Raw genomic sequence first — 115343 nt, 5'->3', positions numbered from 1 at the left:
GCGCCAATTCGTCTTCCCACAGGACCGCCAGGTTGTGGGAACACTCCTAGCGGATATATCTAAGCGCGGACGCGAGGAACACCCCGGGCTCCTGCTGTCCGTTCTGGTGCATGCCCGGGCGACCAAGATGCCCGGCGGCGGGTTTTTTGACTTGGCTAAGAGCGTGCAACTGGTCTCAGAGGGCGTAGGGGATGCCGAGCAGATGCGCTTTATGGTGCGGCAGCAGGAGGGGCTCTGGGCAACGTATGGACGACGCGTCCTCCGGTAGCCCGTTCGAGCAGAACCACAGACCCGTGAGGAACGCCTCGGCATGCCGGCCCCGGGTAACCACAGAAAAGCGGTAATCTTCTTTCACCATGTTGACGACTGAAACAACCACCAGAGCGCCGTTCGAGCGAGAGAAACAAACTGACTCAATCCGCATCCTGGACCTGTTCGCCGGCGCCGGTGGTCTGACCCATGGCTTCTACGCAGCATCGCCTAGGTTCGTCACAGAACGAGCCGTAGAGTTCGACGCAGCTGCTGCCGCTTCCTACTCAGCGACGTTTGGGAATAAAGTTTATGCTGGCCCGATCCAGGAGTGGCTCCTGGAAGAAGAAGTGCCGAACGTCGACGTCGTGATCGGCGGACCGCCGTGTCAGGGATTCTCGCTCCTGGGTAAGCGGGATGCTCTGGATGAACGCAACAGCCTGTGGGAGCACTACGCCCAAGCTCTTCTTCGAGCAAAGCCGAAGTACTTCGTCGTTGAGAACGTCGGGGCATTTGGCAAGTCTCAGCAACTCGTGGATTTTGCTGATGCCACACGCAAGGGCGGATTCCTGGAGGACTACAGCTTCCAGTGGCATGTACTTAATGCAGCGGATTACGGTGCACCGCAAGCGCGAAAGCGGGCCATTCTGATAGGACACCATCGGGACCTGACCTTCCCGGGGTTCCCACCTCCCACCCATGTGGGACGACACATTAACGTTCGCAGCGCCCTCGCTGGCATTCCCGTCTCTGCGCCAGCAACCGAGCTGCCGGATCGGAAAACTCTCGTCGGTGATCGCTGGATGTCCGGTCCATTCAGAACGACCGAGCTGCACCTGGGCAGAAAGTACGCCCAACTGTCATTGGACAGGTTTGAAGCGATCCCCGAAGGCGGCAACCGTATGGATCTGCCAGCCAAGCTTTTGGCGCCATGCTGGGTAAACCACAAGAGCGGTTCCGGCGACGTTATGGGGCGCCTCCGCTGGGACCGCCCTTCCGTCACTATTCGCACCGAGTTTTTCAAGCCCGAAAAGGGACGGTACATCCATCCTGTGGCTAACCGGGCCATCACGCATCTCGAGGCAGCCAGACTCCAGGGGTTCCCTGATGAGCACCTGTGGATTGGGTCGAAGACCGCGATCGCAAAGCAAATAGGGAACGCTGTCCCGATGGAGCTAGGAAAGGCAATTGCGAGGCAGCTTCTCCCACACCTATAGCTCTGTAGGTTGCAGTACGACCGCACCCGGCGAGCCCGGACCTGTTGTGTCGGTGCGGCCTGATAGAACACGTTTGAGAATATATGCAAAGACATGGTCACCCATATGGGCGACTCCAGGGGGAATAAACAACGATGTTTAATGATTGGCAAGGCCTCGACAGCGAACTCGCACAATTTGTAGCGGACGACTCCCGCAGAGCTGTCGAGGCGTATCGCATTCGCCCTGAGCTCGTGCAGGAACAGAGCAATATCGAGCAGGCAACGGTCCAAGGCGGATACGGGCGCAAACAGCTCAACGAACTCATCCAAAATGCTGCGGATGCCATGGACGGACTCGAAGGCCGCATACGGGTTGTGCTCACTGAAGATGCGCTCTACTGTGCCAATGAGGGCATGCCATTTCAGCGTGAAGGGTTTCGCGCTCTGCTGCTTTCGCACTCGTCGTCGAAGCGAGACGATCAGATTGGCAGATTCGGCCTCGGGTTCAAGTCCGTCCTGCAGATTACGGATACCCCCCACATTTTCAGCCGCACTGCGTCCGTCCGCTGGGACAAGGCACAAAGCGAATCTGTCCTCGCTGAGATTGCGCCGGGGCTCAGCGATTATCCCGTTCTTCGCCTTGCAGCCCCAGTCGATCCCGCGGAAGCCGCGGCGGACGACGCCGTATTGGCGGATCTCATGGCCTGGGCATCCACTGTTGTCAAGCTTCCGCTGAAACCCAACATCACATGGCTGTCCGACGAACTCAAAATGTTCCCGCCCGAGTTCCTCCTGTTCTCTGACCAGATCGGAAGACTTGAGCTGGACGACCGGCGCGAAGGTTCGAATATTCATTGGACCGCCAAGCGGACCGGGTCCCATGTCATTCTGAGCGACGGCAACGACTCCAGCGAATGGCGCGTTTTCACGTCGAAACATGTGTTCAGTGAAACAGCGAAGGCCGACGCTGGCAGCATCGTGGCCAGAGACGATGCCAAAGTTGTCTGGGCAGTGCCCATGGCTGGCAAAGCCCGTCAGAACCTGGGCAGCTTCTGGAATTATTTTCCAACAACCTCGCAGACCACTCTGCGCGGAATCGTCAACGCTCCGTTCAAGATGAACGAAGACCGGCACAACATGCTTCGCAGCGAATACAACCGAGAGATTCTTACAAGGACCCTGCCACGCATGGTCGCGGGAGCACTTCCGGAGCTCTCGCCCGCTGATGATCCAGCCAGTTTCCTGGATTTGCTCCCTGCGCGTGGAAGGGAAGCCCGTTCCTGGGCGGACGAAGTGATCAATCTGCCCGTTATGCAGGCAGTCGCTGCGGTGCCTTCGCTCCCTGACCGGATGGGGCGGCTCCAATCCGCCGCCACGATTCATGTCCCGCCTGCCCTGGAAGAGGCAACCAGGCTGGAAGAAAAGTGGAATGCCACCGTCGGCCGTGACCGGCCGTGGGTACACGAGTCAGCGCTGAATAGCCGGACTCGCTCCGCCCAGGTCAATCGCATCCTTGAGCTCAATCGCACAAAGCGGACATCTGTCACCGTGTGGCTTGAAGAGGTAGTCGCTGACGGGAGCTTGGACAGCATTGAGAGCGCCCTGGAAATTGCCGTCGAAATCCATAAGCGCTACCCGGATCTGCAGGAAGCCATGCGCCGGAGCAGAGTAGTTCTGGCAGCGGACGGAGAAATGCGTCCGCTGATTACACGGGATCTCTTCCTGCCCCTGTCCCCACATGAGACAGAGTCGAAGTTCGTTGCCAATGCTCTCTACGAGCATGGTCACGTAGCTGACTATCTTCGGATCCTCGGATTCCAGGCCTTGAATGCACAGGGAAGAATTGTCCGTATCGCCCGGGAAATATCCGAGAACTACGACTCCGCAGAAACTGCTGAGTCTCTCTGGCGGATGTCCCGATCCCTCCAGGTGCCAGAAACGCTGCAGATACTCCGTGAAAACACAGACACCGAGCGTCTTTTGGTCAAGTGCAAGAATGGCACGTGGAAGCCGCTCCGCCTCGTCTGGCTCCCAGGGGTACTTATCCCGGCGGGTTCGCCCGGTGATGAGCATCTGCTGGTCGACGAGCTGTTCCACCGCCCGGATCTCCGCCTTCTGCAGAATCTCGGTGCCCGCACAAATATCAGTGCACCGTCCATGCAACATGCGGGGGTACTTTACGAAACCTGGAAATCGCAGCTCAGCCGTCAGATCTCCCAGGCATCCGCGTCCGGCCCTGAACCGGTTTCTCCCGCCAGCCTAAAGTTCCCTCCAGCCCTATGCACCGAAGGTCTGGAACTGCTTGCCGACGCGTCCTTTGCTACCCGAGCGAAGGTCACCGAGCGGCTTCTGTCGAACGAGCAGTATCCGGTTTCCGTCCAGTACGGCAACATCGTCCGCACTTCGGAATCCGTGGATGGCCCTGATCTCTGGTGGATCCGTAACTTCGGTGTTCTCAGAACTCCGTTGGGGCTGGTGGACGTCAAATACTGTGTCGGCCAGCTCCCTGGTTTCCCAGAGATGTTCCTTCCCTACCCGGGAGAGATCGCTCAAACTCTCCACCTCCCTACCGATCCCCGAAAGGTACCCTGGAAGTTCGTTCTCCCAGCGGCCGAGAGCAAACTGCGCCTGCCCCAGGTCCACCAGCTGTACGGATGCATGGCACGTGCGGGGCTGAAAGCTCCCAAGGAATTGTTGGTCCCGTTCAAGGACGGAACAACCCGCCATCTGGCTTCACACGTAATTCTGGCCGCGGATGAAGCCAGTTTCGCCTTTCTGCGCTCCCGCCCCAACGTAGCCTGCCTCTACACGGGCAATGATGAACTTGACGCAGCACTCTCCGAGATGTGGGGCATGGACAGGGTGTCTGTATCTTCAAGGGCATCGCTTGAGCATGTTCCTGATGCTGACAAAGAGCCAATTACACTGGGCAAGCTGTTCCCCCAGATCCACCGGGTCGTCAGCGGCGCTAAAGCCGGAATGCTCGCCGTACCCTGTTCGGAACTCCGAACCGTGCTCAGCAATGACTTCGACGAGTCGCGCATAGTCACGGACCACAAATCTCGGATCGAAGACGGCGTCTTTTATTACTCGTCTTCCCTGCAGCCCCGCAACGTTCTCGCAGCGCTGTTGGAAAGTCTGGGATCGAGACTTTCCGCCCACGAGGTTGCTGGCCGTCTCAAGAAACTGGAAGACGAACGCAAGCGTCTTGAAAGGGAACAGAAGGTACGCGCAAAGGACACGGAGGCGGGTCGTTTCGTAGCACTGGTGGGCCGGCAGAAGCTCATGAATTTGCTTCCATCGGAGCTGATTCAGTTGGCGGAGAACCGAGGGCTGAATCTCACCGATGATCTGCTGTTCGCAATAATGCAAACCCTCCACGGCAGCAATCTCCTGAAGGTGACCAAGTCGCTGGTGGATGACGAAGTGGTTGACCCTGAACAGTTCCGAGGCAGCCGTGATGAAAAGGAATTCCTCGAAGATCTTCTAGGATTTTCGTTTGATCAGTCGGACGCGGTTAAGCGCAGGAAACCCGAGCGGGAAGAGGTTACCGGGCCAGTGCGTCTGTCGCCTCTTCATGATTACCAGTCAAGTGTCCTCGACAAAGTTCTCCGATTGCTGGACGGCAGGTCCGGTAAGAAGAGAGGAATCCTTCAGCTACCGACAGGTGCTGGAAAGACCCGTGTGGCCGTCGAATCCGCAATCCGCGACGTTGAGAAGTCCAACGGCAAGCGCTTAATTGTTTGGATCGCTCAGACTGAAGAACTCTGCGAGCAGGCCGTTGAAACGTGGATGTATGTATGGCAGGCCGCCGGTCCCGCCGGGGAGCGGATGGCTGTTAGCCGCCTTTGGGGCGGCAACAAGGCGGCTCCCGAGGAAACCAAGCTCCATCTTGTCGTGGCAACGATCCAAACCCTCGCCAGCATCCAAGAAAACCGGCGCCTGACCTACGACTGGATGTCCCGGCCCGACCTCGTCATCATTGATGAAGCCCACGCTGCAACAACCCCGTCCTACACACGGGTGCTCAGTTGGTTCGGACGGTCCTACACAGACAACAGCAACCTACTCCTCGGCTTGTCTGCAACGCCCTACCGGGGCGCCAACGAGGCGGAGACCAAACGACTGGTTAACCGGTTCGGTGGGAATCTCATCGTTCCTGAGCAGTTCGACTCGGATGACGCCCACAACTACCTTCAGCGCATGGGCGTTCTCGCGAGCGTCAAACATGTGGAGCTGGAAGGTATTAAGATCCAGCTGAAAGATATGGCGAGCGTTCATAACAGCGACGAGCAGTCGTCGATGCTGGAAGCCAGGCTTGATCTCAATCAGGTCGCGCAGAGCCAGACCCGTAACAACGTCATCCTCGACCATATCAAGAGCCGAGGAAAAGACGGCACCACTTTGGTCTTTGCCGCGTCCGTAGCACACGCTGAGGCCCTGGCCGCGGTACTGTCATTGGAGGGTCTCCCGGCGGCGGCCATCTCGTCAAAGACGGATGCAGCCCACCGCCGGCGCCTCATTGAGGACTTCCGTAAGGGTCGCATCAATGTGCTCACGAATTTTGACGTTCTGTCGCAGGGATTTGACGCCCCGAAGGTGGATGCCGTGTACGTTTGCCGTCCGACGTTTTCCCCTAACAAGTACATTCAGATGGTCGGACGAGGACTCCGAGGGCCCAAGAACGGCGGAAGCGAAGAAGTCCTGATCGTGAACGTCAGGGACAACCTCGAACAGTACGGCGAGAAGCTTGCCTTCACGGAATTCGACTATTTATGGAACGCAGGAACCGTTAGTGCTCGCTGATATCATCCTCGATTCCAGCCAAGAGGCAGTCGCGTCCGCCCCGGCGGAGGAGCGGCAGTTCGTGCAGGCAGCAGCGGGACAGGGAAAAACTGAAGTCCTTGTTTCTCGGATTCTGTACCTCCTGGAGGAAGGCCTCAACCCTGCTGACGAGATCCTTGTCCTGAGCTTCTCGCGGGCAGCCGTAGAAGCGGTCCGCAAACGCGCCAGAAACGCGGATCTGGAAAGTGTGCAAATCAGGACCTTTGACTCTTTCGCCGCGCAGATCCTCCTCGACGAGTCTGAAGCGGATGAGGCGCTCAGCGGATCCTTCGACTCGCGCATTCGGCAGGCTACACAGCTTCTAAAGGGTGAGAACGTCCCTGACCGCGCTCTTCCCCTTAAACACATCCTTATCGATGAAGCGCAGGATCTGGTTGGGGACCGTGCAGAAATGGTCAAGGCGCTTCTTGACGCCTGCGACGAAGACCTAGGCTTCACCGTGTTGGGAGACCCGCTTCAGGGTATCTACGATTTCCAGCTGGACGAGTCTGAGTCCCAGCTGAGTTCGGCTGAGTTTGTGGCGGACCTCCAGGAGCGCTACGGAGCCGAATTCAGAAGCCTGGAAGAACACTATAGGGCCCGCTCTGACCAGGCGAGAGAACTCATCGCCATCGGTGACCGTATCCGGGGCATGGACCCCGTTCAGGCCGTGAGCATTGGTCACCGTCTGCTCGACGAGTTCCGCGTTTCCGAAGGAAACAGCTCATCCCTCCTAGACGAGACCGCGTGCCTTGAGCCGATGGTTGGAGGCACGACTGCATTGTTGTGTTCCACCAATTACGAAGTGCTTATCAGCAGCGAGGTCCTATGGGATGCCGGATACCCGCACATAGTACGCCGGCGTGCCCAGGACATGAGCGTGGCGCCCTGGGTATATCGCGTTTTCCGAGACATCCAGGCCCGTCCACAGCCACGGGCAGCTGTTCTGCAGCTCCTGGAGAACGAAGGGTTGGATGAGGACAAGTGGCTGGATCTGAAAACAGCTGAAGGTGACTTTCGGTCCTACGACTCACTGGACGTCGGTCGCCTGGCACGGCGTTTGCGCGGGCGGTCAGTACCGCTGTCTCTCACGGTCTCAGATCAAGCTCCGCTCACAATCTCGACAGTGCACAGGGCTAAAGGACTGGAGTTCGACAACGTCCTGTACGTTCCCCCGATGCCGGGCTGGCCAGGGTCCGAGAAAGACGAATCAGGACTCAAACAAAAGTACGTGGCATTGTCCCGAGCACGGGAAATGGTCATCACGACTCGGATACCCAAGAACGCCATGACCCTGGCGCACACTGTTGACAGTCCCAGCCGCTGGAGTGAGTTCGGCTTCGGAAAAGGAAAGCGCACCTATGCGAAACGTCTGGAGTTCCTGAACGACGACGTCGAATCGGTTTTTCCGGTCGGTGCCGTTGTCGCAGAAAAGTCAGACGTGCTCCCAATGGAACGGATGACTGAAGACCTCCTAGGACAGCTAGTGACGGGAGAGCTGTACACAGACGATTTCGATTCTGTTCCTCGCTATCTGCTGCGCCTTGGCAGCGGAGAAATCATCGGCCGTACAAGCGACAAGTTTGGGTATGCAATGAAACGTGCATTCAGTATCCGTCCCGGAAGCAACTGGCCACAGGCTTTCTCCGGCTGCCGGGTCACTTCCATCGAGTGCGCGGCCGGAAGCCCCGAAGATACCCACTACGCCGGCCTGGGTGACTCGGGCATGTGGTTGCTGCCGCGTCTGACCGGTCTCATAAAACTTGAATGGAAGTAGGCAAATACATGTCTTATCTCGACGCTAAGTACGCCTTCCGGAGCGAGATGGTCGACCGTCTCGTGGAAGACCTTTACGGTCCTTCCTCACCGGATGAGGTTCTGACTGAACGTCCCCTTGAACGGTACGTGACCGGAGTACTTTGGCCAGCCGCGGATGACACGCTTGAAGACGCCCCCGACGAACCCGAATCAGCGGCCGTCGAGGCAGGAGATTCTGCCGATGACAGCCCAGTCGCCAATGCCAGGCTCACTTACCCGACCAGTCTCGGGCTTACGGTCTCGGTTGATCTGGCCAAGGCCACCTCCGTCCGGGTCATACCGCAGGCAGCGCAGTACATACCGACGCTCTCGGCCGTCCAGGATCCCCGCCGGCGTTCGGACTCCTATGAGTGGCGTCGTGCTCCAATTGACAGCCTCCCCGTGACTATCGATCTGCTGAAGAGCGGCCGGCAGATCACCAACATTGAGGGTGGAGGCCTCGAGCTTTATGCCCTGGTTCGTCCCTCCGAGGATGACGTTGTGACTGTCACGCTCGCTTTGAGAAACCGGCGGCCGAAGCGAGATGGTGAGGACCGCGACCAGGCTTCCTGGTTCCAGGTCGGACTCACTGTGGAAGCTGACGCACCCGCACTCGCTGATCGTTCCAAGTTGCGCACTGACGTCTCCCCCGATGAAGACCTTGCCTCTTCCGAGTTGCTGTACAGGAATCAGATGGTATTTGGAGCCGGTCACGGATGCGCTGTGACCTGGGATCCAGACGACGTCCGCGAAGACCGCTGCAGCAAAGTGTCCACCACTTTCATTCCACGCCAAGAGGTCTCAAGGTCTATGGCGGGCGGCACCCACGCAGACCTCCGTCTCGGCCTCCTGAGTTCCGGAAGCCGTGAAGAAGTAATCGAACAACTCGAAGCACTGGTCAGGGACTACTCAGAGTGGATCTCTCGGACCCGTTCATCGTCAGAAAACGGGGAAGGCGCTTCAGCAGTCCCACCCCACCTGCAGCCAACCGCTGAAAAGCACCTGGATTCGGCAGAGGAGTCCAGGGACCGCATTTATGCAGGCATTGAGCTGCTCCGGACCAGTGATGAGGCCTTCACTGCGTTTCAGCTGGCTAACCGTGCGATGCACTTTCAGCGCTCCCGTCAGGATTGGGTGCGGGCTGGGCGGCCGGGCGAGTTCAGCCTGGGAGATAACCAAAGCTGGCGGCCATTCCAGATTGCTTTCATTCTTCTGAATCTGCCCTCGGTCACCGATGAGGACCACCCGGAGCGGGATTTCGCAGACCTTCTGTGGTTCCCAACCGGTGGAGGAAAGACGGAGGCTTACCTGGGGCTCATCGCGTACTGCCTCCTCCTACGGCGCCTCCGTGACCCAATGGTCAGCGGAGTAGCGGTGATCATGCGGTACACCCTGCGTCTCTTGACCATCCAGCAGTTCGAACGCGCCGCAATGCTCATCTGCTCGCTTGAGCACGTTCGCAAAACCGCTGCAGAAAACCTTGGAGAGGCGTCTTTCGGCATTGGTCTGTGGGTGGGCGCCGCTGCCACACCGAATGACACGAAGGAAGCCCGGAGAAACCTGGGTAAGCTGCGCAACGGCGAAGACGTAGTTGAAGGCAACCCTTGCCAGATCGAGGCTTGCCCGTGGTGCGGCAGCCGCCTCACCGTAGACAACTATGTGATTGAAAAACAGCCTTTCGAACGGATGAAAGTCAGCTGTCCCGACCGGGATTGTGATTACCACTCCGGGCTGCCGGTGCACATTGTGGACACAGACGTCTACCGGGAGCGCCCTGAGCTCGTTATCGGCACGGTGGATAAGTTCGCCCGTATGGCTTGGAAAGGCGACGTTGCCAATATCTTTGGCCGCGTCCATGCCGGCGAGCCTGGCCCTGACCTCATCATCCAGGATGAACTTCACCTGATCTCTGGTCCTCTGGGATCAACCGTAGGCTTGTTCGAGACTGCAGTGGATCTTGCTTCCAGCAGCCTTGGACGCGCAGGCGGTGCTGAAGGCGCAGTCCGCCGCCCGAAGGTCATCGCATCAACCGCAACCATTCGCCGTGCCGACGCGCAGATTAGAGCGGTCTTCAACCGCACCTCGCGTCTCTTCCCACAGCCCGGGACCGATCCCAACGACTCGTTTTTTGCCGAACAGGCACCTCGTGCAGAGTACGGAACCCGGGAATATGTGGGAGTCATGGCGGCCGGGACCAGCCATGCAACATTGATGGTGCGCACGTACGCTTCGCTGCTCCATTCTGCAGCCGTTCTTGAAGGTGACGATGCCACGCGGGATCCCTACTGGACTCTCATGGGCTACTTCAACAGCCTTCGTGTGTTGGGCTCGGCGTATCTCCAGGTTTACGACGATGTCCGTGCCCGCCTAAAGTTGTTGGCATCGCGTGAGGGCGTTTCCGAGGCTCGTGAAGTTGAACTGTCCGAGCTGACAAGCCGTGTCTCCAGCAACCTGATCCCTGGCGCTCTGAAGTCGCTCGAGACCGGACTCGGAGATGCACGAACACCTGACGACGTCGTCCTGGCAACAAACATGATCTCCGTGGGACTCGACGTGGATCGGCTTGGACTGATGGCCGTCATGGGACAGCCGCAGTCCAACGCTGAGTACATTCAGGCAACCAGCCGGGTGGGCCGCAAACACCCCGGCCTGGTTGTGACGATCTTTAATTCGGCAAAGTCCCGGGACCGGTCCCATTACGAGGGGTTCATTCCTTACCACCAGGCCCTCTACCGTGCCGTTGAGGCCACTAGCGCCACTCCGTTTGCCGCGCGCTCCCGAGACCGTGCACTCCACGCCGTCATGGTCTCCGCGCTCAGGATGATGGAAGGACGGCTGCGGGATGATGACAGGGCCGTAAACATCGCGAAGACCGGAGCATCGGTTGAACGAGTCTTCGAATTCATCCGGGATCGCGTCGCCGCAATCCAGCCCGAAGATGCGGACGCCACGAGCTTGGAGCTGGAGAATCTCCTGGCCACGTGGCGGAAAGCCGCAGCTATTAATCCCAAGCTTCGATACTGGGGCATGCGGGATCCGGATAATTCGCTGCTCATCGATTTCGCAAAGGCCCTTGAGGATCCTGAGTACCGACCCACCACGACCGAGACCCCTTGGCCCACGCCGTCCAGCATGCGCGATGTAGACGCCGAGACGACCCTGCGCCCCATCTGGGTTCGGAAGGATTCAAATGCCTAGGAAAACGTTCCACGCCCGCAGAAGTCAGCTGGTTTCGACCTTTGGTGTCGGCAGCCTCTTTCCGGTGGAAAACAACAGCTTTATGGTCACGAGCATCGACCAATGGGACGACAAATACCTAACGCCCGCCCCGGAACCCCGGCTGGCGAGCAGCCTTGGCGTTGGGCGGCTTCTTTTGCCTCCCACAGGGCCGCGGGCCAAGGTCCCGGTTATTCGATTCCCCCAGGTTCTGTCATGCCCTAGATGCGGCAGGCTTGGCTCGATTGGTGACCTAAAGGCGAGCTACGAAGATGTTCTCTGCGGTTTGTGCAATTCGAAAGCGCCGCTGACCCCTTCCCGCTTCGTTGTTGCCTGTGAGAACGGGCATCTGGACGATTTTCCTTATATGTATTGGGTGCATGGTGCCGGCGCAGAGCGTGAGGGGCATCAGCTTAGCCTGGTGTCTGAAGGACGCACTTCTTCCCTGGCCGACATGATCGTGGTGTGTTCCTGCGGGAAGCGGCGGTCGATGGCAGATGCATTCTCTCCTATCGCGTTGAAAGAGATGAAGTGCACAGGGAAAAGGCTTTGGCTGGGTTGGAATTACAGTGAAAAGGAATGTGGAAAACCTCCGCGTACGGTCCAACGCGGTGCTTCCAACGTATGGTTTCCGGCCGTAAGATCAGCGATTTCCATTCCGCCCTATTCCGAGTTCCTCGCAAAAGTGGTCAGCATGCGTGCGGACACTCTCAGCCATCCAGACGCCCTGACGGACGCAGGCAAATTCGCTCTTCAAGGCATGGTTAACGAGTTCAATGGCCGATTCACCCTGGATGAGCTGCGCAGCGAGATAAAGCGACAGTTCCACAATGAAGACAGCCAGGAAGAAACCGACGACGACCGTCTGCGGGAGCAGGAATTCCAGGCTCTGATTACTGGACGCGCTGACCAGCCCGACACGGATTTCGTGGCCGAAACCATGCCTGTTCCCTCCAGCTACCGCAACTGGATCAACGCGGTTCGGAAGGTAACCAGGCTCCGGGAAGTCCGGGCACTCTATGGATTCAGCCGTTTGATGCCGAGTAATCAGGAATCCCCGGACATCAAATTGGCAGCCCTCTTCCCGGAAGACAACAAACAGAGTTGGCTCCCCGCCGTGGAAACGTTGGGTGAAGGTGTCTTCATCGCGTTGAACCGGGAGCAGCTGGACAAGTGGGCTTCCACAGACTTCGCCGTTGCCCGGAAACACCAGTTGCAGCACAACATCAATGTCGCAGCGAAGCAGCGGAAACAAGAGGCGCCCAAGGTCGAAATTGTGCGGGTTCTGCTCCATACGCTTGCCCATGTGATGATCGACCAGCTCGCACTGGACGCCGGCTATCCGGCGTCATCAATTCGGGAAAGGCTCTACTCCGGCGAGGGAACGGCCGGCATCCTGCTGTACACAGCCTCATCTGACTCCGCTGGAAGCCTTGGTGGAGTAGCGGCCCAGGCTCATCCGGAGCGACTCACACAAGCATTGGATGAAGGCCTGCGCAGGCTGGAATGGTGTTCTGCAGATCCTGTCTGCATAGAATCAACCGGTGCCGGAACAGACGGACGGAACCTGGCTGCCTGCCACTGCTGCGTCCTCATACCGGAGACCAGCTGTGAACTGTTCAATTCCTACCTTGATCGCGGGCTCCTCTACGGAACGCCGTACACCCCGGAAGAGGGGTTCCTGCATTGGCAGACCAAATCCCCAATAGAACAGCCAACAAACGAAGGCACGGACCCGGTTCCGGAAGCAGTCCGTCAGAGTCTCTGGGAAAACATCTACGAAGATGCGAAGGAGCTGCGGGATCTGATCATCGAACTTGTGGAACTCAAAGTCGCGCCGGATCAGTGGGGCCCCGACGTAGGACCGGCCAACGAGTGGATGGTTGATCTTGCCTGGCCGGAACACAGAATAGCCGTAGTGACGGAGACCGACGAAGAGCGCGATGCCTGGCTCGGAGATCAGGGTTGGAACGTGCTGGAATTGCCTGACTACGCTCCCGACGACCTGGCTAATGTCATAGTCGGCGAGCTGGATCTCTAGTCGCTGTGGGGCCGGGAGCCGCCCGGCCCCACAGCTGTTTAATCCAGGAAGTACTCGTAGCTCAGCGGCTTTAGGTTCTCCGGCGAGGGGCGCCAGTCGGGATGAACGTCCATATGTCCGTCCTGAGTAACTACGGAACCGTCCAGCAGTCGTTCCCAGGGGATCTCCGCAACCACCACCAGGTCCGTGCGGCTGTACTCATTCGCGTGCGTGACTTCGTTTCGTGTCAGTAGGATCTTCTCCACGTAGCCCTGCGACCCTTTGACCTCAACATGCCGGACCTCATCTCCGCGGACAGCATGCAGATCGTATGACCGGTAGGCGCCGACATCCTCCACCGTGTATCCCTTGGACTCATAATGACTGATGGCCTGGCGCACGGCCTGCATCTCGATGGCCTTCTTCAACACGGGGTCCGCGCAGAAGCCTGCATATCTCTGCTGCACTCCGTTTTGACCAGGAACAGGCGGGGCGGCCAGCGGCCGGCCGAACCCTCCCCAGTCACTGTCCGGCAGCAAATCCGGCATGGTCTCCACGAGCTGCGCCGGGAGCTTGAAGAGATAACCCTGATTCGGTTTCAGCCCGCTGGTCGGATGCCTCTGGAATGGAAAGTACATCGTGAAGCCACCCCGGCCGCCGAATTCTCTGTCCAGCTGCTCTTTGATGCCCAGTATCTGGTCCTCATAAGCGCTCCTCAGATCGGTCAGCAGGTACGGGTTTTTCAACGGCCGGTAGCGAGTCAGCGGAATGGTATTGGCTGGCTGGCCTATCCAGTCGCCGGCGCGGCTACGTAGCTCCCCCGCAACGACCGAAGCCCCATACAACCCCGATTTGTAGCCCTTGGGGTTGTTCTTCCCCACCCAGTGAAGGACGACATCCCCCACTCTGACGTCTTTCATCAGGTCATACCGTGGAGTGTCCGGAGCGATGAGCTCGCTACCCCAGGACTCCACGTTGATGAGCTCCATCCAGTAACGCTGGTTCGGGTCCCCGTCCCACCAACGTGTAGGTCTGTTTGCCTCCGATGACATGACCCCAAGTTCCCCTCCCTCGATGCCCCTCGTAGCCCGCGCCCGTCGCATCACGGACTGAAACGTAAGTATTTCAGGGACTACCGCTAACGGTAGATGCATCGTCCAGCCTTCTACGCAGGTGGGAAAGTATACTGAGCGCATCAAGACAGTCCACGTAGGTGAAAGCGCCAGAGTCTCTCAAATGGACCTTTTCTTCGTGAGCCAATGGATTCCTAAATCCACGAACGAGTCCAACTGACAAAAACTGCTGACCAGCTTCAATATTTTTGCGCGTCGAGTCCGAAAAGGCATAATTTGACATGTCGGAATACTTGGTAAAGACCCGCAATTTAGCATTCTCGTTCTCACCAAACGCATTCTGCATCAATTGCACATCCCTATCAACATCCACACCACTGAGAGTCCGGACGTCATGGACATAACGTTTCAACGACTCTTCTACCGCCGAATAATAATTCTGAGCCTCGTACTCTTCACGAGCTGCCTGTTGTATCGACGGATGCAAATGCCTCCAATGTAAGTCTGCATAAGGTGGAGCGATCTCTTCAAGGCTAGTGACGATCACATCCTGCTCAGAGGCACCTAATTCTACGTCTGGTGATGTCAGAACTTCAAGAATCTGCTCGAGCGGTTTTCTTTCCGGCCCTTTAACCGAGGTGACCCACTCACTCATCGGAATCGGCAAAGACTTTTCTACTTTCTTCTTTTTTGCCTCTTTCCTCTTCCCCCTCCTCTCGGCGGCCACCAGTGTAAGAAGCTTACGGAGCTCTTCATGGAGCTCCTGCATCTGAGGTGTTTCCCAACTAACTGCCCGTCTGTCAGTGGCAATTACATCAGGTTCAATGGCATCGATGAAATCCACGTCGATGTATCCCGTGAGATAGGAGTAGGCAAAGCTTGACTCTGCGGCACCAAAGAATTCAGGCTCATTTACCATCCTGCCATGTGAGTAAAGTGATATGCCCCGCATATTGTTCCGCAACGGCGTCTCACTCGAAACAATTCGACCACTTATTTCATTATCTATAAAAAACTGATCAATCGCAGGTATGCCATTCGGGATTCTCCACTCCGATTCAGCCTTAACGGCATCGAGACGACGATCCCGGTGCACCGGATAGCGTTGTCCATCTGGCCCCACAATCTCGATCTTGACGTCATCATCCGCATAGTTGAAAAGTGTTGACAGACTGGCAGCTAGTGTTGCCGGATCGATAGGTGTAACTCGCTTGAGATCCGTGAGCGTGATCGTTGTTCCCTGCTGATCTTCGGCTGAGTGTCCCACAGCCACATTTGGGTAATAGTCACCACCAGTTGATGCCATCAAATCGCGCCAGTTCATAGAGAGCGTACTCATCTCTCCTGAATCTTTTCGGGAAGTACTAACAACAACCGTCTGCGCGATCCCGAAGAGAGCTAATTTTCCCAGGCCCTTTTTCCCTGACACCTTACGGATGCCGTTTTCGGATTTCCCGTCCGAGCGCGCCTCGCGACGGTTTCGCCCTATTCGCAGGTACTTGTTCGCCAGGTCATCAATGGACATGCCATGGCCATCGTCAACGACCCGTAGTACCTGCTGGTCCTGGAGCGTCTCGACATCGACACGAATGTTATGGGCTTCGGCGTCATATGCGTTGGCTACCAATTCCGCGACAGCGTTCGGCAAATGAGAGTACATCTTTACACCCAAGTGCTCGATCGTTAAAGGATCGAATGAGAGTTTCAGGGAGCTATTCACGGGCCCAGTCTATTGAGCCATGACAGGATCGATGCCCAAGAAGCTGTAGCGTGTTCCTAACTCGCGGTTCTAATCGCGCGTCCTCTCTGCTAGCTAGCGTTGACCGCAGGCGAAAGGTAGACCGCTCAAACACTTAGGATTCGGCTCGTCGCACACTATTTAGCCCCGAGCAGCTCCAACGGCTTCCCGTTCCAGGACACCACCAGACCGTCCCGTGCCCGGGTAGCGGCTACGTACAGCAACGAGCGTTCCCGGAGAAGCGCGTCCTCCTGCTCAGCAGGAGCCAGCTTCTTGTAGGACACGGGCAGGGAATCTGCCGAGAGACCGTAGAGAACAACCCGTGTGAACTCCATACCCTTGGACCGGTGCATGGTCATCACCATGGGAGCATCGGCAGGAGTAGCAGCATCAACATCCCTCGCCGGTATGCCCCGCTCTGCAAGACCGCTGATCACCTTGGCAGCTTGGTTGTTGTAGCGGACCAGGATCCCCACGGTCCCCAGGTCGACGCCGTCGTGCTTCCAGGAGGTCAGAGTGGCTGCCAAGTTGTCCAGCTCTGCCACAGAGCTCTGCGCTGCCTGTTCCAGAGGCAGGGGGCCCACGCGGGAGGAGGTATACCCGGTGACTGTTTCCTGCTCACCTTCAATGTCCGTCACCGGTGCCCCTTTAAGAAGGCCGACGGCATACGCAAGGTTTTGCTGCGTCGTCCGGTAATTGAGGGTGAGGCGCCGAGATCGGCCAACAATGCTTATCCCAAAGCGAGATAGGGGAACCTTCTGGCCGTAGATTCGTTGGTGGGAATCCTCAGCGATGAACAGGTCGTCGGGCCCTTTCCGTACCAGTTCCCGCAGGAAGAGCCAGTGGCCGGCGTGGAGGTCCTGTGCCTCGTCGATCAGTACATGGTCGGCAACCCGCTGAGCGTCTCCCCGCTCGCGAAGAACCTGGGCCGCCAGATGTGCCATCTCCACATAGGTGGCGTGCATCTCGATTCGGTTGTGGTAGCGGTATTCCTCAATAAGTTTCCACACGGCCAGACGCTTAGCGCGGTTCAGTGCGGTGCCCCTGCCCGCACGTGGAACCTTCAAATAGTCGTCCTTGCCGGTGATGAAATTCGGCAGCACGACTGTCTCATATTCCTGCTGCAGGAACGTGGAGTTCGCCAGCTCCGGTTCCAACCCGTGATCCACCGACGCGAGGGCATAGTCCCACTGCTTGGAGCTGGCCTCCGTGCCGATCAGGTTACCGGGCGCAGGAAGATCCAGCCCGAAGACCCCCTTCATGGCTTTCCGCTTTTCGGCATCGCTTGCGGCACGAAGAACCCGGGACACCAGCGCGTCAATGCCTGCCACCAGGACACCGCTGTCCCCCGGCTTTTCAGCCCGGTGAAGATCATTGTCCAGGCGCTGCAAGCCGTTGTTCAGGGACTCCGCAAGAGTGGTTGTGAAGGTGGTCAGTACAACACGAGAGCTGGGTTCTGCTTTCGAAAGTGTTCGGGCACGGTGCAGCAGGACAACGGTTTTTCCGGTTCCGGCTCCACCCGAAAGGCGGAAGGACCCGTTGTAGTGGCGCTCCGCGTAGATTCGCTGCTCGGGGTGCAGGAAGGTCCGCCAGGCGTCGAAATCGCCGCCTTCAATGACTTTCCGCAGTTCCTCGGAGTCCTCCCCGATGAAGGTGAACTGCATCTTAGTCGCGGGATGCTCCAGCGCCTTTTTGATCTTTTCTTCTTCACTGGCATGAGGATCAACTGAGCCCTGGTCCAGGGCCAGCTTTTCCTCCACCTCGGAAACAGACAGGCCCGCCGCCAGCTCCAGCAAAGCGGTTGCCTGCCAGTCGGGAGCCTCTCCGATGAGGTCGATCAGATGGTCCTCGGATCCGGCGCCGTAGGCTGCACGGACCAGGTCTTCATCCAGTCCAAGCCGGGATACCAGGCCCGCCGGATCCAGGCCGGACTCCTGCAGAGGGTTGATCCAGTCCTTATCGGCTTGCGGATCTTCCAGAGACGGATCCGAAGGGATTTCGTCCTTTTCGACGGGGGCTTCAGGCTCAGCAGGGGCAGACTTCCGCAAGACTTCCAGAACACCATTAACGGGGTTGACGGCGAGAACGCTGGAACGGGCAATCTCGATGGCCTGATCATGCGGCCAGGAACCGTAGTAAAAATAATGCGGCATTGACTCCAAGGAGACCTTGAACAGCACCGCCCGGTAGTTGAGATCAATGCGACCGGTACGCACCCGCGGATCCGCGGGATTGTGCATGGGTTCAATGTGCAGGCCGGGGGCGGTGTCATCCTTCTGCAGCTTCTCGAAGAACGCATAAACCTTGGCCCTCATGGACCCATCGATCTTGTCCTTCTGCTTTATCCACGTCACCAACGCCATTTCAAGCCCCCACTGCCTCTAGAAGTTCTTGGATTTCATCGATATCGGTGGCTGTTTTCCAGCCGGCGGAGGCGAACTTAGCCCGTGATTCGTCGTCGTAGGCCAACGCCACCTGGACGTCAGGCCAGGCAAGATCGGCCACCCAACCGTCGAGCTCGTAACCGAGCTCCGGCAGTTGCTGCAGACCAGCCGCTTCGAGACGCAGCAGGACAGCCCTTTCCGCCTGAGTGGCATCGGCAAGCAGCTCCTGCCAATCGCTGCCCACGGCTTGCGCTGCTTCACGCTGAGCCGCTTCAACGTTCATGTCTCCGGCATTCACGGTGGACAGGACGGATCCGATCGTCATGCCGTGTGCTTTGAAAGCCAAAAGATTGGACAGCTGGAGCCAGCTCCGCCACGATTCTTCATGGCCCTGAGAGGACAGGGACTCTCCCCGATCATCCAGGCAGAGCCCCACGGTCACGGCAGGAAGGTTCGAAGGTGAGCCGGTTGCCGTGAACCCGATGCTTCCCGATTGGTAGCTCCAACCAGTGCTGTCGCCACCCGTTAGTGGCACTTGGACTCCCTGCGCCAGTTCTCGAGCGTGCGCGTATACGGCGTCCCGGTCAGCAGGTTGCGGTTTCTGCTGCATCAGCATCAGCGGCACCAGTTCGGAGAATTTCTTCCACGCCTCCGGGTCAGGACGGTTCACCCATTCCCACAGCATGGAGACGGCATCCCGCCCCAGCTGGCTCATGATGCCGGCGTCCACGGGATACTTCATCATCAGCTGGGCGTTCAACTTCTCGTTGACCCAGCCGGGCATGATGACGGGCGCATCAGGTCCAGCCTCGAATGCCTTTACGTCGTCCCAGGTGATGGCCCAGGGAATGACGGCCGCAGAAAGCTCGGTGGTGTGCCGCAGCCGGTTCCGCTTCTCGGCGTCGTCGGCAATCCGGTTGTGTTCCGGGCTCGCGTGGAACTTGTGTCCGTCGGTGTAAACCGCCAGTACAGGGAAGTTAGGATCCGCCGGGCCACGCAGGAGGAAGTCCGGACGTGTTCCCGCTACGTCTGCCTGCGGTATCAGCTGCCATTGGAAGGACTGCCCGGGGATTCGGAACGTGATGGTGTCAGCCAACGCGCCCGGCGTCACCTTAATGTGCGCGCCCACATCCTTGAGCCGGTCCGTCCAGACCTTGCGGAAAAGCTTCTCCAGGAAGGACTCCGTGCTCTGGTCCAGGGCCGGTACTTCCTCGGTCACTTCCCAAGCATCGAACGACGGCGCGGCGTCGGCTTGGTCGTTCCCCACCAGAAGCAGCTGGCGAAGGATCCTTTCGGCCGTAGCCCTGGCTACCTTATCGACCTGCCATGGCTCCGCATGCGGCAAAAGACATTGGTGGCAGGCCAGCCGTTCCTCGTTCCGGCAAGGACAGTCCTTTACTACTGCCCATGCAGTGCTCAAAAGCTGCCACACCCGTTCGGGGTCTCCAAACTCGGCTAGATACCCGGTGCCGCCGGGAACCTTGTCATGCAACAGCAGAGCCGGCCGGTTGTCCTGGTAGACGGGGTCGCTGATGCGCAGCACACCGAGGTGATCCGGGGCGCCGCCCAGAACTTCCTGCAGGCCAAGAAGGACCGCGGCCTGGAGGCTGGGAATTGAGAAGTCGTCACCGAACGTCACCTCCGGAGGCAGGTGCAGCACCACGCCCTGGGTGCTGAGTTCCCTGGCCAGAACCACATCACGGATGCTTTCCTGTTCCTGCTTCCGGTATTTGCACCAGAACCGATGTTCGGTTGGCTTGTTTTCCTTGGCTGCCTGGTCCAGCTGGCCGCAGTAGGAGCACAGCCGGAACATCGGAGTCTTGACCTCGTCGCCGGCGATCTGCCGGACGCCTCCATTGGACGCGGTGCGTCCGGTGTTCAGCCAACGGATGTCGATGCGGTTCAAGTACTCGGCACCGAAATCGAGGCCATCAATGAACCAGCGCTTCTGCAGATGCTGCTCATCGATGTCTGCTGCGGCCGCAATGGTGAAGCGTTCGCGGACGCGGTTATCCCGTCGGTCATTGATGGCGGCTTCATCCCGGCGGATTTCCGCGGAGACCTTCTTCATCAGGACAACGTTCAGAACCTGACCCATATCTGCAATGGCGCTGGTCTTGCAGCGCAGGCACGAGTCCACCGGTTTGCTGGACGCCACCTCTTTGTTGATCCACCCGCAGTTGGGGCAGACCTGCCACTGCATCACGTTGCTCTGCTGCGGACCGAGGTCAACGGCGTCGATCTGGATCTCCAGGCCCTGGGCATAGAACGTGGCTCCGGGAGCGAACTCGCTCAGCGCAACAGAGGCGCCGCGGCTGTAGGTGAGAGTGTCCGCGTCAAACTCGCCAGTGTCGGCATCTTTCCAGGAAAGCCCCACGTCCAGGCTTACGGAATCGTCCAGCAGCGTGTAATTCGGGAAGACCCCGTAGGCTTCGAGTACTGAGATCCAGTAAACGCCGCGCAGCTCCATGAGCTTTCCGCCGATCATCCGCAGTGTCGCCTTCGCCGTGCGAAGTGCCTGCCGAGCGTCAAGGGAGTCGCTGCCTAGACGTTCCTCGTCCTCGGCCGCTTTTAGGAGCTCGGGCATGACGGCGTCGATCGTCTTGCGCCGGGCCTCCAGTTCTTCGATGTCCGCCTTCCACTGGCCGGAGGCACGGACGAGGTGACGGGCCAGATCGCTGGGCTCGCCGTCGTCGTGCTCCGTAGCCCACGCAACCAGACGATTCCGGCTGGACTCGGACAGACTGTCACCGAACTGGCCTAGGAAATCCTGCAGATAGACACCCGCGTTGGCGGTGGCGTCCTGGATCAGGTCCCCCAGGTACGATCCGGGTTCAACGCTGCCCAGGGCATGGATAGCCTCGCGGGGGTGGCGGCGGCCGGAGTCGCGGGCGAAGCGGTCGGCAATATGGGCAACGTACTGGCGGGCCAGGATTTCCTCGGCGTCCAGGTACGTGGCGGGGGGTTGAACGACGCCGTTGATGACGGAGAGCGGTTCGTTCAGCTTGGGCAGGTGCTCGCCGCGGCCCTGGACGAACGCTAGCACCAACGAGTTGCCGGTCAGGCGGCCGGCGCGGCCCACCCGCTGCACGTAGGAGGCAACGGAGGTGGGCAGGGAAGCGAGCATGACGCAGGAGAGATCTCCAATGTCGATGCCCATCTCCAGAGTCGGCGTCGCAACCAGGACGTTGGGTGCCTGCGGGTTCTCGGACCCAGATTTGAACTGGGTTTCATAGGTGATGCGTGTGGCGTCGTCCAGCAGAGACGTGTGTTCCTTCGCCACCACGCGTTTGCTCTCCTGCGAGGAGTACAACTTGCGGTAGAAGTTCTCCGGATGGCCTTGGGACCGTTCCAGCTTCCCAGGGCAGCGCACCAGTGTGCAGGGGGCTCCTTCAAGCTGGTCGCAGACCGTCCGGCTTCCCGGCGTTACCGCGTGGCAGACGGTGCAGGCCAGCACGTGCTGTTTGTTTTGCAGGTCGTCGGGGTCAGGAGACGAGACCAGGATCCTGTCGGCGTCCAGCCAGTAGATGTCCGCACCGGACTCCGTACGGGATGTTCCCAGCACCTCATCCTCGGCCAACGCGAGGATGAGCGCTTTGGCCAGGTAGGCGCTGTCTGCCGTCGGAATGCCCAGGCAGCGCGAAGTCCAGCGGGCGTACCAGGACGCGGTGGACGTGACGGAGTCGAAGTTCTCCGCCGTCGCATCAGCCTTCCCAATGCGTGGGAAGGTGGGAGCGGACCGGCCGGCCGGGAACGCGGGCATACCCTGCCCCTTGGGACGGCCTCCCCAGATCTGCCAGCGTCTGCCGTCTTTGGCGATGTAGTTTTTCAGCCAGTCATGATAAATGCCGCCCTGGACGCGCACGCGCTCAACAGTTCCCCGGACCCACTGCAGCAGTTGTTCGGGGGTGGGGGCAGCTTCGCCGAGCATGGTCTGGTGCTGTGCGCTCTCCCAGGCCTTGCCCGCGACGGTGAGCATTCTCGTGGAGCTTCCGGCATCGGTTTCGACGGCGACTGCTCCGGTGAGCTCCAGGGTCCGGCCGGTGCGGGACTGGAGTCCCAGCTCGAGGATGGCGTCGAACTGCAGACGACGCCGGACATACTTGCGCGCCGTCGTTCGGGCCGACGGCGGAGAACCAGGACGCCAGAAGGGAACGAATTCCTTGCGGTCCGCGTAATCGGGCGCTATCAGCTGGTACCGCTCGGCGGGCGTTGAGGCGCCGGAGATGGCAGCCTCCACAACCTCGCTCAATGTCTTAACGTCATCTCCCAGAGCCCGCCGCAGAGCTGTACGGAGGGTCATGGTGTGCGATCGGGCCTGGACATAGCCGGCCTTGTGAGCGGCGTCCTGAACACTGTCGGTGAAGACCAGGGCTTTCTTCTCCGCCTCGTGGAGACCTTGTGCGCCGAAGAGGTTGGAGATGGTGACCGAGAGCATGGTGGAGATGGCGCTGCCCATAAAGGCAATGCCTTCCTTGGCCAGGCATGCCGGGCAGACGTCCTGTTTGGACTGGTCGTCTGCGTCCTGTCCGGCGAGCATGAGGACGGGAATGATGCGGCCCTGCAGCAGGTCGGCGCTGTCATCCGCGGGCGGGGTTTTGGAAAGGCTCCGGTTGGCGGTGTGGAGCCAGTAGAGGCCTTGGATTCTCTCCGCACCGTCCCTGTTGAACTCGACGGCGTCGGCCTCGTCCGCGGCTGAAATGAGCGTCCGGAACCGCGGGTTGTTCACCAGCCGGGATTCACGGACCTTGGAGTCGTCCAGTTCCAGGTCCATCCCGGTGGGCGCCAGCAGGGCTCCCCAGCCGTGCCGTCCGCAATGCCGGCAATAGAGGGCGGGGAGGAACATGGTCTCGGACTGGTCGACACCGTCGTCGGCCCAGCGGAATTTCGGCACGGTGTCCACCGCACTGTCCACCCGGGACATTTCCCGGATCCAGAAATGTGTCTCCACGGTCAGCGCTTTCATGCCGTTTCGGGCACGGACGTGACTCAGCAGCGCGATGACGTGGGTGAGGAATTCTTCGACTGCTCCGGCGGGAAGGGCGCGATTGGCAACCTGGGCTGGGAATACTGCCTCGGCCAGCGTGGAGAGCGCGACGGCGTCTGTAGCGTTCGCGAGCAGGGCACCGGTAAGCGGGTGGGTTCGGACGGCATCCAGCAGATCGTCGGGAGGCGTTTCGAAGAGGGCATCAAGCACCCGTTCGATGACGGCCTCGACATCCGCGCCTTCCTCCCGGAGGCTGGCGACCTCGGCATTGGTTTCGGCGATTTCCAGGCTGATCGCTTGCAGGCTCTTGTTCTGCGCTTTGCCGGAGCCAAGGGCCGCCCAGTCTTGTGGGCTTAACCGGGATTCAGTGATGACGGCTTCCGGCGGGAAGGATTCGCCGAAAACGGTTTCGGCGAAATCCAACATGGTTTGCGGGTCTCCCCCGCTGCCGAGGGTTGCGGAGGTAGCGACGGGTGTGGCGCGGCCCAGCGGGCGGGCGCGGTCCTCATCGGCGAGACCGTGCGGCGCGTCTGTGAGGTCCTCGGGCCAGTAGCTCTTCAGCGTGAGCCCAAGCCGGCGCAGGAGCATGGCGACGTCGGTTCCTTGGGCGCCGTCATAGGTATGGAATTCGTCCAGGACAACGTACTGGAAGCTGAGGGCGGACTTTGCCCAGAGCGGTGCGTCGTCGTGGCGCAGCAGGAGCATGTCCAGCATTTTGTAGTTCGTTAGCAGGATGTCCGGCGGATCCTCGTGGAAGACTCCCCGGTCATTGATCAGCCCGTCAGACGAGACCTTGGTCCGCGGCGTCTCTTTCTGCCCGGTGTAGAGTCCGGCGGTGACTCCGCTCAGCTCCGGATATGTGGTCAGCATGTCAGCGAGACGCTTGGCCTGATCGTTCGCCAAGGCGTTCATCGGGTAAAGGATGAGCGCCTTAATGCCCGGGATTCCGTCCCTCTTGGCACGGAGGACGTGGTCCAGGATGGGGTAAAGGAATCCCTCGGTTTTGCCTGAGCCGGTGCCCGTGGTGATCAGGGTCGGTTCGGGCCGCCGGAATTTGCTCCCCGCAGCTGTACTCGTAGGTGCTTTGCTGCTGAGCCGCTGGAATGCCCGGGCCTGATGACCGTAGGGCTCAAAGCCTTCGTACCAGTCAAGACAGTCCCGCCACCCGGGTTCAGCGTTCTCGAAGGGCAGCCGCAGCCGCACATAGGGGCCTTTGAACAGACCCTTCTCCGGGTCGGACAGGAACCCCTGTATTGCCGACTGTGCACCTTGATCGGTCAGGGCGAACGTGGTGGCCAGGAAGTCGGACAGACCGCTGCGCAGGTCCTGGCTCTGGCTTGTTGGAAGCAGTTCCGACATTTAGCTCTTGTCCCCCAGCAGGTTTTCGAAGTGTGCGTAAGCCTGACGCATATCCTCTTCTCGGTCAAAGCCGCGGAAAGGGAATTCGAACACGTACTCGACACCGCTCTGCGGATGGGTCCATGTGCGGTCTTCGAGAGTTAGCTTTTCACCGACCTTCCGGTAGAGCCGGTTCATGTCTCCAGGCACTTTGCGACCGTTGGCATCGTAAAGATCATGCTGCTCGTAGCCACGGAGGACGGGGAACTGGGTGCGGTAGATGGTGCAAAGCTCATCGACCGAGAGACCAAAGGCCTGCGCACATAGGACATCGATCTCGATCTCAGCCTGCCTGCGCATGGAAGCCTTCAACAACCTTTTATCCGCGCGGATATCCTTCGGAGGCCTACTACATGTCTGCACGAGGTCGACCAGTTCGATGAACCTCTGACGGATATGCCCTGCAACTTCGTCCGAAGAATCCAGGGGAACTGGCAGTGAATCCATGGCTGGCTGACGAAGGTCGCTCACGCCGGAGACTTTCACAAAAAAATCCACAACAATCGAGGACAATGCGCCCGCTACGAAGTAGATGTCCATCTCGGACTCTTGTGACGCCATAACTGCAGAGTGGACGCCGTCTACGTGAGCGGGCCCCTGAGGCAGAACAGAAACATGCAAGGTCCGTTTACCGGTGGTTGCAGCCATCCGTCTCCAGGACAGTCGCGTCGCGTCGAGGAAAGAGTTTGTGACACCGGAACCGTCACGCCAAGTGCCGTAATCTCGTCTGTAACGATCTTGATCACCGACGGGCTGGTAACTCGTTCTAGGGATGAAGTCCTCGGGGAGGGCCTCTAAATCGATTTCGGTCCAGTCCTTGTTGCTCTTCATCGTGGGGTTCGGCTCCTTCGCAAAAGGGTTCGCAACAGTGAAGTGCGGGCCCTGAAGGATGACGTCGTTCCACGAGTCCGGAACGGCGGACCCAACCTCAAAGTAGCCCTTTTTGCGGTCAGCAGTTTCATGCCAGCCAGAAGAGTATTGAAGCCCCAAATCCCGAACTCGGGGGGCCTTACTCAGCTTTTCGAGGACCCTGGAACTGGCGTGGTTCACCGGGTACACCATGCGAGCCTGAAGAGGCGGCGTCCCGGGTTCGTCCAGAATGTCGGCCCATACCTTGAGCGTGTCCTCATCGACCCTGACTATGCGCTCTGCATGCGGCCGCGTGTCCCAGTTTCCATCTCCGTCCTTGAGACCGGGAACTTCGCCCGAGCCATCATGCACTTCCGAACGCGCGACCGTATCAGGGTGATAGAGCGACGCTGCCATTTTGAAGACGGGAGATTCCAGCTGGCGCCCATAGACGTGCACACCATAGGTCACATGATTGTCGATCTCAAAAAGCTTGAACTCGTTCACAAAGTGCCAGTGCCGACGGAGCCGACGGTAGGTCTCTGTCCGCAGATGGGCGGCTTTTTTCTCGGTGAAGTGTGACTCTGGGTGCACCAAAGCAATCGCACCGCTCTTGGAGACAGACCGCCACGTGCGGACCATAAAGGCCCTGTAAAGATCAGGCTGAAGTCCTGCCAACAAGGCGTAGTCCGCTGGGGATCCCAGGAAAGCGGCAACGACAGGTGTAGGGACTGCCGCCGCGATAAACGAATCGCGCATGCTTGGCTGTGAAAGCGTCTCCAGCCGCTTGGCCGTGACCTGAGCCTGGGTTGGTTTCTCTGCCAGCTGCCACCAAGGGTCTCCCTCTGCAAGAAGTGCTGCCTCGTCAGAGCGGGGGCGGACCCATGGCGGGTTGCCGACCTGAAGGTCAAAACCGCCGCGGCCAAAGACTGAAGCGAAGTCGAGTTCCCAGTGGAAGAAACCCTGCTCCTTCGCTACGTTTTCGCAGACTCGCAGCCATGGATGCTGTTCCAGTACTGAGCCGATTTTCTGCACCTGGGCAGTGGTGTGGTCGAATGATTCGATGCCCTCCAGCTCGCCCCAGGACGCCATGGATAGGACGGAAGTCTGGCCTGCAACTCGCCCGTACTTTCGTGAGGTCGCTTCGCCAACGGTATGACCGAGGATCCCCTCAAGAGCAGAAATCCATTCTTCCAACGTCGGAGGCTGGGCTCCTGCGCTTCCTGCCTCTGCCAAAGGCCAGAACCAGAGAGCATTCCAGGCGTCCATGACCCGGCGCAACCGCTGATACGAGCCGTTGGGGTCGTTCAGAGAGGCCTCAATTTGCTCCCGCGTCACAGTCTCACGCGGTTGCCGTTCGGCTGCATCGATGCTGTTCGGGGCGGCAGCCTTGCCGAAGTACTCTATGTCTCGGCGGGCTTCCGACTCGGCGACCTGGAGCCGGCGCAGCGCCAGCTTCCACAGAGACTCCACCCGGCCACTGAGTCCCACCAGACGGTCGATCTGCGTTTTGGTCGGCTTCGCCTTGATGCGGGCCCGCCAGCCCTTGAGCTCCTGCTGGGCGTCGCCGGCCAGGTCCTTCACTTCCTTGGCTTCTGCTGCAGCTCCCCACCCGTCGGCCGGAAGGAGGAAGTGATGGATGCGTGAAACGACCTGAGGATCGTCTGAGTCGTTCGCCATCGCCTCGACTAGACCGGTCAGCGGAGCATCGGCCGGTTCTGACTTCAGCCAGGACTTATCTGTGACTGCCGCCCGGGAGTAAGTGGCGCGTCGCGCGCCGATCAGTGAGTTGCCCCGCCGGAGCCGCAGACCAAACCACGGAGCCTGGAGGCCCTGAACCATCGTGTCCAACCACAAAGAGACTTCAGCCAGTTCCACTGCTGTGGAGTTCAGGTCCACACCGTGGACCTGGTGAAGCGCGATTTGTGCCTTAACCCGCTGCAGTTCCTGCTGGTATTTTTCCGCGGGGATCTGCACGTCGAGTTCAGCCTGCTTGCGCTTCAGGTACTCGTCGGCAAGCTGACGCACGGCCTCGATCGCGAACGCTCCGGAACCCAGAGCCGGTTCGCACACGGTGAGGTTGAGGATGTCATCAGCCGAGGTTGTTTGGCCGTCTTGGTCCAGCAGTTCCTCCAGCGCCTGGGACACAACGAACTTCGTGAGGACCTCGGGTGTGTAGAACGAGGCGGACTGCTGGCGCTCCCGGCCAGCCAGCCGGAAAACAAAGGAACCCTTTACATGCCGGACGGGTTTCTTTTCCCCAGTGAGTTCGTCCTCGGCCTTGACGAAGTGCCTGGGATCAATGGAATCGGCCCGATCCACCGGGACAACCCAGGAGCCCTTTTCAGGGTTCCCGTCTTTCGCCACCTCATAGAGGGGCTCGGCAGCAATGAAGCCGGTGTAGGACATCAGCCCCTCGTACACGGCGCCAAGCTGGTTGATGCCCAGCTCTGCATAGGAAATAAAGCCGCGGTCCTTGCCTCGCGATTCCTTGCTCAGCAGCAGGTTGCGCAGTACCCGCTGCAGTTCCGAGTTGCTGAGCCCTACCTCATTAATGAAAGAGGTTGCTTCGGGCTGGAAGAGATCAGCCTTCAACGGCTGGAAGACCAATCCCTCGTTGTCTCCGCTCCCCCGTTCGGTCTCATCGCGAGACATGCCCCTGGCCGGATCATGGCCGCCGTCGACCAGCCGGAAGAGCAGTTCCAGCGAATCATAGATGTGGGTGCCTCGCTGGGTTTCCCGGGACTGCATGTTGACCAGGGTGAGTTCGCGGAGCCGGTCCAGACCGTACCCTTCGCTGTACTCGCCCGCTCCGACGGGAAGCACTCCCATTTCCGGGGATGCTTCCGCGTACAGCAGGAACAGGATCCGGTAGAGGAAGCGCAGGGACTGTTTGGCCAGAACCTGGCCGTCGACGTCGTCCTCGGGAAGGCCGCGGGCGGCGCGGCGCTGCAGGACGTCGTTCGCGATGATTTCGATGGAGCGGCGGATTCCTTCCCGCAGGTCCTGCGAGACACCGACGGTGTGTTTGACGGAGGACTCCAGTACGGTGTCCCACCACATGGATCCGTCAGGGGCGGGCATCAGGGAGTCCCTGCCGAAGATGCTCAGGAACCGGTCGGTTTCGCCGTACTTCTTGGTGTCGTTCCGGTCCGCGACCAACAGTGCGTCCGCGGCGAGGTAGCGTCCCTCGGCCCAGCGTTCGGGCTCGGTGAGCACCAGCCAACGTCCGGCCATGATCACCACGAACCGGGGCGCCCGCTCCGCCAGGTACATTTCCGACACAAGCTTCGCGGCGGTGGGGCCGGTTTCTTTGCCGTCAACCAGCACCCTGCCCAGCGGGCGGGCGGAGGAGAGCACATCTTCAGTGGAATCAGTAGGAGTTGCTTCGAGGAACAGCACCTCCGATTCGCCCGTCGCCCATACACCGGAGACCGTAGTTTCGGTGCCGCTGCGATTAAAGGTGACGGCCGCCGTCGTTCCCTGGAAACCCAAGGCATGCCGGAGCACGGAATAGGCTTCGGCTGCGCCGGCCGGGTCTTCGGCCAGACCGGCCAGAAGCACCTGCAACCGTCCGCGGGCCTCGGCAAAACGGGTCAGCGTAGTGGGTTCTCCGTCTTTGGCCTGTTCGTCCCAGGACTTCCGGAGCTTGATGACCTCGGCCTGGTAAGACTCTTTGGTGGAATCCGTCGTGAAGAAGTGCTCACTGATCCAGTCCTCACCGACAACAATCGAATCAAAAGACGGCATTACTGGTTAGCACCTTCCAAAGGAGCGGCGGGGGTACTGCGCGGGACGATCACAAGCAGGGGGCGGACCAGTCTCTGGGCGGGGGCAAGGGACTGGGCAATACGTTGTTCCTCGGTCACACGGTCCCGCTGATTCCGGACTTCGGCACGCTGAGCCAGCGCGAAGGATTCCTCCGTCCAGCCATGCGCTCTGCTGGTCCAGGCATCAAGACGGGCGCCTGCATCTGCTGCGGCCTTGCCGAAGGTCAGTTCCAGATTATTGGTGGCGTGTTCCACGGCGTGCGGCAGTAGGTCCTGGAGACCGTTGAGCTGCACCGGCCCGGGGTTCGTTGCCTTGGCGTGAACACCGAGCTCTGCCAGATGCTCACCGATGTCCGGAATGGTCTCAGCGATACAGAAGTCCGGGCTCTGCGGGTTTGGGAACTCCACCCCGATGAACGCCTTGGACACCACCTGCCCGCGCTTGTTCATCAGGGTTCCCATCAGCAGGATCTGCGGAGAGTCGACGTCGCCGCGGACCGCCAGGACTTCGCTGCGGGACATGGACGCCAGAGCGCGGTCACTGGCCCAGTCGAGGACCGGGTGCAGCGGCCCGAGGTAATGGGCTTCGGGCCAGCTCATGGTGTCCGACTCGCGGGCGCGGTCCAGTTCCCGGGTTCCTGCCTGCACGTTGGTGGCCAGTTTCAGCTTCTCGGTGACCTTCCGCTCGGACAGGTAGTCCTGGGGCAGATAGCCGAGGCGGTGCTGCAGGTCAGCGGGCGGCTCAAGCTCCGCGATGCCGTGGCCGGGGTAGACGGTCCAGCCCAGTTTCTTCTGCGGGTCGCCGAAGGCTTCGTTGAGGGCTTCATCGAGGAAATCCAAGTCCGTCGGGTAGAGGCCCAGGGGCTTTTCCACCGGGACATCCGGGATCGCCGCTGCTGCGTGCTCTTTTTGAGTCTCCGGGTTCAGGACGGCGTCGAGGAAGCCCCAGTCGTCGTCGGACTTCGCGTCCGGGTCCGGGACCGTGTCCTCGAAGTCCTTCTTGCCCATCAGGACGTCGCGGATGGCGTCCTCTTCCTTCTTTTCGCTGTACTCCCCCATCAGCGAGGCGACGTCGTTGAGCACGGTGTGGGCTTCGTGTTCGCGTTCCATCAGACGGGTCAGGACCTTGATGTCACCGGAGAAGCGGGTGTTGTCCGGGTTGAGCAGCAGCGTGGTGATCTGCGGCTTGTGGCGCTGCCCGAAGCGGTCGATGCGCCCGTTGCGCTGTTCGATGCGGATGAGGCTCCACGGGATATCGAAGTGAATCAGGTGGTGGCATTCAGCGTGCAGGTTCACGCCCTCGGAGGCGACGTCACCGGTGACCAAGACGCGCAGCGGACTGTTGCCGCGCTTGAACTGGTCCACGATGCGCTGCTGGTCAATGTCACTGAGGCCGCCGTGCAGGAGACCGATGTTCTCCGGCTTGAGGCCGAGGGCCTTGGGGAGTTTCTCCTGCAGCCACTTGAGAGTGGCGACGCGTTCGGCGAAGACGACAGCCCTTGTGTTGGAGCCTTTCCGGACGCCGATGCGTTTGAGGTAGCTGACGAGCTCGTTGTATTTGGCGGATTCTCCGGTGTTGGCGGTTTTTGCCAGGTCTTGGAGGTGCCTGAGCGCTTCCGCCTCTTTGGCCTCAACGGGGGAATCGGCGTCGAGCTTTTTGAGCCGTTCAGTGACGGTCTCCAGCAGCGCTGCTGGGCTGGAGAGAAAGGCCTTGGCCAGGGTCCAAGAGAACAGGGACCCGTTTTGTCCCGAGTGGGGTGCCGGCTTGCCGTCCGGGTAGAGCCAGACGTCGGAGAGTTCATCGGCGATGGCGTTTTCAGCTGGCGATGCCGGGACGAGGCGGTTGTCCGGTTCTTCGCGTTCGGCCCAGTCGGCGCCCACTTCCTGGGCGACCTCTGGGCTGTGGCGGTGCCGGCGGATGATCAGGTTCTCGACCTGTTTGGCGTCGAAGCTGCCGTCGGGGCGGACCACGGTGGGGTCCAGCAGGCGGAGCAGTTCGGCGAAGGATTCGTTGCGTCCGTTGTGCGGGGTGGCTGATGCCAGAATCAGGGCCTCGGCGTTGGGCGCGAGGATGCGGGCGAGCTCGTTGTTCAGCGTGCCGGTGTTGGTGAGGTTGTGGGATTCATCGATGACGACGGCGTCCCACTGCAGCTTGCCCAGCTGGGCGCGGTAGCGGGCGCTCTTGAGGGTGTCGATGGAGATGATGGCGCGCTTGTAATAAGTGAAGGGGTTGCGGGTGGCCGGCAGCTTTTGGCGGACCTTCTGGATACCGGCGGAGTCGAGCCGGACGAACGGAAGGGCGAACCGGCACCATAACTCGTGCTGCATCTGTTCCAACACGTGCCGGGGCGTGACGATGAGGATGCGGTCTCCGCGCCCACGCTTCACCAGCTCACTGAGGATCATGCCGATCTCCAGCGTCTTACCCAGGCCCACAGCGTCCGCGATCAGGATGCGAGGGCGGATGTTCTTTGTATCCAGCGCCTTGACGACGGCGATCTGCTGGTACTTGAGGTTGCGGGAGAGCATGCGGGTGGAGACAGTGAGCTCTTTGGCTGACTGCGGCGTCGGTGTTTTCCGGAGCGTCGTTTCCAGGAAGAGGCGTGCCTTGCGGTAATTCGGGGTGTCATCGGCGACGATCTTCGACTTTGCCGGGTCGACGACCTCGATACTGTCTAGGTCCGAGTAGAACGCAGCACTGGTGTCCCGCACCAGCTCAGTAAGGCCCTGCACCCGGACCAGGGTGCCATCGACAGACGGTTCGGCCGCGGTGACGAGCCATTCCTCGTCTCTGATCCGCACAACGGAACCTGGTGCGACGTTGAGCTTTTCTGGCTTCACTGGTGTGACGGTCAAGCGTGTCTCCTGCATAGTGGTATCCCCCTGAGTCCATTATGGGGGACTGGGCCGGAACACCACGGATCCTAAGAGGTCTAAGCTCCCGGATGGGTCCATGCAGCACAAATGGCCTCGGTGAGCTGGACTGAACGTGCCCGTATATCGGCTTCTGTCCATGCCGCGGGGTGGTCATCAACAATGCCCTTGTTTATCGCAAGGATGCTGAAATCACCCAACATGCTCCTTTTCCCTTTTCCAGCGTCTTTGCCCGTCGGAGCTACTTCCCGCGCTTCGGAGTCCGTCCACGGCCGATTAGACAAAGCGGAGTTCAGGCGCTGAGTCGTGAGCGTCAGGTTACCCAACGTGTGAATTAGCGAATCCCGCCTTTTCTCTGCACCCGCCTCAGAAGAAAGGTTGTTAAGCCAGTAGGAACGCCACCCACGCGGCATAACATGCTCTACCTCCAAACCATCTGGCAGCGTCACGTTTTCCTGCCTAGAGTTCCTCAACTGTTTTTCCACCTCTGCAAGGACAACACGCAGGCGTGATTGCCGAAGGTTCCCGTAGAGCCTTATACCGGGAAGCTCGTCCAGCATCTGTTCATCACTGGGCCATTCTCGCGAGTCTGCGGATTGGGCAACGAGGAACTCAACGACCGTCGTCCCACATCGTTCCATGGGTACACCGTTCAGTTCCTTCAACAGACTAACCATCAGTCTGTTGATGTCCTTGCTAGTGCGCCGGAGTAGGGTTCGACGGACTGCCCAGCTCTCCAAGGCGCCAAGCCCCAGTTCAATCTGCTCCTGAGGGACCTGGTGGTTGGGGGACAGCATCCAAAGCAGCAGTGGCGTTGTCGCACCGAGTTCAAGAGCTTCGATTACTCGGCGATAGAACCGGCCCTGTGAAGACTCATCCCCAATCTCAGCGAACGAACGGAAGATATCGGCGTCCCGGCGCAGAGAACGAATGAAACGTGATCCGGATTCACGATCCTGCATGTGTGTCGTTGCATGTTCCTTGAAGCGCCGAAACACCGTATCGCTGGGAATGTCGTCCTGCATCCGCATGATGAGCCAATACTGCAGAAAAATATCGATTCTTGATCGAAGAAGCCGGCCTTGGTTTATCTCCTGTCGCCACCAATCCTCATCGAATGGAAGCCAATACCTCTCGGCCCACTCATCTACATCGGCACGCACTCTCTCACCTTGTTGAAATACCCAGTTCTTGATCAGGTCGGCGGCAAGCAGTGGTGTTCCCCGGTCATTCAGCGTCTCGAATATGAGCTGGTCGTCATCTACAACACTCAGGTTTATTGCCACTAGATGAAGCTGATCGCTCAGTACTTTTGCGAGGGCAGAGAGGCGGCTGTGAACAACCCCGTTTTCATCGCCCGACAAGGCCCAATCGGAAATGGCTTGCTGGAAAAAAGCGTGAGCCTGAACAATTCGGTGATCCTGAAGCAGCGCATCCACCTCGAGCGTCCGGTCCATCGCCGCTTCGAATGCATTCCGATCAGCCTTTGAGGGCCAAAGCTTGAAGCGATTGCTCGTACCCTTGAACCGGCGTGAGTCGTTAAGTACCAATTCCTGCAAGGCTTCAGCATCGTCTTCGTGTCCATGGGCTTCCACAACTAGCTGAGCCGCGTCCAAAAGAATCTGCAATGTCGTCATTCTTTGCTGCCCGTCGATGACCTGCGACCTCGCGAGGTCTCCAGCGGTGGCAGAGACTTCCTTGATTACCACTGCACCCAAAAAGTGAGGGGTCAACCGGTGATCGTCCGCGTTGGACTCAGCCTCAAGGACAGACTCAGCAACACGGCACACGTCGTTCCATAACGGCGCCCACTGGTCCTCTTCACTCCACACATATGGTCGCTGAAACGCCGGTATTTCATACTGAACTTTAGAATCGAAGAGATCCCGGGGCGTTACAGCTTCGGCCTTCAAAGTACTCTCCTGACGATCCGTCTTCACATAAGAAAGACACTTAGATACAACTTACAACGCTCCGCAACTCTCGTTCGGTGCGTGGTGCAGCCGATGCTCCGAGAATCGCGGCGGCTGCATCCGGTTACCCAACGGGGGTGCATCTAGCTTGTGTATTCGATGGGGTTCAACCACTATGCCCCGGCGCGCCTCCACAACCGCGACGGCCGGCCGCGCGTACCGTCTGACATCAGGCCCGTAGCAGCCAGTTGCGGCTCCATCTGGCGCCGGAAGGTGTCGCGCATCAGAGGCCGTCCGGCGACCGCCTCGTGTAGGTCCCGAAGCTCCTTCAGGGTGAAGGGCTCGGGCAGCAGGCCCGCCGGGTCCGGTGTCTGCGCGTAGTCCTGCCGTAGCCGCTCCACCGCCAGGCCCACCATATCCGCATGGCCATAGGGCAGCCCGGCAATCAAGCCTGCATCCCCTGTAACCGAAGCCAGCCGAACGTCGTCGGACTGCACCGGCTTCTCCAAATCCTGAGAAGGGACCGCGTCCACGTGCGCCACTGACAGCGTCCACCCCCGGTCGTCCCGGTCCGGATCGTCGAAGACGTGGAGCTGCTGCGGGACCCGCCCCTCGATCCCGGCTTTGTCCCGGAGGGAACGCAGGACGGCGGCCGCCAAGGTTTCGCGCTCCCGCAGGAAGGTGCCGGGCAGCGCCCACTCCCCCGTGCGGTGTTCCTTCCGCCGGCGTACGAGCAGGACTTTGAGCTCGCCGGCGTCAACCGTCAAGGCAGCGGTGTCCACGGCGACAGACGGCCGGGGATATTCCAGGAGGGGCAAGGGTTTACTGGACTCACTCATACCCCTATTTATCTCAATCTTGCGCAAAAGATGCAACCGGTGCATACTGGAATCACTTAGCGCAGATATGCGCTAAAGGAAGGGGTTCACCATGAAGATTCCACAGCTCCACGTAGGTGCCGGCACCGCCGCCGGCCCGCTCACCATCTTTCCCGTCTGGACGGCCGGTGCCGGACGGCTAGGCATCAGCACCGGCCTAACCGCCGACATCGCGGTATCCGAACTGACGTCCGGCGCCAGGGTGGGCAATCTGACCATCCTGAATAAAGGAAAGACCAATGCCCTGCTGCTCGAAGGCGAGCTGCTGGAGGGTGGCCAGCAGCACCGCACCTGTTCCCGCGACGTGCTCGTCGGCCCCGGTGAGTCCATGGACATTGAGACCTTTTGCGTTGAGGCCGGACGTTGGGAGGCGGGCCAGAGCATCCACCGCCGCCTTGCACGGCGGGCACCCGTGAATGTCCGCGCCGAGCTGGCATATGCCGGCGCAGCACCGGGACGCGACAGTCAGGCACAGATTTGGGAACGGGTCCGGCGCTTTGATGCCGCCCGCGGACCCTCTGCCACCAGCTCTCTTCCAGAACATCTGGACCGCTTTGGCGGGGACACCCGGCCTCAGTCCGTTCCGCCTATTCCGAAACCCCTCGAGGGTCAGCGCGGAGTGGTCATCGGAGTTGCCGGGCAGCCGCTGCTGCTTGAAGTCTTCGGCACCGCCACGCTGTTCCGCCGGCACTATCGCCAGCTCATCGAAGCCGTACTCCTGGACGCCGAGCTGCTGCCCGCATCTGCGCGGAACGCCGCACCGATGCCGGGGCAGGCAGCCCGGGACCTGGCTGCCGTCGCCGGTCCCATGGACTTCGGCGAGTTCTACGGCAGCGGCGATGTCCGACGCCACGACACCATGCGCAGCCGGCACATCAACGGAACCCGCGGCCCCGTGCGCGCCTCGGGCATCGCCGTCGTGCTCCCCAACCGGGCTCCCCAGATTGTCCATGTGAGCTACTGGAACACCAACCACTTCCTGATGGAGGCCTCATGAACCTGAACTCCCTGCAGAATGACCGCGCCGCCGGCGTCCTCGTGGCCTTGGCCGCCGGAGACGCACTCGGCGCCGGCTACGAATTCGGCGCTCCCCTGCCCGACGGCGCCGACGTCACCATGAAAGGCGGCGGCCCGTTCGGGTTCGATCCGGCCGAATGGACCGATGACACCTCCATGGCCATCCCCATCGCGGAAGCACACCTCGACGCCGGCCCCGCCCCCGCCGCGTTGGACGCCGTCGTCCGAGCCTGGAGCGCGTGGGCCGCCGGAGCCAAGGACGTCGGCTCGCAGACCCGGAACGTCATCGACGCCGCCCGCCGGACCGCGGCAGCGGACCACCGGTCCGAGGTCACCGCGGACGACTTTGCCCGCGCCGCAGAAGCCTTCCACGACCGCGCAGGCCGCAGCGGCGGCAACGGATCGCTGATGCGCACCGCTCCTCTGGCCCTGGCCTACCTGAACCGGGAACCGGCGGAACTCATGGCACAGGCCGGGGTGCTCAGCGCGCTTACCCATGTGGAAGCCGACGCACAGGAAGCCTGCGGGTTGTGGTGCGTCGCCATCCGAGAGGCTGTTCTCACCGGGCGATTGGATATCCGTGCGGGGCTGCCCCTGCTGGCGGAGGACCGCGCAGGCCTGTGGCTGGAGCGGATCGAGACGGCCGAATCATCCCGACCGCGGGACTTCACTCAGAACGGCTGGGTGGTGCAAGCGCTGCAGGGTGCGTGGAGCGCCATCACCAGCACGCGCGCCGGATGCAACGGTCCCGCCCATCTGCGGGCCGCACTGGAAGAAGCCGTCCGTGGCGGCAACGACACCGATACGGTGGCCGCCATCGCCGGGTCATTGGTGGGAGCCGCCTATGGTTTCTCCGCCGTGCCGTTGGAATGGCGCCGGAACCTGCACAGCTGGCCGGGCCTGCGGACGCGTGACCTGATGACCCTCGGCGTCGAACTCGCCGCCGGCAACGGGCGACGGGCGGACACGTGGCCTCGTACCCTGCATTTTGATTACAGCTCGTGGTCCAGAACCGACGTCCTGGTTCAGCATCCCGACGACGACGGCGTCTGGCTTGGCGGGGTAGGTGCGCTCGGCAGGACGGCGGAGATGGGTATTGATGCAGTGGTCAGTCTGTGCCGGTTGGGAACGGATGACGTTACCGGAATCGCCCCGGAGAACCAGGCGACGTTCTGGCTGGTCGATTCCGCCTCCCCGGAATCCAACGCCTACGCCGGCTATGTCCTGCAGGAGGCTGCCGCCGCCGTCGAACGCTTCCGCGCTGAAGGCAAAACCGTGTTGCTGCACTGTGTTCGGGCCGAATCCCGAACCCCGACCGTTGCTGCACTCTACGGTGCGCGTGCCGCCGGAGTGACTCCGTTGGAATCTCTGGAGCATGTGCGCCGGGTCCTGCCCAACGCTCATCCGAACCCCGCCTTCCGAGAGGTCCTGGCCGTGGCCGTTGCTCAGGCAACAGAACCCGGCAACTGAAAGGGAACCGCGGCGACTCCCCCGCAAACCGGCCAGGTCCCAGCGCAGGCCGTAGCTCATGGTAGAAATCGCCCATGGGAGAATCGCACGTTTTCGTGACCAAAGGCAGTCTGACCAACTTCGCATGTGATGCATGGCTGCTGCCCACCGACCGGGCGTACAGCATCAAGAAGCATTGGCTTGATGCTGTGTGCGGACTTGAAGCTGCGGTGAAGGAAAACCTGGACGAAGACTTCGCGAGCGGATCCAAGCTGACCCAGCCCCTGGATTCCTGGTCCGCCGGGAAACCGCTGCCGGTCCTCACAGCGGTGCCCTATGAGGGGATTTCCTCAGTGGAGGATCTCCTCCCGCCGGTGCGCGAGTTTGTTCGTGTGGCGGCCGAGAGGGCCAGAGCACGGTGGGCGCCGAGCCGAGCAGATACGGCCCGGCCGGTTCCACTGCTCGGGATCCCGCTGTTTGGAACAGGCGGAGGCGGAGCGGCGTTTGTCGTCGGGGACGTCATCAAGCGCCTTCTCGAAGAGGCGCGGAGAGCTGCGGCCGAAGCGCAGGTTGATGTTGCCCTGGTGCTTAGGGATGAGAAGGACTTTGCCTTCGCACAAGAGCTACGGAAGCGCGAGGGCGCGGACTGGTGGCCAGCTCTGAATCAAGACCTGCGAAACCAAGCTGAACCGTTGGCCGCCCATGCCCGCAGCGGCAGGCTTGTTCCGTTTATGGGGGCCGGAGTCAGTATGAGCGCGGGGGCGCCCAGTTGGGGACAGCTATTGGACGGGCTGGCTTCGGATGCGCAGCTTTCCGATCGAGAGAAGGAGTCCCTCAAGAACCGCAGCAACCTGGATCAGGCCGGCATCCTGCGGTCCATCTTCAACGAGCGTGTGAACCGGGGCGAAACGTCCTTCAACCAAGCCATAGCGGAGCGTGTGGACCTGAAACGCTACGGCTTGGCGCCGGCGCTCCTGGCGAGCCTGGGTTCGCGTGAAGCTATTACTTTGAACTACGACACGCTGTTTGAGGCGGCCTCCGCCGACGCCGGATTCCCCCGCACCGTAATCCCCGGTGGAGTCCAGGAAAAGAACGCCTGGCTGCTGAAACTTCACGGTTCCGTGACGGATCCGGAGAGCATTGTCCTGACCCGCGACGATTACCTAGGTTTCAATGTCTCGCGCAACGCGCTTTCTGCGCTCGTCAAAGCCACACTCATGACGCAGCATCTGTTGTTCGTGGGATTTGGGCTGGAGGACGACCATTTCCACGAAATCCTCCATGACGTGCGCCGGGCCTTGCCCGAGGCAATGCATGAAAAGAACGGGATCGCGACAGCACTGATGCTGTCCAAAGATCCGTTGGGTGAGCGCATGTGGTCCAACCAATTGAGTCTCGTGTCAATGGGCCCAGACAAGAATGGACGAACCGCTCGCGCTCTCGAAATCTTCCTGGATTATTTGGTGGCAATGGCCACCGACAGCCATTCCTACCTTCTGGCCGACGGGTACGAACAGGCTCTGACTGAGGCAGAACGGTTGTTGCGCAAGAGACTGCAGGACCTGAGCGATCAACTTACGGACCAGGAGAAAGAAAGCAGCGGCGGCAGGCGCCTCCAGGAAATGCTCGGCGAACTGGGCGCCGAAAGCTGATCCTGCCCCCGGGGTTGCAGGATGTTAGCGGCTGGATGCCGGTGCCTGAGACCTACGACCAGCATCATCCCTGGAAAAGCTGACTCGGCCGACCGTAACGAATCTGGTTGTCTTATTTTTCCAGCTCTACAGTTGTAGTGGTCCCCATCAAACTGACCTTGTAACTGATGGTCTTTTCTTCGTATGTGAACTCTTTAGTTTCGTCACTGGACGCCAAAAGGGCAAAGTCTGTCGCCTCGGTATCCCGCTGGGACGACCATGTGTGCGGTTCATTCCCGTCCGTTGGGGCTTCGTACGAGCCAACCCAATAGATGGAGGTTGTATCTCCCCCGTCGCTGACCCATTCGATTGTGATGGTGTCCCCGGCAATAGTTGCTTGCTGATAGGACTCCTTATTGGTGGCGTTACTCTGCTTCCAATCGCCGTCAAGGTCTGGGATCTGCGGAGTTTCTGCAACCTTATTTTCGACACCGCCGGCGGCGGGTGCCTCTTCGCCTCCACACCCCGTCAGAGCTAGAGCCGCGGCAAGAACAACTGGTGCAATAATTTTCTTCATAGAGCCACTCTTACACAGGAATTACGTGCAGTCCTTTTCGGTACTAAATATTGGGCGAATGACGAGCCGCCAATATGCCACAATGAACCCGTGAATTAACCCACGGACGAAGAGCAAAGCGAAATTGAAATTGTTCTTTCCGGCGATAGCGCCTTGGCAGCCGGTTCGGAGGCGGCCGCAGCCGCCCTGTTTGAACGCCTCGAGGTAAACCCCTCGTCGGCGCAGTCCGCCGGCCAGTCAGCAAAAGACCTGTTCGCGGGCATCCTCGGCATCGATGCCATTGCCGCAGGATTCGATCCCCAGCGGGTCCACATGACCAGCGAGAGCTACCAGCGCCTGAACCAGCTGGGACTTTTTAACGGACTCAAAGCCGGCAGAATCTCGGAACAGCGTGCACTGAACGGCCCCCACATCCCAGCAGAGGTGCTGCCCAAGGACCAGGAGCTGGAAAAGAAGTAGCTCCGAACGGAGGTCTGCCGCCTCACTTGCCGACAGCCATCCTGGTGATTTCACGGAATCGCTCCACCAGCTGCTCCGCCGTCAGCGCCCCGTCGGGCCGGAACCATTGAGCAACTCCAGTGCACATCGTGATGACCGCCAAGCTGGCCTCGCGCGGAAAAGGAGTGGCGAAGACCCCGGACTTCGCGCCCTGTTCAACCACGGCGTATATGAGAGCCTGCTGGCGATCGCGGGCAGCAATGTGCTGTGCCCGGGATGAGGTGTCGAGACTCCGGATCTCGCTGAACGCGATAAACGCCAGTCCCGTCCGCCGGGCGTGGAAGAGCACCAGACATTCCACCAGGAAATCAAACTGATCCGAGAGGGACGGCCCGGCTTCAGCCAGCGCCTGCTCGCTGCGGGTCCAGAGATCCGCCATTGCGTGCGAAGTGATTGCCACCAGAAGCGAATGTTTGGACGGATAGTGGTGATAAAGACCGGGAACGGACAACCCGCAGCGGGCCGCGACCCGGCGAATAGTCGTGCCGTGATAACCGTGTTCCATAAAGCACTGCAGGGCACAGGTAAGTATCGGGGACAGATCATTCTGCGCATAGGTCCGCCACCCGGTCCCACGCCCGGAAGTGGACAAAGCCGGATCTCCGTTTCGCACTGTGTGTGACATTTTGTCCTCCCGAACTACCCGCATTGAGTCTTGACACCCCGTGAGTCCCACTTCACACTAAGGCTACCGAGCGATCGATCGGTAGCCACCCGTCCCAGAGCCCCAAGCTCGACAAGGAAGTGAGCACCCAGTGGATGCCAGTGTGACTCCTCCATCGACCAGCTTTTACCCTTCCGGCTTGCCCTCCCCCTTTAACGTTCAGACCACGTCACTGGTGGAGGCCTGGCGGCTCCGGGTTCAGGCGAATCCCCAGGGAACCGCAATCGCTTATTTTGACGGCGCCCTGTCCGCTGCCCAGCTGGACGAAGTGTCCGATGCGTTCGCCGCAGCTCTGGAAAGCCGCGGTGTGGGGCCCGGCGACCGGATTGGCATCCAGCTGCAGAATATCCCGCAATATGCCATTTCCTTCCTTGCCCTGTGGAAGCTGGGCGCAACAGCTGTGCTTCTTAACCCCATGTACAGGGGCAGGGAACTGCGTCATCTTGTTGATGATTCCCGGGTCCGGGGAATCATTGCCGAAGACACCCTGTACTCCGCAACTGCCGACACCGTTGCCGGCAGTTCAGTGGAATGGATCGTGACGACGTCGGGGCTTGAATACCAGAACCGCAATGATCCCCGGGTCTTTTCGAACACCACGCCGGTCGAGCCCTCTCCCGACGGGGACATGGCGGACCTGATCTCCGAGTTTGCCGGGCGCTCCCCCGGCGACGCTGCACTCATGTCCGACGATGTGGCGCTGCTGACCTATACCTCGGGGACCACGGGTCCGCCCAAAGGCGCGATGAACACGCACCGCAACGTCCTCAACGTTGCCATGACTTCGGCTGCGTGGATGGGACTGCAACCCGGCGACAGCGTACTGGCCGTCGCTCCGCTGTTCCACATCACCGGCGCCGTGCTCGGCGCCATGGCGCCCCTCCTCCACGACACCACGCTAGTCTTCATCAACCGCACCCATCCCGCCGTCGTCGTGGACGCCGTAGCCGAACACCACATCACCTGCACCACGGGATCAATTACCGTCTTCAACGCCATTTATCAGGACCCCGGTGCAACCCCGGAGCATTTCACCTCAATCCGCACCCTGTATTCCGGCGGCGCACCCATTCCGCCAGCCACGGTGGAGGGTTTCCAGAAGCGGTTCGGGAAATACATTCACAACATTTACGGCATGACGGAAACGACGTCGGGCGTCATAGCCGTGCCGCCGGGCTTCAAGGCTCCCGTCGACTCGCTGAGCGGAAGCCTGTCCATCGGCCTCCCGCTGCCCAACGTCACCGTGCGGATCATCGACGCCGACGGTAATCCGCTGCCCGCCGGCGAACAGGGAGAACTCGAGCTGGCGGGACCGCAGATTGTTCCCGGCTATTGGAACAATGCCGAAGCGACCGAGCGGACCATGCCAGGCGGCCGGCTTCGCACGGGGGACGTAGCCATCGTTGATGAGAACGGCTGGGTCTACATCGTGGACCGGCTCAAAGACCAGATCAATGTGTCCGGCTTCAAGGTCTGGCCCCGCGAGGTTGAGGACGTGCTCTACGAACATCCCGCGGTCTTTGAAGCCGCCGTTGTCGGCCAGCCCGACCCGTACCGCGGAGAAACAGTGGTCGCGTACGTCTCGGTGAAGGCCGGACACACTCTTACCGAGGAGGAAGTCATCGAGTTCACCAAGCAGCGCCTCGCCGCCTACAAGTACCCCCGAATCGTCCACCTCATCGAGGATCTGCCCAAGACGCAGACCGGCAAGATTCGCCGCAAGGCGCTGCGAGAACCAGGAACCCGATGAGCATCCAAACACGGATGATGCCGGACGGCGTGGAAGTAGTTGCGACGACGGCGGAAGCCCGTGCACTGCACAGCCCTCCACTGCTCATCCTGGATTCGGTAACAGCATTCTTCGACGAACAGGGCTTCGGCACCGGCCCGCTGGCCTGGGAACGGATCGGAGACGGACAGTCCAACATCACGTACCGGATTCAACGCAGCGACCAGACGTATGTACTGCGCCGCGGGCCCCGGCCGCCCCTACCGCCCTCCACCCATGACATGGTCCGGGAAGCTCGAATCCAGCAGCTGCTGCACGCCGAGGGAGTGCTCGTGCCCCGGATCCTCGCTGTCTGCACCGATGAATCCGTGCTGGGGGTGCCCTTCTACGTCATGTCCTTCGTAGAAGGGGTGGTAATCACCGATACCGTCCCGCCAGCCCTTGAATCACGCGGCCAGCGGGAAGCCACCAGCCGCGCCGTCGTCGATGCCCTCGCTCAGCTGCACACGGTGGATGTGACCAAGCCGGATCTCTCGGGCCTGGGCCGGCCGGAAGGATACCTTGAGCGCCAGGTGAAGCGCTTTTCCGGCCTCTGGGAAACCAATACCACCCGTCACCTTCCGGAGGTCAATGACCTCGCGGATTGGCTGGAGAGAAACCGGCCTGACTCGCAGGGCATGTCAGTCGTCCACGGCGACTACCGCATGGGCAACCTTTTGTTCTCCGGCTCCGCCCCTGCCTCGGTAGTGGGGATCCTCGACTGGGAGATGGCAACGCTGGGTGATCCCCTGGCGGATCTGGGGTATCTGACCGCCACCTATTCGGACCCGGCGAGCGCACCAACCGTCATGGAGCTCACCCCGGTCACCCGTGAACCCGGTTACTGGAACAGAACACAGCTGGTGGACCGCTATGCGGAACGGACCGGCTTCGAGATGGGCCCTCTTCCCTGGTACCAAGTGCTGGCCCTTTGGAAGTCTGCGATCTTTTGCGAAGCAATCTATACCCGCTGGCTCCAGGGCGAGCGTCCCGGCGACGAAGTCTTCGGACCCTCGCTGGAAGCCGGAGTCCCTCACCTGCTGCAGCAGGCAACGCGGCACATGCACGACCTGTAATTCCGTCCACAGTTTTATCCGTAGTTTCAGCAGTCCCGTAAGCCCGTAAGTCCCGTCACAGTCTGAACGGCAAAGGAGCCCCAGCATGTCAGCACAATATTCCTCAATTCCAGCATCGGGTGCGGCCATTGCCCCGGCGGGCAGGTCCAAAAAGCGTTCGCTGGCGGCAAGCACCGTCGGCAACATTCTGGAGTGGTATGAGTGGAGTGCCTACGCTGTTTTCGCTCCCTTCATTGCTGCGGCAATGTTCAACCCGGACGACCCGGTATCAGCGCTGCTTTCCACCTTGGCTGTCTTCGCCGTCGGCTTCCTGATGCGTCCTCTCGGCGGCATCGTGTTTGGGCGGATCGCAGACAAGAAGGGAAGAAAGTTCGTCCTCATCACCACCATGCTGATGATGGCCGGCGGCTCCCTTGTCATTGGGCTCATGCCTACCTACGCCACTGTGGGCGTGTGGGCCTCCATCATCCTTCTGCTGGCCCGTGTCAGCCAGGGCTTCGCACACGGTGGTGAATCCGCCACTGCCAATACCTACGTGGCTGAGATTGCCCCCGCGCATCGCCGGGGCATGTGGGGCAGCATTGTTTTTGTCGCGATTTTCGCCGGATCGGTGCTTGCCTACACGGTAGGCGGAACGGTGACGGCCGTGCTCGAGGAAAGTGAAGTTGCTGCTTGGGGCTGGCGGATTCCTTTCCTTTTGGGTGCCTTCCTTGCTCTGGCCGCCCTGTACCTGCGGAAGGGGATGGACGAGAGCGACGTTTTCCACGATGAGGACAAGGCTGCCGCCGACAGCCGGCCGACGCCGCTGGCCCGTAAGCAGGTAGTCCGGGCCATCCTGCTGATGATCGCTATGACTTCCGGTATCACCGCCGCCCACTACACCTGGACCTCCTACGCGTCCACCTACGCCATCACACAGCAGGGGATGTCCGCTTCCTCCGCTTACTGGTCCTCCGTCATCGCACAGTTGATAGCCCTTGTCTCCCTGCCCTTCTGGGGGAGGCTTTCGGACAAGGTGGGGCGCCGCCCGATGATGATCGGTTTCGCCGCAGTGATGATCTTGGTTCAATTGCCTCTGATGGGCCTGATTTCCTCTGAGCCTTGGACCCTGCTGGTCGCTTCCTCCCTTGCCTTGCTGGTTGTCGCTGTTCCGGGAGCGTTGCTCGCCGCCACACTGTCGGAGAACTTTCCAACAAAAGTGCGGACCCAAAGCATCGGCTTTGCCTACTCCATTTCGGTGGCAGTGTTTGGCGGTACTGCCCCGTACCTGAATGCGCTGTTGATTGAGTGGGGTGTGGGCTGGCTGTCGAGCGTGTACATCATGTTCTTATGCTTGTGCACTGCGGTGGCAGTGTGGCTCATGCCGGAAACCAAAGGCATCGATCTCAAGGACGCCTGAAAGTTCGGTGGCATCCGGCATCACCTGTTCCAAAAGTCCTCAAATCACTTCTTCCCGGACCATCCGCCAGGCGAAGCTACTCGCCGGGTGAGGCATCAGGAACTGTTGGCACTGCATCCCTAGTCACACTTTCGGAGAAGAAACAACAGCAGTTCCGCCGACCCGACCAAAATCCGTCCACAACGGTTGATCCTTGCCAACCAGCCCCTTAGCCTCCCTCCTACACTCGCGCCGCCGCATCACCACTGGGTGCGGCACAGACACGGCGGATGGTGCCCGGTGCGACGACGGCCGGGCACCATCAGCTGCAACACCGCATGTTTCCGATGCGCTGTATACGAGCAGCACCCTGCCGTGGCCGGAGTTGGCCGCGGCCCGTATGAGGGATTCCTCCATGCAGACAAGGCATAAATCCGCCACAGCCCTTCTTGCCTCGCTCGCCCTGCTGGGACTGGCCATATCGCCGGCCACCGGCTACCGCGGCGATGCACCGCCCGGTAGTAAACTGCCGGATCTTCCCGCCCCCGCCGAATACTTTGGCTTCGAAATGGGGGACGAAGGGAAACTCGCGTCCTTCGCGGACATCAGCGACTACTTCGAGACGATCGCCGCGCAGTCCCCGGAAGTCGACTACGAAGTGGTGGACCGCACCACCGACAACAACGAATATCCAATCCTCCGGATGAGCAGCGAGGAGAACCTGAACCGGTTGGATGAAATCCTCGCCACCAACGAGCGGCTGGCCGATCCCGAGGCGATGGTTGCCGAGGCGGCAGCGGCCGGGATGGAGGAAGAGGACTACGCCCGGAAGGTCGCTGCCGGAACCGTCCCGGTCTATTACGTTGAGGCCTCCATCCACGCAACGGAAGTGGGAAACACGCAAGCGCTGGTCGACGTCGTCCACCGCCTCGCCACCGAAGACTCCGACGCCATGAACAAGATTCTGGACAACATGGTGGTGCTGATCGTTCCCTCCGCCAACCCGGACGGGCAGCAGATGGTGGTGGACTACTTCAACGAAACCGCGGGCACGGAGTACAACCGCGTTTATCCGGATCTCTACCACACCTACGTGGGGCACGATAACAACCGCGACTGGTTCATGTTCACGCAGAAGGAATCCCGGACCCGGGTGATGCTGGAACAGAAATACCGTCCGGTGGTTCAGCACTACATGCACCAGGCCGGGACCAACAGTCCGCGGATCTGGACCCCGCCCTATGACGAGCCGCTCTCCACGGCTGTGGATCCCATCGCCATCTCCTCCTCGAACGCGCTGGGCCAGTTCACCCAGCGTGACCTCGTGGCCGAAGGCCTGAAGGGCGTGAAGTCCGACGACGCGTACGGCATCCTCTGGAACGCCGACGTCGCCGGATACGGCACCTTCCTGGGCACCTCCACCTTCCTGACCGAGATTGCCTCCGTCCGCGACCTGGCCTACCCCTACACCGGAGACGGCGTGCTGGAACCGGTCGACAAAACGATGCGCTCACCCCTGCCCTACGACTCCGACACCTGGACGCTGAAGCAGATTGTCCAGTACGCCACGTCAGCGGCTTTCTCCGGCATGAACACAGTGGCATCGGATCCCCAGTCGTGGCTGCTGAATAACCTCTACCGGGTGAATATGAACAGTGTTGACTGGGAGGGCGGCCCGTACGCCTATGTGGTGCCCAGCGGCCAGCGCGACCCCTACGCCGTGTATGACATGATGCGGATCTTCGACTTCGGCGAGGTGGAAATCGAGCAGGCCACGGCAGCCTTCACTGCTGAAGGCCGGGAATTCGCCGCCGGCTCTTACATCCTGCGCACCCAGCAGCCGCTGGGACGCTGGGTGGATCAGCTGCTGCGCATCGACGAGTATCCGGACAGCGCCCGCAAGTGCGCCGACTGCCCGCTGATCATGCCGTACAGCGAAACCACCGACAACATCGCCCTGTTCATGGGCGTGGATGTTGCCGCGGTTCAGGAGCCGTTCGAGACTGCTACCCGGCAGGTGCGCGAAATCCGGCAGGATCGGGTTCAGATGCCCCGGCCGCCGGGAAACAACGGCGCCTACATTCTCAGTGCCGAGTCCTACGGCCTGGGCCGGATCATTGACGATCTGCAGGACGCCGGGGTGGATACTTACCGCGCTGCCGGTCCGATCACCGTGAACGGGCAGGAGTTTGCTCCCGGTGCGCTGATGGTTCCCGCCGGCGAACGTGGTGCCCGCGGCGCCCTAACCCGTGCCATCCGCGAAACCAGCCTGCCGGTCTACGCCACGGCGCAGATGCCGGAAACCGGGGCGATCAAACTCGCCGACAACACCCGGATCGGACTGGTCCGCGGGGCTAACAACATGCCCGGCGGCTGGCTGATGTGGATGATGGACCAGTTCGGCACCAACTATGAGGTGGTTGAAGCTGAGGACTATGCGGATCTGGCCGGGCAGTTCGACTCGATCGTCCTCGCGCCGGGCATCTCCACGGACCGGCTGACCACCGGGCTGGACACCTCCAAGTATCCGGAGGAGTTCGCCTGGGCGGCCGGTGTGCCGGATGCACCGCAGAAGCTCGCGGAGTTCGCCGAGCAGGGCGGCAGCGTCCTTGCCCTGGGGTCCTCGTCTCTCACCGCGGCCTCTGCAATGAGTCTGCCGGTGGAGAACATCACCCCGGCGGACCGCGCCGCCTTCAATGTTCCCGGCGCCCTGCTGGCCCAGAACTATGACACAGCCCAGCCCGCAGCCTGGGGCATGCCGGAGTCTTGGCCCACCTGGTTCAACAACGACGCCGCCTTCCGCCTGACCGGGGAGGGAACCTCGGTTTCGCAGTACCCCGCCGAGGGCAACCCGCTGGTGAGCGGCTATGCACTGGGCGCCGAAGCGCTCAACGGAGCAACGAACATTGCTTCGTTCGACGTCGGTGAGGGGGACGTGACGATTGCCGGCGGGCACATCACCTTCCGCACCTGGCCCCGGGCTTCCTGGACCGTGGTTACCAACGCGATCTACAACGGCGCGGGCACCACGCTGACAGCCGAGGAGCTAGCCGCCCAGTTCGGAAACTGACGGCTTCGAAGGCTGTTTGAACGGTAGCGGCCGGTACCCCATGAACTGGGATGCCGGCCGCAGCCGTTCCTGTCCTTCCGCTGGAACCCCGCCGCCTACAGCCGCGATTACTCGGCTGACACTCTCGGACGGGAGCGCCCGTTTCCCTCCCAATCTGGCTATTCTGGTCCCGTCACGTGCACGCACCGTGCACCCGTCTGTCCAGCACACCGATCCAAAGGGGTACGCCCAGGATGAGTGAACCGACACAGCCCTCCGGCACCAATCCGGGTGTGCCGGGCACCGGAGAACCGCAGCGCCCGATCCCGCCGGGCTACTACTCCGGCCAGGGCGTCCCTCCCGGTTACCACCCGGGATACACCGCGCAGCCGGGGTATCACCCCGGCTACGCTGTCCACCCCGGGTATCACCCCGGCTACGGGCAGCCGGGCCACCCGTACGCGGGCCAACCGCAACCGCCGTTGACCGTTCCCCCGCGGCCCAAAGAGGTCACCAGGGCGGGCTGGCTGCTGATCATCTCCGCCGTCCTGCAGGTGGCGGTCTTTGCCCTGATGATGGCCTCCTTCACCGGATCCACCTCAGCGGTTTCCGTCGGCATGTTCGCTCTGGCAGGAACCGGGATCTACCTGGTTGTCGCCGTGGCGCTGAACTTCTTCCTCCGGTCGGGATTCCGGTTTGCCCGGATCATCGCGGCCGGCATGGCCGCAATGTCACTGCTGGGAACCTCCAACAGCTTCATCTTCGGCCCGGCCGCAGGAGTGGTGTCGCTGCTGGCGGTCGCGGCCTGGGCCGGTGCCGCCGTGCTGTTGTTCCAGCGGCCCGCCAACGAGTTCTTCCGCGGGTCCTGGGCCGCCCGGCGGGCACGGCTGCTCAACCGCTTCTAGCGCGCGTCACCGCCGTCGTCGTCCCTAAACCCGGTGGACTCACGCCGGACAATCCGGAACCCCGCCTTCACCGTCCGGGGCGCCAAAGGCTCCCCCTTCTCCCCGATCCGCTCCACCAAAAGCTGCACTGCGGTTTCGGCGATCTCATCCCGGCCGGGATCCACCGTGGTCAGCGAGGGCAGCGAGAAGCGGCCTTCATCGATGTTGTCAAAGCCGATCACGGCCACGTCCTCGGGCGCGCGCAGACCCTCCACCGCCAGCTGGCGCAGGGCACCCAGTGCCAGGGAATCGTTCAGCGCAAAGACTGCGTCAAAGCCGACGCCCCGGCGGCACAGTCCGCGGATGGCCTCGGCTCCGGTGTCCCGCCCCCAACTGCCGCCGCGGGCCACCAGCTCCGGATCAAAGGAAATGTTCGCGGCGGCAACGGCTTCGCGGTAGCCGCGCTCGCGCAGGCTGGCCGAGCTGGCGGCGTCCTCCGAAATCTCCGGCGCACCCACCAGGGCAATCCGCGTGCGGCCAAGGCCCAGCAGGTGTTCGACGGCGGCCCGCGCCGAGGACGTGTTGTGCATGGTGACGTGGTCGGTCGGGCCGCCGAAAATCCGCTCCCCCAGCAGCACCAGGGGCTCATCCACGGTGAGGGCGCCGGCGTCGTCCTGCCCCAGCGCGGCGGGACTGAACAGCATGCCGTCCACAAAGCGCAGCTGTCCGCCGGAGAGGGCCGCCAGTTCCAGTTTCCGCTCGCCGTTGGTCTGTTCAATCAAAACCCGCAGCCCTTTTGTCGCCGCGGCACGAATAACGGAATCCGCCAGCTCGGCAAAGTAATTTTCCCGAATAGAAGGAACGGCCAGCCCAATCACTCCCGTTTTACCGGACCGCAATCCGCGCGCTGACAGGTTGGGGCGGTATCCCAGCTCGTCAATAATCCGGCTCACCCGGGAGCGCGTTTCCGGCCCCACTTTGGGATTGTCATTGAGGACGTTGGAGACCGTCTTGATAGAAACGCCGGCGGCACGGGCAACATCGTGAAGCGTTGGATTCATGTTTCGAAGGCGCCCTTTCCTGCCCTGCAGCTTTTCCGGCCAAAACGTCTTCAAATCCTAGCCGCACAAAAACAATGCCTTGGACTCTTGACGCCTCAACCATGCGCGGTTTAGCGTTCCGGGTACAACGTTGTACCTCACCAAAGCTTGGGCCACCAGCACCCAAGAAAAAAGCCTTCTCTGCATCGCCGGACTCTTGCCGGCACTGGAACATTTCGACAACGGAGTCCCAATGCCCCACGCCCGCCTCACCCTCGACCCCCATTTCACGGTGGCCCCGGTCAGCCGCCGGATCTTCGGCTCCTTCGTGGAACACCTCGGCCGCAGCGTCTATGACGGCATTTACGAACCCGGGCACCGCACCGCCAACGAGGACGGCTTCCGCCGCGACGTCATCGAGCTGGTCCGCGAACTGGGCGTATCCACCATCCGCTATCCGGGCGGAAACTTCGTCTCCGGCTACCGCTGGGAGGACGGCGTGGGCCCCCGCGAGCAGCGGCCCAAGCGGCTGGACCTCGCCTGGCACTCCACAGAGACCAATGAAGTGGGGCTGGACGAGTTCGCCCGCTGGATCAAAGAGGTCGACGGCGAACTCATGTACGCGGTGAACCTCGGCACCCGCGGCGTGCAGGAAGCCCTGGACGTCCTCGAGTACGCGAACATCCCCGCCGGCACCGCGCTCTCTGACCAGCGCATCGCCAACGGCAGCCCGGAGCCGCACGCCATCCGCATGTGGTGCCTGGGCAACGAGATGGATGGCCCCTGGCAGCTCGGCCACGGCACCGCCGAAGAATACGCGCGTCTGGCCGGCAAAACCGCGCGGGCCATGCGCCAGCTGGACCCAACGCTGGAACTCGTGGTCTGCGGCAGCTCCGGCGCCGGCATGCCGACCTTCGGCGACTGGGAGCGCACGGTCCTGGAAGAGACCTACGACGACGTCGACTTCATTTCCTGCCACGCCTACTACGAGCCGCATGACGGCGACGTGGCCAGCTTCCTGGCCTCGGCAGTCAGCATGGACCGCTTCATCGACTCGGTGGTTGCGAGCGCCGACCATGTAAAGGCTGTCCGCCGCAGCGACAAGACGATGTACCTTTCTTTCGACGAATGGAATGTCTGGTACCAAAGCGTCTACAACGACGTCGAGAAGATCACCGATGCGTCCGAGTGGCCGCAGGCGCCGCGCCTGCTGGAGAACGCCTACTCGGCAATGGACGCCGTCGTCGTCGGGAATCTCCTGATCAGTCTGCTGCGGCACGCGGACCGGGTGACCGCGGCGAGCCTGGCCCAGCTGGTGAACGTGATCGCGCCAATCACCACCGAACCCCACGGTCCGGCGTGGCGGCAGACCACCTTCTACCCGTTCGCAATCACCTCGCGGCTGGCCCGCGGCACGGTCCTGGATCCGAAGATCGACTCCCCCGCCATGGTTACCGACGCCTACGGCGACGTCCCCATGGTCGACGCCGTCGCCACCCACGACGACGCCGCCGGAACCGCCTCGGTGTTCCTGGTCAACCGCAGCCTCACCGAAACCGTGACCGTCAGCATTGATGCCGGCCCGCTCGGCGTCGAAAGCGTCCGCGGCGCGCAGACCCTGCATGACGACGATTATTCCGCCGGCAACACCCTCCAGGACCAGGACCGGGTGGTCCCCGAACCCAACAAAAGCGCGCGCATCGAAAACGGAACGGTCACCGTGACCCTTCCCCCGGTCTCGTGGACCGCGCTGGAACTGCAGTAAGCACCAAACCCTGTATCACCATCACTCATACAAGGGAGTACGCAGTGCGAAACACAAAGATCCGCAACACAAGAATCCAAAGAAAAACCCTGCTCGCCGCCGGCATGACAACGGCGCTGGCCATGACGCTGGTGTCCTGCGGCAGCAACGACGACGACGACGGCGGGGGCGGCGGCAGCGGGGCCGGCGCGAGCAAAACGAATTGTGCCAACGAGATCAAGGTCAATGATGTTCCCGTGGTCACCTACTGGGGCTGGTTCGAAGACACGGCGCAGACGGTCGACAAGTTCAACGAAACCCACGATGACGTACAGATCTGCTGGACCAACGCCGGGCAGGGCGCCGACGCCTACACCAAGCTCTCCACGTCGCTGCAGTCCAAGTCCGGCGCACCGGACATCGCCCAGATCGAGTACGACTGGCTGAACAGCTTCCTGATGCAGGGCGGGCTCGTGGACATGACCGAACACGGGATCAACGAATACAAGGACAACTTCACCGCCGGCGCTTGGCGCGATGTCTCCAGCGGCGACAGTGTCTACGCGGTGCCGGTCGACCTCGGGCCCGTGGGGATGTGGTACCGGCAGGACATCTTCGACAAGCACGGAATTCCTGTTCCCACCACCTGGGACGAGTATGCCGCTGCGGCCAAGCAGCTCAGCGACGCCACCGGCGGGGAGACACTGATCGGCAACTTCGCGCCGAACGGCCAGGGCCAGCACTACGCCTTCCTGGACCAGGCCGGCGCCAAGCCCTTCGACTTCGACAACAGCAATCCCACCGAGATCAGCATCAACCACAATGACGAGGCCAGCAAGAAAGTCTTTGACTACTGGATCGATCTGGTGGACCAGGACCTGGTGGGCACCGACCAGGCCTGGACACCCGAATTCAGCACCGCGCTGGGCACCGGCAAGTACGCCACAGCCATCTATCCGGTTTGGTACAACGTCCACATTCCCGCGCTGGAAGGCGCCGACGCGGACGCGGTGTGGCGGGCAGCTCCGATCCCGCAGTGGGATGCTTCCAGCCCCAAGCAGGTGAACTGGGGCGGCAGCACGCTGGCCGTGACGGTTCAGGCCGACGACGCCGCCCTCGCCACCAAGGTGGCCGCGGAACTCTACGAGTCCCAGGAAACCAAGGAACTCGGCGTTGAGGTGGGCGGGCTCTTCCTGGCCTACCCCGAAATGATCGAATCCGAGTACTTCCAGAACCGCCCGTATGAGTTCTACGGCGGACAGCAGCTGAACAAGGAAATCTTTGGCCAGGCGGCCCTCGACTACGAGGGCGTGACGTTCTCCCCGTTTACGCAGTTCTACTACGACGAATCCCAGCGGCTGCTCTCCGAAGCGATTGAAGGCAACATTTCAGCTTCGGACGCCGCGGACCAGCTGCAGGAGTCACTGGAAACCTACGCCGGTGAGCAGGGTTTCGAACTGAAATAACCAGCCCCGTGCGGGCAGGGCACTCCCCCTGCCCGCACGGAGGTCCCCCTATGCGTCCCAAGGAAGAGACACATGTCAGCCACCTCAGAGCTAGAAACGCCGGCCCGGCCCCCGGCCGTGCTGAAACGGGGAACCAGTCTGGAGCGCAAAACCGCGCGGTTCGGGTGGGTGTTCCTTGCCCCCTTTGCCGTGGTGTTCCTGGTGTTCCTCGTCCTGCCGCTTGGTTACGCGTTCTGGATGAGCCTGCACACCAACACCCTCGCCGGCGGTGAGCAGTTCGCCGGGCTGGCGAATTATACCAAGGCCTTTACCGACCAGCGGTTCCTGTCCGGGATGACCCGGGTGGCGGGCTTCGCCCTGGTTTTTGTGCCGCTCCAGATCGGGCTGGCGCTCGTCTTCGCGCTCATCCTCGACGACGTCCGGACCCGCCTCTCGCGCTTCACCCGGCTGCTCATCTTCGCGCCGTACGCCATCCCCGGCGTAATTGGCGCCCTGATGTGGGGTTTCCTCTACAGCCCGTCCTTCGGGCCGCTGGTGGACTTCTTCGATTTCCTGAACATGCAGGCGCCGGACCTGCTCAGCCGGAGCTCCATCTTCTGGTCACTGACCAACATTGTGACCTGGCAGTGGACCGGTTATTACATGATCATCATCTATGCGTCGCTGCAGTCGATTGACCCGTCCATCTATGAGGCTGCCCGGATTGACGGTGCCACCAAACTACAGACGGCGCTGCAGGTCAAGGTCCCGATTATCACCTCGTCGCTGGTGCTGACCGGGGTGTTCTCCCTGATCGGCACCCTGCAGTTCTTCACTGAACCCCAGGTGCTGGCCCCGCTGGCCGGCAACGCCATCGACGCCGCGTACACCCCCAACCTCTACGCCTACAACCTGGCGTTCTCCTACCAGCAGTTCAACTACGCGTCGGCCATTTCCTTTGCACTCGGGCTCATGGTGTTCCTTGCCTCCATCATTTTCCTGATCGCCACCCGCAAGAAGAGCGGACTCAACTGATGACTACAACACCGGCACCACTGCTCGACGACGCCGTCACCGCCTCGGGCCCGCGCGGGAAACGCCGCACCAACAAGCCCCGGCGGGAACGCGCCGTCGGCCTGCACATCCTCCTCGCCGTCGCGTCCCTGTATTTCCTGCTGCCGCTGTGGTGGCTCGTGGTCGCGGGAAGCAAGAGCACCCAGGGACTGTTTACCGGCACCGGAGGTCCGCTCTGGTTTGACTCGAACTTCGCCCTGTTCGACAACCTCCAGCAGCTGGCCACCTACAACAACGGCATCTACCTGCGCTGGCTGGGTAACTCCTTCCTGTACGCGACGGCGGGCGGCGTGGGGGCCACGGTTCTCGCCGTGCTGGCCGGCTACGCATTCGCCAAGTACCGCTTCCGGGGACGGTCCGTCAGCTTCATGATCCTGCTGGCGTCGGTGATGGTGCCGGCGACGGCGCTCGTCATTCCCACCTATGTGCTGTTCAACAACCTGGGGCTGACCAACACAATCTGGGCGGTGATCCTTCCGTCGCTGCTGAGCCCCTTCGGCGTGTACCTGATGCGCGTATACGTGCAGGACGCCATCCCGGACGAACTGTTGGACGCAGCGCGGGTGGACGGTTCCGGGGAAATCCGGACATTCTTCACCATCGCCCTGCCGCTGATGCGGCCCGCCGTCGTCACCGTGCTCCTGCTCTCCGTGGTGGGCGGCTGGAACAACTACTTCCTGCCGCTGGCCATGATTTCGGACCAGACGCTGCTGCCCGTCACGGTGGGCCTGAACGCCTGGCAGGTGCAGTCCAACTCCGCCACCGCCAACGGCCTGATCTGGAACCTGGTCACGAGCGGGTCGCTGGTCTCCGTCATCCCGCTTATCATCGCCTTCCTGATGCTGCAGAAGTACTGGCAGGGCGGATTGTCGCTGGGAAGCCTGAAATAGGAGCCGCATGCGCCGGTCTGCACGTTGGGACCGGTGCAATTAGGGAGCCGTGCCTATAGAGACCCATGCAACAATCTTGCGTATGGGGACTGCAGAGACCGGGAATTCGAGAAGACAGGGTGCGATAGCTGGACTTGGCCCTCGCGGACGGAGACGAGCATGGTTCGCGCTCCTCACCCTGGTTCTCATTGCTGGATTACTGAGACTCGGGGTAGAAGTCGCCGATGACGGAACCATCCTCAAGGTCGCCGAGCGCATAACTCGGCTCAAGGCTCTGGGTATGCCGGACCATCCGGCAATGCCATGGATTCTCGGAATCTTCGTGTTGACTCTTGCATGGACCCTGATAGTCGACAAGAAAAACTCCGGACCACCCGTCTTCAAGAAAGATTGGCTGCCCGTTTTCGCAGCTGCGGTCCTGCCGACTGCTGTGTCGGTCCTCGTTGTAGTAGCTGGAACGCCAGGGTTCTGGGACTGGTTATCGGTCGCCATGTCGTTCTTGATCGGACTTCAATGCAGCCGGAACATCGCCATCCTTGATGAGGCGCACAAGCGCAAAAAACAGCGAATCTCGGATCGCGTCGATGCCGCCCTCGTTGAGCAGGTTCACGGTCGGTCACGGCTTGAATGTCTGGCTGCACCCGTGATCATCAGCGCTGTATTTATAGCGGCGCTGAAACAGGACAGTCGCGAATCCTCCTAGACATCCTGGATTGGCAGGGCGGATTGTCGCTGGGAAGCCTGAAATAAGAAGCAGGTCCGCAATAAACCCGCAATAAAACAGGGCATCCAACCCGTGAATCCCTCTTTCCGGCCTCCTTCGCCGCTAGGCTGGCCGTGAAGTAATTCTCCGCCCGGTTTCGGGCGGACAACCGCAAACGCCGTCACGGCACAGTATCTTCAGGGGGAATAACGCGTGAGTGAACCGACGCAGCCAAACGACCAGTCCGGCTCCAATCCCGGACCGTGGAATTCCGGCCAGCCGGGCCAGCCCGGACCGGGCCAGCAACCGGGGTCGGGTCAGCAGGGGCCCTATCAGGGCGGACAGGCTTATCCCGGCACGCCAGGCAACTACAACTATCCGGCTCCGGGCGACTCCTCGGCACAGGGCGGTTACGCGTACCCGGGCAGCCCCTACGGCCAGATGTCACCGGCCGAAGAGCCGCCCCGCCCGAAGCAGATCGATCAGGCCTTCTGGCTCCTGATCGCCAGCGCCGTCCTGGGACTCATTGCACTGCCTTTCGGCCTGATCTACGTGAACTCCCCCGAATACCTCGACACCCTCGAGGAGACACTGCGGAACGCCGGACTAGAGGTTGATTCCGACGCTCTGGCCGCCGGTGTCGCGAGCGGTACCTTGTCGGCAGTGCTGTCCGGCATTTTCGGGCTGGCAGTCCGGGTGACGCTGGCCTTCCTGGTGCGGGCTGGCTACAACTGGGCGCGGATCGTCATCACCATTTTCGCCGTGCTCTCCCTCATTGGTCTCTTGGGTTTGTTCGCCGCGGGGACCGTCTCCGGTGTCCTGACGCTGCTGGCCCTGCTGGCCACCTTCACCGCCGTCGTCCTGCTGTTCATGAAGCCCTCCAGCGAGTACTTCACCCGCAAGAAGGCCTACCGGCAGGCCAAGAAGTTCGGCGGATACCAGGCGTAACCGCCTCGAGTTTTCGCCTGTTGGGGGCGCCGGCTGATTTCAGCCGGCACCCCCAACGCCTTTTAACGGGTCGACTAGGCAACGGCCCTCTTAGCGTCCTGCCCAAACGGGCCCTCGCCCGCAAACGCGTACTTCGCAAACCGCTCCCCGATCAGCCGGTGTGCAGCGGTATCCGGATGCAGCGCATCCGGCAACGGATGGTCTTCGGCATCCTCGGCGCCGTACAGGGATGTCCCGTCCAGATAATGGAGATTCGTGTCCCCGGACCGGCGTTCCATCAGGGACTGCAACGCGTCACGGATCACGCGCAGGGTCAGCTGGCCGGCAGCCACGCCCTCCGGCGAGCCGGTGGCGATGAACTTCACCTGATCCGTGCCGAAGGATGCCGGGTCAAAGGCACCGGGACCCGGAGTGTCCTCGTGGATGCCGCAGAATATCGGTGAAATAAGCACCAGCGGGGTGTCCGGGTGCCCGTCACGGATGGTGTCCAGAAAGCCATGGACGGCGGGGACAAAAGCACGAAGCCGCATCGAGTCCATGTTCACCACGTTGATGCCCAGCTTCACGCTGATCAGGTCCGCCGGGGTGTCCCGCATGACCTGCGCGGTGAACGGATCCACCAGGGCGCTGCCGCCCAGACCCAGGTTGCGCAGTTCGACGCCGCCGATCCGCGCTGCCACGGCGGGCCAGATGCCCGACGGCGTGGCGGCGTTGGAGCCGTGGCTGATCGAGCTGCCGTGGTGCAGCCAGACCGGCCGGTCGGAGCGGTGCGGTTCCAGCGGGGCATCGCTGTGCAGTTCCACCAGCTCCACCGTTTCATTGTGCGGCAGCCAGATCTCCACCACCTTGGAACCGGCAGGCAGCGGGGAAAAGATGCTGGTGTGCAAGGGTCCTTCAACCTGCCGGCTGGCACCGGTGGACATGTTGACCTCGGTGTACGAACCGCCGGTGAGGCTGTCGCTCTGCATCAGCTCGCCGTCGACCAGCAGATCCACAGAGCCGCGCGGCCGGTCCGCCCCCAGGTAAACCACCCGGGTGGGGTGCGTGACCAGCTCCAGCCGCTCCGCCGTCGTCGAGAAAACCAGCCGGACACCGGAGGGCTGGGCCTCGGCCATGAGCAGCTGCTGGTCAGGGAACCTGGCTCGCACAGCGGCCGGCAGGCGGTGCGGCCGCAGTCCCCGGGCAGTGGTTTCGAGTTCCGCGGCTCCATGAACGAGCGCGGGAGCAATGACAGTGGTGATCATGAGGGTCTTTCGTCAGTATTCGGGTGCCAAGCCACCTTAGTGCATACGGCAGATCAGCGCCGTTCCGGTGGGAACTCGCAGTGCCGACTATGACCCGCCCGCAGATCTCCGGTAACTGCTGGCCGTGAAGCCAAGAACCTCACGGAACGCGGCCGCCAGATGTGCCTGGTCCGCGTAACCCAGTTCCGCCGCAATGTCCGCAATAGGGGTTGTGGGATTCAGCCGCACCCGTTCGGCCGCCTCCTGCAGCCGGTACCGGCGGATCATGGCCAGCGGAGGCAGCCCCACATGCCGCCGCGCCAGTCTTTGCACCGTCCGGACGGAGATGCCGAGCTGTTCGGCGGCTTGAGCCACGCGGATGAGCGACGGATCCGACTGGATCAGGTCCTCCAGCCGGTTGGCCAGCAGGGCATCAGCGTTGGGGGCCGGGACCTGCGCTTCGAGCCAGTGGGCTGCCGCCGCCGCCGCGGCCGTGCGGCCGGACGCGTCGTCGTCGTCCGCCATGGCAGCCGAAACCGCCGCCAGCAAATCCGGAGCCGGGAAGGGGATTTCGACGTCGCGCAGGCTTCCCGGATCCTGAACGAACACCGGCACCGCGGCCGGACGCAGCAGCATGCCTACTGCCCAGCCACGTCCGGACAGATCCCGGAAGGACCGCCGGGTCGCCGGACCGGACAGGGTGACGCCGTCGGGCTGGACCACCAAATTCAATGCCGGAAAGGGCAGCAGCTCCTGCCGCGACGCCCTGCCCGGCGCCAGGTTCCATTCCGGAATCCAGAACCAGCGCACCCGGTCCGCCAGCGCTGCAGGTGCCGGGATCCGGTGGAAGGAAGGCAGCCGGGCGGGATACAGGGTCCCGCGCCATTGGTCCTCTCCCTCACCTGCCCCTGCCATGTCTCCCCTATGTCTTCCCCATGATGTCGCGAATCTTCAAGCCGGAGCCGTGTCCACACTCCTACCGTCGAAGCATGACTACTACACCCAACACCAATCCCACCGCCTCAGCGCCGGGCACCGCAGGTGTCACCGGCCAGCACACCACCGGCGGCGTCCCGCACGGCGTCACCACGCTGACCCCGTTCCTCGCCGTTCCGGATGCCCGCGAGGCCATCAACTTCTATCGGGATGTCTTTGGCGCCCGGCTGATCGATGCCACCGAGATGGGCGGTATTGTGGTCCACGCCGATCTGGACTTCGGCACCGGCCGGCTGCAGCTGGGCGAACCCAACCCCGACTACGGGCTCGTCTCCGCCCCTGAGGGTGACGCCGACTGCTATTCCATGGGCCTGTACTGCGAAAACGCGGATGAGACCTTGGCCCGGGCAGAAGCAGCCGGGGCCAGCATCCGCGAACCGCTGACCACTTTCGTCTCCGGGGACCGTTTTGCCAGTATCCGTGACCCGTTCGGGGTCCGCTGGTCCGTGATGTCCCGGGTGGAGGACCTGTCCGACGAGGAAAGCGCCGCCCGGGTTGCCGAGTGGGCCGCCGGGCAGGGCATGTCGGCTTCCGGCTCCGGTGAGGACGCCCAGGAGGGCTCCGGGAAAAACTCCTAGGAGTCCTGGCCCTCGATGCTGATCATCCAGCTGGTGCCGAATTTGTCATTCAGCATGCCGAATATGTCGCCCCAGGGGGCCTTTTCCAGCGGCAGCGTCATTTGGCCGCCGTCGAGCAGCTTGTCCCAGTAGCCGCGCAGCCGCTCACCGTCGCTGCCGCTCAAGGAGATGGAATAGCTGCTGCCTTGGTCCAGGGCCATGCTGTCCGGGGTGTCCGAGGCCATCAGGACAAGCCCGTCGTCTGTCTTCAGGGACGAGTGCATGATCTTGTTGGCCTCGGCGGGGTCTTCGGCCATGTTCATGTCACCGAAGGTGCTGCTTTCCAGGGTTCCGCCGAACACGCTCTGATAGAACGCCATCGCCTCCCGGGCGTTGTCCCGGAAGCTGAGGTAGGGATTCATGAGGGTGGACATGGTGAGCTCCTTCAAAACTCCGTATGCAACGGTGTGGATGGATGTCCAGCCAGAGTAGGCGCGGACAGCGTCCCGGAGGAAGGGTCACCGAAAATTGAGTCCGTCAGCTTCCCAGTTTCCGCGTCAGCTGGGCCGTGATCCGCACCAGGGCAGCGCCGTGCGCGGCGACGTCATAGGACTGCGCCGCACCGGAGAGGCTGATCGCACCGACAGCCCGTCCATCGCGGAGGATGGGCGCCGCGACGCACATCTGGCCGAGGGTGGCTTCTTCGCGGTCATAGGCCAGCCGCGTGGTCCTCGTCTGCGCAAGCTCCTGCAGCAGGGCCGCCGGACTGGTGAGGGTGTGCCTGGTGCGGCGGGGCATCCCCGCGGCGATGGTGGAGCGGATCTCGGCCTCGGGCTCGAAGGCCAGCATGGCCTTCCCGAGGGAGGTGCAGAAGGCGGGGTACCGTCCGCCGATGTCGGTCCGCGCCGGATAGGTGCTCAGGCCCACCACCTTGTCCACAATCAACACCTGCGGCCCGTCGAGCACAGCCAGGTGGGTGGTGAGGCGCGTGGCGCCGAACAGCTCACCCAGGAAGGGTGCGGCGATGCACCTCAGTCCCTTGGGCCGGCTGTGCCCCACCTGGTTTCCCAGTTCAAAGAGCCGGTCAGAGAGCCGGTAGCTTGATCCTTCCTTAGCAACAAAATCGCCCTTGACCAGGTGCGACAGCAACCGGTGCACCGTGGACGTGGGGATGCCGGCGCGGCGGCCGATGTCGCTGACGCCGAGTGTCGGCTGGTCGCCCGTAAATACGTCGAGCAGCTGCAGGGCGCGAAGGACGGAGGCCCTTCCCTCTGTGGCGTCCGAATTCTGGCGGCCCTGTTTGGTCTTTCTCTCATCAATGGCGATCGACATACCGGCTCCCTGCAATCAGCGCACAGCATCATTGCGTCCTGCACTGTACGTTCTATGGTGTACATCACTTCTGGAGTGCTTAGTACAGAGATTGTAGTGACTGGTCCACGCCCGGTCAACCTATCCGGTGCGCCGCGGCAAGCCCATTCCCATCCATCGGGATAGGCAATATGCTCGGAGGCTGGTGCGGATAGGATTTAGGACATCAAAGGGGCCACCGGCCGTTTCAAAAGATTGGGAAAGGCGGCAATGAACACCAGTCGCAGGAACGCGCGCGGCGAAGTGTCATTGCAGACCATCCTGTCGAAAACCGTGAGCCTCGTCAGCCGGTACGGATACAACGGCACCACCATCGCGCGCATCACACGGGTGACGGGAAGACCTGCCAGCTCCATCTACTGGTACTTCGATACCAAGGACGGTCTGGTTGCCGCAGCACTGGAAAGCACATACCAGCGGCGGGCCGATGAAGCACCGGGCTGGCCGGATTTTGATCCGGACACTGCTCTGACCGAGCAGCTCTTCCACGTGCTCGGACCTGACTTCACTCCGGCCGCAACGGAAGCTCCCGTTCGGCTGGGCATCATGATCGCCCTGGAAGGCAAAGCCGCAGGGTCCCCTGCCCAGGAGCCCTTCCGCGGACGCCGCCAGCGGGTGCGCCAGCAGATTGCCGCCTGGTGGAATGCTGCAGCTGAGGCGCACTTTGGATCTGCCCGGGAAGACATTGCCGAGTGGATGACGATGCTGACCATAGCCTTTTTGGACGGGCACTATATTTCCGATATCGGCGCGGATTCGGTGCCGCACCTGCACCGCGGCGGCGCTCTGGTGGCGACGGCGCTGTCTGCAGCCTTTGAGGACCTGCTGTCCAGGGATCATCCCCTGCCCCCGGCCACCGCCGGTGCCCCGGATTTCGCGGGCAAGGGCACTGCCCTCCCGGATCCGGGCTCACCTGAGTTCCTGTTGGCCGCCACGCGTTCCCTTGTTGCTGAAAACGGATACGAAGGGGCAACCCTGGCCAGGATCTGCGAGCGCTCGCAGACGCAGCGCAGTTCCATCTACTGGCGCTACCAGAACAAGGAGACCTTGATCCGCGAGGCTGTCTCCGAACCCTTCCTCAGTCTCATGAACGCGCCGGCAGCCGCTCCCCGGTCCGGGCCCTCCTGGTCCTCTGCCCTGGCCGCGTCCCTGGTGGGCAGCGTGGAAGGTGCCATGAGGTGTCCGGACACGGTCAAGGCGGGACTGCTCCTGAAACTCCAGCGCAGAGACCCGCCCTCATTGGGCGGTGAGGCCATCCAGCTGGGCATGGCCCGTGAGTTTGCTGCCCTGGACGCCTGGATTGCTGCGGCCGTCGGGTCCTCCGAGGCAACAGCCGGCGCTGCCGGGATCGGCTGGGCAGCCAACATCCTCCGGGAAGGGTTGATGCTCGGCGTCGCCTTTGGCCAGAACTATGACACGGCCCTGCTCTCGGCTCTTGTCAGCGCAATGATCGAAGGCGTGGCCGGCGGAGCAGACGGGTAATCAGGCCGACGCCGTCCTGAAGACCTCCACCGGGCCGGTCTCCAGGTCCACCTCGAAGGTGTTCATGACCCGTCCCACCATCATGTAGAAACCGATCATGAGGACAAGCTCCACCACTTCGGAGTGGTTGTAAACCGCACTGATCCGGGCGAACAGATCATCCGGCGCGGTGGTGGTCTCCACCACTGAATCCGTGAACTCAATCAGGTCACGCTCAAAATCCGTCAGGTGCTCCGCGCTTCCGGCGGCCGGATATTCGGCCACGGCCGTGATCTTCTCTTCGGTGAACCCGTGCCGTAGCGCCACAGCATGATGCTCATGTGCCTGATAGGTTGCCTGCGAGAGTTGTGCGACCCGAAGGATGACCACTTCCCGCTGAACCGGCGGCAGCGAGCTTTCCCGGCTCAGCTTGTGGCCCAGTGCCAGAACTTCCGGCGCAGCATTATCCGACTGCGCAATAAGCCGGAAAATGTTGATGCTGCGTTTGCCTTCCAAGGCTTGGAGCGTCCGCTCCGGTGCAGTGGCAAGGTCAACATAGGGGATGCGTGCCATGAAGGCTCCTTCTTCCGGGAGGTATAGCAGGAAGCGCTACCCGGCGAGTCTATGGCGGATCCCGCGGGGTCGCCGGGTCCTCTTCCGCTGTGCGGAATACCGGGGGCGGCCGCCGGTAACTATCCCGGCATTCGGAACGCCCGTTCCCGGCGCGCCCGGTCCCGGACCATACTTTGGGGCGAGGAGACATGCGCCGTGACGGTCATGCCGGACCAACAAGGAGACCAGGAAATGAGCACCACCTATTCGCCGCAGCCAACCGCCGCCGGCATCATTGAGCGGGGAGATCCCGCGGAGGACCCCCGTGCCTTCCGGCGGGCCCTTGGACAGTTTGCAACTGGCGTCACCATCATCACCACGTCGGACGGAACCAGCCAGGTGGGCATGGCGGTCAACTCATTTGCAGCCGTCTCCCTGGATCCCCCGCTCATCTCGTGGTCCATCCGCAATGAATCCCGCAACCGCGACACCTTTGCCCGCAACGGACACTTTGGGGTCAGTGTTCTGGCCGAGGACCAGGTGGCTGTCTCCGGCCTCTTCGCACGCCCGCAGGACGATCAGTTTGACCAGGTTTCCTGGACCGCCGGCATACACGGCGACCCTCTCCTGGACCAGGCCATTGCGCACTTCGAATGCACCCTGGAGGCAACCCACGACGGCGGGGATCACCAGATCATCATTGGCCGGGTCAGCAGCTGCACGCGGTTGGACGGTGCACCCCTGCTCTTCGCACAGGGGCAGTACGGCATCGCCGAGGCACATCCCCAAGTGGAGCTGACCTCAGCGGCGCCCTCGGTCAAACCTGCCGACGCCGGCGGGGACCAGCCTCTGTTCATGTCCCTGCTGAAGGCAACGGAACAGCACATGTCCAGCCTTTTTGACGAGTACCGGAGCCGCCTGGACATCAACGTTGTGGGAAGCCGGGTGATAAACCTGCTGGATGGTGCCCCGGCAACAGCTGCCGAGATCTCCGAACGGGCACTGCTGGGCGAAGCCACAGTGGAGGACACACTGAGCGAGTTCCGCGCCAGGGGGTGGGTTGCCGCTTCCTCGAACAACGTGTTTGAGCTGACGGACGCCGGCCGCGCAGTGCGCCGTGACCTCCTGAGCAGCGCCCGGGAATTCACCTCCGCACAGCTGAACGGCATCGACCCCTCGGATCTGGAAGCTGCACGCCGGGTCCTGCTCCGCCTCCTGGCACCGTAACCACTCCCCGAAATCTAAAAGGGACCGGATAACAGCGTCCCCCGATTACCCCTGACCTGCGTCACCCCGCCCTAATGCGACGACGCGAACCACATCGAAGAAACAAGAGGAGGGAACATGTCGACTTTGTCCGACTCCCTGAACCCAGCCACCATCACCGATTCAAACCCCCGCAACCTTGATTGGTCCGCTTACCGGGAACGCGCTCTGTCCGCCGGCCAGGATTACCTCGCGGCCGTTGACGGGATCCTGGAGGACGTCCGATCCCGCCGGGAGCAGTCCGAGGCCGAGGGGCGGGTTCCCGACGCCACTGTCAGGGACATGATTGGGACCGGACTGTTCCGGGCCTTCACTCCCCTGCGCTACGGCGGACTTGAGATGGACCCGGCATCCTTCTTCGAAGGCATCATGAAAATCGCCGAAGCCGACGCGTCCGCCGCCTGGATCGCAGGCCAGCTCAACGTGCACTCTTTCGAGATCGCCCTCATGTCCGAGCGGATGCAGGATGAGTTCTGGTCCACCGGCCCGGACACCCGGGCCTCGAGCTCCTACGCTCCGATCGGCAAGGTGACGGAGACCGGTGACGGCTATCTCCTAAACGGCACCTGGACTTTCTCCAGCGGTGTTGACCATGCCCAGTGGGTGATTCTGGGCGGAGGCGACAAAGCCTTTGTTGTGCCGATTGCCGACGTGGTGGTGGACCATGACAGCTGGGATGTTCAAGGCCTCAAGGGCACCGGCAGCAAATCAGTCTCCCTCACTGACGTCTTGGTGCCGGATTACCGGGTGCATAAATTCATCGACACCTACAATGACGAGAACCCGGGCTGGGCGGTAAACAACGTTCCCCTGTACTGGATGTCCTTCTCCGCCGTCTTCAACGCCACACCCACAAACACCGTCCTTGGCGCAGGACTTGGCGGCATCAACACGTTCATTGAGCAGTCCCGCCTGCGCCTCACCCGTCAGGGCACCGGATCCCCCATCGCCCAGAACCCGTTCCTGCACCTTAAGGTGGCCGAGTCGCTGACCAAGATCGGTACGGCCCGGGAGCGCCACCTGCAGAACTGGCGGACGCTCTTTGACATTGCCTGCCGCGGAGAGGAAGCAACTCCGCTGGAGCGCATGCGGATCCGTTATGAATCAGCGCAGGCCAATGCCACGTGCTTCGAATCCTTTGCCGACATCTGGCCCATTGCCGGCGCTGCCGCATCCGCCTCCAGCAATCCGCTGCAGCAGACCTTCCGGGACCTGATGGCCGCACGGAACCACGGTTCGGCAGGCCGGGAACTGGCGGCGGGCCAGTACATCAAGACCCTGTTCGGGCTGCCCCCTGCACCGTTCACCGACTTCGGAACCCTGGCCTACTACAAGTAGCCGGCAGCACGCGAAAGGGGCGGGATGAAGACATCCCGCCCCTTTTTGTACGTCCTCGCCGGTTCTGTACTGAAGAGATCCTGCGCTGATCTGTTCCTGCACGGGCACATGCGTTTAAAGCCCGAAGGGCCGGCCGGACACTGCGGTGTCCGGCCGGCCCTTCTGCCGTCAGCGGGCGTCGCTGAGTTCACGGCCCTTTACATGCCTGCCCAAAAACCCGAGCACCGCTTCATGGAACTGCTCCGGCTGCTCAAACTGCGGCCAGTGGTCACACCCGTGCATTTCGTAGAGTTCGGCCCCCGGCACCAGGCGCGTGATCTCATACGCGTTGTCCAGGAACATGTTCGGCGCATCAACGGACGCCACCACCAGCATGGGCTGGCGGATCTCGGACCACTCCGCCCGGGTCAGTTTGTTGTTCCCGCGGGTGAAAGCAAGGAGATGGCCCATGGCGGCCTTCATGGAATCCTGCCGGTAAATCCCCAGGCGCACGGCCACGAGGTCATCGATAAGATCCTCCCGGTGCAGCATGAGACGGCCCATGGCCGCACTCACCGTCTCCCACGTCGGATCCGCTGCGGCGGCACCGCGGCGCCGCCGTACGTCAGCTGCGAAGCTCTCCTCGGCAGCGGCGTCGACGACGATACCGGCCGGTGCGAGGGCAACGAGGGACACAATCCGCTCCGGCAGGTCCCTGGCCAGCCGGGCGGCCACCCAGGATCCCAGGGACACGCCGATGAGAGAGGCCTCCCTGATACCCAGGGCGTCCATGAAGTCGCGCACATGCGCTGCATAGTCGGAAATCTGATAATCGAAGTCCGGCTTGTCCGTGTATCCGCAGCCCAGCAGATCCAGTCCCAGGACGTGGTAATCCCGGGACAGCGCCTCATAATTGGCGCAGAAGTTCTCCAGGCTGCCGGCCGTGCCATGCAGCAAAATGAGGGCAGGGTTGGAGGGATCGCCCGCTTCCAGGTACCTGGTGCGCACCCCGCGCGCCTCCACGGTGCGGAGGGCGTGCGGGGTGCGGTTCAGGTAGGTCCAGACGCTGCGGAACTCCCCGACGTCGGCGGTCACGAGGCGAGTGCGACTCGGGCAGCCTTGAGTTTTGCTGCTTGCTCAGCCATCCACTCCGTCCGCGGCCGGGCCTGCGGGTCCTGGCTGACGAGTGCCTCGGTCTGGCGCAGAATCTCTTCTTCGCTGTCCTCCAGGTTCAGCGGTTCCCCAAGCGGCTGCTGCGTGTACCAGTCGGAGTGGGTGTAGACCTCGATCATGTTGCCGTCCGGATCATCGATGTAGATGCTCCAGGCGTTGCCGTGGTTTTTGACAACCTGAACCGGAATGCCGGTGGTGACGACGTGGCGCCAGAAAGCCCGCAGTTCGCTGAGGTTGGGCACGAGGAAGGAAATCTGTGCCGTGGTGGGCGGGGTTTCCGGTGCGCGGCCTTCGATCAGTGCCAGCTGGTGGTGCTCGCTCGGGTCACCGGTGAGGAACGCGCCGCGGCGCTTGGTGGCTGCCTTACCGGACTTTCCGAGCCCGGAGTCACTGATGATCATGCCGAATTCCCGGCAGTAGAACTCAACCATCGCGTCGAGGTCTTTGCAGAAGATGCCGAGGTGGGCCAGGCGAGGGTTGAACTCAGTCTTGACCTGCGCTTCGGTGCTGGTGGTCAGGGTCATGTTGATTCCATCCTTTGGTTGTGCGGAAATGGTGCTGTGCGGCCCCTGCATGGCGGGGGCGGTGGTGCATTACAGCGACAGCTGCTTTGCAAGTTCTGCGACGTCCGGGACGTCTTCGAGTTTGTGGATCAGTTCCAGGGCGCGCTCGGCCTGCTCCTGCGGGAGTGTGCCGTTGAACCGGACGTTGCGCCGGTACTTGGCGACGACGTCGTCATACCCCACCGGGTCATCAAGCCAGCCAACGGGATTCTCGCGGAAGAACTCAACTTCGCGGCCATCCTTGAGGAGGATGGTGAGCCGGATGGCGTGCGTCTTGCCGCTGGGCAGATTGGGCCGAAGCACCACCCGGGACGCCAGATCCAGGATCCGCGGATCACGGATGGCCGGTTCGCTGTAATGCTCCAGTTCCGGACGCCCCCGGTACAGTGCATTGGCCACGCCGTAGGGAATGCTGAACAGAAACTTCGGCTGCAGGTCATCCGGGCCGGGAACCTGGTTGAGGAAATGATCAATGCGCTGGGGCAGAACGTCCAGATACACCTGCGCAACGTCGTCGCCGGCAAACCCGTGTTCCGCCCTGACCTCCAGGGCACAGTCGATGGGGTTGTGGTTCCCGTAGCAGGACGGATGCATTTTGTGCTGCCCTCGGACGTAGAAAATGTCACCCAGGTCAGCGGTCATTGCCTCGGGGTGCGGATCATCCGTGTACAGGCTGAAATATCCCAGCCGGCTTTCCAGGGCGTCGCGGACGCCGTCAAAACCTGCCACCGAGAGCTGGCAGCTGAGAATGCCGTTGAAGGCCGCCATAGCGCCGGGGAGCTTGAAGGACGGAACACCGTCCCAAATGCCCTGGTAGGACCCGGCCATCAGGTTGAGCAGGATTCCAAAGGCGTTGCGCAGCTGGTCGCTGGTCAGGCCCATGAGCCGGCCGGCCACCGCCGTTGCACCAAACGCGTTCGAGGTGCCGCAGACTTCGAAGTCTGCGTCGAAGTTGAAGGTATTCGCCACCGAGACGCGGGCAGCCACGTCCCCGCCGAGGATTACTGCCGCGAGCAGCTCCCGGCCGCTGGAGTGCATGTACTCGCCGACGTTGAGAGCGGTGGGTTCGGTGGTACTGGCCACGTGGCCCACCATTTTGCCGGCGTTCACGCCCTCGGGTTCCGGTCCGCAGACCTCAAAGTCGAAGGTCCTGCTCTGCAGCGAGTTGATCATGGCGGCGTAGGGAAGCGCCAGTTTCTCGCCGCTGGCTACCACCGACGCCTGCGGTGCCCCGCCCAGGGCGCTGACGACCCGGAGCACCGCATCGTTGCCGGCTCCCCCCGCCCCCGAAACGGAGCAGCCCAGGGTGTCGATAAGCCGCATTTTCGCCGCCTCAATCACGTCTTCGCTGAAGGCTTCAAAAGGGGTGTCCAGGATATGGTCGACCAGCCGGTCGATAATGCGGGGAGTCATGCCGGTCCCGCCTTTCATTGGGGGTCTGGGTTCTGGTGCGACGATATTCTCCAAGATGCGCACCGGTAAGCCTGAATTCCGGTATCCGGAAATGCGGCCGCCGGAGCGGTTTCGCGGGTTTTCGCCGCTCGGATGCCTGTGCTGCTAATAGCTGGCCCGGACCGCAGAAACGCCGTCCGCGGGTCCGGCTCTGAACGCGGCGGCCAGCGCCTCCGCGCCGCGCGCCAGCACGGAAACGTCGGCGCCGACATTCACGAAATCCGCGCCGGCGTCGATATAGGTCTGGGCCTGCGCGGGGACAAACGCGTTGACGCCTGCAATCTTGCCGGCGTCCTTTACCACCCGGATAACGCGCACCACGGCCGACACCACGTCGGGGTGCTGCTGCTGCCCAAGCAGTCCCATGGTTGCGGCGAGGTCGGACGGCCCGATGAACACGCCGTCGACCCCGTCCACGCGGGCAATGTCCGCGGCGTTTCCTACCGCCTCCACCGACTCAATCTGCACCAGCACGGTGAGCAGTTCCTCCGCGCGCTGCAGATAGTCCGGCAGCCGGTTCCATCGGGCGGAGCGGGCCAGCGCCGCGCCGACACCGCGGTGGCCGCGCGGGGCGTAGCGGACAGAGGAAACCGCGTCCGCCGCCTGCCCGGCGGTGTTGATCATGGGAACAATCAGCGACTGGGCGCCGAGGTCAAGGACCTGCTTGATGATGACCGGGTCATTGACCGGGACCCGCACCACGGCGGCTGTGGGATAGCCCGCGATGGCCCGGAGCTGGGCAAGGATGGATTCAAGCCCCATCGGGCCGTGTTCGGCATCGATGAGCAGGTAGTCCAGTCCGGATCCTGCGCAGATTTCGGCGACTCCGGCGTCACCGCTGCAGAGGAACATCCCGGTGATGACCCGGTCGTTTCCCTCGAACAGGGCTTTAAAGGAGGCGTCGGGAGCTACTCGAAGCGGCACGTGATGGTTCCTAATTTTCCGTAGTCGGCGAAGACCGTGTCACCGCGGTGCACGGGCATCGGTCGGGTGAAGGAGCCGGCAAGGATGATCTCCCCGGCTTTCAGCCCGTCACCGTGGGGGGCAATTTTGTTGGCCAGCCAATACACGCCGGCGGCCGGGTGGCCCAGGACGCCGGCCGCGACGCCGGTTTCCTCAATGCCTTGATTCCGGTAGAGAACGGCGGAAACCCAGCGCAGGTCGATGTCCCGCGGGCGCACAGGGTTGCCGCCCAGGACCATGGCTCCCATCGCGGCATTGTCGGAGATGGTGTCCACGATGGTGCGGCCTGCCATCTCGATGCGCGAGTCCAGGATCTCCAGTGCTGGCACCACATACTCCGTGGCGTTCAGCACGTCAAAGATGGTGGCGCCGGGGCCGGCGATGTCCCGCTTGAGGACAAAGGCCAGCTCCACTTCAACCCGCGGGAAGCTGTACTGGTCCCATTGCACCGTACAGCCGTTCTCCAGGACCATGTCGGCGAAAATGACACCGTAGTCCGGCTCGGTGATACCCGTTGCCAGCTGCATGGCACGCGAGGTCAGGCCAATTTTCCGGCCTGCCAGCCGGCGGCCTTCGGCCTCGCAGCGCTGCCGCCAGAGTGTCTGGACCCGGTAGGCGTCCTCCACCGTCATGTCCGGGTAGCGGGCGGTGAGGCGGGGCACCGGGATCCGGGTCCGGCCCGCTTCGACGAGCTCGTCCGCGATCCCGGTGATGGTTTGTTCATCGAGCATGGCTGCTCCCCCAACGCCTCGTCGCCGCCGTGCGGGCAGTTGGCGTGCTCATACCTGACCCGGGGCGGGCTGGGTGCGGATTTCCTGGTAAACCTTGGCACGCAGCTCGGCGAACTGGGCGGTGGACTTGGTGCTGATCTGGTCCCGGTCATCCCCGAGATGCGTTTCAATCAGGTCAACAACCTTGGTGGGCCGGCCGCCGAGGACCAGGACGCGATCGGACAGGTAGACGGCCTCATCAATGTCATGGGTCACGAGCACGATGGTGATGCCCAGATGCTGCTTGAGCTTCAGGGTCAGGTCCTCCAAATCGGAGCGCGTCTGCGCGTCCACCGATGCAAACGGCTCGTCCATCAGGACAATGGCCGGCTCGAAGGCGAGTGCCCGGGCAATGGCAACGCGCTGCTGCATGCCGCCGGAGAGCTGCCAGGGATACTTGCCCAGATGTCCGGCCAGGCCCACCTCCTCCAGCGCCGCCGTAGCCTTCTTCTTGATATCCGCCTTGGCCATCTTGGTGGAGCGCAACGGGAGGGCAACATTGTCCAGGACGGACAGCCAGGGCATCAGCGACCGGGAATAATCCTGAAAGACGATGGCCATTTCGGCGGGTGGTTCGTTCACTTCGACGCCGCGCAGCGACACCGATCCGGAGGTCGGAGCGATCAGTCCGGACAGGCATTGCAGCAGGGTTGTCTTCCCCGCCCCTGAAGGGCCCACAATGCACAGGAACTCACCGGTGCGTACGTCCACGCTGATGTCTCCAAGGACCTGGTTCGGCCCATAACTCTTGCCGAGGTTGCGCACGGAGAGCAACGTTTCGCCGGCGGACTGCGGCGTAGGGAACTTCTGGGTGGCGGCTGGCTGGTTCATAGTCATTTCCTAAGCGTTCTTGATGTGGTGCCAACGGAGGATGCGGTTCTCGGCCAGGCGGAAGGCAAGGTTCAGGAGATAACCGAGCAGGCCAAGCATGATGATGCCCGTCCACATGCTCAGGATGTCGAAGTTCCGCTGCGCGTTGAGGACGAAGTAGCCCACACCGCCGGGTGAGCCAATCATTTCGGTCACGACCATCACCACGGCGGCGATGGCCAGTGACAGCCGTGCGCCGGCAAAAATCTGCGGGGCAGCGTTCGGGACATAGATGAACCGGATGCGCTGCCACAGTGTCAGGCGGTAGCTCTTGGCCACCTGCAGCAGGACGGGCTCCACCGAGCGGACACCGTCAATGGTGTTGAGCAGGATCGGCCAGGTGCAGGCAAGCGCGATCATGAAGAGCTTCATTTCCTGGCCCACGCCGAGGAATAAGGTGGCGATCGGCAGCAGGGCAACTCCGGGCGTTGACCGCAGGAGTTCAAGAAGAGGACGCAGGGCCTCTTCCGTACGCCGCAGCAGCCCCAGCAGAATGCCGCCGCCCACCCCCACAAGGACGGCCAGGAGGAAGCCCAGCAGGATCCGCTGCAGGCTGGGAACGAGATCGCTGATAATTCCGTCGAAGAACCAGATCTGGACAAACTGCTCCATGATGCGGGACAGCGGAGGGAAGTAGAAAGACGTGCTTGCAGCGGAAAAGACCAGCCACAGGATAATGAGCACGATCGGAAGCCAGAGCTCCCAGGCAATTTTCTTCAGGGCGTTCATTAGGCACGCTCCCCTCGGGTGATCGGATGCCACCACAACAGGCGGCGTTGGACGAAGAGGATCAGCATGTTGACACCAAGGCCGATGATCCCGGCGGTGAGGGCGTAGGCAATGACTTCGGGCCGCTGGAAAGCCTGCTCGGAGATCGAGAGCTGCTTGCCGAGTCCGTCAGCGCCGCCAATGTACTCGGCGCTGACGGTCATCAGCAGCGCAATGGTGGCAGCCAACCGCATCCCGGTGGTAACCAGGAGCGTGACGCTGGGCGCCCACAGATAACGGAGCCGGTCGCGGCGCGACACCCGAAAGACTTTGGTGACCCACTTCAGGACGGGCTCCACCTGCTTGACCGCGTACATGGACTGGATCATGAGCGGCCACACCGCGGACAGGACAATCAGCGTGATCTCCATCCGGATGCTGGGGCCAAAGAGCAGCAGCACCAGCGGAAGCAGCGCGATCGTTGGGATGGTCCTGAAGAAGTCGATAACCCACCGTGTGCTGCGGGTGGCATTGACGGAGATGCCGATCAGCAGGCCCAGCGGTATGCCAATAACGGTGCAGATGGCCAGGCCGAGTGCCCATACTTTGAGGGTGGTCAGGACGGCAGTCCAGTAGGCACCTGTCCCCCACAGACTGGCTAGGGCCGAGGCGACCTGGAGCGGTCCCGGCAGGCTGCCGTCCGAGGTGGCGGCCGCCAGCTGCCAGATCAGGAGAACGGCCAGGACTGCAACCACCTGCCACCGAAAAGTGCGGAGCCCGCCGCGCAGTCCCGAGGCCGGGGGCGTGCTCGGCCGGGAACTGATCCGGCGCGACTTGGCGCCGGAGCCGGGGGCCAGCGTCTGCGGGGGCGCGGCGCTGCGTGAGGTACTCAGCGTCACTGGACGTCCGCCAACAGGGTAGCCGGGTCCGGGAGGCTGCTAAGGATGCCGTACTTCACGGCCATCTCGGCCACTGAGCCGAGCCGCTCCGAATCAATGGCCTGGGTTCCGAAGTCAAGGACGAAGGCGTTGGCGAGTTGCTCGGTCTTGTAGCCCAACTGTTCCACGGCTATCTTCTTGCCCAGCTCCTTGTCCTTATTGACTTCGTCCTGGGCCGTGTAGACCGCGGAAACAAACTTCTTCAGGGTGTCCGGATTCTGCGCGATGAACTCAGTGGTGGCGATGTACACCGAACTGGGATCACCCTTGCCACCGGGAACGTCCGTGCTGTTGATGAGCCTGGCCTTCCCCTCGGCCACGGTCGCTGAGGCCATGGGCTCAGAAGCGGTGGTGGCATCCACGTCGCCCTTGAGGAGCAGGTCAACGGCCTGCGGGCCCGGGATTTCAATGAACTTCACCTGGGAGGAATCGCCGCCGGCTTCATCCACAGCCACCCGAATATTCATCCAGATCTGGTTGTTGATGGCCGGCACGCCCAAGTTCTTTCCCTCGAGGTCTGCGGCGGTCTTGATGTCGCTGTCCGGAGTGACCAGCACGCTGCCGGTGGACGGCTCGCCGGGAGCTCCGTCGGTGGACTGAACACCGGCTGCGGCAAGGATCTTGACCGGTATTCCCTTTTCAATCGCCTGCATCGCCGTTGTGGTGTCGACCTGGGCGATCTGCAGGTCCCCGCTCAGCAACTGGGGCACGGCGTCGTTGCCGGACTTAACGCCAGTGGCTGTAACGGAGAGCCCAACATCTTCGAACTTCCCGCTGGCAATGGCATTGCGAACGCCCACTCCTGCAATGCTTGTTGTGCTGCCGACATTCAGTGATTCAACCTGAGCGGATTCAGACGCCGCAGATTCAGCGCAGGCGCTGACAGAAAGAGCCAGTGCGATGACGGCTACGGCAGAGTAACCGCGCCGACGCTGGCGCGTGGAAAGAGCTCGCATGTGTTGTACCAATCTTCCTTCGAAGGGGATGGGCCGTGGGGGGGATCAACAGTCAACGCCTGCTCCGGAACTTCAAGGCGAGGCATTTCTGTAGTGCTTGGTTCAGAAACTGTAATCAGCATCACACTGTGAAGCAATGCAGCATTCCGGATAGTGAAAAACGGCGTTATAAACCCGGACCGGGGCGACTTGTTGGGGGTGGATCGGCGGCTCCGGAGAATAACCCCGGGATGACAAACTCGTGTACCGCATAGCGGAATTCACGGGTGGCGGACCGGGCCGCACGGTGTGGAATGGTGCCTATGAACGGATCCCACTCATGAAGCGGCCCCTCGAAGGCATCCTCGTTGCCGATTTCTCCCGCGTCCTGGCCGGTCCGCTGGCAACAATGATGCTTGCGGACCTGGGTGCCAGAGTGATCAAGGTGGAGCGTCCCGGCACCGGAGACGACACCCGGCATTGGGGTCCGCCCTATTCATCCACCGGCACCACCTATTTCGATTCCGTGAACCGGAACAAGGAATCCATCTGCCTGGATCTGGCCGAACCTGCGGATTTGGCGCTGGGGGTGGAACTGGCGCTTCAGGCCGATGTCCTGGTGGAAAACTTCAAACCCGGCGGCATGAACAAAATCGGGCTCGGTTACGGAGACCTTGCAGACCGCAACCCCGGACTTGTTTATGCCTCCATCTCCGGTTTTGGCGACCGGGGCGGCGCGGACCTGCCCGGCTATGACTTCATTGTCCAGGCGCTCGGCGGCCTCATGAGCATCACCGGGGAGGCGGAAGGCAGCCCGGCCAAGGCCGGGGTTGCCCTTGTTGACGTGCTCACCGCCAAGGATACGGTGATCGGGATCCTCGCCGCTCTGGCAGCCCGTCAGTCCGGCGGCCGGGGGGCACACCTCAAAATGAACCTGCTCTCAAGCCTGCAGGGGGCCCTAGCCAACCAGGCTCAGGCGTTTTTGGGCGCCGGTGAAATTCCGGGCCGGATGGGCAATGAGCACCCGTCGATTGTGCCGTATCAGCTTCTTGAAGCGGCGGACGGCCCGGTGGCGGTCGCCTGCGGCAACGATTCCCAGTTCGCCAGACTGTGCCGCGAACTCGATGTCCCTGGTCTGGCCTCCGACCCGCGCTTCGTCACCAACAAGGATCGGGTGGCCCACCGGCGGGACCTCATTCCGCTGCTTGAGCGCGCTCTTTCCCGGGCGCCGGCGGAGGAATGGCAGGCACGCCTTTCCGCTGCGGGCGTGCCTGCCGGGAAGGTTGCCACCATCGATCAGGGCCTGGCTTACGCCGAATCGCTCGGGCTGGAACCCACCATCGATGTCCGTGACGCTTCCGGAAGCATTCTGGGCCGCCAGATCCGGCACCCGATCACGTGGGATCCCCCCTTCGCCCCCCGCACAGACGCGCCGCCCCGGCTGGGCCAGGACACCGGGGACGTCGTTTCCTGGCTGGCGTCCAAGGCCCCGAAGGCAGACGACGGCGCCCCGGCGGCCCGTTCCTAATACCAGACAGTTTTTCGCACCAGATGTTTTTCGAACCAGAATGCAGGAGCACCCCCATGACCGTTACAGACCCGTCCCTGACCACCGACCCGGCTGATCTGATTGACTTCGATTCCCTGCTAAGCCCCGACGAGCTCCAGCTGCGGGCGACCGTCCGCGACTTCGTCAACTCGGAGATCAAACCGAACATTGCCTGGTGGTACGAGGAGGCCCGGTTCCCCTTGGAGATTGTCCCGGAGATGGCAAAGCTCGGGCTGCTGGGCATGCATCTGACAGGCTACGGCTGCGCCGGCCGCTCCGCCGTGGATTACGGCCTCGCAGGCGCCGAGCTCGAAGCCGGGGACTCAGGATTGCGGACGTTCGTCTCGGTGCAGGGTTCCCTGGCCATGTCCGCCATCCACAAGCACGGATCCGAAGACCAGAAACAGGAGTGGCTGCCGAAGATGGCCGCCGGCGAGGCCATTGGCTGCTTCGGCCTCACGGAGCCCAGCGCCGGATCAGATCCCGCAGGCATGTCCACCTTTGCACGAAGGGACGGAAGTGACTGGGTGCTCAACGGCACCAAACGATGGATCGGGTTGGCAAATGTTGCCGCTGTGGCAGTGATCTGGGCGCAGACGGACGAAGGGGTGCGCGGCTTTGTGGTCCCCACCGGCACGCCGGGCTTCGCGGCAACACCCATCGAACCCAAGCTCTCAATGCGGGCCTCCATCCAGTGCGAGATCGAGCTGACGGATGTCCGGTTGCCGGCTGAAGCGGTACTCCCCGGCGTCGTGGGGCTCAAGGGTCCGTTCTCCTGCCTGAATGAAGCACGCTACGGCATTATTTGGGGAGCCATGGGCGCGGCACGGGATGCGTTCGAGGCGGCGCTGGCGTATGCACAGGAACGGCTGCAGTTCGGCAAGCCGCTCGCCGGCTATCAGATGACCCAGCAGAAGCTGGTGGACATGGCCCTGGAGATCAACAAGGGCTTCCTGCTCGCCCTGCACCTGGGCCGGCAAAAGGATGCCGGGCTGCTGACACCGCACCAGATCAGTGTGGGCAAGCTGAACAACTGCCGGGAGGCCATCGACATCTGCCGCCAGGCACGGACCATCCTGGGCGGCAACGGCATCACCCTGGACTACTCGCCGCTGCGCCACGCCAACAATCTGGAATCCGTCCGCACTTACGAGGGCACCGACGAAGTGCACACCCTGATCCTGGGCAACAAGCTCACCGGCATTCCGGCCTTCCGCTGAGGCTGGAAAGGACACCGACCATGGACATGACAAAAGCCCCCGCCACTGCTCCTCCCCGCACTGTTGCTCTTCGCCAGTTCATTGGCGGGCAGTGGGAAGAGGGAACAGGCCCCCTGCTGGCCTCCACCAATCCGGCCCTCGACGGCGAGGTGGTGGCGGCCGGCGCCCAGGCCACCGCCGACGACGTCGACCGCGCGATGGCCGCGGCCCGCGCCGCTGCCCGCGGGTGGGCGCAGACGCCCATGCATGAGCGCGGAGCCGTGCTGCTGCGCGCCGCGGCCTGCATCGATGCCAATGCCAGGGACTGGGGTCTCGAGCTGGCCCGCGAGGAAGGAAAGACCCTCGCTGAAGGCATTGGCGAAGTGTCGCGCGCAGCCCAGATCCTGCGATATTTCGGCAATGAAGGGGACCGGCCCGCCGGGGAAGTCTTTTCCTCGCCCCGCCGTGGAGAGCGGATCCTGGTCACCCGAAAACCGCTCGGGGTCATTGGCGTTGTCACACCCTTCAACTTTCCCATCGCCATTCCGGCCTGGAAGATCGCGCCGGCCCTCGTTTTCGGCAACACCGTGGTGTGGAAGCCCGCGTCCACTGTGCCGTTGCTGGCCATGCGCCTGGCCGAGGCACTGCAGGACGCAGGCCTGCCGGACGGAGCGCTGAATCTGCTGATCGGCCCCGGCGCCCTGGGCACCCGGATCGTGGAGCACCCGGACCTGGACGGTCTGACCTTCACCGGGTCCACCGGCGTCGGACGTGAGCTGTCCCGCAAAGCCGCAGGCCGCGGCGTTCCGGTCCAGGCGGAGATGGGCGGCAAGAACGCAGCGATCGTACTGGCCGACGCGGATCTTGACCTAGCCGTGGAGCAGGTGGTCTTTGGTGCGTTCCGCTCCACCGGACAGAAGTGCACGGCAACGTCTCGCCTGATTCTGACTGAACCGATCGCCGACGAGTTTCTCGGACGGCTCCTCGCCCGGCTCAAGGACTGGCGGGTGGGAGACCCCACCGATCCAACCGTGCATATGGGTCCGCTGGTTTCCGGATCCGCGGCCGGCGGCATCCGCACCGGCATCCGCACTGCGTTAAGCCAGGGCGCCCAACTCGTCTACGGCGGTGCGGAGGCCGGTCGGGATGACGGCGCGGCGATGCCTGCCGGGGACAGCTTCCTGGCCCCGACTGTGCTGGAAGTGCCCGAAGGACCGGCTTCCGCGGCCAACACCGCGTGGCGGGACGAGTTCTTCGGCCCGGTGCTCACGGTCCGCCGGGCAGCAGACGCCCAAGAGGCCTTCCGCCTTGCCAATGAGAGCGACTTCGGCCTGTCCTGTGCTTTGTTCACCCAGGACATCACCCGGGTCCTCTCCGCCATGGATGATTTGGATGTCGGCATCCTGCACGTGAATTCCGAGTCGGCCGGCGCCGATCCCCACGTGCCCTTCGGCGGCGCCAAAAAGTCGGGCTTCGGCCCCAAGGAACAGGGCGGCGCCGCCAAAGAGTTTTTCACCCACACCACCACCGTTTATCTGACGGGCGGAATCCCCGGATGAATCAGCAAAGACCCGGATCAATCCGGAACATTCTCGTGATCGGCGCCGGGACCATGGGACGCCAGATCGCCATGAGCGCCGCGCTTGCCGGATACACGGCAACGCTGCATGACATCAGCCCTGCCATGCTTGAAGCAGCCGAGGCGGACCTCAGCGGCTGGGCGGCCGGACGGGTGGCCAAGGGCAAGCTCGACCGCGAGGACGCCGGGAAGGCACTTGGCCGGCTGTCCTTCAGCACCGATCTGGAGACCTGCGCTGCCGGGGCGGATTTTGCGATTGAAGCGGCAACCGAACGATTGGACCTCAAGCTCGGAATCTTCGAACGCCTTGGCCGTGCTGCACCGGCGCACGCGGTGCTGGCCACCAATTCCTCAACGCTGGGCTCCTCGAAGGTTGCCGAGGTCTCGGGCCGGCCGGAGCAGGTGTGCAACATGCATTTCTTCAACCCCGCGCTCGTCATGAAATGCGTAGAAATCGTCCGGCATGCGAAAACGTCCGATGCCACCGTCGAGACGACGCTGGAAGTGGCCCGCCGGCTCGGAAAAGAACCGGTGCTCATCCACCGCGAAATTCCCGGGTTTATCGCCAATCGCCTGATGGTGGCGCTGCAGCGTGAGGCGCTGGCCCTCGCAGAGGCCGGGATCGCCAGCATCGAGGACATCGACACCACAGCCCGCTCAGCCCTCGGGCATCCCATGGGCCCCTTCCAGCTGATGGACATGGTGGGTCTGGACGTCATCGACTTCATGGCCCGGGCCGTTTACGCCGAGACCGGGGACCCGGCGGACGCACCCAACGCAGCGGTGGCCGGACTTGTGGCAGAACGGAAGCTCGGCCGCAAGTCCGGCGCCGGGTTCTACGAGTACTGAACCCCGGCCGCCGCCGTCGTTCTGAAGCTGCGGCGCCTAGCGCGCACTCTTCCGCCGACTGAACCCAAACGCCACCGCCAGCAGCAGCACCAGGCCCTTGATGATCTGCTGCCAGGCGGCGTCCACGGACAGGATGGACAGGCCCTGGTTCAGCACGCCCATCACCAGGCCGCCGATCACCGCGCCGATCACGGTGCCCACGCCGCCCTGGACCGACGCACCGCCGATGAACACGGCGGCTATGGCATCCAGCTCATAGCCGGCGCCGGCCGAGGCCACCGCTCCCCCGGCCCGCGCGGTGCTCACCACGCCGGCCAGCCCGGCCAGGAAACCCATGTTCACGAAGATGAAGAAGTTCACCCACTGTGTCTTCACGCCGGACATCATGGCCGCATTCAGGTTCCCGCCCATGGCGTAGATGTGCCGGCCAAACACGGTGCGGGTCAGCAGGAAGGAGTACGCCAGCACCAGCACGGCCAGGATGACCAGGATGATCGGTGTGCCGCGGTTGTAGGCCAGCAGATAGCACAGGTACATGATGGCCACCACGGCCACGCCGATCTTGAACCAGAAGGACGCGGCCTGCTCCCGGGGCAGTCCGAGCCGCTGCAGGTCCCGGCGGCTCTTGAGCTGCTGCGCAATCACCGCAATGGACGCCACCGCGCCGATGCCCAGCGTGATCAGGTCCGGGGTGCCGGTGGTGGGCAGGGTCCCGGAGCCGATCGCCACATATGGGCGCGGCAGGCCGCTGACGGTTCCGCCGGACAGCAGCACCAGGGCCACGCCGCGGAAGATCAGCATCCCGGCCAGGGTCACTATAAACGCCGGTATGCCCACAAACGCCACCCAGAAACCCTGCCAGGCTCCGATCAGGGCGCCGACGACGAGGGCCAGGGCAACGGCGCCCCACCAGGGCAGGCCCCAGTCGTTCATGGACAGCGCCGCCACGCCGCCAACCACGGCCACCACGGATCCGACGGAAAGATCGATGTGCCCGGCAATGATCACCATGACCATGCCGATGGCCAGGATCAGCACATACGCGTTCTGCTGGATCAGGTTGGACACGTTGCCGGGATAGAGCAGCCGTCCCTCGGTGAGGATCTGGAACAGCACAATGATGACGACGAGCGCGGCGAGGATCCCGTACTGCCGCAGGTCCACCCGCATCCGCCGCTTTGAGGTCTTGGGGTTCGGCGGGAGCGGGGCCTTCGCCTGTTCTGGAGTAGTGGTGGTCACGAGGCTTGTGCTCCTTGGTTCCGGGCGGCGGTCATGTGGCGCATCAGTTCTTCCTGGGTGGCTTCGGCGCGGGGCACCTCGGCCGTGAGCCTGCCTTCGGCGATCGTGTAGATGCGGTCGGCGAGTCCGATCAGCTCCGGCAGCTCGCTGGAAATGACGATGACGGCTTTGCCCTGTGCCGCCATCTCGTTGATGATTCCGTAGATTTCAAATTTGGCGCCGACGTCGATGCCGCGCGTCGGCTCGTCGAGGATCAGCACGTCGGGACCGGAATAGATCCATTTGCTGAGCACGACTTTCTGCTGGTTGCCGCCGGACAGGTTCCCCACCAGGGAGGACACGTTGGGCGTCTTGATGTTCATCCGCTGGCGGTAATCATCGGCCACCCCGTACTCGCGGTTGCGGTCGATGATCCCCAGCTTTGCCAGCTTGCGCAGCGCCGCTGCGGAGACGTTGACGGTGACGCTGCCGATGAGGTTCAGCCCGTACCGTTTGCGGTCCTCGCTGACGTACGCCAGGCCGTTGCGGATGGCTTCGCCCACCGTGCGGGTCTGTATTTCAGTTCCGTCCTTATATACGCGGCCGGAAATTCCGGAGCCCCAGGAGCGGCCGAAGATGCTCATGGCCAGCTCGGTGCGGCCGGCGCCCATCAGCCCGGCAAAGCCCACAATTTCTCCGGCGTGGACGTTGAAGGAGGCGGATTCAACGACGACGCGGTCCGTGTCCACGGGGTGGTGCACCGTCCAGTCCTCGACCCGGAATTTCTCCGCGCCGATGTCCGGCTCCCGGTCCGGAAACTGGCTGTCCAGCGGCCGGCCCACCATGGCCCGGATGATGCGGGTTTCAATGTCGTCGGTGTCCTCGACGGGGAACGTGTCGATGGTTTGTCCGTCGCGGATGACCGTGACGATGTCCGCAATGGCCCGGATCTCGTTGAGCTTGTGGGAAATGATGATCGAGGTGATGCCCTGTTCGCGGAGCTGGTTAATCAGCCCCAGCAGGTGCGCGGAGTCGCCGTCGTTCAGTGCCGCCGTCGGCTCATCCAGGATCAGGATTTTCACTTCCTTGGACAGGGCCTTGGCGATTTCCACCAGCTGCTGCTTGCCCACGCCGAGCTCGAGGATTTTGGTGGCCGGGCTTTCGTCCAGCCCCACGCGCTCCAGCAGGGCCGCGGCCCGCAGGTTGGTTTCGTTCCAGTCGATCACGCCGCCGCGGGAGACTTCGTTGCCCAGGAAGATGTTTTCCGCAATGGACAGGAACGGGCTGAGCGCCAGCTCCTGGTGGATGATCACGATCCCGTCCCGCTCGCTGTCATTGATCGTTGAATAGGACACCGGCGCGCCCTCCAGCGTGATGGTGCCCTCGAAACTGCCGTGCGGATACACGCCGCTGAGCACCTTCATGAGGGTGGACTTGCCGGCGCCGTTTTCGCCGCAGATGGCGTGAACCCCGCCGCGCTCAATGTCCACCGAAACGCCGTCGAGCGCTTTGATGCCGTTGAACTCCTTCACAATGCCGTCCATGGAGAGGATGACGTCATTCATGCCGTTCTCATTTCGCTGCAGAAGTGGAGAACCGGGAGCGGGACGCGGACCGGCCGCCCCGCTCCCGGTCAATGACCGGGGCTGTTTAGAGCCCAACCTCATCCGCAGAGACATAGCCGGAGTCCACCAGCGTTCCCTGCACGTCATCCTTGACCACTACCTGCGGCTCCAGGATGTAGGTGGGGACCACCTTCACCTCGTTGTCGTAGGTCTCGGTGTCATTCACTTCCGGATCCTCTCCGGCCACGAGGGAGGCGATCATGGTGTCCACCTGGGCTCCCAGTTCACGGGTGTCCTTCCAGACGGTCATGGCCTGCTGGTCGTTGAGCAGCGCCTTGATATTGGCGGCGTCGGCGTCCTGTCCGGTGATCAGCGGCCAGTCGGTGCCGGGCGTGTAGCCGGCGGCCAGGAGCGAGGATTCGATGCCCAGCGCCAGGCTGTCATTGGGCGAGAGCACGACGTCGACCTTGTCACCGCCGGTGTAGAAGGACTGCAGGCGGTTATCCATTTCCGACTGGGCGTCCGCGGACTTCCATCCCAGGATGCCGATGGAGGTCCAGGCATCATTGTCCGCCGGCGACTTGCCCGAGGGCACCACCAGCTGGCCGCTTTCCACGTATGGAAGCAGCACGTCCCAGGCGCCGGAGAAGAAGAAGGAGGCGTTGTTGTCATCCGGGCTGCCGGCGAAGGGCTCCAGGTTGTACGGACCCTCGCCGTTGGCCAGGCCCAGTTCCTCCTCAATGAACTCGCCCTGCAGCTGGCCCACCTGGTAGTTGTCGAACGTGGCGTAGTAGTCCACCGCGTCGGTGCCGTTGATCAGGCGGTCATAGGCAATGACGGTGACGTCCTGGTCCTTGGCGCTTTCCAGGGTCGGGCCGAGGGTCTTGCCGTCGATGGCCGCCACCACGAGGATCTTGGCGCCGCCGGCCACCTGGTTCTGGATCTGGCTGATCTGCTGATCGGTCTTGTCCTCTGCGTACTGCAGGTCAACGGTGCAGCCCCTGGCTTTGAGTTTTTCCTCCAGCCCCTCGCCGTCGTTGATCCAGCGTTCCAGGCTGCGCGTGGGCATGGAGATCCCCACGTTGCATTCGGTGGCGTCCCCGTCTTCCGAGGCGTTGTTGGATCCGGCCGGAGCGCAGGCAGACATGCCGGCTGCTAGTCCGATGGCTAGAAAGAGGGTCGAAAGGTGCTTCATTCGAGTCATTGTTGAGCCTTTGAAAAAGGATCCGGCCCCGCGGTGTTGGCATGGCCCCGCGGGAAACGGCGGAAGGCCCCACCCATGAGCCGCAGGACTGGATCGGACGGATACAACGCTGTAGCGCCCCGTGACCAAAGCAACCGTCACCTATTTGCGGGCTGAGCCAACAATTCCACTCTGACCGCGTCTGGACAAGGGATTTTGGAATGTTTATGCGAACGCAACATCCTGCTTGCCGCGGCTGGCGTAACAGACCGCAGCCACACGACAGCGTGTCCGGTGGCGGTCACCGGACACTGGGTGCAGCGCACACTTTTTGGCGGTTGCTCCCTGCAGATCGGCGTTCACTCTTTACTGAATCCTGCAACGTTGCGAAGACTGGGCACGGCAACGACGCCAACCGGGTGCACCCCGGGCCAGCAAAGGAGCAATTGTGGTTACTCAGAACCAGCGCAGCACTGCACTCATCACCGGAGCCGGCAGGGGAATCGGCCGGGCTATCGCAGAACGTCTGGCCGATGACGGTTTCGATATCATCGTGGCCGACGTCCCCGAGGCGAAAGACAATGTCAATAGCGTCATCGACGCAGTCCAGCAGCGGGGCAGGGACGCCGTCGGCGTATTCGGCGACGTTTCGAACCCCGATGATGTGGCCCGCTTCGTGGCCGAAGGCACCACCGCACTTGGCGACCTGCATGTGTTCGTCGCCAACGCGGGGATCGCCCAAGTTGATCCCATTCTTGATGTCGAGCCCGCCGCGTTGGACCGCATGCTCGACGTTAATATCAAGGGCGTCTTCTACTGCTACCAAGCAGCAGCTCGGCAGTTCATCGCCCAGAAAAGCAGCGGCAAAATTATCGGAGCAGCATCGATAGTTGCCTATCGGCCCTTCCCCCTCCTTGCCTCCTACTCAGCCACGAAGTGGGCAGTCAGAGGGCTGACCCAAGCGGCGGCCATGGAATTCGCGAAGCATAAGATCACCGTCAATGCCTATGCGCCCGGTGTCGTGGGCACGGCCATGTGGGACCTCATCGACGAGCGTCTCACCACGCTCGAGGGCACTCCCCGCGGCAGCGCGCTGGAGCGCCAGGTGGACGGCATCCTTGCCGGGCGGGTCTCCGTCCCGGAGGACGTTGCCAAGCTGGTGTCGTTCCTGTCCGGCCCTGATTCGGATCACATGACCGGACAGACCGTACTGATCGACGGCGGAATCAATTTCGCTTAGCCGGCGTCCGTAACCCGAGTCCCGGGGAACCGAGCCTCATTGCACGATTCCCCGGAAAGGGCGTGATTAAGTCCCCGCTTTGGGCTACCTACTTCGCCGTGGGCTGCCCTCGCACTGCGGACCACTTCTCGCCCACTGCGGCATCAGCCAGCGGTTCCCAGCCGTTGTCCGCCAGCAGGGAAGCCACGGTGTCCCGGTTGAGGTCGCGCTCCCCATTTTCCGCCACGGCCGAGGGATAGCAGACCCACAGCACGCCGCCGGGTTCCACGGCGGCCGCGGCACCGGACAGGTCATGCGCCAGGTCAGCTGCGGTGCCCGCAAACAGCACGACGACGTCGGCAGGGTTCCGCGAACCGGCTTCGGCCAAGTACGCCTGGGCGGGCAGGAACGGAGCAACCTCCGGGCGGTCCTGCGCCCCGTAGACCGTGACACGGTTTTCCGGTGAAGTCCCGAAGATCTGGGCGGCAGTTGAATCGGATGACATGTGGTGGAGCTCCATTTCGAGGGCGTGAGACTGTGTTGCGCATCAGATGCCCGGCAGGCACGGCTGCAGGACATCACTCCATTCTTTCAGGTCGCCGCCCTGAAGGCCGAAGCGGACGCTATCGAAGGCGAGAACCAGCCCCGAAGTGGCAAGACCCAGCGTGGAGTTACTCCCCCAACGGCGAAAGCACTTCCACCCTGTTGTTGAACGGATCCCGGCAGTGGAACCGCTCGTAGCCCTCGAAAGTGTGCCGTTCTTCCCAGGACACCTCGAACCTCGCCGACTCAATCCGGGCGCCGAGGACTTCAAGTTCCTCGGGTGACGCCATAACCAGTGCCGGGTGAGCCTTCTTGGCGGGAACAAACGGCGTATCGACGCCCAGATGGATTTCTGCCACCACGGTCTCGCCTTCGAAGGCCCGGAACCAGCACCCGCCGCGTCCGGCCAGGGATGGAGGCTTGGGCACCTCGGTCATACCAAGCGCCTCTCCGTAGAAGCTGCGCGCCTGCTCTTCCCCGCCCTTGGGTATCGAGACCTGCACATGGTGTAGCCGCATTGTTTCCCCCCCCGAGTGATGTGTTGTACGCCGTCGCACCGGAACTGGCCACGCCGGACATGGTCATCATGGCATATGGGACACCGTGGGTACGGCGGCCAACAGCTCAGCCGAGTTCGAGTCCGTGCTCGGCAAGGGCCCGCTCAATAAGGTCCAGCGCCTTTGGCCCCAGACCATGCAGAGCTGCCAGCTCCTTGCGCGGAACCCCGGCCAGGCCCCGGAGCGATGAATATCCTGCAGCATCCAGCGCCCTGGTTGCAGGGGCTCCGACCTGGGGTAGGGCATTTAGTGGTGTTGTCATCGCCGCCCACGCCTCCTGGATTTCTCGCGGCCGTGTCCATTCCAAAGTCTGGGTTGACGAACCGGAGCGGTCAACCCACGGGGGCTTCGCGGAGGACTGGACTGAACTGGACCTGGGCCCGGCTAACGGGTTGACTGTTGCCCATGCCTCTTACCGGTGAATATGCCCCCAGTGCCAGCAAGCGAGCCCGCGAACAGGCGGAGTTGATTGAAAGTTCCGGCGGAACCGAGGGCACCACCCTCGGCGGCCGGCCGGTGGTTCTCCTAACCACGGTCGGCGCCAAGTCCGGAAAGCTGCGGAAAACACCGCTGATGCGGGTGGAGCACGACGGCGATTACGCCGTCGTTGCCTCCCTGGGCGGCGCACCCAAGCACCCCGTCTGGTACTTCAACATCCTGGCCAACCCGCATGTCGAGCTGCAGGACGGACCGCAGAAGTGGGACATGAAGGCCCGCGAAGTCACCGGCGAAGAGAAGGCGCTGTGGTGGGAACGGGCCGTGGCGGCCTATCCTCCGTACGCGGATTACCAGGCGAAAACGGACCGTGAAATCCCGGTGTTCGTCCTGGAGCGGATGGACTAGCTCTTTACCCACGGAAGTAACGACGGCGGACCCCACTTGGGATCCGCCGTCGTCGTCATTCGGCTGCCGTTTTGGATTTCCGCTGCCACTTTGGGTTTCTGCTGCCGATGCGCAGTGGCAGCAAGAACCCAAAACGGTCGAACTTGCCCAAAACGGAGGGACTCACCCGGCCCCCATCGGCAGCAACCTCACGGGACCAGAACGACGCTGCCGCACACCTGGCCGGATTCCAGCCGCCGCATCGCCTCGGCGACGTCGGCCAGCCGATACCGGCTGTCGATGCGCGGCACGACCGTGCCTGCCTCGGTCATGGCGGTGATGCGCTCGAGGTCTTTGCCGTTCTCCCGGCACATCAGTCCCTTCAGCCGGCGGTTGCCGAAAAGCGACAGGACCGCACCGCCGGCCTGCCGCTCGAAGATGGCCCCGGTCAGCCGGTTGCCTCCCTCCCCGCCGGCAAGCACTGCCGTGCCGCCGGGCACCAGTGCGCGGCGCAGGCGGGCCGGGGACGGATTGCCGCCGACGTCGATAACCGCGTCAAACCGGGACCCGGCGGCGGCGAAATCCTCCCGCGCATAGTCAATAATCCCCGCGGCACCAAGCGACCGGACAAACTCCGCTTTGCCGGCACTGCACGCCCCGGTCACCTCGGCCCCGGCCGCCCGGGCCATCTGCACTGCAAAACTGCCGACGCCGCCGGCCGCTCCCAGCACCAGGACCTTCATCCCCGCGGTCACCCCGGCTGCGTCCAGGGCCTGCAGCGCAGTCAGTCCTGACAGCGGGACCACTGCCGCCTGCACGAAGTCCAGACCGGCGGGCTTTGGCGCCAGCTTCTCCTCGGGGGCGGCGGAGAAGCCGGCAAAGGAGCCCCGCCCGATTCCATACGCCTCATCCCCGACGCGGAAACGAGTGACGGCGGCACCGACGGCGGCCACCGTGCCGGCGAGGTTGTGGCCCATGACCGGCTGCCGAGGCCGGCGCAACCCGACGGCCGCGCGAAGCAGATACGGTTTGCCAGTCATCATGTGCCAGGTTCCACGGGCCAGCCCGGCGGCACGCACCTGCACCAAAACCTCTGTGTCCTCCAAGTGAGGAAGCGGGTGCTCGGACAGGCGCAGGACCTCCGGACCGCCGTAACCTGTCTGCAGCACGGCGGGTGCTGCAGCCGGCAGGCCGGCGAGCGGCGGAACTGCTGGCGAAACGGCCGACGATGAACCGGACGGAGCGGACGGTTGGGCGTTATGGGTGGTGCGTGACGTGCGGGACATGGCGGTTCCTTTCGCGGAACTTCTGAAACACATCAGCCTTACAAAGTAAGATGGACCGTACCTTACAAAGTAAGGCAGCGGTAGACTGCCCGCAATGACTTCCACAAACGCTTCCGCCCACCCCCGTCAGCCGCTGACCCGCGAACGGGTACTGCAGACGGCCGCCCGCATTGCCGACGACGGCGGACTCGGCTCGCTGACCATGCGCTCCCTGGCCACGGAACTGTCGGTGCAGCCGATGTCGCTCTACCACCACGTGGCCAACAAGGAAGACATCCTGGACGGGCTGATCGACTTGGTCTTTGACGAGGTGCAGGTGCCCTCCGAAACGCCCGGCGGATGGCGTGCGGCCATGGAGGCCCGCGCCCACGGCATGCGGACCGCACTGTCCCGCCACCCGTGGGCGGTGGGTCTGATGGAGACGCGCACAAAGCCGGGCGCCGCCAACCTGCGCCACCACGATGCCACACTGGGCGTGCTGCGCCGGGCGGGTTTCTCGCTGGACGCGGCCGGTCACGCCTATGCCCTGCTGGACAGCTACATCTACGGTTTCGCACTGCAGGAGGCCGGCCTGCCGGTCGGCGTCCCCGACGCAGATCCGCAGATCGTGAACGCCATGGCCCGCGCCATTCCGGCCGACGAGTTGCCCTACCTGGCGGAAATGGCGATGGACCGCGCCATGCAGCCTAACTACAGCTTCGGTGCAGAGTTCGGGGTGGGGCTGCGCATCATTCTCGACGGCCTTACCGGCCTGGTGACGCAACAAACCGTCCCTGATTGTTGAACAATCTAACGTGATCGCGCACACTGTAGGGATATCAACTCCCAGCAGCAGCACGGAGGCCAGCATGCCGGTCATTGATCTGAACAGCGATGTCGGAGAGTCCTTCGGCAACTGGAAGATGGGCGACGACGCCGCCATCTTCGAATCCGTTTCCAGCGCGAATGTGGCCTGCGGCTTCCACGCCGGAGACCCGTCCACCATCGCGCAGACCTGCCGCGACGCCGTTGCCGCCGGAGTCACCATCGGCGCGCACGTGGCTTACCGGGATCTGGCCGGGTTCGGCCGCCGCTTCCTGGACTGCTCCTACACCGAATTGTTCGATGACGTCCTCTACCAGCTCGGCGCCCTGCAGGCCATGGCCCGGGCCGCCGGTTCCGAGATCAAATATGTGAAGCCGCACGGCGCGCTCTACAACACGATCGTCCACCACGAGGTCCACGCGCAGGCCGTCATTGACGCCGTCCGCGCCTTCGACAAGGACCTGCCCGTGCTGCTGCTGCCCGGTGCCGTTGCCCTGGGCAAGGCTGCCGACGCCGGACTGCGCGGTGTTGCCGAAGCCTTTGCCGACCGCAATTACAACCCGGACGGAACCCTGGTGTCGCGGCGCGAGGACAACGCCGTCATCCACGACACGGACCGGGTTGCCGCCAATATGATCCGCCTCGCCACCGAAGGCATCATCACCGCGGTGGACGGCACGGACATTCCGATGGACGCCGCCTCCATCTGCGTCCACGGCGACACTTCCGGCGCCGTCGCCATGGCGAAGGAGGTCCGGACCGCCCTGGAAAACGCCGGCGTCACCATCCAGAGCTTCGTATGACGTCCTCGCCCGTCATCGGCATCCGGCCGGCGGGCACCCGCGCCCTGTTGGTTGAACTGGCGTCGCTCGCTGACGTCACCGCCCTGCATGCCCAGCTCAAGGCGGTTCCGTTGCCCGGGCAGGTCGACGTCCTCGCCGCTGCGGCCACCGTGCTGGTCCGGTTCGCCGGACGACGTGAGACCACCGCTGCCGCGGCCCGCCTTCGGTCCCTGGATCTCACCCACGCTGAAACTCCGGAAGCCCGCACGGTCACCATAAACACGGTGTACGACGGCGCTGACCTCGCCGAGGTGGCCCGGCTCACCGGCCTCTCCGAAGTGGCAGTGGTCAAGGCCCACGCCGGCAGTTCCTGGCTCGGCGGCTTCGGCGGCTTCGCCCCCGGATTCACCTATCTCACCGGCGGCGACCCGGTCCTGAACGTGCCGCGGCGCAACAGCCCGCGCACCGCGGTGCCTGCGGGCTCGGTGGCTCTGGCCGGCGAATACTCCGCCGTATATCCGCGCGAATCCCCCGGCGGCTGGCAGCTGATCGGCCGCACCAACGCAGACATGTGGGACCTCCACCGCGAAGATCCCGCCCTCATCCGTCCCGGCGACAAGGTCATCTTCCAGGCCGTCCGCGAACTGATCACGACGACGGCGCCCGCGGCAGCGCCTGATACAGCCGACAATGACAGCACGGAGCATCACGGCGGCTCCGCCCTGGAAATCCGCTCCCCCGGCTTGCAGTCCCTCATCCAGGATTTGGGCCGCCCCGGCTACGCGGACCTCGGCGTTTCAGCCGCAGGCGCCGCCGATGTCCGGTCCGCCCGGCAGGCCAACCGGCTCGTCGGCAACCCGGCGGAAGCCGCGGTGATCGAGAACCTCTTCGGCGGCCTCGAACTCAGCGCGCACGGGGACACAGTCCTGGCCCTGGCCGGCGCTGAAATCCTCGCCGCCGTTGTCTCCCCGAACGGAGACCGGGACCGCCCCGCTCCACTGAACGAACCGTTCGCGCTGCTCGACGGCGAAACCCTCGCCCTAGGCACCCCGTTCCGCGGAGTCCGCTCCTACCTGGCGGTCCGCGGCGGCATCGCGGTGGAACCCGTCCTGGGCAGCCGCAGCACCGATTCCATGAGCGGCATCGGCCCGGCACCGTTGACCGCCGGAACCCGGCTTCCGATCGGCAAGGTCACCGGCGGATCCGGCGTTTCCCCCGTGGGTGGACCCGAACCGTCGTCCCTGCCGGACGGCACCGGCCCCGGTCTGCTCGGCAGCGGCAACGTGCCCGCAGAGCTGCGCATCACCGCCGGCCCCCGGCAGGACTGGTTCGGCCCCGACGCCGCCGATGCACTGACCGGCCACACCTGGTACACCACCAATGAGTCCAACCGGATTGGCGTCCGTCTGGAAACCGACCCGGAGGACACGGCCGCCCGGCCGCTGGAACGGATCCGGGACGGTGAGCTGCCCAGCGAAGGCGTGGTGGCCGGCTCACTGCAGGTCCCGCCGTCGGGCCTTCCCGTGCTGTTTCTCGCCGACCATCCGGTGACCGGCGGCTATCCGGTGATTGCCGCCGTCGTGCCCCAGGACGTCCCTGTTGCCGCGCAGCTGCCGCCGGGGCACCCCGTCCGCTTTGTCTTTGTCAACGCCGACACCTTGGCGCCGCTCTCCCCCAGCGCGGTTTCCGGGCTGTTTACGGAAGGAACCCCATGAAGAAGGTCCTGATCGCCAACCGCGGCGAAATTGCCGTGCGTGTGGCCCGTGCCTGCGCTGATGCCGGCATCGCGTCCGCCGCCGTGTACTCGGACCCCGACGCCGATGCCCTGCACGTGCGGATCGCCGACGAAGCCCTTCCGCTGCACGGTTCCGCCTCCGCGGACACTTACCTGTCCATTCCCAAGCTGATCGAGGCAGCGCAGCTGGCCGGAGCCGGCGCCGTCCACCCCGGCTATGGTTTCTTGTCCGAGAACGCGGACTTTGCGCAGGCAGTGCTCGACGCCGGACTGACCTGGATCGGCCCGTCACCGCAGGCCATTCGCGACCTGGGCAACAAGGTCACCGCCCGCGAAATCGCCGTCCGCGCAGGGGCGCCGCTGGTGCCGGGTACCGAAGGACCTGCCGAAAGCGCCGAACAGGTCCGCGCCTTCGCCGAAGAGCACGGCCTGCCGGTGGCGATCAAGGCGGCCTTTGGCGGCGGCGGCCGCGGCATGAAGATTGCCCGGAGGATGGAGGATGTCGAGGACGCCTTCGAGTCCGCCGTCCGCGAGGCGGTGTCCGCGTTTGGCCGCGGTGAGTGCTTTGCCGAACGCTTCCTGGACAAGCCCCGGCATGTGGAGGCGCAGGTGCTGGCCGATACGCACGGCAACGTGGTTGTCGTGGGCACCCGCGACTGCTCGCTGCAGCGCCGGAACCAGAAACTAGTGGAGGAAGCACCGGCTCCGTTCCTGACCGAAGAGCAGCGTGCCACCATCCATGCCTCGGCCAAGGCGATCTGCCGCGAGGCCGGCTATACCGGCGCCGGAACGGTGGAATACCTGGTCTCCCCGGACGGGCTGATCAGCTTCCTGGAGGTCAACACCCGGCTGCAGGTGGAGCATCCGGTCACCGAGGAAACCACCGGTGTGGATCTGGTCCGGGAGCAGTTCCGGATTGCCGACGGGCTGCCGCTGTCCATCACCGAGGACCCGGTACCGCACGGGCATGCCTTTGAGTTCCGGCTCAACGCCGAGGATCCGGCCCGCGGCTTCCTGCCCGGCCCGGGCACGGTGGAAGCGTTCGAACCGCCCACCGGCCCCGGCATCCGGATGGATTCGGGCGTGCGCTCCGGGTCCTTGGTCCCTGCGGAGTATGACTCGCTGATGGCCAAGCTGATTGTCTGGGGCGAGGACCGGCCGCAGGCGCTGCGCCGTGCCCGGGCGGCCCTCGATGAACTGGTGATCCGCGGGCTGCCCACGGTGATTCCGTTCCACCGGGCCGTGGTCCGTTCCGCGGCGTTCACCCGCGACGATCAGCTGGGCGTTTACACCGCGTGGATCGAGTCTGAATTCGCCGAGCCGCTGGCGGCATCCCCCGAAATTGCAGCCTCGCTCCCGGGCGCTGAGCGCGAAACCATCACCATCGACGTCGACGGCCGTGCCGTGGCCGTCGGAGTGCCCGCGGCGCTGCTGAACGCGCTGCGCGCCGGCGGTGCTGCTGCCGGTGCTCCGGCACCGTCCGTCGCTGCCGGGGACGGTGACGGCGACGGCGCGCTGCCTTCGCCGATGGCCGGGAATCTGGTGAAGTGGTTGGCCGACGACGACGCTCAGCTGGCCGAGGGCGATCCCGTGGCCGTGCTGGAGGCGATGAAAATGGAGAGCACCGTGCGCGCCGACCGCGCCGGCACCTTCACCCGCGCCGAGCTAGACCCTGGTGCCGCAGTCGCGCGCGGAGATTCGCTGGGCCTCATCCGCCCGCTAAATTAGGGAGATGCTCGTGAACCTGGGCGACATCACCGCCGAACGCTCCGACCATGCCAACACCACGGCGTGGGTGGCCGACGTTCTGCGCAGCCGCATCGCCGCCGGTAAACTCCCGCCCGGCACCAAGCTGTCGGAACAGCAGCTCGCCGCGTCCATGCAGGTGTCCCGGAATACCCTGCGCGAAGCATTCGCCATGCTCAGCATTGAATCCGTGGTGACGCGCTATCCCAACCGCGGGGTGTTTGTCGCCTCGCCCGACGCCGGTTCGGTGCGCGAAATCTACAGCGTCCGGCGGATGCTGGAACCAGCCGCGGTCCAGTGGGGACCGGAGCTGGACCTGCCCCGGTTGGATGCGGTGATTGCGGATGCCCGGGCGGCCAGGTCCCGGGGACTCGTGGCGGAAATGGCGGCAGCCAATCAGGACTTCCATCAGAGCCTGGTGGCCATGTCCGGCAGTGTGCAGCTCCAGCAGATGATGGGCCGCGTACTCGCTGAGATGCGCCTGGTGTTTCATTCGATGCGCAGTGAACCCGATTTCCACACCCGCTATGTCGAGGAAAACGCGTCGCTGGTTGTGCTGCTCCGGGCCGGCCGGCGGGCGGAGGCAGCCGAGGCGCTGCGCGGCTACCTCGACGCCGCCGAGGCGGAGCTGCTGGGACATCTGGCGCCCTAGCCGGACGCCGAACTACGGCTTATTGCTTCCCCCCTGGCGCCGCTCACACCAGGTACGAACTGTCCCGTGCGTCTGTAATCAGCATGTGCCCGGGAGCCTGTCCGATGGCCAGCCACGGCTTTGATTCCATGACAGCGGCCTGCGGCGTAACACCGCAGGCCCAGAACACGGGTACCTCTCCTGCCGCAATCTCCACCGGATCACCGAAGTCCGGATGGTCCAGATCAGCGATGCCCAGCTCCGCAGGGCTTCCCACATGCACCGGAGCCCCGTGAACCGACGGATAGCGGGAGGTGATCCGAACGGCGTCGGCCACCTGCGAGGCGGGAATCGGCCGCATTGACACCACCAGGGGACCGCTGATGCTCCCGGCCGGCCGGCACCGGATCGAGGTCCGGTACATGGGCGCGTTGGTGCCCTGGTCGATGTGTGCGATGCGGATGCCGCCCTCCTGCAGCGCTGCTTCAAAGGTGAAGCTGCAGCCCACAATGAAGGTCACCAGATCAGTGCGCCAGTACCCGGAGATATCCGTCGGCTCTGCGACTACTTCACCGTCCACATACACCGTGTACCGGGGCAGGTCCGTCCGGATGTCCCCCTCGGCCAGCAGCGGCCCGGAAGTCTGGCCGGCGTCGAACACTCCCAAAATGGGACAGGGTTTCGGGTTCCGCTGGGCAAAAAGCAACATATCGAAGGCCTGGGTTTTGGGCACAATGATCAGGTTCGCCTGCGCATAGCCGGCGGCCCAGCCTGCCGTTGGCGTGACCATGCCGCTGCGAAAGAGCATGCGTGCTTCGACCGGCGACATTGTTGCGGTAGCGACGGCGTCGGAGAGCAGGTGCTTCGGCCCGAATTCGGAGTTCATGGAGATCCTTTCGACACCAGCGGTACAGCGGTTCCCAGCCCAAAAGGATGGTGCAAGTGCTGCCGGACCCTGCCGTTTACCGTTCTGAGCCTGCAGCACTCCGCCCGTAGGTGGGTTCAGCAAACCCGCCTACCGGCCCCGGCACCACAAACTTCCGTTTCGGCACTGCGGCGCGGGACCGTACGGTTCCCACGGCCCGGCTCATGGCCGTCCGGACGGCGGGCCCATGACCGGGCAGCAGCAGCGAAGCATCCAGCTTCCCCAACTGTGATAGCGAGCGGCGCGCACCGGTTTCGTCGGAATGGAACATCGGATCAAGCATCTGCGGGCCCCGGCGCCGGCTGATGGCGTGGCCGGTGATCAGAGCATCACCCGTGACCGCAGCATGCGCCGCCGGCAGGTAAAAGGCCGTGTGTCCGGGTGTGTGGCCCGGGGTGGGGACTGCTGCGGGAGATCCCGGCAGCGCTGCCAGTTCACCGTCGTCGACCCACGCCGCTGCCGTCAGCACCGCCACCCGGGAGGCGCCGCCGGATGCCAGGACGTGCCAGGACCAGTGCAGCACCGAGGGCTGCCAGGCCCGGCTGAGAATGCGCCGCACCGAGACCTGGTCCCGGTCCTCCCCCAGCAGATACGGGAGCTCGGGCACGCTGCACAGAACGGGAATGCCGAATGCCGCGGCGAAGTGGCCGGCCGTGCCCGCGTGGTCGATGTGCGCGTGCGTGATGAGGACGGCGGATGCGTCGGCCGGGTCCAGGCCGGCGTCCGAAATCGAGGCCAGCACCAGCGGCAGGTCACCGGGATAGCCGCCGTCAATCAGGGTGAACTCCGCACCGCGGCGCAGGATGACCCAGTTGGACGCCGGTCCCTCCACAAAAAAGACGTCAGGGGCGGGTTCGCTCAGTGAATATCCCGGGCGTCTCTGTCCACCGTGCATGCCGACACCTCCTGTATAGAGGTATAACCCGGCTTCCGGCGGGCTGCAACAGCTTAGCTTTCCTAGTCGGCCGAGGATTCGTAGAAGTCCCAGGCGCTGATCATCTCGGGCACCGCCAGCGTATGCTCGGCGCGCGGGATGACCGACTGCAGCGAGCTGAGCTTCGTTCCGGGCCGCCCGCTGCGTGCCAGAATCATCGAGCCGAGCATGAACATGTCGGCAACGGGAGCGTAAACCGCCACTCCCTGCACCACGAACGGGCCGCCCAGGGCGTCAAACACCGCGGTCACCACGTCCCCGTGCATGACGCTGCCCAGCAGCAGGTCAGTGGACCCGTCCTCGGAAAGGCCTGCGGTGAGGACGGCAACAAAGGCGGCATCCTCGTCCTGCAGAACCGTCAGGGAATGGATGTCCCGCTCGGGTTTGCCGTTGTTTTCGATGCTGCGGTGGCCGAGCATCCGCACTCCGAGCACCGGGGATTTGAAGGCGGTGCCGGAGACCCGGAATACCCCGTAATGCTCACTCTTGAAAGTGGCAGCGGCGAGCTCGGCCGGCCCCATCCCGGCCAGGACGGCACCCATGCCCTTTACATCGCGGCGCTTGGGCAGCGCCGGCGGGGCATCGGCCAGGGACAGCGGCTCGTAGGCGGAGGGCAGCAGCGCGGCGGCAGCGGCAGCCTCCGCCGCAGCCGCCGGATCAGCGTCCAGCAGCTGCCAGAACGCCGCTTCACCGATGATCTCCAGGGCTTGGCCCTTGGCGCGCAGGTCCTGGGCTTTTTGAACGGAGCGGCTGACGACGGCGCCGGGCCGCAGCATCTCTGCGTCCCAGTTCCCCACCACCAGCAGCGTGGTGGTGCGCGTTGGGGCATGGTTGTTCAGCGCCCCGCCGTGTGCCAGGACCAGCTGCTGCAGGACCGGACGTTCCACGGAAAAGTCACCGGTGAAGGACACCATGTGCCCGTTCATTTTGGCGGAGAGCACGGTCACCGGTTCGGCGAGGGCCAGGGCGGTGCGCGGCGCGAACCGCTGTGCCCGACCGGTCCCCGCAGCTGCGGCGGCAGCCTGGTTTGAACCGGCTGAAGCCCCTCTGGATCCCGCCGGGGTCCTGGACCCGCACAGCGCCAGCACGGCATCGATGTCCGCCAGTTCTTCCCTGCCTGCCAGGGCGATGGTGATGTTGGCGCAGGCCTCGGCATCGGCCAGCCCGTCGTGGTGCTGGAAGGCTCCGAAGCCCAGGGCTGCATGGACGGTGGGCAGCTTGTGATTCTCCAGTGCCAGCAGGCCCTGCGCCAGTTTCACCGAGCAGCCGGAGCGATACGGTGTTGATACGATCCCGGCCGTCTCGCTGGTTTTGCGGAAAACGTCAAGGTCAAAGGCTGCGTTGTGGGCGATCACTGCATCGTCGGCGATGAAGGCGGCAATCTCGGAATGGACCTGGGACCAGGTGGGTGCACCGGCCACCATGGCTTCGGTAATGCCGTGGACGTCAATGTTGCGCTGCTGGAATCCTCCGCCGTCGGTGGGCCGCAGGAGCCAATGCCCCCGCTCCACAATCTGTCCGCTGCGAACCTTCACCATGCCCAGGGCACAGGCCGAGGCCCGCGATCCGTTGGCTGTTTCAAAGTCGATCGCGGTGAAGTTCAGTGTCATGTTGTGTGGAGGTCCTTGGGGTTTCCGGCCGAACTCAGCCGGGGCATCGAAACCGCGAGCGGCGGCCCTCTACTTTACCTTTCCTCCGGGAATTCAAACGCCCCGCAGACGGTTGTGCCGGCATGACCTCAACAGACCCCGCGCCGTCGTCTCCGGCTCTTCCCGTCCGCCAGCTGCGCCTCGTGATCGCCGCTGAGGACTATGCAGCGGCCCTGGCCTTTTACCGTGACACGCTGGGCATGCCGCAGCAGGAGGCCTACTCGGGCGGTGACGGCGCCGAGGTCACCATCCTCGACGCCGGCCGGGCCACCCTGGAGATCGCCAACGCCTCCCAGGTCCGCATGATCGACCGGGTGGAAGCCAACGGCAAGCCAAGCCTGAAGCTGCGGGTGGCCTTCGAGGTCGGCGACGCACGGAGCGCCACCGCGGCGGCGGTCGACGGCGGTGCCCAGCTGGTGGCCGAACCGCGGGAAACCCCGTGGCGGTCGCTGAACTCCCGGCTCAACGCACCGGAGGGGCTTCAACTGACTCTGTTCGAGGAGCTGGCGTAAGGCGCCGATGGCACTGGACTTACAACCTGTTTTGTAAGGTGGACACGTGACCGCCTCCCCCGCCGCCGCCATGACAGCAGGAGCCGGCCGCTTCGCTCCCAGCCCCTCCGGGGATCTCCACGTCGGCAACCTCCGCACCGCCGTGCTGGCCTGGCTGTTTGCGCGCTCTTCCGGACGCGGGTTCCTTCTGCGCGTGGAAGACCTGGACCCCGAGCGTTCGCGGACGGAAGCCGCGCAGCTGCGGGACCTCACCGCCGTCGGGCTCTCCTGGGATGACGTTCCGGTGCGGCAGTCCGAGCGCACCGGGTATTACCTGGCGGCCATCGACCGGCTGTCCGAAGCCGGAAGGGTTTATGAGTGCTTCTGCACCCGCAGCGAAATCGCCGACGCGCCGCGGGCCCCGCATGCACCGCCCGGTGCCTACCCCGGAACCTGCCGGAATCTCACGGAAGAGGAACGGGCACGACGACGCCGGGACCGTCCCGCCGCTCTCCGCCTGCGTGCCGACGCAGAGCAGTACACGGTGCATGATCTGTTGCACGGCACTTTTACGGGGCCGGTGGATGACATGGTGCTGCTGCGCAACGACGGTGTGCCGCCGTACAACCTGGCAGTGGTCATCGACGACGCCGCCCAGGGCATTGACCAGGTGGTCCGCGGCGGCGATTTGCTTACTTCCGCTCCCCGGCAGGCCTACCTCGCCTCACTGCTTGGCCTGCCCGAAGTGGTGTATGCGCATGTGCCGCTGGTCCTGAACGAAGCCGGCCAGCGGCTGGCGAAGCGCGACGGCGCCATCACACTGACGGCGCTGGCCGGCATCGGCATGGATTCGGATGACGTGCGGAACCTGATCCTGGCGTCGCTGAACCTGCCGCCGGGAACGCTGGAAAATGCACTGGATGCGTTTTCTCCGGCCTTGCTGCCGCGCGGACCGTGGGTATTCGACTCGCCGGGGTCTGCCCTGCCGGGCCTCTAGGCCCTGCCGAGATGAATGCCCAGTGCCAGGATGAACGCCGCCAGGCCGATGACCGCCACAATGGCCGCGTCCCGCCGATGGTGCAGCCACAGCCAGGAGGGCCGGTGTGTGAAGAAGGCATACAGGCCGGTCAGCAGCAGGATCAGCCCGGCCATGCCCACGTAGCCCGGCAGGCCGGAGGCCACCCCCTGCGCAATCACCAGCAGCAGCATGATTAGTCCGAAGACAAAGCTGCCCCAGTGGAAAGCGGGCTCGCCGCGGGGATGAGAACGCGATACCGAACTAGTCATGCTTCATTGTCCGGCGGGGGCCGGTGCCTGTGAATACCGGCGGGCACGGGCGGACTCGAAAAGTCTCCGACAAAAGTTTGCAGACCCGTTGACGTCATCGGACCGCGGGCGTAGCTTCGTAATCAACCAACAGGTTGAACAACCAGCACCTTGATTACACAGAAGCTGACCAACGCCATGAATACTGACGAGGCAGATCTGGACCGGGCGTTTCTGGCCCTGGCCGATCCCGCCCGCCGCCGCATCATCGCCCGGTTGTCCCGGGGCCCGGCCACGGTCAACGAACTTGCGGAACCCTTCGAGATTTCCAAGCAGGCAGTCTCGAAGCATATTCAGGTCCTCGAGCAGGCACAGCTCGTCACGCGCAGCCGTGACGCCCAGCGCCGCCCCGTCCACCTGAATCCCGCGCGGTTGGAGGCGCTCACCGCCTGGATCGGCCAGTACCGGCTGGTCCGCGAGGAGCAGTTCCGCAGCCTTGATGCCGTGCTCAGCACAGAGGCCGCTCCGAAAGGCGGCCAGCAGGCAAAGGAATTGCCATGACGAACGCACTGGAACTCAACGTCCCGGACGGGCTTCCGTTCATCAACTTCTCCCGCGAGGTTGACTACCCCGTGGCCCAGGTCTTCCGCGCTTACGCCGAACCGGAATTGATCGTTCAATGGCTCGGCCCGCGCGGCATGAAAATGGACATCAACCACTACGACTTCCGCACCGGCGGCTCCTACAGCTACATCCACACCGGGCCGGACGGAGTCCCCTACGAATTCCGGGGCATCTTCCACACCGTGCGGGAAAACGAATCAGCCATCCAAACTTTCGAATTCTCCGGCTACCCCGATGTCACCAGCCTGGAGTTCATGACGCTGGAAGCCCTCGAGGGCGGCCGTACCCGAATCTCTGCCCATTCCGTTTACCCCTCCATGGAGGCACGGGACGGGATGGCTGCTTCCGGTATGGAGGCCGGCGTGGCCGAGGGTTTTGACCGGATGGAGGAGCTGCTCGCCCAGCTCCAGGAAGGCGCCTTGCAGGGAGAAGGTGCGCCATGAGCAACCCGCTAACCCTGAACACTCCCGAGGGCGAGCCCTTGATGGAATACTCGCGCGACTTCGATTTCCCCGTGCATGACGTTTTCCGCGCCCATGTGGATCCGGATGTTTATGCGCGGTGGATCGGGCCGCAGGACGTGGCCACGCGCATCGACCAGTTTGAGCCGCGCACCGGCGGGTCCTACCGGTTTGTGCATTCCAGGGGCAACGACGAATACGCCTTCCGGGGGATGTTCCACACGGTGCGCCAGGACGAGTTCCTGCTCCAGACCTTCGAGTTTGAAGCCGATCCCGAGGTCGTGACGCTTGAGTACAGCACCTTCACCGCGCTGCCCGGCGGCAGGTGCCGGCTGACGGGACGCTCACTGTACCCGTCGGTTGAATCCCGGGACCAGTTTCTGGCCAACGGGATGGAAGACGGCATGTCTGACGGCTACCTCCAGCTGGACGAGCTCCTCGCCCGGAACGGATCCACTGGATAGAAAGAAGGCGCACCATGGATTGGACCCTGGAAGTGATGGTCCTGCCGGTCAGCGACCTGGACCGTGCCATTGCCTTCTACCGTGACCAGATGGGCTTCACCCTGGACCACCGCACAACTGCCGGCGACATGGATTTTGCCCAGCTGACGCCGTTGGGGTCGGGGTGCTCCATCGTGATCGGCAACCCCTCCCAGCAGCAGATGGAGCCCGGGTCGATGCACGGAATGCAGCTCGTGGTCTCCGATGCGCGGGCGGCCCGCGAGGAGCTGCTGGGCCGCGGCGTGGAAGCGGGCGAGATTACCGTTTTCGACGAGCGCGACGGCGGCACCTTCTTCGGTTTCAGCGACCCGGACGGCAACAGCTGGATGGTCCAGGAAATGAAGGTCCGTGCCGAGCATCCGCTGATACCGCGCAAGGAGGTCACGCGAGAACAATAAACGTGAGGGCAGCCCAGACCGAGACAGCCGCAACGGTTGTCCACAGGATGATGGCTACTGCCTGCCAGAGCAGGACCCAACCGCGCGGAGTGCCGGCGGCAACGAGCATTGCAGAGGTGAACTGGGTCGGAATCGCCAGCGGGCCGAGGATGCTGGCCCCCGGGACACCGAACCGCACAAGCCACCTCTTGAATCGCTGCTGGCCCTTGGACTCAGGCTTCACGGAAACGGCTGGGAGCGTTTCCACCGATCCTCCGACTGCCGCTGCCCCCGCCGCCACGGCGTGCACGGCTCGGCGTTCCACCACGGCGTGACGCGCCCGGGAACCGAGAAGGACAACCACAAGAACGCTGAGGAAGTTGCCGGCTGCGGCTGCGATCGCAGCGATGACCACGTGCATTCCACCGATCACGCCGATAATGGCACCTCCCTCCCCCTCAACAAAAGGGACTGCCCCGGCCAGCGCCACGACAAGCGGCTGAATAATTTCGGGCACCTGGGCTGCCAGCTCCTGTAAATTGCTGACGAGACTCTCTATCGGGTTCATGACGGTTCCTGACTGCTGGTTGGCGCACCGGATATCTCCGGACGTTCCATCAGTAGAAACCGTGTTCCCGGAACAGGGTCAACCCCGGCGCAGGGCACTCTGCCTCCCCTGCAGACGCGGGGGAGACTGATCCATCGACACCTCGGCGTTAACGCACTTGACTGGTTTCTACGAACAACTTTCTTCCGCAGGCGTGGACCAACCGGCACAGAGGTGATGCGTGGAAAACCTGCAGGTGATCCTGGATCCGATGTGGGCGACGTACGTGGTGCTCGTCCTGGCCGTACTGGGTTTCATGACCAACCGGGTTCCGCTCGTGATCGTTGCCCTGTTTGTCCCGCTGGCGCTCTGGGCCACCGGGGTGCTTCCGCTGACCGAAGCGCTGCAGGGATTCAGCGATCCGGTTGTCCTGTTCATCGCCTTCCTATTTGTCCTCAGCGACGCGCTCGATGCCACGGGCATCACTGCGTGGATCGGACAGCAGCTCGAGCGGCGCTCGTCGCTCCGCGGCGCCGGGCTGCTTCTGGCGGTCATGGCTGCCGCGGCCGCACTCTCCGCCGTGATCAGCATCAACGGTGCCGTTGCGGCGCTGCTGCCCGTCGCCGTCGTCGCCGCCGGACGGTCCGGCGTCGTTCCCTCACGCATGCTGATTCCACTGGCCTTTGCCGCCGGCGCGGGATCGCTGCTGACCCTGACGGGAACGCCGGTGAACATCATCGTCTCCGAACTGGCTGCCGAATCAGGCGGACGGGAGTTCGGCTACTTTGAGTTTGCGCTGGTGGGCCTGCCCCTCGTGGTGGTGACCGCGCTCGTCGTGGTGGCCTTCGGGGGACGCCTCCTGCCTCAGCGTTCCCCTGAGCGGCTCACGGCAAACACAGCCGACCCGCGCGAACGGGTGCGGTCCTGGCAGGAGAGATACCCGGCCGACCTCGAGGCCGGACGGCTTTTCACCGGAGGTGAGGGTGTGGCCGAGGTTATCGTCGCTCCCCACTCGCGGCTGATCGGACGCACGGTTTTCCCCGGAGAGACCATCGGGGACGGGGACCTCGCGGTCATCGCCCTTCACCGCGGCGGCGCACCGCCAACCGGCCCCGAGGCCCCCGCACCAACGGGTGAACTCACCCTCCACACGGGCGACGGCGTGTTGATACACGGGCCCTGGGATGCGCTGCACCGCTATACCGACTCATCCGATGTGATCGCCGTCGAGCCGTCCCAAAGTCTCCAGCGGAGCGTGCCGCTCGGCCGCGGCTGGCGCCGCTGCCTCGCCGTGCTCATCGGAACCATCGTCCTGCTGGCAACCGGTGTTGTTCCTCCCGTGATCGCGGGACTGCTCGCGGCAGGTGCCCTCGTGGTCCTGGGAGTGGTCTCCGTGCCGCAGGGATTCCGTGCCGTCTCGTGGGACACCGTCATCCTGATCGCGGGGCTCATACCGCTCTCGAATGCGTTCGTCTCATCGGGTGCGGCGGATGAAATCGCTTCGCTCGTCGACCGGCTCACGGGCGGAGGATCCCCTCACTTCGCCCTCCTCGTCATCTGCGTGCTCACCCTCATCCTCAGCCAGTTCATCTCCAACGTGGCAACGGTGCTGGTGATGGCGCCCGTGGCGGTGTCCTTTGCCCAGTCGCTGGAGGTCAGCGTGCAGCCGTTCATGATGGCGCTGACCGTGGTTGGCGCCGCAGCGTTCCTCACCCCCATCGCCACACCGGCGAACCTGATGGTGATGCAGCCGGGCGGCTACCGTTTTGGAGACTACTGGCGGCTGGGCCTGCCGCTGGCCCTCGTTTTCCTCGCGGCCGGCGTGTTCTACGTGCCGCTGATCTGGCCCTTCTGACTTGCCTGGCCCTTCTGACTTGCCTGGTCCTGCTGACTTGCCTGGCGCTTCTGAGCCTGCACCCGTTCGGCGGCCAGGACGCCCGCCCGCATCATCACATCCAGCTGGGCCGGGTTGTACAACTCGGCCAGGATGTCCCCCACTGTCTTTGTGGTGAAGTGGGCGTCATCGGATTGCAGTGATGCCGGGTTGCCCAACCACGGGTAATCGGTCATGTTCCGCGCCAGAACCTCGGCCATCCTGCCGGCCAGCTCCTGCCGGGTCTCCTCGTCAGCATCGGCCGGCAGCCGGTCAATGTCAGGGCCGGTGTCATCGGTTTCATCCGCCGTCATCTCCAGTACATCGGTCAACGTCTCCCCGTCGTACAGGTGGCTCATCAGGTGGATCACCGCGTTGTCGTTTTCCGACAAACGGGAGGCAACGGCTTCAAATCCCGCGGGAACGTCCGCCGGCGCCCGGTGCGCGATGATCGCTGCAATTTGGGCCCGTGCCTCCTGCAGGCGTTCGATGCTTTTCTTCAGCTCAGCGTCAATGTCATGCAGGACATCCGGTGTGCTGCCGGATCCAGTGCCCACCTCGCGCATCTGCGACAACGGCACGCCGAGCGCCGCAAGACGCCGGATGCGCAAGAGACTTACCAGGTGACGGCCTTCGTACTGCTTGTAGCCGTTGTACCGCCGGTCGGGCTCCTCGAGCAGACCCAGCCGATGGTAGTGCCGGATGGTGTTCACGGTTGTCTTCGCCAGCTCAGCCAGTTCGCGGGTGCTCCACGCCATCCGATCCCCTTCCCGAGCCACGACAGTCAAAGAATACCCGCCCGAGACAGCTCAGCCGAGTGTGGGGCTAGGCCAGGGCGCCCGCAAACCATCCGGTAATCGTGGTCGGGTGCGTGATGGCGGTGCCCACGACGACGGCGAACGCGCCCGCGTCCAGGCACGCCCGGGCCTGCACCGGGGAATGGATCCGGCCCTCTGCAATCAGCGGCCGGCCCAGATCCAGTGCGGCGATCTCGGCGATCAGGTCCAGGTCCGGCCCGTCGGTTTTCGGCCGCTCCCCGGTGTAGCCGGCCAGGGTGGTGCCGATCAGGTCCGCTCCCGCATCGGCTGCGGCCTTCGCGTCCAGGGCGGAACCGCAGTCAGCCATCACCAGCGCCCCGGTCTGCTCATGCAGCGCAGAGATGGTTTCAGCCAGGGAACGGCCGTCCGGGCGTGGCCGGCGGGTGCCGTCAATCGCCACGATGTCCGACCCGGCAGCCACACAGGCCAGCGCGTGGTCGAGCGTGGGGGTGATGAAAACGCCATCGGCGCCGTCTTTCCACAGCCCGATCATCGGAACATCCACGGCAACGCGGGTTTGTTCCAGGTCAGAGATTCCCTGGATCCGCACGGCGGCCGCACCGCCGATGACGGCGGCCTGCGCCATCTGCGCCATCGTCCGCGGATCGCGCATCGGCTCTCCGGGATAGGCCTGGCAGGAAACGATCAGCCGGGAGGCCAGAACGGAAAGGTCAAACATGGTGGTGCTCCTGTGGTGCGTTGAGTTCAACGGAAAGACGGTTGTAGGCGAACCGGGCGGCTCCCACGATGGCGGCGCCGGAGCCCAGGGCCGCCGGAACCACGGGAAGGTCCGCCAGCGGGTCCATCAGCTCGGCGCGCAGCGCGGCCCGGAACGGCGTCCACCACAGGTCACCGGCTCCGGCCACGCCGCCGCCGACCACGACGACGGACGGATCCAGCATGTTGGCCAGCCCGCCCACGGCCTGTCCGGCGGCTGTTGCTCCCGTGGTCATGGCACGAAGGGCCAGCGGCTCCCCGGCGGCAGCCCGCACGGCAACATCCACGGCAGAAACGGGATCCGCCGCGCCGTCCCCGCCGGTGAGCCGCCGGTACAGCGCAGCGATGGACGGTCCGGAGGCAATGGCCTCCACGTGTCCGGCCCGTCCGCAGCTGCACGGCAGCGGCCGGCCGCCGTCGTCGTAGGCGAAGGGCGATGCCACATGCCCCGCGTGCCCGGCCACGGCCCGTGCACCCAGGTGCGGCCCGCCGGCCAGGATCAGGGAACCGCCGACGCCGGTGCCCACGGCCACGAGCAAACTGGAGTCGGCGCCGGCCGAGGCGCCCACCCAGTGTTCGCCCAGGTTGTGGGCATGCACATCATTGACCGCGTGGGCGGGCAGCCCGGACTGCTCGGCGAGATGCGCCGCCAGCGGAGTGCCCGCCCAGCCGGTGAGGGAATCGGTGGCTGAAACCACCGATCCGTCCAAGGTGTTGATCACACCGGCCGAGCCGATCCCCACCGCCACCGGGTCCAGCCCCGCGGCGCGGGCCTGTTCCAGCAGAACGGTGACGAGCCCGACGGCGGTGGCCAGGATCGCCGCCGCTCCGGCGGTGGCCGGGGTGGGCCGGGACTCGGCGGCATGCAGCGTGCCGTCTTCGTCAACAATGCCGGCGGCCGTTTTGGTGCCGCCCAGGTCCACCCCGATGACGCAGCGCCGGGCCGGGGAAAGCAGTGTGCCGGGAGGCATGGCTAGATCAGGCCGTTGCGCTCAAGGATGGTGCGGATGGCTGCTGTTTCCGCGTCGTTGAGGCTAACCATCGGTGCGGACATGACGTTGGTGTCAATGACGCCCATCAGCATCAGTGCGGTCTTGAATGCGCCCAGACCCGCTGCGCCGCCGGAAACCCGGCCCGGAGTGGCCGCGTAAACGATGTTGAAGACGTCCGCCAGGCGGTCCTGTTCGGCGGCGGCCTGGGCGAAGTCGCCGCTCTTGGCCGCGTCGTACAGCCGGCGGTAACCGGCGGGGTCCACGTTGCCCAGGCCGGGCACCACGCCGTCGGCCCCGCCGAGCATGGCGCCGTCCACCACCACTTCGTGGCCGGTGAAGATGGAGAAGTTGTCGATGCCGCGCGCGGCCAGGACGAGCTGGCGGAAGGACACGTCGTCACCGGAGGAATCCTTGACGCCGGCGATGACATGGTCCTGGCCCAGCTGGATCAGCAGGTTCAGCGGCAGCTTGAAGTGGGTGCGGACCGGCACGTCATAGGCGAAGAGCGGCACGTCCAGGGCGGCGTGGATGCTGCGGAAGTGGGTGTCGGTTTCCTGCACGTTGGGGATGGCGTAGAACGGGGACGTCACCACCAGGGCGTCGGCGCCCAGGCCCACCATTTTCCGGCCCTCCTCGATGACGCGGTTGGTGGTCTGCTCGCACGCCCCGACGATCAGCGGGACCTGGCCGGCATTGACTCCGGCAATGGTGGTGACCACCAGTTCCCGCTCTGCGTTGGTCATGTACGGCACCTCGGCGGAGGAGCCGAGGACGAACAGGCCGTGCACGCCGCCCTCCAGCAGGTGCTTGGTTACCCGGGTCAGGGAGTGGGTGTCGATGCTGCCGTCCGCGGAACGCGGGGTGACGACGGGGGGAATGACGCCGGTGAACTGGCGGATGGGCTGAGAGGCCACAGATATCTCCAAGGTGCTGGTAATGGGTTGGTGCAGTGGAACGAGCCGGTTTTACCGGGGAAAATCAGTGAAAAATCAGGGGTGCAGCAGGCTGGGCGCGGCGCCCAGCAGCTTGCGGGTGTAGTCGTCCTTCGGGTTGGCGAAGATGTCTTCGGCCGGTCCCTCTTCGACGATCCGGCCGTAGTACATGACGCAGATGCGGTCGGAAACGTAGCGGACGGTCTGGATGTCATGGGAGATGAAGACCATGCCCAGGTTCAGTTCGCGCTTCAAATCAGCCAGCAGGTTCAGCACCTGGGCCCGGACGGAAACGTCCAGCGCCGACGTGGGCTCGTCCGCCACGATCACCGCGGGATCCAGGGCCAGGGCCCGGGCAATGGCCACGCGCTGCCGCTGTCCGCCGGAGACCTGGTGCGGGGTCACCTCGGCCGCGGTGTAGGGCAGGCCCACCAGCGCCAGCAGGTCCTTGACCTTGGCCGCACGGGAGCGTGCGTCGCCGATGCCGTGGACCTGCAGCGGATCCGTGAGGATGTCCTGGATGGTCATCCGCGGGTTCAACGCAGTGGACGGATCCTGGAAAACGACGGCGACGTCCTGGCCGAAGCGCTTCCGTTCCGCGGCGCGGCGGATGCTGATCGGTTGGCCGTGGAAGAGGACCTCCCCGGCCGTAGGCTGCTGCAGCCCCACCAGCACCGAGGCCAGGGTGGACTTGCCGCACCCGGACTCCCCCACCACGCCCACGGTTTCCCCGCGGCTTACGGTGAAGTCGACGCCGTCCACGGCCTTGACGATGTTGGGACGGAAGATGGATCCGGTGCGGGTGCGGTGGTGGACCTTGAGACCGCGCAGTTCCAGGACCGGTGTGGTCCGGGCGGGCGCCTCGGTGCTCATGGAATCGGTGCTCATGCTTGTCCTTCGGCACTGGTGCCGGCGGCGGCCAGGGTGGCGCCGTCGTCGTTGTGGCTGTCTGTCAGGTGGCTGGCCCAGTAGTGCTCGCCCTCGCCCACGCGGACAAAGGACAGGACCTGGTCCGGATCGGCGTCCGGACGCAGGGAACGTTCGGCAAACCGGTCCCCGGCCGCGAATTCGCGCGGCGAGGGAACCGTGCCCTGAATCTGGTGCAGCCGGTCGGCGTCGGATTCGATCGAAAGCACGGCGCCAAGCAGACCGCGGGTGTACTCGTGGTGGGGGTTGCGCATCAGTTCGGACGCTCCGGCGGATTCCACCACCTGGCCGGCGTACATGACGGTGATCCGGTGCGCCAGGGATGCAACCAGGGCGAGGTCGTGGCTGACGAAGACCATGGCGAAACCGAGTTCCTCCCGCAGTTCGTTGAGCAGGTCCACCACCTGTTTCTGGACGGTGACGTCCAGGGCGGTGGTCGGCTCGTCGGCCACGATGATCTTCGGCGAGCGGGACAGCGCCATGGCCACGAGCACGCGCTGGCGCTGTCCGCCGGACAGCTCATGCGGATAGCTCTTGAGCGTCCGCTCCGGATCCAGCTTCACCAGTTCCAGCAGTTCACGCGGGGACTTGCGGCCGTTGCGGCGGGTGAGCTGCAGCAGCTGGTCCTTGATCAGCATGGACGGGTTGAGCGAGCTCAGCGCGTCCTGATAAACCATGGCGATCTGCTCGCCGCGCAGGCCGCGGTAGCGCTGGTCGCGTTCGCGCTTGTCGTTGGTCAGTAGTTCCTTGCCGTTGAACTTAATGGATCCGCTGAGCACCGCGGTGGGCGGCAGCAGTCCCATGATGGCCAGGGACGTGATGGACTTTCCGCAGCCGGATTCGCCCACCAGGCCCATGGTTTCGCCCTCGCGGACGGTGAAGCTGACCCGGTCAACAATGGCGGTGTCGCCGTAGCGGCCCGGGAAGCGGATGGACAGATCCTTGACCTCGAGGATCACCGGCGCGTCGGTGCCGACGGCGGGCAGCCGGTCGGTTCGGCGGTTCTCTACGGCGGCGAGCAGCTGCAGTTCCTCGGCCAGGGCGGCCAGCGAACCGGGCTGGTTGATGAGGGTTCCGGCTGTGGTTTCCTCCACCACGGTTCCTTCGGTATCCGCGGGCGGGGCTGCGACGGCGGCGGCAGCGGCCGTGGGAACGACGGCGGCGGGAACGGCGGCTGCGGCAGCGGCGTCCTTCACTGTGCTGTCCTTCAACGTGCTGTCCTTCAACAGTGCTTCCTTCACCGGCGCGGCCCGTCGCGGACGCGGGTTGACCATGGCGTCGGTGAGGCCTTCGGCCAGGATGTTCAGGGCCAGGACGGTGAGCAGGATGGCGATGCCGCCAAACGTCGTCGGCCACCATGCGCCGCTGAAGACCACGTTGCGGCCGTCGGCCATCACGTTGCCCCAGGAAGCGGACGGCGGCTGGACGCCGGCGCCGAGGAAGGACAGCGATGCCTCGAGGATGATGGCGTCAGCCACCATCACCGTGGCAAAGACGAGCACGGGAGCCGCGGTGTTGCGCACCACGTGCTTGGTCAGGATGAACAGCCGGCCGGCGCCGATCACGCGTTCGGCGCGGACATAGTCCTCGCCGTACTGGGCCAGCACGTTGGCGCGGACAACCCGGGCCAGCTGCGGCGTGTAAACAATGGCGATGGCGAAGATGATCACCGGAACGGTGGACCCGAAGAGGGCGACCGAATAGTCCTTGAGGGCGAAAAGCAGGGCTGCGGCCAGGGCGATGCCGGGGAACGCCATCATGATGTCCAGGACCCGCATGATGCCTTCATTGACCGACTTGCGGGAGGTCGCGGCCAGGGCTCCGAGGACGGCGCCGAGGACCACTGCCACCATGACCGATCCGAGGCCGATCGCGGCCGAAACCCGGGCGCCGTACAGCAGCCGGGAAAACACGTCGTAGCTGTTCCCGTCGGTGCCCATCAGGTGCTCTCCGCCGGGCGGAAGCACCGGGGCGCTGGATTCGTTCTCGCCGAATGGGGCGAGCATAGGGCCGGTGACGGCGATGAACGCCACCAGGACCAGGAACGCCAGGGCGAGCTTGGAGCTGAGTTTCAGGGAGGTGAAGCGGGCGCCGGAGGAGGCGAGCCGTTCAGCGAGTCCGTTGCGCATGGTTATACCGTCCGGATCCGGGGATTGATGAGTACGTAGAGGACATCCACCAGGATGTTGACGACGACGAAGGCCACGGCGATGGTCAGCACGGCACCTTGGACGAGGTTGGTGTCCGAGGTGTTGAGCCCGACGATGATCAGGTCTCCCATGCCGTTGAGGTTGAAGATCTTCTCGATCACCACCGCGCCGCCCAGCAGATATCCGATGCGCAGGCCCAGGACGGTAACGGGGGTCACCAGGGCGTTGCGCAGCACGTTCCGGGCCACCACGGTCCGGTATGGAACTCCGTTGCCGATGGCTGTGCGGACGTAGTCGCGGTCCAGCTCCTCGACCATTGAGGTTCGCACCACCCGGATGAGGGAAGCGGAGACCGGCAGGCCCAGGGCCAGCGCCGGAAGGGCCATGGAGTACATCCAGCCGACAAAGCCGTACTGATCGGCCCAGTCCAGGCCTCCGGTGGGAAAGATCGAGCCCGCCGGCAGCGCAAACCACTGGATGAGCAGGATGGCCAGCCAGAACGACGGCGTCGCAATGGCGGCAATCGAGAAGACGCGGATGGCCTGGTCCGGCCAGCGGTCCCGGTACAGGGCGCTGGTCACGCCCAGCACCAGGGCCAGGAACACGGCCAGCAGGATGCCCAGCAGAGTCAGCTGCAGGGTGACCGGGAATGCCGAGGCAATCTTGGAGGCCACCGATTCCTCCGGCGGGTTGGTGAAGCCAAAGTCCAGCCGCACCACGCCGCCCAGATAGCGCAGGAACTGCACCAGCAGGGAGTCGTTCAGGCCGCGGTCCTCGCGGAAGGCGTCTTTGGCTTCTTCACTGGCGTTTTCGCCCAGGACGGCCGTGGCGCGGTCCGCCGGGATCACGGACAGAACGATAAAGACCATGATGGTCACGCCGAGCAGCATGAACGGCAGAGCTGCCAGCCTGCGGCCCAGCAGGCGCAAAAGTGTTGCCATGTTTTATTTCTCCAAGTGGTGCGGGGCCGCCCTGCCGGAGGAGGGCGTCTGGGGGATGTCCCTCATCCGGCAGGGCGGGTCTTACTTCCGTCCGACGCCGACGAAGGAGAGACCGGTGGTCGGAAGCGGCGCGAAGCCGTCGAGCGTGCTGCTGTCCCACGCGGTGGGAAGCTGCCGGTGGAACAGCGGGTACAGCGGAACCTCTTCGGCAACAATGTCGACGACGGCGGCGTGCAGCTTTTTCGCTTCGGCCGGGTCCACCTGGACTGCTTCGTCCAGCTTTGCCTGGACCTCCGCGTACTCCGGGGTGCTGGACCAGGCCATGCGGTTCTTCGCCCACGTGTCGCCGCGGTAGAACCAGCTCAGCAGCAGGTCGCCGTCGTTGCCGAAGACGGAGGGATCGCCCGGAGCAACCAGGACGTCGAAGTTCTGGCCGCCCACCTTCTCCGGAGCGTAGACCGCTGCGGACTGCAGGGGTTCCAGCGTGGTGGTGATACCGATCGCGTCCCAGCTTTCCTTGATCAGCGGGGTCACCTTGGTGACCCAGCCGGCGTCGGTGGAAGTCAGCGTCACGGTCATGTTTTCCATCCCGGCTTCCTTGAGCAGGGCCTTGGCCTTCTCCGGGTCATAACCGTAGACGGTGCCGGCCTCCGTGTAGGACGGGTGGCCCTTCTGGAAGTAGGAGGTTGCTGCGGCGGCGTTGCCCAGCAGTGCCTTGGAAATGATGTCCTCGGTGTTGGTGGCGTAATGCAGTGCCTGCCGTACCCGCTTGTCCACGAACTTCTCCGAAGCGCAGTTGAACATCATGAACAGCAGGCCGAAGGACTGCACGGACTCCACATCCAGCTTGGCCTTGAGCTGGTCCACATCCAGGTACGGAATGTCCTCAATGGCCTGGGTCCGGGACGGAACCGCTGCCACCCTTGCCGCAGGGTCAGCCAGCAGCAGCCAGGTCATATCGGTGACCTTGGCCGGGTAGGAACCGTTGTATTCCTCGAACTTCTTGAAGACAATCCGGTCTTCCTTGACCGCTGAGACAAACTTGTACGGTCCGCTGCCCACGGGCGCCAGATCGAAGGTCGCCTGGTTCGAGGCCAGGGCCTTGGGAACGATCTTGACCACGGAAATACGCGGGCCGAACTCGGCGAAGGGGTACTTCAGTGTGAACTTCACTGCGTCGCCGTCGGCGGTGACGGACGCGATGAAGGGGATGAACCCGGCAAACAGGGATGCATTCGCCGGGTCGAGCACGCGCTCAAAGGAGTAGACGACGTCGTCGACGGTGACGGGCTCGCCGTTGTGGAACGTCGCACCCTCACGGAGCGTAACGCGGTACGTGGTGTCGTTGACCTTTTCGGGTTCGGCTGCGGCCAGGGCCAGGTACGGCTTCCGGGTGGCGGGGTGCAGTTCGGTCAGGCCTTCAAAGATGTGGAGGTTGGCCGCCACCGGCGTGGCGCCCGTTGCGGACATTGGGTCGAAACCGGTGGAGAGGGAATAGGAAATGCCTGCCTCAATGGAGTCTGCTGCTGCGGCGCCGGTGCCGGTTGCAGCAGGAGCGCCGCCGGGGCTGCAGGCAGCCAGGGATCCGGCAAAGGCCGAAGCGGTGCCCAGGACACCGGCAATGCGCAGAAAATCGCGCCGGCTGGCGTTCCGGAAAAAGCCGGTGCTCTCGGAAGTTGTACTCATGAAGGTGCCTCACCATTCTGGTGTGATGCGGATATCGGACGTAGGACATCCCATGCGGGTTGAGTAGACTGTAGGCTGAATCACAAGATGCGGTCAAGCACGTTGCCTCTGTGACTAAGTGGAGCTCCGGTCCGCCACACCCGGGGTCAGCACTGTGACCAGGAATAGCGTGCAGCCTGCCTGCTCGAACAGGGGCCCCATCTGTTGCCTGAACTGTGAAGATTTGCTCGATGACCTTTCCAAGGAGTGCCGATTTTGGTGAATGACACCACGCAGCCGCTTTCCGCCGAAGACGCTCCCCTGCCGGCGCTCCCGGCCCGCGCGCCGGCCCGGCCGCCGCGTTTCAGCGCCCAGGCACGGCTTGCTGCCCTGCAGAGCGACATCATGGACCTGATTCTGGACAGCAAGCTGCAGGCCGGAAGTCCGCTGCCCACTGAGGCTGAACTCTGCTCGGCACTGGGCGTTGGACGGAACACGCTGCGCGAATCCCTGAAAGTCCTCCAGGCCCTGGGCGTCGTGGAGATTCGGCACGGTTACGGCATGTTTGTCGCGCCCACCAATTTCGACGCCCTGACCGCCGGACTGAGCTTCCGGGGGCGGTTATCGCTGCGGCAGCAGGGCAAGGAGGCACTGGAACTGGTGGACGTCCGGCAGACACTGGAATCAGGATTGATCGGTCAGGCAATGACACTCATGACCCCTGAGCATCTGGCCGCCATCGAGGCCACCGTCCGGGAGATGGAATCCCTGGCTGATCAAGGCCAGGCCCTGGCTGCAGTGGACTCGGAATTTCACCGGCAGCTGTTTGAGCCGCTGGGCAACGAGTTGCTGACCCACCTCATGTCGGTGTTTTGGGATGTTTACAGCCGGATCCATGCCGAAGCGGGAATGAAGGCCGCCAGCCTGCACGCCACCGCGCAGATGCACCGCGAGATTTTCGAAGCGGTCCGCGCCGGAGACAAGGCGCTGGCGTCCGAACGGATCAACAGCCACTTTGACGGCATCCGCGAGGCTATTGCCGAACTGGTCAGCCGATGACCGCCTCGCATGCCGGAACTGCTGCAAAGGACCACGCCATGAAGGTTTTGACCAGAGAAGGCCGGGAAGACGCCGGTGCCGCGGGAGCCGTCGTCGTTCGGGACTGTGTGCAGGCCAAACCTGATGCGGTGCTGGGGTTTGCCACCGGTTCCTCCCCACTGCCGCTCTACGACGCCCTGGCGGACTTCGGTCTGGACTTCTCCCGTGTGCGCGGATTTGCCCTGGACGAGTACATCGGGCTGCCGCCGGGAGATCCCCGCAGCTACGGTGCCGTGATCGACAGTGAAGTGGTGCAGCGGCTGGGCATGCGGCCCGGATCCGTGCTCCTGCCCGATGTCGCAGCCGCAGACCTGGAAGCCGCCGCACGGGAGTATGAGCAGGCCATCCGCGATGCCGGCGGCGTGGATCTTCAGATTCTGGGCATCGGCCACAACGGCCACCTGGCGTTCAACGAGCCCGGAGCCGCGCTGGATTCCCGCACCCGGGTGGAGCAACTCGCCGAACGGACCCGCCGAGCCAATGCCCGCTTCTTCGACTCCCCGGACCAGGTGCCCACCCGCTGCATGACCCAGGGCATCGGCACCATTCTTGACGCCCGGCAGCTGCTCCTGATTGCGCACGGCGCTGATAAGGCCGACATTATTGCGCGGGCCCTGCAGGGCCCCGTCACCCCGGATTGCCCGGCATCCGCATTGCAGCTGCATCCGCGGGTCACTGTAATCCTCGACCTCGCTGCCGCCGCCGGGCTCCGCCGATGACGCCGGTAAACCACACCCGGCCGGTCACGGTGATCCGTGGCCGGTTGCTGCTGGAAAACGGCCTGGCGGAGGGCAGCGCGGTTGCCGTGGCCGGAACTGAGATCCTTTACGCCGGTTCGGAAAACGGGCTGGACGCGGCGTTGGCCGCAGCGGACCTTTCGTCCGAGCACGCCGTCAATGACATCCGGCTTGCCCCGGGCCAGCTGGCCGTTCCCGGGCTGGTGGACCTGCATTGCCACGGCGGCTACGGCGTCGACTTCCCGTCTGCCGATGCCTCGGCCGCCCGCACCGCGCTGCACCGGATGCATACCGCCGGAACCACCACCGTGTTGGCAAGCCTGGTCACCGCTGCGCCCGAGGATTTGCTGTCCGGCATGAAGATGCTTGCCAGCCTGGCGGCGGCCGGCGACATTGCCGGCATCCATTTGGAAGGCCCGTTCCTTGCGGCCGCGCGCTGCGGCGCCCAGGATCCGCGCTGGCTGCGCTCCCCCGACCAGGATTTTGCCGCCGCGTTGATCGCCGCCGGCGGCGGTCAGCTGCGCACCATGACGTATGCGCCGGAACTTCCCGGCGCGGATGAACTGGTGGACCTGCTGACCGGACAATCGGTGGTCCCGTCGCTGGGGCATACCGCCGCATCCGCGGACGACGCCGGTGCATCGCTGGCGCGCGCGGCAGCCGGACTCTCGACCCAGGCGGGCCGTGTCCCGACGGTCACGCATCTGTTCAACGGTATGGACCCCATCCACCACCGTGCTCCGGGTGCGGTGACGGCGGCGCTGCGGGCGGCGCGGGCCGGGTCCGCCGTTGTGGAGCTGATCGCGGACAACACCCACCTGGATCCGTTTGTGGTGGCCGCGATGTTTGAACTATTGGGTGCCGAGAACATTGTCCTCGTGACGGATGCGATGGCCGCTGCCGGGCTCGCCGATGGATCGTACCGCCTGGGCCCGGCCGAGGTACAGGTCCGGAACGGCGTGGCCCGGCTGGAGTCCGGTTCCATCGCCGGCGGCACTGCCGGCATGCTGGATCTGGTCCGCAACTCCGTTGCTGCCGGCGTCCCCCTGGAATCCGCCCTGCGCTCGGCGTCCGAGGTACCCGCCCGGGTGCTGGGCAAGGCTGGACAGATCGGGTCCCTTAGCGCCGGCGCGGCCGCCGACATCCTGCTGCTGGACGCCGATTTGCGCCTGCTTCGAGTGTTGCGCCGTGGCGTATGGATCTCTGAGGCGTAAACAGGAGTAAACGAGTAAGGCCCCGCAACCATGCGGGGCCTTAAACAGTTGAGGCCCGTACCAAAAGGTACGGGCCTCAACCTCTGAACAAATATTGTCCGGCGGTGACCTACTCTC

General features: G+C 63.4%; 91 protein-coding genes and 1 pseudogene (1 of these 92 running past the window's edge). 46 read left to right on the top strand and 46 right to left on the bottom strand.

Annotated features, from left to right (window positions below):
* The 6 genes from CXR03_RS12935 to drmB form a co-directional block, all read left to right on the top strand.
* A protein-coding gene (locus tag CXR03_RS12935) for a hypothetical protein (protein WP_104104211.1) crosses the window boundary here: on the top strand, positions 1-268 show its 3' portion. 137 nt of this gene lie to the left of the window's left edge; 268 of the gene's 405 nt are visible here — the last part of the coding sequence; its start codon lies off the left edge, out of view; its stop codon occupies positions 266-268.
* 88 nt (positions 269-356) lie between these two features.
* Positions 357-1466, top strand: coding sequence for a DNA cytosine methyltransferase (locus tag CXR03_RS12930; protein WP_104104210.1), 1110 nt, complete (start codon positions 357-359; stop codon positions 1464-1466).
* A gap of 134 nt (positions 1467-1600) precedes the next feature.
* Complete coding sequence (locus CXR03_RS12925) at positions 1601-6253, top strand: DEAD/DEAH box helicase (RefSeq protein WP_104104209.1); 4653 nt, start codon at positions 1601-1603, stop codon at positions 6251-6253.
* The gene (locus CXR03_RS12920) at positions 6243-8048 is read left to right on the top strand and encodes a UvrD-helicase domain-containing protein (RefSeq protein WP_181034595.1); all 1806 of its coding nucleotides are present in this window, start codon (positions 6243-6245) and stop codon (positions 8046-8048) included. The genes CXR03_RS12925 and CXR03_RS12920 overlap by 11 nt, the downstream gene beginning before the upstream one ends.
* Positions 8039-11266, top strand: coding sequence for a helicase-related protein (locus tag CXR03_RS12915; RefSeq protein ID WP_258073640.1), 3228 nt, complete (start codon positions 8039-8041; stop codon positions 11264-11266). Before CXR03_RS12920 ends, CXR03_RS12915 begins: the two co-directional genes overlap by 10 nt.
* The gene (gene drmB / locus CXR03_RS12910; RefSeq protein ID WP_146070508.1) at positions 11259-13325 is read left to right on the top strand and encodes a DrmB family protein; all 2067 of its coding nucleotides are present in this window, start codon (positions 11259-11261) and stop codon (positions 13323-13325) included. Before CXR03_RS12915 ends, drmB begins: the two co-directional genes overlap by 8 nt.
* Before the next feature lie 38 nt (positions 13326-13363).
* On the opposite strand, the gene CXR03_RS12905 is transcribed toward drmB, so the two are convergent.
* The 8 genes from CXR03_RS12905 to CXR03_RS12870 form a co-directional block, all read right to left on the bottom strand.
* Positions 13364-14293, bottom strand: a complete 930-nt coding sequence (locus tag CXR03_RS12905; protein WP_181034594.1) for a DUF3883 domain-containing protein — start codon at positions 14291-14293, stop codon at positions 13364-13366.
* 136 nt (positions 14294-14429) lie between these two features.
* Positions 14430-16097, bottom strand: coding sequence for a TIGR02391 family protein (locus CXR03_RS12900; protein ID WP_104104205.1), 1668 nt, complete (start codon positions 16095-16097; stop codon positions 14430-14432).
* Between the two features lie 155 nt (positions 16098-16252).
* A complete protein-coding gene (locus tag CXR03_RS12895) occupies positions 16253-18469 on the bottom strand; it encodes a 3'-5' exonuclease (protein WP_219816243.1) in 2217 nt (738 codons plus the stop codon).
* A gap of 10 nt (positions 18470-18479) precedes the next feature.
* Positions 18480-24845 (bottom strand): DEAD/DEAH box helicase, encoded by a 6366-nt coding sequence (locus tag CXR03_RS12890; RefSeq protein ID WP_104104203.1) that lies wholly within the window; start codon positions 24843-24845, stop codon positions 18480-18482.
* Positions 24846-29483, bottom strand: a complete 4638-nt coding sequence (locus CXR03_RS12885) for a DNA methyltransferase (protein ID WP_104104202.1) — start codon at positions 29481-29483, stop codon at positions 24846-24848. It abuts the gene before it with no gap.
* Positions 29483-32359, bottom strand: a complete 2877-nt coding sequence (locus tag CXR03_RS12880) for a DEAD/DEAH box helicase (RefSeq protein WP_258073639.1) — start codon at positions 32357-32359, stop codon at positions 29483-29485. The genes CXR03_RS12885 and CXR03_RS12880 overlap by 1 nt, the downstream gene beginning before the upstream one ends.
* 77 nt (positions 32360-32436) lie before the next feature.
* Positions 32437-34290, bottom strand: a complete 1854-nt coding sequence (locus CXR03_RS12875; protein ID WP_181034593.1) for a DUF262 domain-containing protein — start codon at positions 34288-34290, stop codon at positions 32437-32439.
* A 173-nt stretch (positions 34291-34463) separates the two neighbouring features.
* Positions 34464-35129: an NUDIX domain-containing protein gene (locus CXR03_RS12870; protein WP_104104649.1), complete on the bottom strand. Its 666-nt coding sequence runs from the start codon at positions 35127-35129 to the stop codon at positions 34464-34466.
* A gap of 91 nt (positions 35130-35220) precedes the next feature.
* On the opposite strand from CXR03_RS12870, the gene CXR03_RS12865 reads away from it, so the two are divergent.
* The 3 genes from CXR03_RS12865 to CXR03_RS12855 all read left to right on the top strand — a co-directional run bounded on the left by CXR03_RS12865 (position 35221) and on the right by CXR03_RS12855 (position 39286).
* On the top strand, positions 35221-36165 hold the full coding sequence (locus CXR03_RS12865) for a DUF6569 family protein (protein WP_104104199.1): 945 nt from the start codon (positions 35221-35223) through the stop codon (positions 36163-36165).
* On the top strand, positions 36162-37655 hold the full coding sequence (locus tag CXR03_RS12860; protein WP_104104198.1) for an ADP-ribosylglycohydrolase family protein: 1494 nt from the start codon (positions 36162-36164) through the stop codon (positions 37653-37655). Before CXR03_RS12865 ends, CXR03_RS12860 begins: the two co-directional genes overlap by 4 nt.
* Positions 37656-37729: 74 nt before the next feature.
* On the top strand, positions 37730-39286 hold the full coding sequence (locus CXR03_RS12855) for an SIR2 family protein (RefSeq protein WP_104104197.1): 1557 nt from the start codon (positions 37730-37732) through the stop codon (positions 39284-39286).
* 112 nt (positions 39287-39398) lie between these two features.
* Here CXR03_RS12855 and CXR03_RS12850 read toward each other — a convergent pair whose 3' ends face one another.
* On the bottom strand, positions 39399-39842 hold the full coding sequence (locus CXR03_RS12850; protein WP_104104196.1) for a hypothetical protein: 444 nt from the start codon (positions 39840-39842) through the stop codon (positions 39399-39401).
* A 153-nt stretch (positions 39843-39995) separates the two neighbouring features.
* On the opposite strand from CXR03_RS12850, the gene CXR03_RS12845 reads away from it, so the two are divergent.
* Complete coding sequence (locus CXR03_RS12845) at positions 39996-40301, top strand: hypothetical protein (RefSeq protein WP_104104195.1); 306 nt, start codon at positions 39996-39998, stop codon at positions 40299-40301.
* Positions 40302-40323: 22 nt separating this feature from the next.
* On the opposite strand, the gene CXR03_RS18645 is transcribed toward CXR03_RS12845, so the two are convergent.
* Positions 40324-40740: a hypothetical protein gene (locus CXR03_RS18645; RefSeq protein WP_258073691.1), complete on the bottom strand. Its 417-nt coding sequence runs from the start codon at positions 40738-40740 to the stop codon at positions 40324-40326.
* Between the two features lie 3 nt (positions 40741-40743).
* Positions 40744-40965, bottom strand: a pseudogene (locus tag CXR03_RS18640) (TetR/AcrR family transcriptional regulator); the annotation flags it as partial.
* A gap of 178 nt (positions 40966-41143) precedes the next feature.
* Here CXR03_RS18640 and CXR03_RS12835 point away from each other — a divergent pair.
* The 5 genes from CXR03_RS12835 (at position 41144) to CXR03_RS12815 (ending at position 49180) form a co-directional block, all read left to right on the top strand.
* A complete protein-coding gene (locus CXR03_RS12835; protein ID WP_219816242.1) occupies positions 41144-42754 on the top strand; it encodes a class I adenylate-forming enzyme family protein in 1611 nt (536 codons plus the stop codon).
* The gene (locus CXR03_RS12830) at positions 42751-43848 is read left to right on the top strand and encodes a phosphotransferase family protein (RefSeq protein WP_258073638.1); all 1098 of its coding nucleotides are present in this window, start codon (positions 42751-42753) and stop codon (positions 43846-43848) included. Before CXR03_RS12835 ends, CXR03_RS12830 begins: the two co-directional genes overlap by 4 nt.
* A gap of 85 nt (positions 43849-43933) precedes the next feature.
* A complete protein-coding gene (locus CXR03_RS12825) occupies positions 43934-45247 on the top strand; it encodes an MFS transporter (RefSeq protein WP_104054953.1) in 1314 nt (437 codons plus the stop codon).
* A gap of 394 nt (positions 45248-45641) precedes the next feature.
* The gene (locus CXR03_RS12820) at positions 45642-48296 is read left to right on the top strand and encodes a M14 family metallopeptidase (RefSeq protein ID WP_181034592.1); all 2655 of its coding nucleotides are present in this window, start codon (positions 45642-45644) and stop codon (positions 48294-48296) included.
* A gap of 233 nt (positions 48297-48529) precedes the next feature.
* The gene (locus CXR03_RS12815) at positions 48530-49180 is read left to right on the top strand and encodes a hypothetical protein (protein WP_104104192.1); all 651 of its coding nucleotides are present in this window, start codon (positions 48530-48532) and stop codon (positions 49178-49180) included.
* Here CXR03_RS12815 and CXR03_RS12810 read toward each other — a convergent pair.
* Positions 49177-50220 (bottom strand): LacI family DNA-binding transcriptional regulator, encoded by a 1044-nt coding sequence (locus CXR03_RS12810; RefSeq protein WP_104104191.1) that lies wholly within the window; start codon positions 50218-50220, stop codon positions 49177-49179. The two genes, CXR03_RS12815 and CXR03_RS12810, sit on opposite strands and share 4 nt — an antisense overlap.
* A gap of 232 nt (positions 50221-50452) precedes the next feature.
* Between CXR03_RS12810 and CXR03_RS12805 the strand changes: the two genes are divergently transcribed.
* From CXR03_RS12805 to CXR03_RS12780, 6 genes are all read left to right on the top strand, one after another.
* Positions 50453-51964 carry an alpha-N-arabinofuranosidase gene (locus tag CXR03_RS12805; RefSeq protein ID WP_104104190.1) on the top strand — a complete coding sequence of 504 codons (1512 nt, stop codon included), beginning with the start codon at positions 50453-50455 and terminating at the stop codon, positions 51962-51964.
* 44 nt (positions 51965-52008) lie between these two features.
* Positions 52009-53409, top strand: a complete 1401-nt coding sequence (locus CXR03_RS12800; protein ID WP_146070507.1) for an ABC transporter substrate-binding protein — start codon at positions 52009-52011, stop codon at positions 53407-53409.
* 72 nt (positions 53410-53481) lie between these two features.
* Entirely contained in the window at positions 53482-54423 is a 942-nt protein-coding gene (locus CXR03_RS12795) for a carbohydrate ABC transporter permease (RefSeq protein WP_104104188.1), read from the top strand.
* Positions 54423-55352, top strand: a complete 930-nt coding sequence (locus tag CXR03_RS12790) for a carbohydrate ABC transporter permease (RefSeq protein WP_104104187.1) — start codon at positions 54423-54425, stop codon at positions 55350-55352. Before CXR03_RS12795 ends, CXR03_RS12790 begins: the two co-directional genes overlap by 1 nt.
* Positions 55353-55650: 298 nt before the next feature.
* Entirely contained in the window at positions 55651-56055 is a 405-nt protein-coding gene (locus CXR03_RS12785; protein WP_104104186.1) for a hypothetical protein, read from the top strand.
* A 213-nt stretch (positions 56056-56268) separates the two neighbouring features.
* Positions 56269-57003: a hypothetical protein gene (locus CXR03_RS12780; RefSeq protein ID WP_104104185.1), complete on the top strand. Its 735-nt coding sequence runs from the start codon at positions 56269-56271 to the stop codon at positions 57001-57003.
* Between the two features lie 74 nt (positions 57004-57077).
* Here the strand turns inward: CXR03_RS12780 and CXR03_RS12775 are convergent, their stop codons facing one another.
* Positions 57078-58247, bottom strand: coding sequence for a GDSL-type esterase/lipase family protein (locus CXR03_RS12775; protein WP_104104184.1), 1170 nt, complete (start codon positions 58245-58247; stop codon positions 57078-57080).
* Positions 58248-58334: 87 nt separating this feature from the next.
* Positions 58335-59141 carry a helix-turn-helix transcriptional regulator gene (locus CXR03_RS12770; protein WP_104104183.1) on the bottom strand — a complete coding sequence of 269 codons (807 nt, stop codon included), beginning with the start codon at positions 59139-59141 and terminating at the stop codon, positions 58335-58337.
* A 74-nt stretch (positions 59142-59215) separates the two neighbouring features.
* On the opposite strand from CXR03_RS12770, the gene CXR03_RS12765 reads away from it, so the two are divergent.
* Positions 59216-59800 carry a glyoxalase/bleomycin resistance/extradiol dioxygenase family protein gene (locus CXR03_RS12765; RefSeq protein WP_104104182.1) on the top strand — a complete coding sequence of 195 codons (585 nt, stop codon included), beginning with the start codon at positions 59216-59218 and terminating at the stop codon, positions 59798-59800.
* Here CXR03_RS12765 and CXR03_RS12760 read toward each other — a convergent pair.
* Both CXR03_RS12760 and CXR03_RS12755 read right to left on the bottom strand, forming a co-directional pair.
* The gene (locus CXR03_RS12760; RefSeq protein WP_104104181.1) at positions 59797-60213 is read right to left on the bottom strand and encodes a VOC family protein; all 417 of its coding nucleotides are present in this window, start codon (positions 60211-60213) and stop codon (positions 59797-59799) included. The genes CXR03_RS12765 and CXR03_RS12760 overlap by 4 nt on opposite strands.
* 103 nt (positions 60214-60316) lie before the next feature.
* Positions 60317-61111 (bottom strand): IclR family transcriptional regulator, encoded by a 795-nt coding sequence (locus tag CXR03_RS12755; protein ID WP_104104180.1) that lies wholly within the window; start codon positions 61109-61111, stop codon positions 60317-60319.
* A 249-nt stretch (positions 61112-61360) separates the two neighbouring features.
* Here CXR03_RS12755 and CXR03_RS12750 point away from each other — a divergent pair, with 249 nt between their 5' ends.
* On the top strand, positions 61361-62632 hold the full coding sequence (locus tag CXR03_RS12750) for a TetR/AcrR family transcriptional regulator (RefSeq protein ID WP_104104179.1): 1272 nt from the start codon (positions 61361-61363) through the stop codon (positions 62630-62632).
* Here CXR03_RS12750 and CXR03_RS12745 read toward each other — a convergent pair whose 3' ends face one another.
* Positions 62633-63184, bottom strand: coding sequence for a carboxymuconolactone decarboxylase family protein (locus CXR03_RS12745; RefSeq protein ID WP_104104178.1), 552 nt, complete (start codon positions 63182-63184; stop codon positions 62633-62635).
* A gap of 231 nt (positions 63185-63415) precedes the next feature.
* Here CXR03_RS12745 and CXR03_RS12740 point away from each other — a divergent pair, with 231 nt between their 5' ends.
* Together CXR03_RS12740 and CXR03_RS12735 are read left to right on the top strand one after the other, a co-directional pair.
* On the top strand, positions 63416-64390 hold the full coding sequence (locus CXR03_RS12740) for a flavin reductase (protein ID WP_181034591.1): 975 nt from the start codon (positions 63416-63418) through the stop codon (positions 64388-64390).
* Between the two features lie 117 nt (positions 64391-64507).
* Positions 64508-65767: an acyl-CoA dehydrogenase gene (locus tag CXR03_RS12735; RefSeq protein ID WP_104104176.1), complete on the top strand. Its 1260-nt coding sequence runs from the start codon at positions 64508-64510 to the stop codon at positions 65765-65767.
* 168 nt (positions 65768-65935) lie between these two features.
* On the opposite strand, the gene CXR03_RS12730 is transcribed toward CXR03_RS12735, so the two are convergent.
* From CXR03_RS12730 to CXR03_RS12690, 9 genes are all read right to left on the bottom strand, one after another.
* The gene (locus CXR03_RS12730; RefSeq protein ID WP_104104175.1) at positions 65936-66841 is read right to left on the bottom strand and encodes an alpha/beta fold hydrolase; all 906 of its coding nucleotides are present in this window, start codon (positions 66839-66841) and stop codon (positions 65936-65938) included.
* Positions 66838-67443: a VOC family protein gene (locus CXR03_RS12725; RefSeq protein WP_181034590.1), complete on the bottom strand. Its 606-nt coding sequence runs from the start codon at positions 67441-67443 to the stop codon at positions 66838-66840. Before CXR03_RS12725 ends, CXR03_RS12730 begins: the two co-directional genes overlap by 4 nt.
* Positions 67444-67512: 69 nt before the next feature.
* Positions 67513-68895, bottom strand: coding sequence for an MmgE/PrpD family protein (locus CXR03_RS12720; RefSeq protein ID WP_181034589.1), 1383 nt, complete (start codon positions 68893-68895; stop codon positions 67513-67515).
* A 144-nt stretch (positions 68896-69039) separates the two neighbouring features.
* A complete protein-coding gene (locus CXR03_RS12715; protein ID WP_258073637.1) occupies positions 69040-69858 on the bottom strand; it encodes an HpcH/HpaI aldolase/citrate lyase family protein in 819 nt (272 codons plus the stop codon).
* Complete coding sequence (gene hpaH / locus CXR03_RS12710; protein ID WP_104104172.1) at positions 69843-70628, bottom strand: 2-oxo-hept-4-ene-1,7-dioate hydratase; 786 nt, start codon at positions 70626-70628, stop codon at positions 69843-69845. The genes CXR03_RS12715 and hpaH overlap by 16 nt, the downstream gene beginning before the upstream one ends.
* 48 nt (positions 70629-70676) lie before the next feature.
* Positions 70677-71498 carry an ABC transporter ATP-binding protein gene (locus CXR03_RS12705; RefSeq protein WP_104104171.1) on the bottom strand — a complete coding sequence of 274 codons (822 nt, stop codon included), beginning with the start codon at positions 71496-71498 and terminating at the stop codon, positions 70677-70679.
* A 9-nt stretch (positions 71499-71507) separates the two neighbouring features.
* On the bottom strand, positions 71508-72266 hold the full coding sequence (locus CXR03_RS12700; RefSeq protein WP_104104170.1) for an ABC transporter permease: 759 nt from the start codon (positions 72264-72266) through the stop codon (positions 71508-71510).
* The gene (locus CXR03_RS12695) at positions 72266-73144 is read right to left on the bottom strand and encodes an ABC transporter permease (RefSeq protein ID WP_104104169.1); all 879 of its coding nucleotides are present in this window, start codon (positions 73142-73144) and stop codon (positions 72266-72268) included. The genes CXR03_RS12700 and CXR03_RS12695 overlap by 1 nt, the downstream gene beginning before the upstream one ends.
* The gene (locus tag CXR03_RS12690) at positions 73141-74139 is read right to left on the bottom strand and encodes an ABC transporter substrate-binding protein (protein WP_104104168.1); all 999 of its coding nucleotides are present in this window, start codon (positions 74137-74139) and stop codon (positions 73141-73143) included. Before CXR03_RS12690 ends, CXR03_RS12695 begins: the two co-directional genes overlap by 4 nt.
* 319 nt (positions 74140-74458) lie before the next feature.
* Here CXR03_RS12690 and CXR03_RS12685 point away from each other — a divergent pair, with 319 nt between their 5' ends.
* From CXR03_RS12685 to CXR03_RS12670, 4 genes are read left to right on the top strand one after another with little or no spacing between them, the layout of a single operon-like run.
* Complete coding sequence (locus tag CXR03_RS12685) at positions 74459-75646, top strand: CaiB/BaiF CoA-transferase family protein (protein ID WP_104104167.1); 1188 nt, start codon at positions 74459-74461, stop codon at positions 75644-75646.
* 56 nt (positions 75647-75702) lie between these two features.
* Positions 75703-76887, top strand: a complete 1185-nt coding sequence (locus CXR03_RS12680) for an acyl-CoA dehydrogenase family protein (RefSeq protein WP_104104166.1) — start codon at positions 75703-75705, stop codon at positions 76885-76887.
* 20 nt (positions 76888-76907) lie between these two features.
* Complete coding sequence (locus CXR03_RS12675; protein WP_258073636.1) at positions 76908-78425, top strand: aldehyde dehydrogenase; 1518 nt, start codon at positions 76908-76910, stop codon at positions 78423-78425.
* Positions 78422-79294, top strand: coding sequence for a 3-hydroxyacyl-CoA dehydrogenase family protein (locus CXR03_RS12670; protein WP_104104165.1), 873 nt, complete (start codon positions 78422-78424; stop codon positions 79292-79294). The genes CXR03_RS12675 and CXR03_RS12670 overlap by 4 nt, the downstream gene beginning before the upstream one ends.
* A 36-nt stretch (positions 79295-79330) precedes the next feature.
* On the opposite strand, the gene mmsB is transcribed toward CXR03_RS12670, so the two are convergent.
* The 3 genes from mmsB to chvE all read right to left on the bottom strand — a co-directional run bounded on the left by mmsB (position 79331) and on the right by chvE (position 83272).
* Positions 79331-80464 carry a multiple monosaccharide ABC transporter permease gene (gene mmsB, locus CXR03_RS12665; RefSeq protein ID WP_104104644.1) on the bottom strand — a complete coding sequence of 378 codons (1134 nt, stop codon included), beginning with the start codon at positions 80462-80464 and terminating at the stop codon, positions 79331-79333.
* 65 nt (positions 80465-80529) lie between these two features.
* Positions 80530-82077 (bottom strand): multiple monosaccharide ABC transporter ATP-binding protein, encoded by a 1548-nt coding sequence (gene mmsA, locus CXR03_RS12660; protein ID WP_104104164.1) that lies wholly within the window; start codon positions 82075-82077, stop codon positions 80530-80532.
* A gap of 85 nt (positions 82078-82162) precedes the next feature.
* Positions 82163-83272 (bottom strand): multiple monosaccharide ABC transporter substrate-binding protein, encoded by a 1110-nt coding sequence (gene chvE, locus CXR03_RS12655; protein ID WP_181034588.1) that lies wholly within the window; start codon positions 83270-83272, stop codon positions 82163-82165.
* A 436-nt stretch (positions 83273-83708) separates the two neighbouring features.
* Here chvE and CXR03_RS12650 point away from each other — a divergent pair, with 436 nt between their 5' ends.
* Entirely contained in the window at positions 83709-84500 is a 792-nt protein-coding gene (locus tag CXR03_RS12650) for an acetoin reductase (protein ID WP_104104162.1), read from the top strand.
* 88 nt (positions 84501-84588) lie between these two features.
* Here the strand turns inward: CXR03_RS12650 and CXR03_RS12645 are convergent, their stop codons facing one another.
* The 3 genes from CXR03_RS12645 to CXR03_RS12635 form a co-directional block, all read right to left on the bottom strand.
* Positions 84589-84984, bottom strand: coding sequence for a hypothetical protein (locus CXR03_RS12645; protein ID WP_104104161.1), 396 nt, complete (start codon positions 84982-84984; stop codon positions 84589-84591).
* Between the two features lie 166 nt (positions 84985-85150).
* A complete protein-coding gene (locus CXR03_RS12640; protein WP_308470581.1) occupies positions 85151-85525 on the bottom strand; it encodes a VOC family protein in 375 nt (124 codons plus the stop codon).
* A gap of 121 nt (positions 85526-85646) precedes the next feature.
* Positions 85647-85841, bottom strand: a complete 195-nt coding sequence (locus CXR03_RS12635) for a DNA-binding protein (RefSeq protein ID WP_104054917.1) — start codon at positions 85839-85841, stop codon at positions 85647-85649.
* A 143-nt stretch (positions 85842-85984) separates the two neighbouring features.
* Between CXR03_RS12635 and CXR03_RS12630 the strand changes: the two genes are divergently transcribed.
* On the top strand, positions 85985-86422 hold the full coding sequence (locus CXR03_RS12630) for a nitroreductase family deazaflavin-dependent oxidoreductase (RefSeq protein ID WP_104104159.1): 438 nt from the start codon (positions 85985-85987) through the stop codon (positions 86420-86422).
* A gap of 188 nt (positions 86423-86610) precedes the next feature.
* Here CXR03_RS12630 and CXR03_RS12625 read toward each other — a convergent pair whose 3' ends face one another.
* Positions 86611-87687, bottom strand: a complete 1077-nt coding sequence (locus tag CXR03_RS12625; RefSeq protein WP_104104158.1) for an NAD(P)-dependent alcohol dehydrogenase — start codon at positions 87685-87687, stop codon at positions 86611-86613.
* A 94-nt stretch (positions 87688-87781) separates the two neighbouring features.
* Between CXR03_RS12625 and CXR03_RS12620 the strand changes: the two genes are divergently transcribed.
* The 5 genes from CXR03_RS12620 to CXR03_RS12600 all read left to right on the top strand — a co-directional run bounded on the left by CXR03_RS12620 (position 87782) and on the right by CXR03_RS12600 (position 93406).
* Entirely contained in the window at positions 87782-88471 is a 690-nt protein-coding gene (locus CXR03_RS12620; protein WP_104104157.1) for a TetR/AcrR family transcriptional regulator, read from the top strand.
* Between the two features lie 64 nt (positions 88472-88535).
* Positions 88536-89294 (top strand): LamB/YcsF family protein, encoded by a 759-nt coding sequence (locus CXR03_RS12615; protein ID WP_104104156.1) that lies wholly within the window; start codon positions 88536-88538, stop codon positions 89292-89294.
* The gene (locus CXR03_RS12610) at positions 89291-90988 is read left to right on the top strand and encodes a 5-oxoprolinase/urea amidolyase family protein (RefSeq protein ID WP_104104155.1); all 1698 of its coding nucleotides are present in this window, start codon (positions 89291-89293) and stop codon (positions 90986-90988) included. The genes CXR03_RS12615 and CXR03_RS12610 overlap by 4 nt, the downstream gene beginning before the upstream one ends.
* Complete coding sequence (locus CXR03_RS12605; protein ID WP_104104154.1) at positions 90985-92736, top strand: biotin carboxylase N-terminal domain-containing protein; 1752 nt, start codon at positions 90985-90987, stop codon at positions 92734-92736. The genes CXR03_RS12610 and CXR03_RS12605 overlap by 4 nt, the downstream gene beginning before the upstream one ends.
* 4 nt (positions 92737-92740) lie before the next feature.
* Positions 92741-93406: a GntR family transcriptional regulator gene (locus CXR03_RS12600; protein WP_104104153.1), complete on the top strand. Its 666-nt coding sequence runs from the start codon at positions 92741-92743 to the stop codon at positions 93404-93406.
* Positions 93407-93449: 43 nt separating this feature from the next.
* Here CXR03_RS12600 and CXR03_RS12595 read toward each other — a convergent pair whose 3' ends face one another.
* The 3 genes from CXR03_RS12595 to CXR03_RS12585 form a co-directional block, all read right to left on the bottom strand.
* Positions 93450-94271, bottom strand: coding sequence for a putative hydro-lyase (locus CXR03_RS12595; RefSeq protein ID WP_104104152.1), 822 nt, complete (start codon positions 94269-94271; stop codon positions 93450-93452).
* A gap of 76 nt (positions 94272-94347) precedes the next feature.
* Positions 94348-95205 carry an MBL fold metallo-hydrolase gene (locus CXR03_RS12590; protein ID WP_104104151.1) on the bottom strand — a complete coding sequence of 286 codons (858 nt, stop codon included), beginning with the start codon at positions 95203-95205 and terminating at the stop codon, positions 94348-94350.
* 62 nt (positions 95206-95267) lie between these two features.
* Positions 95268-96854, bottom strand: coding sequence for an exonuclease domain-containing protein (locus CXR03_RS12585; protein WP_104104150.1), 1587 nt, complete (start codon positions 96852-96854; stop codon positions 95268-95270).
* Between the two features lie 122 nt (positions 96855-96976).
* Between CXR03_RS12585 and CXR03_RS12580 the strand changes: the two genes are divergently transcribed.
* Positions 96977-97405, top strand: a complete 429-nt coding sequence (locus CXR03_RS12580) for a VOC family protein (protein WP_104104149.1) — start codon at positions 96977-96979, stop codon at positions 97403-97405.
* A gap of 70 nt (positions 97406-97475) precedes the next feature.
* On the top strand, positions 97476-98381 hold the full coding sequence (gene gluQRS / locus CXR03_RS12575; RefSeq protein ID WP_104104643.1) for a tRNA glutamyl-Q(34) synthetase GluQRS: 906 nt from the start codon (positions 97476-97478) through the stop codon (positions 98379-98381).
* Here the strand turns inward: gluQRS and CXR03_RS12570 are convergent.
* On the bottom strand, positions 98378-98671 hold the full coding sequence (locus CXR03_RS12570) for a hypothetical protein (RefSeq protein WP_104054906.1): 294 nt from the start codon (positions 98669-98671) through the stop codon (positions 98378-98380). The genes gluQRS and CXR03_RS12570 overlap by 4 nt on opposite strands.
* A 177-nt stretch (positions 98672-98848) precedes the next feature.
* On the opposite strand from CXR03_RS12570, the gene CXR03_RS12565 reads away from it, so the two are divergent.
* From CXR03_RS12565 to CXR03_RS12550, 4 genes are read left to right on the top strand one after another with little or no spacing between them, the layout of a single operon-like run.
* Positions 98849-99211 (top strand): helix-turn-helix transcriptional regulator, encoded by a 363-nt coding sequence (locus tag CXR03_RS12565; RefSeq protein ID WP_104104642.1) that lies wholly within the window; start codon positions 98849-98851, stop codon positions 99209-99211.
* On the top strand, positions 99208-99717 hold the full coding sequence (locus CXR03_RS12560; protein WP_104104147.1) for an SRPBCC family protein: 510 nt from the start codon (positions 99208-99210) through the stop codon (positions 99715-99717). Before CXR03_RS12565 ends, CXR03_RS12560 begins: the two co-directional genes overlap by 4 nt.
* Positions 99714-100199 carry an SRPBCC family protein gene (locus CXR03_RS12555; RefSeq protein ID WP_104104146.1) on the top strand — a complete coding sequence of 162 codons (486 nt, stop codon included), beginning with the start codon at positions 99714-99716 and terminating at the stop codon, positions 100197-100199. The genes CXR03_RS12560 and CXR03_RS12555 overlap by 4 nt, the downstream gene beginning before the upstream one ends.
* Before the next feature lie 14 nt (positions 100200-100213).
* The gene (locus CXR03_RS12550; RefSeq protein ID WP_104104145.1) at positions 100214-100636 is read left to right on the top strand and encodes a VOC family protein; all 423 of its coding nucleotides are present in this window, start codon (positions 100214-100216) and stop codon (positions 100634-100636) included.
* Here the strand turns inward: CXR03_RS12550 and CXR03_RS12545 are convergent.
* The gene (locus CXR03_RS12545) at positions 100620-101183 is read right to left on the bottom strand and encodes a small multidrug efflux protein (protein ID WP_104104144.1); all 564 of its coding nucleotides are present in this window, start codon (positions 101181-101183) and stop codon (positions 100620-100622) included. The two genes, CXR03_RS12550 and CXR03_RS12545, sit on opposite strands and share 17 nt — an antisense overlap.
* A 220-nt stretch (positions 101184-101403) precedes the next feature.
* Here CXR03_RS12545 and CXR03_RS12540 point away from each other — a divergent pair, with 220 nt between their 5' ends.
* Positions 101404-103017 (top strand): SLC13 family permease, encoded by a 1614-nt coding sequence (locus CXR03_RS12540; RefSeq protein ID WP_258073635.1) that lies wholly within the window; start codon positions 101404-101406, stop codon positions 103015-103017.
* Here the strand turns inward: CXR03_RS12540 and CXR03_RS12535 are convergent.
* The 8 genes from CXR03_RS12535 to CXR03_RS12500 form a co-directional block, all read right to left on the bottom strand.
* Positions 102990-103793: a MerR family transcriptional regulator gene (locus CXR03_RS12535; RefSeq protein WP_104104143.1), complete on the bottom strand. Its 804-nt coding sequence runs from the start codon at positions 103791-103793 to the stop codon at positions 102990-102992. The genes CXR03_RS12540 and CXR03_RS12535 overlap by 28 nt on opposite strands.
* Positions 103794-103860: 67 nt before the next feature.
* Positions 103861-104532 (bottom strand): N-acetylmannosamine-6-phosphate 2-epimerase, encoded by a 672-nt coding sequence (locus tag CXR03_RS12530; protein ID WP_104104142.1) that lies wholly within the window; start codon positions 104530-104532, stop codon positions 103861-103863.
* Positions 104525-105541, bottom strand: coding sequence for an ROK family protein (locus tag CXR03_RS12525; RefSeq protein WP_104104141.1), 1017 nt, complete (start codon positions 105539-105541; stop codon positions 104525-104527). The genes CXR03_RS12530 and CXR03_RS12525 overlap by 8 nt, the downstream gene beginning before the upstream one ends.
* Positions 105542-105543: 2 nt before the next feature.
* Positions 105544-106476 (bottom strand): dihydrodipicolinate synthase family protein, encoded by a 933-nt coding sequence (locus CXR03_RS12520; protein WP_258073634.1) that lies wholly within the window; start codon positions 106474-106476, stop codon positions 105544-105546.
* A 75-nt stretch (positions 106477-106551) separates the two neighbouring features.
* The gene (locus CXR03_RS12515; protein ID WP_258073633.1) at positions 106552-107382 is read right to left on the bottom strand and encodes an ATP-binding cassette domain-containing protein; all 831 of its coding nucleotides are present in this window, start codon (positions 107380-107382) and stop codon (positions 106552-106554) included.
* On the bottom strand, positions 107379-109550 hold the full coding sequence (locus CXR03_RS12510; protein WP_104104140.1) for a dipeptide/oligopeptide/nickel ABC transporter permease/ATP-binding protein: 2172 nt from the start codon (positions 109548-109550) through the stop codon (positions 107379-107381). The genes CXR03_RS12515 and CXR03_RS12510 overlap by 4 nt, the downstream gene beginning before the upstream one ends.
* 2 nt (positions 109551-109552) lie before the next feature.
* Entirely contained in the window at positions 109553-110512 is a 960-nt protein-coding gene (locus CXR03_RS12505; protein ID WP_104054897.1) for an ABC transporter permease, read from the bottom strand.
* An 81-nt stretch (positions 110513-110593) separates the two neighbouring features.
* On the bottom strand, positions 110594-112198 hold the full coding sequence (locus CXR03_RS12500; protein ID WP_104104139.1) for an ABC transporter substrate-binding protein: 1605 nt from the start codon (positions 112196-112198) through the stop codon (positions 110594-110596).
* A gap of 300 nt (positions 112199-112498) precedes the next feature.
* Between CXR03_RS12500 and CXR03_RS12495 the strand changes: the two genes are divergently transcribed.
* Genes CXR03_RS12495 through CXR03_RS12485 form a run of 3 tightly spaced genes read left to right on the top strand, consistent with a single transcriptional unit; the run spans position 112499 to position 115226 of the window.
* Positions 112499-113236, top strand: a complete 738-nt coding sequence (locus CXR03_RS12495; RefSeq protein WP_258073690.1) for a FadR/GntR family transcriptional regulator — start codon at positions 112499-112501, stop codon at positions 113234-113236.
* A 38-nt stretch (positions 113237-113274) separates the two neighbouring features.
* Positions 113275-113994, top strand: a complete 720-nt coding sequence (locus CXR03_RS12490; protein ID WP_104104637.1) for a glucosamine-6-phosphate deaminase — start codon at positions 113275-113277, stop codon at positions 113992-113994.
* The gene (locus tag CXR03_RS12485) at positions 113991-115226 is read left to right on the top strand and encodes an N-acetylglucosamine-6-phosphate deacetylase (RefSeq protein WP_104104138.1); all 1236 of its coding nucleotides are present in this window, start codon (positions 113991-113993) and stop codon (positions 115224-115226) included. The genes CXR03_RS12490 and CXR03_RS12485 overlap by 4 nt, the downstream gene beginning before the upstream one ends.
* The last annotated feature ends 117 nt before the right edge of the window (positions 115227-115343 follow it).

This window comes from Arthrobacter sp. 08Y14, from assembly GCF_002929455.1.
Taxonomy (GTDB): Bacteria; Actinomycetota; Actinomycetes; order Actinomycetales; family Micrococcaceae; genus Arthrobacter_B; species Arthrobacter_B sunyaminii.
The sequence above is the reverse complement of the archived record's forward strand: the minus strand, read 5'-3'. Positions and strand labels throughout refer to the sequence as shown.

Excerpts from the sequence above, each read along its gene's own strand:
- CXR03_RS12930 (WP_104104210.1), top strand. The coding sequence starts at position 357 with ATGTTGACGACTGAAACAACCACCAGAGCGCCGTTCGAGCGAGAGAAA.
- CXR03_RS12925 (WP_104104209.1), top strand. The coding sequence starts at position 1,601 with ATGTTTAATGATTGGCAAGGCCTCGACAGCGAACTCGCACAATTTGTA.
- CXR03_RS12915 (WP_258073640.1), top strand. The coding sequence starts at position 8,039 with ATGGAAGTAGGCAAATACATGTCTTATCTCGACGCTAAGTACGCCTTC.
- drmB (WP_146070508.1), top strand. The coding sequence starts at position 11,259 with ATGCCTAGGAAAACGTTCCACGCCCGCAGAAGTCAGCTGGTTTCGACC.
- CXR03_RS12905 (WP_181034594.1), bottom strand. The coding sequence starts at position 14,293 with ATGGAGCTCATCAACGTGGAGTCCTGGGGTAGCGAGCTCATCGCTCCG.
- CXR03_RS12890 (WP_104104203.1), bottom strand. The coding sequence starts at position 24,845 with ATGTCGGAACTGCTTCCAACAAGCCAGAGCCAGGACCTGCGCAGCGGT.
- CXR03_RS12885 (WP_104104202.1), bottom strand. The coding sequence starts at position 29,483 with ATGCCGTCTTTTGATTCGATTGTTGTCGGTGAGGACTGGATCAGTGAG.
- CXR03_RS12870 (WP_104104649.1), bottom strand. The coding sequence starts at position 35,129 with ATGAGTGAGTCCAGTAAACCCTTGCCCCTCCTGGAATATCCCCGGCCG.
- CXR03_RS12865 (WP_104104199.1), top strand. The coding sequence starts at position 35,221 with ATGAAGATTCCACAGCTCCACGTAGGTGCCGGCACCGCCGCCGGCCCG.
- CXR03_RS12860 (WP_104104198.1), top strand. The coding sequence starts at position 36,162 with ATGAACCTGAACTCCCTGCAGAATGACCGCGCCGCCGGCGTCCTCGTG.
- CXR03_RS12855 (WP_104104197.1), top strand. The coding sequence starts at position 37,730 with ATGGGAGAATCGCACGTTTTCGTGACCAAAGGCAGTCTGACCAACTTC.
- CXR03_RS12850 (WP_104104196.1), bottom strand. The coding sequence starts at position 39,842 with ATGAAGAAAATTATTGCACCAGTTGTTCTTGCCGCGGCTCTAGCTCTG.
- CXR03_RS12830 (WP_258073638.1), top strand. The coding sequence starts at position 42,751 with ATGAGCATCCAAACACGGATGATGCCGGACGGCGTGGAAGTAGTTGCG.
- CXR03_RS12825 (WP_104054953.1), top strand. The coding sequence starts at position 43,934 with ATGTCAGCACAATATTCCTCAATTCCAGCATCGGGTGCGGCCATTGCC.
- CXR03_RS12820 (WP_181034592.1), top strand. The coding sequence starts at position 45,642 with ATGCAGACAAGGCATAAATCCGCCACAGCCCTTCTTGCCTCGCTCGCC.
- CXR03_RS12815 (WP_104104192.1), top strand. The coding sequence starts at position 48,530 with ATGAGTGAACCGACACAGCCCTCCGGCACCAATCCGGGTGTGCCGGGC.
- CXR03_RS12810 (WP_104104191.1), bottom strand. The coding sequence starts at position 50,220 with ATGAATCCAACGCTTCACGATGTTGCCCGTGCCGCCGGCGTTTCTATC.
- CXR03_RS12805 (WP_104104190.1), top strand. The coding sequence starts at position 50,453 with ATGCCCCACGCCCGCCTCACCCTCGACCCCCATTTCACGGTGGCCCCG.
- CXR03_RS12795 (WP_104104188.1), top strand. The coding sequence starts at position 53,482 with ATGTCAGCCACCTCAGAGCTAGAAACGCCGGCCCGGCCCCCGGCCGTG.
- CXR03_RS12790 (WP_104104187.1), top strand. The coding sequence starts at position 54,423 with ATGACTACAACACCGGCACCACTGCTCGACGACGCCGTCACCGCCTCG.
- CXR03_RS12785 (WP_104104186.1), top strand. The coding sequence starts at position 55,651 with ATGCCATGGATTCTCGGAATCTTCGTGTTGACTCTTGCATGGACCCTG.
- CXR03_RS12775 (WP_104104184.1), bottom strand. The coding sequence starts at position 58,247 with ATGATCACCACTGTCATTGCTCCCGCGCTCGTTCATGGAGCCGCGGAA.
- CXR03_RS12770 (WP_104104183.1), bottom strand. The coding sequence starts at position 59,141 with ATGGCAGGGGCAGGTGAGGGAGAGGACCAATGGCGCGGGACCCTGTAT.
- CXR03_RS12765 (WP_104104182.1), top strand. The coding sequence starts at position 59,216 with ATGACTACTACACCCAACACCAATCCCACCGCCTCAGCGCCGGGCACC.
- CXR03_RS12760 (WP_104104181.1), bottom strand. The coding sequence starts at position 60,213 with ATGTCCACCCTCATGAATCCCTACCTCAGCTTCCGGGACAACGCCCGG.
- CXR03_RS12755 (WP_104104180.1), bottom strand. The coding sequence starts at position 61,111 with ATGTCGATCGCCATTGATGAGAGAAAGACCAAACAGGGCCGCCAGAAT.
- CXR03_RS12750 (WP_104104179.1), top strand. The coding sequence starts at position 61,361 with ATGAACACCAGTCGCAGGAACGCGCGCGGCGAAGTGTCATTGCAGACC.
- CXR03_RS12745 (WP_104104178.1), bottom strand. The coding sequence starts at position 63,184 with ATGGCACGCATCCCCTATGTTGACCTTGCCACTGCACCGGAGCGGACG.
- CXR03_RS12740 (WP_181034591.1), top strand. The coding sequence starts at position 63,416 with ATGAGCACCACCTATTCGCCGCAGCCAACCGCCGCCGGCATCATTGAG.
- CXR03_RS12735 (WP_104104176.1), top strand. The coding sequence starts at position 64,508 with ATGTCGACTTTGTCCGACTCCCTGAACCCAGCCACCATCACCGATTCA.
- CXR03_RS12725 (WP_181034590.1), bottom strand. The coding sequence starts at position 67,443 with ATGACCCTGACCACCAGCACCGAAGCGCAGGTCAAGACTGAGTTCAAC.
- CXR03_RS12720 (WP_181034589.1), bottom strand. The coding sequence starts at position 68,895 with ATGACTCCCCGCATTATCGACCGGCTGGTCGACCATATCCTGGACACC.
- hpaH (WP_104104172.1), bottom strand. The coding sequence starts at position 70,628 with ATGCTCGATGAACAAACCATCACCGGGATCGCGGACGAGCTCGTCGAA.
- CXR03_RS12705 (WP_104104171.1), bottom strand. The coding sequence starts at position 71,498 with ATGAACCAGCCAGCCGCCACCCAGAAGTTCCCTACGCCGCAGTCCGCC.
- CXR03_RS12700 (WP_104104170.1), bottom strand. The coding sequence starts at position 72,266 with ATGAACGCCCTGAAGAAAATTGCCTGGGAGCTCTGGCTTCCGATCGTG.
- CXR03_RS12690 (WP_104104168.1), bottom strand. The coding sequence starts at position 74,139 with ATGCGAGCTCTTTCCACGCGCCAGCGTCGGCGCGGTTACTCTGCCGTA.
- CXR03_RS12685 (WP_104104167.1), top strand. The coding sequence starts at position 74,459 with ATGAAGCGGCCCCTCGAAGGCATCCTCGTTGCCGATTTCTCCCGCGTC.
- CXR03_RS12680 (WP_104104166.1), top strand. The coding sequence starts at position 75,703 with ATGACCGTTACAGACCCGTCCCTGACCACCGACCCGGCTGATCTGATT.
- CXR03_RS12675 (WP_258073636.1), top strand. The coding sequence starts at position 76,908 with ATGGACATGACAAAAGCCCCCGCCACTGCTCCTCCCCGCACTGTTGCT.
- CXR03_RS12670 (WP_104104165.1), top strand. The coding sequence starts at position 78,422 with ATGAATCAGCAAAGACCCGGATCAATCCGGAACATTCTCGTGATCGGC.
- mmsB (WP_104104644.1), bottom strand. The coding sequence starts at position 80,464 with ATGCGGGTGGACCTGCGGCAGTACGGGATCCTCGCCGCGCTCGTCGTC.
- mmsA (WP_104104164.1), bottom strand. The coding sequence starts at position 82,077 with ATGAATGACGTCATCCTCTCCATGGACGGCATTGTGAAGGAGTTCAAC.
- chvE (WP_181034588.1), bottom strand. The coding sequence starts at position 83,272 with ATGAAGCACCTTTCGACCCTCTTTCTAGCCATCGGACTAGCAGCCGGC.
- CXR03_RS12645 (WP_104104161.1), bottom strand. The coding sequence starts at position 84,984 with ATGTCATCCGATTCAACTGCCGCCCAGATCTTCGGGACTTCACCGGAA.
- CXR03_RS12635 (WP_104054917.1), bottom strand. The coding sequence starts at position 85,841 with ATGACAACACCACTAAATGCCCTACCCCAGGTCGGAGCCCCTGCAACC.
- CXR03_RS12630 (WP_104104159.1), top strand. The coding sequence starts at position 85,985 with ATGCCTCTTACCGGTGAATATGCCCCCAGTGCCAGCAAGCGAGCCCGC.
- CXR03_RS12625 (WP_104104158.1), bottom strand. The coding sequence starts at position 87,687 with ATGTCCCGCACGTCACGCACCACCCATAACGCCCAACCGTCCGCTCCG.
- CXR03_RS12620 (WP_104104157.1), top strand. The coding sequence starts at position 87,782 with ATGACTTCCACAAACGCTTCCGCCCACCCCCGTCAGCCGCTGACCCGC.
- CXR03_RS12615 (WP_104104156.1), top strand. The coding sequence starts at position 88,536 with ATGCCGGTCATTGATCTGAACAGCGATGTCGGAGAGTCCTTCGGCAAC.
- CXR03_RS12610 (WP_104104155.1), top strand. The coding sequence starts at position 89,291 with ATGACGTCCTCGCCCGTCATCGGCATCCGGCCGGCGGGCACCCGCGCC.
- CXR03_RS12605 (WP_104104154.1), top strand. The coding sequence starts at position 90,985 with ATGAAGAAGGTCCTGATCGCCAACCGCGGCGAAATTGCCGTGCGTGTG.
- CXR03_RS12600 (WP_104104153.1), top strand. The coding sequence starts at position 92,741 with ATGCTCGTGAACCTGGGCGACATCACCGCCGAACGCTCCGACCATGCC.
- CXR03_RS12595 (WP_104104152.1), bottom strand. The coding sequence starts at position 94,271 with ATGAACTCCGAATTCGGGCCGAAGCACCTGCTCTCCGACGCCGTCGCT.
- CXR03_RS12590 (WP_104104151.1), bottom strand. The coding sequence starts at position 95,205 with ATGCACGGTGGACAGAGACGCCCGGGATATTCACTGAGCGAACCCGCC.
- CXR03_RS12585 (WP_104104150.1), bottom strand. The coding sequence starts at position 96,854 with ATGACACTGAACTTCACCGCGATCGACTTTGAAACAGCCAACGGATCG.
- CXR03_RS12580 (WP_104104149.1), top strand. The coding sequence starts at position 96,977 with ATGACCTCAACAGACCCCGCGCCGTCGTCTCCGGCTCTTCCCGTCCGC.
- gluQRS (WP_104104643.1), top strand. The coding sequence starts at position 97,476 with ATGACAGCAGGAGCCGGCCGCTTCGCTCCCAGCCCCTCCGGGGATCTC.
- CXR03_RS12570 (WP_104054906.1), bottom strand. The coding sequence starts at position 98,671 with ATGACTAGTTCGGTATCGCGTTCTCATCCCCGCGGCGAGCCCGCTTTC.
- CXR03_RS12565 (WP_104104642.1), top strand. The coding sequence starts at position 98,849 with ATGAATACTGACGAGGCAGATCTGGACCGGGCGTTTCTGGCCCTGGCC.
- CXR03_RS12560 (WP_104104147.1), top strand. The coding sequence starts at position 99,208 with ATGACGAACGCACTGGAACTCAACGTCCCGGACGGGCTTCCGTTCATC.
- CXR03_RS12555 (WP_104104146.1), top strand. The coding sequence starts at position 99,714 with ATGAGCAACCCGCTAACCCTGAACACTCCCGAGGGCGAGCCCTTGATG.
- CXR03_RS12550 (WP_104104145.1), top strand. The coding sequence starts at position 100,214 with ATGGATTGGACCCTGGAAGTGATGGTCCTGCCGGTCAGCGACCTGGAC.
- CXR03_RS12545 (WP_104104144.1), bottom strand. The coding sequence starts at position 101,183 with ATGAACCCGATAGAGAGTCTCGTCAGCAATTTACAGGAGCTGGCAGCC.
- CXR03_RS12535 (WP_104104143.1), bottom strand. The coding sequence starts at position 103,793 with ATGGCGTGGAGCACCCGCGAACTGGCTGAGCTGGCGAAGACAACCGTG.
- CXR03_RS12530 (WP_104104142.1), bottom strand. The coding sequence starts at position 104,532 with ATGTTTGACCTTTCCGTTCTGGCCTCCCGGCTGATCGTTTCCTGCCAG.
- CXR03_RS12525 (WP_104104141.1), bottom strand. The coding sequence starts at position 105,541 with ATGCCTCCCGGCACACTGCTTTCCCCGGCCCGGCGCTGCGTCATCGGG.
- CXR03_RS12515 (WP_258073633.1), bottom strand. The coding sequence starts at position 107,382 with ATGAGCACCGATTCCATGAGCACCGAGGCGCCCGCCCGGACCACACCG.
- CXR03_RS12510 (WP_104104140.1), bottom strand. The coding sequence starts at position 109,550 with ATGCGCAACGGACTCGCTGAACGGCTCGCCTCCTCCGGCGCCCGCTTC.
- CXR03_RS12505 (WP_104054897.1), bottom strand. The coding sequence starts at position 110,512 with ATGGCAACACTTTTGCGCCTGCTGGGCCGCAGGCTGGCAGCTCTGCCG.
- CXR03_RS12500 (WP_104104139.1), bottom strand. The coding sequence starts at position 112,198 with ATGAGTACAACTTCCGAGAGCACCGGCTTTTTCCGGAACGCCAGCCGG.
- CXR03_RS12490 (WP_104104637.1), top strand. The coding sequence starts at position 113,275 with ATGAAGGTTTTGACCAGAGAAGGCCGGGAAGACGCCGGTGCCGCGGGA.
- CXR03_RS12485 (WP_104104138.1), top strand. The coding sequence starts at position 113,991 with ATGACGCCGGTAAACCACACCCGGCCGGTCACGGTGATCCGTGGCCGG.